This is a genomic window from Bdellovibrio sp. ZFWA1 (assembly GCF_056175665.1).
Genome location: NZ_JBJKJH010000001.1, coordinates 1,728,842 through 1,841,677, shown reverse-complemented (window position 1 = coordinate 1,841,677; position 112,836 = coordinate 1,728,842). Strand labels below are relative to the sequence as shown.

General features: G+C 42.9%; 122 protein-coding genes (2 of these 122 only partly in view). 44 read left to right on the top strand and 78 right to left on the bottom strand.

Annotated elements, in window-relative coordinates:
* The 27 genes from carA to AC04MN_RS08875 form a co-directional block, all read right to left on the bottom strand.
* Positions 1-346, bottom strand: partial view of a glutamine-hydrolyzing carbamoyl-phosphate synthase small subunit gene (carA, locus tag AC04MN_RS09005; protein WP_475382861.1) — the 5' end (the start) only. Its footprint begins 725 nt before the window's first position; only the first 346 of its 1,071 coding nucleotides appear in the window; the start codon lies at positions 344-346; the stop codon falls past the left edge of the window.
* A complete protein-coding gene (locus tag AC04MN_RS09000) occupies positions 343-1,278 on the bottom strand; it encodes an aspartate carbamoyltransferase catalytic subunit (protein ID WP_475382969.1) in 936 nt (311 codons plus the stop codon). Before AC04MN_RS09000 ends, carA begins: the two co-directional genes overlap by 4 nt.
* Positions 1,279-1,343: 65 nt before the next feature.
* Positions 1,344-2,021 carry a signal peptidase I gene (lepB, locus tag AC04MN_RS08995; protein ID WP_475382860.1) on the bottom strand — a complete coding sequence of 226 codons (678 nt, stop codon included), beginning with the start codon at positions 2,019-2,021 and terminating at the stop codon, positions 1,344-1,346.
* 78 nt (positions 2,022-2,099) lie between these two features.
* The gene (gene lepB, locus AC04MN_RS08990) at positions 2,100-2,804 is read right to left on the bottom strand and encodes a signal peptidase I (protein ID WP_475382859.1); all 705 of its coding nucleotides are present in this window, start codon (positions 2,802-2,804) and stop codon (positions 2,100-2,102) included.
* A gap of 1 nt (position 2,805) precedes the next feature.
* Positions 2,806-3,579 (bottom strand): signal peptidase I, encoded by a 774-nt coding sequence (lepB, locus tag AC04MN_RS08985; RefSeq protein WP_475382858.1) that lies wholly within the window; start codon positions 3,577-3,579, stop codon positions 2,806-2,808.
* A gap of 29 nt (positions 3,580-3,608) precedes the next feature.
* On the bottom strand, positions 3,609-5,408 hold the full coding sequence (lepA, locus tag AC04MN_RS08980; RefSeq protein ID WP_475382857.1) for a translation elongation factor 4: 1,800 nt from the start codon (positions 5,406-5,408) through the stop codon (positions 3,609-3,611).
* A 78-nt stretch (positions 5,409-5,486) separates the two neighbouring features.
* On the bottom strand, positions 5,487-6,650 hold the full coding sequence (metK, locus tag AC04MN_RS08975; protein WP_475382856.1) for a methionine adenosyltransferase: 1,164 nt from the start codon (positions 6,648-6,650) through the stop codon (positions 5,487-5,489).
* 178 nt (positions 6,651-6,828) lie between these two features.
* Positions 6,829-7,203 (bottom strand): ribosome hibernation-promoting factor, HPF/YfiA family, encoded by a 375-nt coding sequence (gene hpf / locus AC04MN_RS08970; protein ID WP_475382855.1) that lies wholly within the window; start codon positions 7,201-7,203, stop codon positions 6,829-6,831.
* Between the two features lie 49 nt (positions 7,204-7,252).
* Positions 7,253-7,717, bottom strand: coding sequence for a hypothetical protein (locus AC04MN_RS08965; RefSeq protein WP_475382854.1), 465 nt, complete (start codon positions 7,715-7,717; stop codon positions 7,253-7,255).
* Positions 7,718-7,921: 204 nt separating this feature from the next.
* Positions 7,922-8,419 carry an adenine phosphoribosyltransferase gene (locus AC04MN_RS08960; protein WP_475382853.1) on the bottom strand — a complete coding sequence of 166 codons (498 nt, stop codon included), beginning with the start codon at positions 8,417-8,419 and terminating at the stop codon, positions 7,922-7,924.
* Positions 8,420-8,439: 20 nt separating this feature from the next.
* Entirely contained in the window at positions 8,440-9,873 is a 1,434-nt protein-coding gene (gene rpoN / locus AC04MN_RS08955; protein ID WP_475382852.1) for an RNA polymerase factor sigma-54, read from the bottom strand.
* 27 nt (positions 9,874-9,900) lie between these two features.
* Entirely contained in the window at positions 9,901-10,623 is a 723-nt protein-coding gene (lptB, locus tag AC04MN_RS08950; protein ID WP_475382851.1) for an LPS export ABC transporter ATP-binding protein, read from the bottom strand.
* A gap of 2 nt (positions 10,624-10,625) precedes the next feature.
* Positions 10,626-11,582: an LPS export ABC transporter periplasmic protein LptC gene (gene lptC, locus AC04MN_RS08945; RefSeq protein WP_475382850.1), complete on the bottom strand. Its 957-nt coding sequence runs from the start codon at positions 11,580-11,582 to the stop codon at positions 10,626-10,628.
* Complete coding sequence (locus AC04MN_RS08940) at positions 11,582-12,169, bottom strand: ExbD/TolR family protein (protein ID WP_475382848.1); 588 nt, start codon at positions 12,167-12,169, stop codon at positions 11,582-11,584. The genes lptC and AC04MN_RS08940 overlap by 1 nt, the downstream gene beginning before the upstream one ends.
* Positions 12,169-12,645 carry an ExbD/TolR family protein gene (locus AC04MN_RS08935; RefSeq protein ID WP_475382847.1) on the bottom strand — a complete coding sequence of 159 codons (477 nt, stop codon included), beginning with the start codon at positions 12,643-12,645 and terminating at the stop codon, positions 12,169-12,171. Before AC04MN_RS08935 ends, AC04MN_RS08940 begins: the two co-directional genes overlap by 1 nt.
* Positions 12,646-12,652: 7 nt before the next feature.
* On the bottom strand, positions 12,653-13,318 hold the full coding sequence (locus tag AC04MN_RS08930; RefSeq protein WP_475382846.1) for a MotA/TolQ/ExbB proton channel family protein: 666 nt from the start codon (positions 13,316-13,318) through the stop codon (positions 12,653-12,655).
* A 20-nt stretch (positions 13,319-13,338) separates the two neighbouring features.
* Positions 13,339-15,465 carry an AgmX/PglI C-terminal domain-containing protein gene (locus tag AC04MN_RS08925; RefSeq protein ID WP_475382845.1) on the bottom strand — a complete coding sequence of 709 codons (2,127 nt, stop codon included), beginning with the start codon at positions 15,463-15,465 and terminating at the stop codon, positions 13,339-13,341.
* Positions 15,462-15,737, bottom strand: a complete 276-nt coding sequence (locus AC04MN_RS08920) for a hypothetical protein (RefSeq protein WP_475382844.1) — start codon at positions 15,735-15,737, stop codon at positions 15,462-15,464. Before AC04MN_RS08920 ends, AC04MN_RS08925 begins: the two co-directional genes overlap by 4 nt.
* A gap of 17 nt (positions 15,738-15,754) precedes the next feature.
* Positions 15,755-16,600, bottom strand: a complete 846-nt coding sequence (locus AC04MN_RS08915) for a tetratricopeptide repeat protein (protein ID WP_475382843.1) — start codon at positions 16,598-16,600, stop codon at positions 15,755-15,757.
* Between the two features lie 14 nt (positions 16,601-16,614).
* Positions 16,615-19,791 carry a tetratricopeptide repeat protein gene (locus AC04MN_RS08910; RefSeq protein ID WP_475382842.1) on the bottom strand — a complete coding sequence of 1,059 codons (3,177 nt, stop codon included), beginning with the start codon at positions 19,789-19,791 and terminating at the stop codon, positions 16,615-16,617.
* Positions 19,792-19,800: 9 nt separating this feature from the next.
* On the bottom strand, positions 19,801-21,363 hold the full coding sequence (locus tag AC04MN_RS08905) for a tetratricopeptide repeat protein (RefSeq protein WP_475382840.1): 1,563 nt from the start codon (positions 21,361-21,363) through the stop codon (positions 19,801-19,803).
* A complete protein-coding gene (locus AC04MN_RS08900; RefSeq protein WP_475382839.1) occupies positions 21,360-22,172 on the bottom strand; it encodes an outer membrane beta-barrel domain-containing protein in 813 nt (270 codons plus the stop codon). The genes AC04MN_RS08905 and AC04MN_RS08900 overlap by 4 nt, the downstream gene beginning before the upstream one ends.
* 10 nt (positions 22,173-22,182) lie before the next feature.
* On the bottom strand, positions 22,183-22,923 hold the full coding sequence (locus tag AC04MN_RS08895; RefSeq protein WP_475382838.1) for an outer membrane beta-barrel domain-containing protein: 741 nt from the start codon (positions 22,921-22,923) through the stop codon (positions 22,183-22,185).
* Positions 22,920-23,432 carry a KdsC family phosphatase gene (locus AC04MN_RS08890; protein ID WP_475382837.1) on the bottom strand — a complete coding sequence of 171 codons (513 nt, stop codon included), beginning with the start codon at positions 23,430-23,432 and terminating at the stop codon, positions 22,920-22,922. The genes AC04MN_RS08895 and AC04MN_RS08890 overlap by 4 nt, the downstream gene beginning before the upstream one ends.
* An 88-nt stretch (positions 23,433-23,520) precedes the next feature.
* Entirely contained in the window at positions 23,521-24,144 is a 624-nt protein-coding gene (locus AC04MN_RS08885; protein ID WP_475382836.1) for a hypothetical protein, read from the bottom strand.
* 15 nt (positions 24,145-24,159) lie between these two features.
* Complete coding sequence (locus AC04MN_RS08880; protein ID WP_475382835.1) at positions 24,160-26,460, bottom strand: fatty acid cis/trans isomerase; 2,301 nt, start codon at positions 26,458-26,460, stop codon at positions 24,160-24,162.
* A gap of 125 nt (positions 26,461-26,585) precedes the next feature.
* Positions 26,586-27,158: a lipocalin family protein gene (locus AC04MN_RS08875; protein ID WP_475382834.1), complete on the bottom strand. Its 573-nt coding sequence runs from the start codon at positions 27,156-27,158 to the stop codon at positions 26,586-26,588.
* Between the two features lie 133 nt (positions 27,159-27,291).
* Here AC04MN_RS08875 and AC04MN_RS08870 point away from each other — a divergent pair, with 133 nt between their 5' ends.
* Both AC04MN_RS08870 and msrA read left to right on the top strand, forming a co-directional pair.
* On the top strand, positions 27,292-27,846 hold the full coding sequence (locus tag AC04MN_RS08870; RefSeq protein ID WP_475382833.1) for a TetR/AcrR family transcriptional regulator: 555 nt from the start codon (positions 27,292-27,294) through the stop codon (positions 27,844-27,846).
* Between the two features lie 16 nt (positions 27,847-27,862).
* Positions 27,863-28,459 (top strand): peptide-methionine (S)-S-oxide reductase MsrA, encoded by a 597-nt coding sequence (msrA, locus tag AC04MN_RS08865; protein ID WP_475382832.1) that lies wholly within the window; start codon positions 27,863-27,865, stop codon positions 28,457-28,459.
* A 124-nt stretch (positions 28,460-28,583) separates the two neighbouring features.
* Here msrA and AC04MN_RS08860 read toward each other — a convergent pair whose 3' ends face one another.
* Genes AC04MN_RS08860 through yihA form a run of 4 tightly spaced genes read right to left on the bottom strand, consistent with a single transcriptional unit; the run spans position 28,584 to position 32,638 of the window.
* Positions 28,584-29,564, bottom strand: coding sequence for a KpsF/GutQ family sugar-phosphate isomerase (locus AC04MN_RS08860; protein WP_475382831.1), 981 nt, complete (start codon positions 29,562-29,564; stop codon positions 28,584-28,586).
* A gap of 1 nt (position 29,565) precedes the next feature.
* Positions 29,566-31,272 (bottom strand): CTP synthase, encoded by a 1,707-nt coding sequence (locus AC04MN_RS08855; RefSeq protein WP_475382830.1) that lies wholly within the window; start codon positions 31,270-31,272, stop codon positions 29,566-29,568.
* Between the two features lie 2 nt (positions 31,273-31,274).
* The gene (kdsB, locus tag AC04MN_RS08850) at positions 31,275-32,033 is read right to left on the bottom strand and encodes a 3-deoxy-manno-octulosonate cytidylyltransferase (RefSeq protein WP_475382829.1); all 759 of its coding nucleotides are present in this window, start codon (positions 32,031-32,033) and stop codon (positions 31,275-31,277) included.
* Complete coding sequence (gene yihA / locus AC04MN_RS08845; RefSeq protein WP_475382828.1) at positions 32,033-32,638, bottom strand: ribosome biogenesis GTP-binding protein YihA/YsxC; 606 nt, start codon at positions 32,636-32,638, stop codon at positions 32,033-32,035. Before yihA ends, kdsB begins: the two co-directional genes overlap by 1 nt.
* A 176-nt stretch (positions 32,639-32,814) precedes the next feature.
* Here yihA and AC04MN_RS08840 point away from each other — a divergent pair, with 176 nt between their 5' ends.
* Entirely contained in the window at positions 32,815-34,065 is a 1,251-nt protein-coding gene (locus AC04MN_RS08840; RefSeq protein WP_475382827.1) for a sigma 54-interacting transcriptional regulator, read from the top strand.
* Here the strand turns inward: AC04MN_RS08840 and AC04MN_RS08835 are convergent, their stop codons facing one another.
* On the bottom strand, positions 34,066-35,043 hold the full coding sequence (locus tag AC04MN_RS08835) for a flagellar basal body-associated FliL family protein (RefSeq protein ID WP_475382826.1): 978 nt from the start codon (positions 35,041-35,043) through the stop codon (positions 34,066-34,068).
* A 163-nt stretch (positions 35,044-35,206) separates the two neighbouring features.
* Between AC04MN_RS08835 and AC04MN_RS08830 the strand changes: the two genes are divergently transcribed.
* The 3 genes from AC04MN_RS08830 (at position 35,207) to AC04MN_RS08820 (ending at position 37,126) form a co-directional block, all read left to right on the top strand.
* On the top strand, positions 35,207-35,839 hold the full coding sequence (locus AC04MN_RS08830) for a hypothetical protein (RefSeq protein ID WP_475382825.1): 633 nt from the start codon (positions 35,207-35,209) through the stop codon (positions 35,837-35,839).
* A 151-nt stretch (positions 35,840-35,990) separates the two neighbouring features.
* A complete protein-coding gene (locus AC04MN_RS08825) occupies positions 35,991-36,524 on the top strand; it encodes a hypothetical protein (RefSeq protein WP_475382824.1) in 534 nt (177 codons plus the stop codon).
* Positions 36,524-37,126 carry a TetR/AcrR family transcriptional regulator gene (locus AC04MN_RS08820; protein ID WP_475382823.1) on the top strand — a complete coding sequence of 201 codons (603 nt, stop codon included), beginning with the start codon at positions 36,524-36,526 and terminating at the stop codon, positions 37,124-37,126. Before AC04MN_RS08825 ends, AC04MN_RS08820 begins: the two co-directional genes overlap by 1 nt.
* Here AC04MN_RS08820 and polA read toward each other — a convergent pair.
* The 5 genes from polA to AC04MN_RS08795 form a co-directional block, all read right to left on the bottom strand.
* Positions 37,123-39,759 (bottom strand): DNA polymerase I, encoded by a 2,637-nt coding sequence (gene polA / locus AC04MN_RS08815; RefSeq protein WP_475382822.1) that lies wholly within the window; start codon positions 39,757-39,759, stop codon positions 37,123-37,125. The two genes, AC04MN_RS08820 and polA, sit on opposite strands and share 4 nt — an antisense overlap.
* Positions 39,760-39,827: 68 nt before the next feature.
* Positions 39,828-40,112 carry a helix-turn-helix domain-containing protein gene (locus AC04MN_RS08810; protein WP_475382821.1) on the bottom strand — a complete coding sequence of 95 codons (285 nt, stop codon included), beginning with the start codon at positions 40,110-40,112 and terminating at the stop codon, positions 39,828-39,830.
* Between the two features lie 168 nt (positions 40,113-40,280).
* The gene (locus tag AC04MN_RS08805; protein WP_475382820.1) at positions 40,281-40,640 is read right to left on the bottom strand and encodes a hypothetical protein; all 360 of its coding nucleotides are present in this window, start codon (positions 40,638-40,640) and stop codon (positions 40,281-40,283) included.
* Between the two features lie 5 nt (positions 40,641-40,645).
* Positions 40,646-41,989, bottom strand: a complete 1,344-nt coding sequence (locus tag AC04MN_RS08800) for a chloride channel protein (RefSeq protein ID WP_475382819.1) — start codon at positions 41,987-41,989, stop codon at positions 40,646-40,648.
* A complete protein-coding gene (locus AC04MN_RS08795; protein WP_475382818.1) occupies positions 41,931-43,106 on the bottom strand; it encodes a carboxylate-amine ligase in 1,176 nt (391 codons plus the stop codon). The genes AC04MN_RS08800 and AC04MN_RS08795 overlap by 59 nt, the downstream gene beginning before the upstream one ends.
* Before the next feature lie 27 nt (positions 43,107-43,133).
* Here AC04MN_RS08795 and AC04MN_RS08790 point away from each other — a divergent pair, with 27 nt between their 5' ends.
* A complete protein-coding gene (locus tag AC04MN_RS08790) occupies positions 43,134-43,946 on the top strand; it encodes a LysR family transcriptional regulator (protein WP_475382817.1) in 813 nt (270 codons plus the stop codon).
* A gap of 6 nt (positions 43,947-43,952) precedes the next feature.
* Here AC04MN_RS08790 and AC04MN_RS08785 read toward each other — a convergent pair whose 3' ends face one another.
* Together AC04MN_RS08785 and AC04MN_RS08780 are read right to left on the bottom strand one after the other, a co-directional pair.
* Positions 43,953-44,258: a septum formation initiator family protein gene (locus tag AC04MN_RS08785; RefSeq protein WP_475382816.1), complete on the bottom strand. Its 306-nt coding sequence runs from the start codon at positions 44,256-44,258 to the stop codon at positions 43,953-43,955.
* Between the two features lie 47 nt (positions 44,259-44,305).
* A complete protein-coding gene (locus AC04MN_RS08780; RefSeq protein WP_475382815.1) occupies positions 44,306-45,328 on the bottom strand; it encodes an N-acetylmuramoyl-L-alanine amidase-like domain-containing protein in 1,023 nt (340 codons plus the stop codon).
* Between the two features lie 120 nt (positions 45,329-45,448).
* Between AC04MN_RS08780 and AC04MN_RS08775 the strand changes: the two genes are divergently transcribed.
* Positions 45,449-46,504: a hemolysin family protein gene (locus tag AC04MN_RS08775; RefSeq protein WP_475382814.1), complete on the top strand. Its 1,056-nt coding sequence runs from the start codon at positions 45,449-45,451 to the stop codon at positions 46,502-46,504.
* Between the two features lie 37 nt (positions 46,505-46,541).
* Here the strand turns inward: AC04MN_RS08775 and eno are convergent, their stop codons facing one another.
* Both eno and AC04MN_RS08765 read right to left on the bottom strand, forming a co-directional pair.
* Positions 46,542-47,810: a phosphopyruvate hydratase gene (gene eno / locus AC04MN_RS08770; RefSeq protein ID WP_475382813.1), complete on the bottom strand. Its 1,269-nt coding sequence runs from the start codon at positions 47,808-47,810 to the stop codon at positions 46,542-46,544.
* A gap of 44 nt (positions 47,811-47,854) precedes the next feature.
* Complete coding sequence (locus AC04MN_RS08765; RefSeq protein WP_475382812.1) at positions 47,855-48,871, bottom strand: hypothetical protein; 1,017 nt, start codon at positions 48,869-48,871, stop codon at positions 47,855-47,857.
* Positions 48,872-49,010: 139 nt separating this feature from the next.
* Here AC04MN_RS08765 and AC04MN_RS08760 point away from each other — a divergent pair, with 139 nt between their 5' ends.
* Positions 49,011-49,916: a trypsin-like serine peptidase gene (locus AC04MN_RS08760; protein WP_475382811.1), complete on the top strand. Its 906-nt coding sequence runs from the start codon at positions 49,011-49,013 to the stop codon at positions 49,914-49,916.
* Here AC04MN_RS08760 and AC04MN_RS08755 read toward each other — a convergent pair.
* The 7 genes from AC04MN_RS08755 to AC04MN_RS08725 all read right to left on the bottom strand — a co-directional run bounded on the left by AC04MN_RS08755 (position 49,903) and on the right by AC04MN_RS08725 (position 55,920).
* Positions 49,903-51,282, bottom strand: coding sequence for an MBL fold metallo-hydrolase RNA specificity domain-containing protein (locus tag AC04MN_RS08755; protein WP_475382810.1), 1,380 nt, complete (start codon positions 51,280-51,282; stop codon positions 49,903-49,905). The genes AC04MN_RS08760 and AC04MN_RS08755 overlap by 14 nt on opposite strands.
* A 17-nt stretch (positions 51,283-51,299) precedes the next feature.
* Complete coding sequence (locus AC04MN_RS08750; protein ID WP_475382809.1) at positions 51,300-51,956, bottom strand: ABC transporter ATP-binding protein; 657 nt, start codon at positions 51,954-51,956, stop codon at positions 51,300-51,302.
* A gap of 1 nt (position 51,957) precedes the next feature.
* Complete coding sequence (locus tag AC04MN_RS08745) at positions 51,958-53,193, bottom strand: ABC transporter permease (protein WP_475382808.1); 1,236 nt, start codon at positions 53,191-53,193, stop codon at positions 51,958-51,960.
* A 1-nt stretch (position 53,194) separates the two neighbouring features.
* Entirely contained in the window at positions 53,195-53,965 is a 771-nt protein-coding gene (locus AC04MN_RS08740; RefSeq protein WP_475382807.1) for an efflux RND transporter periplasmic adaptor subunit, read from the bottom strand.
* Positions 53,966-54,047: 82 nt separating this feature from the next.
* On the bottom strand, positions 54,048-55,160 hold the full coding sequence (locus tag AC04MN_RS08735) for a CpaF family protein (RefSeq protein WP_475382806.1): 1,113 nt from the start codon (positions 55,158-55,160) through the stop codon (positions 54,048-54,050).
* A 9-nt stretch (positions 55,161-55,169) separates the two neighbouring features.
* On the bottom strand, positions 55,170-55,682 hold the full coding sequence (locus tag AC04MN_RS08730) for a cupredoxin domain-containing protein (RefSeq protein WP_475382805.1): 513 nt from the start codon (positions 55,680-55,682) through the stop codon (positions 55,170-55,172).
* Positions 55,642-55,920: a cytochrome gene (locus AC04MN_RS08725; RefSeq protein ID WP_475382804.1), complete on the bottom strand. Its 279-nt coding sequence runs from the start codon at positions 55,918-55,920 to the stop codon at positions 55,642-55,644. Before AC04MN_RS08725 ends, AC04MN_RS08730 begins: the two co-directional genes overlap by 41 nt.
* Before the next feature lie 192 nt (positions 55,921-56,112).
* Here AC04MN_RS08725 and AC04MN_RS08720 point away from each other — a divergent pair, with 192 nt between their 5' ends.
* Both AC04MN_RS08720 and AC04MN_RS08715 read left to right on the top strand, forming a co-directional pair.
* The gene (locus AC04MN_RS08720; protein WP_475382803.1) at positions 56,113-56,409 is read left to right on the top strand and encodes a hypothetical protein; all 297 of its coding nucleotides are present in this window, start codon (positions 56,113-56,115) and stop codon (positions 56,407-56,409) included.
* A 50-nt stretch (positions 56,410-56,459) separates the two neighbouring features.
* On the top strand, positions 56,460-56,795 hold the full coding sequence (locus AC04MN_RS08715; RefSeq protein WP_475382802.1) for a hypothetical protein: 336 nt from the start codon (positions 56,460-56,462) through the stop codon (positions 56,793-56,795).
* A 97-nt stretch (positions 56,796-56,892) separates the two neighbouring features.
* Here AC04MN_RS08715 and AC04MN_RS08710 read toward each other — a convergent pair whose 3' ends face one another.
* From AC04MN_RS08710 to AC04MN_RS08695, 4 genes are all read right to left on the bottom strand, one after another.
* Positions 56,893-57,219 carry a hypothetical protein gene (locus AC04MN_RS08710; protein WP_475382801.1) on the bottom strand — a complete coding sequence of 109 codons (327 nt, stop codon included), beginning with the start codon at positions 57,217-57,219 and terminating at the stop codon, positions 56,893-56,895.
* Between the two features lie 7 nt (positions 57,220-57,226).
* Positions 57,227-57,478, bottom strand: a complete 252-nt coding sequence (locus tag AC04MN_RS08705) for a hypothetical protein (protein ID WP_475382800.1) — start codon at positions 57,476-57,478, stop codon at positions 57,227-57,229.
* Between the two features lie 52 nt (positions 57,479-57,530).
* The gene (locus AC04MN_RS08700; protein WP_475382799.1) at positions 57,531-58,487 is read right to left on the bottom strand and encodes a hypothetical protein; all 957 of its coding nucleotides are present in this window, start codon (positions 58,485-58,487) and stop codon (positions 57,531-57,533) included.
* A gap of 170 nt (positions 58,488-58,657) precedes the next feature.
* Entirely contained in the window at positions 58,658-59,266 is a 609-nt protein-coding gene (locus tag AC04MN_RS08695; RefSeq protein ID WP_475382798.1) for a hypothetical protein, read from the bottom strand.
* Between the two features lie 182 nt (positions 59,267-59,448).
* Here AC04MN_RS08695 and AC04MN_RS08690 point away from each other — a divergent pair, with 182 nt between their 5' ends.
* From AC04MN_RS08690 to AC04MN_RS08680, 3 genes are all read left to right on the top strand, one after another.
* Positions 59,449-60,228: a DsbA family protein gene (locus tag AC04MN_RS08690; RefSeq protein ID WP_475382797.1), complete on the top strand. Its 780-nt coding sequence runs from the start codon at positions 59,449-59,451 to the stop codon at positions 60,226-60,228.
* 75 nt (positions 60,229-60,303) lie between these two features.
* The gene (locus AC04MN_RS08685; protein ID WP_475382796.1) at positions 60,304-61,044 is read left to right on the top strand and encodes a class I SAM-dependent methyltransferase; all 741 of its coding nucleotides are present in this window, start codon (positions 60,304-60,306) and stop codon (positions 61,042-61,044) included.
* A gap of 24 nt (positions 61,045-61,068) precedes the next feature.
* Positions 61,069-61,851, top strand: coding sequence for a dienelactone hydrolase family protein (locus AC04MN_RS08680; protein ID WP_475382795.1), 783 nt, complete (start codon positions 61,069-61,071; stop codon positions 61,849-61,851).
* On the opposite strand, the gene AC04MN_RS08675 is transcribed toward AC04MN_RS08680, so the two are convergent.
* Positions 61,852-62,031 carry a DUF5522 domain-containing protein gene (locus AC04MN_RS08675; RefSeq protein WP_475382794.1) on the bottom strand — a complete coding sequence of 60 codons (180 nt, stop codon included), beginning with the start codon at positions 62,029-62,031 and terminating at the stop codon, positions 61,852-61,854.
* Positions 62,032-62,035: 4 nt separating this feature from the next.
* Positions 62,036-63,910 (bottom strand): M3 family oligoendopeptidase, encoded by a 1,875-nt coding sequence (locus AC04MN_RS08670; RefSeq protein WP_475382793.1) that lies wholly within the window; start codon positions 63,908-63,910, stop codon positions 62,036-62,038.
* A gap of 57 nt (positions 63,911-63,967) precedes the next feature.
* Between AC04MN_RS08670 and AC04MN_RS08665 the strand changes: the two genes are divergently transcribed.
* Genes AC04MN_RS08665 through AC04MN_RS08655 form a run of 3 tightly spaced genes read left to right on the top strand, consistent with a single transcriptional unit; the run spans position 63,968 to position 65,089 of the window.
* Positions 63,968-64,396: a hypothetical protein gene (locus AC04MN_RS08665; RefSeq protein WP_475382792.1), complete on the top strand. Its 429-nt coding sequence runs from the start codon at positions 63,968-63,970 to the stop codon at positions 64,394-64,396.
* Position 64,397: 1 nt separating this feature from the next.
* A complete protein-coding gene (locus tag AC04MN_RS08660; RefSeq protein WP_475382791.1) occupies positions 64,398-64,769 on the top strand; it encodes a hypothetical protein in 372 nt (123 codons plus the stop codon).
* Positions 64,770-64,771: 2 nt separating this feature from the next.
* Complete coding sequence (locus AC04MN_RS08655) at positions 64,772-65,089, top strand: hypothetical protein (protein ID WP_475382790.1); 318 nt, start codon at positions 64,772-64,774, stop codon at positions 65,087-65,089.
* Between the two features lie 2 nt (positions 65,090-65,091).
* Here AC04MN_RS08655 and sfsA read toward each other — a convergent pair whose 3' ends face one another.
* Positions 65,092-65,826 carry a DNA/RNA nuclease SfsA gene (gene sfsA, locus AC04MN_RS08650; RefSeq protein WP_475382789.1) on the bottom strand — a complete coding sequence of 245 codons (735 nt, stop codon included), beginning with the start codon at positions 65,824-65,826 and terminating at the stop codon, positions 65,092-65,094.
* A 142-nt stretch (positions 65,827-65,968) separates the two neighbouring features.
* On the opposite strand from sfsA, the gene lipA reads away from it, so the two are divergent.
* From lipA to AC04MN_RS08625, 5 genes are read left to right on the top strand one after another with little or no spacing between them, the layout of a single operon-like run.
* Positions 65,969-66,907: a lipoyl synthase gene (gene lipA, locus AC04MN_RS08645; RefSeq protein ID WP_475382788.1), complete on the top strand. Its 939-nt coding sequence runs from the start codon at positions 65,969-65,971 to the stop codon at positions 66,905-66,907.
* Positions 66,908-66,953: 46 nt separating this feature from the next.
* A complete protein-coding gene (locus AC04MN_RS08640; RefSeq protein ID WP_475382787.1) occupies positions 66,954-68,570 on the top strand; it encodes a dihydrolipoyllysine-residue acetyltransferase in 1,617 nt (538 codons plus the stop codon).
* 1 nt (position 68,571) lies between these two features.
* Positions 68,572-69,993 (top strand): dihydrolipoyl dehydrogenase, encoded by a 1,422-nt coding sequence (lpdA, locus tag AC04MN_RS08635; RefSeq protein ID WP_475382786.1) that lies wholly within the window; start codon positions 68,572-68,574, stop codon positions 69,991-69,993.
* Positions 69,994-70,040: 47 nt separating this feature from the next.
* Entirely contained in the window at positions 70,041-70,460 is a 420-nt protein-coding gene (locus tag AC04MN_RS08630; protein WP_475382785.1) for a hypothetical protein, read from the top strand.
* Between the two features lie 57 nt (positions 70,461-70,517).
* A complete protein-coding gene (locus tag AC04MN_RS08625) occupies positions 70,518-71,024 on the top strand; it encodes a hypothetical protein (RefSeq protein ID WP_475382784.1) in 507 nt (168 codons plus the stop codon).
* Between the two features lie 10 nt (positions 71,025-71,034).
* On the opposite strand, the gene AC04MN_RS08620 is transcribed toward AC04MN_RS08625, so the two are convergent.
* Entirely contained in the window at positions 71,035-71,418 is a 384-nt protein-coding gene (locus AC04MN_RS08620; protein ID WP_475382783.1) for a hypothetical protein, read from the bottom strand.
* 106 nt (positions 71,419-71,524) lie between these two features.
* On the opposite strand from AC04MN_RS08620, the gene lipB reads away from it, so the two are divergent.
* Complete coding sequence (gene lipB, locus AC04MN_RS08615) at positions 71,525-72,187, top strand: lipoyl(octanoyl) transferase LipB (protein WP_475382782.1); 663 nt, start codon at positions 71,525-71,527, stop codon at positions 72,185-72,187.
* Positions 72,188-72,242: 55 nt separating this feature from the next.
* On the opposite strand, the gene AC04MN_RS08610 is transcribed toward lipB, so the two are convergent.
* The 3 genes from AC04MN_RS08610 to AC04MN_RS08600 form a co-directional block, all read right to left on the bottom strand.
* On the bottom strand, positions 72,243-72,659 hold the full coding sequence (locus tag AC04MN_RS08610) for a MaoC family dehydratase (RefSeq protein WP_475382781.1): 417 nt from the start codon (positions 72,657-72,659) through the stop codon (positions 72,243-72,245).
* Positions 72,660-72,679: 20 nt separating this feature from the next.
* Positions 72,680-73,999, bottom strand: a complete 1,320-nt coding sequence (locus AC04MN_RS08605) for a PhoH family protein (protein ID WP_475382780.1) — start codon at positions 73,997-73,999, stop codon at positions 72,680-72,682.
* Between the two features lie 116 nt (positions 74,000-74,115).
* The gene (locus AC04MN_RS08600; protein WP_475382779.1) at positions 74,116-74,631 is read right to left on the bottom strand and encodes a PilZ domain-containing protein; all 516 of its coding nucleotides are present in this window, start codon (positions 74,629-74,631) and stop codon (positions 74,116-74,118) included.
* A gap of 115 nt (positions 74,632-74,746) precedes the next feature.
* Here AC04MN_RS08600 and AC04MN_RS08595 point away from each other — a divergent pair, with 115 nt between their 5' ends.
* From AC04MN_RS08595 to AC04MN_RS08580, 4 genes are all read left to right on the top strand, one after another.
* Positions 74,747-75,628, top strand: a complete 882-nt coding sequence (locus tag AC04MN_RS08595) for a TonB family protein (protein WP_475382778.1) — start codon at positions 74,747-74,749, stop codon at positions 75,626-75,628.
* Between the two features lie 86 nt (positions 75,629-75,714).
* The gene (locus tag AC04MN_RS08590; RefSeq protein ID WP_475382777.1) at positions 75,715-76,278 is read left to right on the top strand and encodes an outer membrane beta-barrel protein; all 564 of its coding nucleotides are present in this window, start codon (positions 75,715-75,717) and stop codon (positions 76,276-76,278) included.
* Positions 76,278-77,339: an aminopeptidase gene (locus tag AC04MN_RS08585; RefSeq protein ID WP_475382776.1), complete on the top strand. Its 1,062-nt coding sequence runs from the start codon at positions 76,278-76,280 to the stop codon at positions 77,337-77,339. Before AC04MN_RS08590 ends, AC04MN_RS08585 begins: the two co-directional genes overlap by 1 nt.
* Positions 77,340-77,440: 101 nt before the next feature.
* The gene (locus AC04MN_RS08580) at positions 77,441-78,232 is read left to right on the top strand and encodes a murein L,D-transpeptidase catalytic domain family protein (protein ID WP_475382775.1); all 792 of its coding nucleotides are present in this window, start codon (positions 77,441-77,443) and stop codon (positions 78,230-78,232) included.
* 3 nt (positions 78,233-78,235) lie between these two features.
* Here AC04MN_RS08580 and AC04MN_RS08575 read toward each other — a convergent pair whose 3' ends face one another.
* From AC04MN_RS08575 to rlmN, 9 genes are all read right to left on the bottom strand, one after another.
* Positions 78,236-78,718: a hypothetical protein gene (locus AC04MN_RS08575; RefSeq protein WP_475382774.1), complete on the bottom strand. Its 483-nt coding sequence runs from the start codon at positions 78,716-78,718 to the stop codon at positions 78,236-78,238.
* A gap of 50 nt (positions 78,719-78,768) precedes the next feature.
* A complete protein-coding gene (locus tag AC04MN_RS08570; protein ID WP_475382773.1) occupies positions 78,769-79,245 on the bottom strand; it encodes a hypothetical protein in 477 nt (158 codons plus the stop codon).
* Positions 79,245-79,865, bottom strand: a complete 621-nt coding sequence (locus tag AC04MN_RS08565) for an RNA polymerase sigma factor (protein WP_475382772.1) — start codon at positions 79,863-79,865, stop codon at positions 79,245-79,247. The genes AC04MN_RS08570 and AC04MN_RS08565 overlap by 1 nt, the downstream gene beginning before the upstream one ends.
* 331 nt (positions 79,866-80,196) lie before the next feature.
* A complete protein-coding gene (locus AC04MN_RS08560) occupies positions 80,197-81,120 on the bottom strand; it encodes a diguanylate cyclase (protein WP_475382771.1) in 924 nt (307 codons plus the stop codon).
* Between the two features lie 55 nt (positions 81,121-81,175).
* Positions 81,176-82,393: a glucose-6-phosphate isomerase gene (locus AC04MN_RS08555; protein WP_475382770.1), complete on the bottom strand. Its 1,218-nt coding sequence runs from the start codon at positions 82,391-82,393 to the stop codon at positions 81,176-81,178.
* Positions 82,394-82,414: 21 nt separating this feature from the next.
* Entirely contained in the window at positions 82,415-83,530 is a 1,116-nt protein-coding gene (locus tag AC04MN_RS08550) for a hypothetical protein (protein WP_475382769.1), read from the bottom strand.
* 5 nt (positions 83,531-83,535) lie between these two features.
* Positions 83,536-85,011 (bottom strand): hypothetical protein, encoded by a 1,476-nt coding sequence (locus AC04MN_RS08545; protein WP_475382768.1) that lies wholly within the window; start codon positions 85,009-85,011, stop codon positions 83,536-83,538.
* Between the two features lie 90 nt (positions 85,012-85,101).
* Complete coding sequence (locus tag AC04MN_RS08540; RefSeq protein WP_475382767.1) at positions 85,102-86,010, bottom strand: PfkB family carbohydrate kinase; 909 nt, start codon at positions 86,008-86,010, stop codon at positions 85,102-85,104.
* Positions 86,011-86,040: 30 nt separating this feature from the next.
* Positions 86,041-87,357: a dual-specificity RNA methyltransferase RlmN gene (gene rlmN, locus AC04MN_RS08535; protein WP_475382766.1), complete on the bottom strand. Its 1,317-nt coding sequence runs from the start codon at positions 87,355-87,357 to the stop codon at positions 86,041-86,043.
* 351 nt (positions 87,358-87,708) lie between these two features.
* Between rlmN and AC04MN_RS08530 the strand changes: the two genes are divergently transcribed.
* A complete protein-coding gene (locus AC04MN_RS08530; protein ID WP_475382765.1) occupies positions 87,709-88,824 on the top strand; it encodes a hypothetical protein in 1,116 nt (371 codons plus the stop codon).
* On the opposite strand, the gene AC04MN_RS08525 is transcribed toward AC04MN_RS08530, so the two are convergent.
* The 3 genes from AC04MN_RS08525 to rfaE1 are packed head-to-tail and all read right to left on the bottom strand — an operon-like array spanning position 88,755 to position 91,576.
* The gene (locus tag AC04MN_RS08525) at positions 88,755-89,972 is read right to left on the bottom strand and encodes a TCR/Tet family MFS transporter (RefSeq protein WP_475382764.1); all 1,218 of its coding nucleotides are present in this window, start codon (positions 89,970-89,972) and stop codon (positions 88,755-88,757) included. The two genes, AC04MN_RS08530 and AC04MN_RS08525, sit on opposite strands and share 70 nt — an antisense overlap.
* Before the next feature lie 15 nt (positions 89,973-89,987).
* Entirely contained in the window at positions 89,988-90,524 is a 537-nt protein-coding gene (locus AC04MN_RS08520; RefSeq protein ID WP_475382968.1) for an isopentenyl transferase family protein, read from the bottom strand.
* Between the two features lie 14 nt (positions 90,525-90,538).
* Positions 90,539-91,576, bottom strand: coding sequence for a D-glycero-beta-D-manno-heptose-7-phosphate kinase (rfaE1, locus tag AC04MN_RS08515; protein ID WP_475382763.1), 1,038 nt, complete (start codon positions 91,574-91,576; stop codon positions 90,539-90,541).
* Between the two features lie 119 nt (positions 91,577-91,695).
* Here rfaE1 and AC04MN_RS08510 point away from each other — a divergent pair, with 119 nt between their 5' ends.
* Positions 91,696-92,673 (top strand): alpha-ketoglutarate-dependent dioxygenase AlkB, encoded by a 978-nt coding sequence (locus tag AC04MN_RS08510; protein ID WP_475382762.1) that lies wholly within the window; start codon positions 91,696-91,698, stop codon positions 92,671-92,673.
* Positions 92,674-92,709: 36 nt separating this feature from the next.
* On the opposite strand, the gene AC04MN_RS08505 is transcribed toward AC04MN_RS08510, so the two are convergent.
* Together AC04MN_RS08505 and AC04MN_RS08500 are read right to left on the bottom strand one after the other, a co-directional pair.
* Complete coding sequence (locus AC04MN_RS08505; RefSeq protein WP_475382761.1) at positions 92,710-93,216, bottom strand: hypothetical protein; 507 nt, start codon at positions 93,214-93,216, stop codon at positions 92,710-92,712.
* An 80-nt stretch (positions 93,217-93,296) separates the two neighbouring features.
* Complete coding sequence (locus AC04MN_RS08500) at positions 93,297-95,030, bottom strand: hypothetical protein (protein ID WP_475382760.1); 1,734 nt, start codon at positions 95,028-95,030, stop codon at positions 93,297-93,299.
* An 81-nt stretch (positions 95,031-95,111) separates the two neighbouring features.
* On the opposite strand from AC04MN_RS08500, the gene AC04MN_RS08495 reads away from it, so the two are divergent.
* The 8 genes from AC04MN_RS08495 to AC04MN_RS08460 all read left to right on the top strand — a co-directional run bounded on the left by AC04MN_RS08495 (position 95,112) and on the right by AC04MN_RS08460 (position 102,741).
* Positions 95,112-96,386: a Glu/Leu/Phe/Val family dehydrogenase gene (locus AC04MN_RS08495; RefSeq protein WP_475382759.1), complete on the top strand. Its 1,275-nt coding sequence runs from the start codon at positions 95,112-95,114 to the stop codon at positions 96,384-96,386.
* Positions 96,387-96,401: 15 nt separating this feature from the next.
* Positions 96,402-97,406, top strand: coding sequence for a quinone-dependent dihydroorotate dehydrogenase (locus AC04MN_RS08490; protein ID WP_475382758.1), 1,005 nt, complete (start codon positions 96,402-96,404; stop codon positions 97,404-97,406).
* A gap of 22 nt (positions 97,407-97,428) precedes the next feature.
* Positions 97,429-97,887 (top strand): 8-oxo-dGTP diphosphatase MutT, encoded by a 459-nt coding sequence (gene mutT / locus AC04MN_RS08485; RefSeq protein ID WP_475382757.1) that lies wholly within the window; start codon positions 97,429-97,431, stop codon positions 97,885-97,887.
* Positions 97,875-98,990, top strand: coding sequence for a glycosyltransferase (locus AC04MN_RS08480; protein WP_475382756.1), 1,116 nt, complete (start codon positions 97,875-97,877; stop codon positions 98,988-98,990). Before mutT ends, AC04MN_RS08480 begins: the two co-directional genes overlap by 13 nt.
* Before the next feature lie 19 nt (positions 98,991-99,009).
* Positions 99,010-100,269 (top strand): glycosyltransferase family 4 protein, encoded by a 1,260-nt coding sequence (locus AC04MN_RS08475; protein ID WP_475382755.1) that lies wholly within the window; start codon positions 99,010-99,012, stop codon positions 100,267-100,269.
* 97 nt (positions 100,270-100,366) lie between these two features.
* Positions 100,367-100,654, top strand: coding sequence for an HU family DNA-binding protein (locus AC04MN_RS08470; protein WP_475382754.1), 288 nt, complete (start codon positions 100,367-100,369; stop codon positions 100,652-100,654).
* A 15-nt stretch (positions 100,655-100,669) separates the two neighbouring features.
* Positions 100,670-101,899, top strand: a complete 1,230-nt coding sequence (gene epmA, locus AC04MN_RS08465) for an EF-P lysine aminoacylase EpmA (protein WP_475382753.1) — start codon at positions 100,670-100,672, stop codon at positions 101,897-101,899.
* Positions 101,896-102,741 carry a sterol desaturase family protein gene (locus AC04MN_RS08460; protein ID WP_475382752.1) on the top strand — a complete coding sequence of 282 codons (846 nt, stop codon included), beginning with the start codon at positions 101,896-101,898 and terminating at the stop codon, positions 102,739-102,741. Before epmA ends, AC04MN_RS08460 begins: the two co-directional genes overlap by 4 nt.
* On the opposite strand, the gene AC04MN_RS08455 is transcribed toward AC04MN_RS08460, so the two are convergent.
* Positions 102,738-102,974: a hypothetical protein gene (locus tag AC04MN_RS08455; RefSeq protein ID WP_475382751.1), complete on the bottom strand. Its 237-nt coding sequence runs from the start codon at positions 102,972-102,974 to the stop codon at positions 102,738-102,740. The genes AC04MN_RS08460 and AC04MN_RS08455 overlap by 4 nt on opposite strands.
* Positions 102,975-103,146: 172 nt before the next feature.
* Between AC04MN_RS08455 and AC04MN_RS08450 the strand changes: the two genes are divergently transcribed.
* The 4 genes from AC04MN_RS08450 (at position 103,147) to AC04MN_RS08435 (ending at position 106,758) form a co-directional block, all read left to right on the top strand.
* The gene (locus AC04MN_RS08450) at positions 103,147-104,571 is read left to right on the top strand and encodes a TldD/PmbA family protein (RefSeq protein ID WP_475382750.1); all 1,425 of its coding nucleotides are present in this window, start codon (positions 103,147-103,149) and stop codon (positions 104,569-104,571) included.
* A gap of 3 nt (positions 104,572-104,574) precedes the next feature.
* Entirely contained in the window at positions 104,575-105,915 is a 1,341-nt protein-coding gene (locus tag AC04MN_RS08445; protein ID WP_475382749.1) for a metallopeptidase TldD-related protein, read from the top strand.
* Between the two features lie 44 nt (positions 105,916-105,959).
* Entirely contained in the window at positions 105,960-106,283 is a 324-nt protein-coding gene (locus tag AC04MN_RS08440; protein WP_475382748.1) for a DUF4286 family protein, read from the top strand.
* 76 nt (positions 106,284-106,359) lie between these two features.
* Positions 106,360-106,758, top strand: a complete 399-nt coding sequence (locus tag AC04MN_RS08435) for an actin-binding protein (RefSeq protein ID WP_475382747.1) — start codon at positions 106,360-106,362, stop codon at positions 106,756-106,758.
* Positions 106,759-106,809: 51 nt separating this feature from the next.
* Here AC04MN_RS08435 and AC04MN_RS08430 read toward each other — a convergent pair whose 3' ends face one another.
* A complete protein-coding gene (locus tag AC04MN_RS08430; RefSeq protein WP_475382746.1) occupies positions 106,810-107,748 on the bottom strand; it encodes a hypothetical protein in 939 nt (312 codons plus the stop codon).
* A 55-nt stretch (positions 107,749-107,803) separates the two neighbouring features.
* On the bottom strand, positions 107,804-107,929 hold the full coding sequence (locus AC04MN_RS08425; protein WP_475382745.1) for a hypothetical protein: 126 nt from the start codon (positions 107,927-107,929) through the stop codon (positions 107,804-107,806).
* 44 nt (positions 107,930-107,973) lie between these two features.
* Between AC04MN_RS08425 and AC04MN_RS08420 the strand changes: the two genes are divergently transcribed.
* The 3 genes from AC04MN_RS08420 (at position 107,974) to AC04MN_RS08410 (ending at position 112,501) form a co-directional block, all read left to right on the top strand.
* Positions 107,974-108,483, top strand: coding sequence for a hypothetical protein (locus AC04MN_RS08420; protein ID WP_475382744.1), 510 nt, complete (start codon positions 107,974-107,976; stop codon positions 108,481-108,483).
* Positions 108,484-108,583: 100 nt separating this feature from the next.
* Positions 108,584-111,484 carry an aminomethyl-transferring glycine dehydrogenase gene (gene gcvP, locus AC04MN_RS08415; protein ID WP_475382743.1) on the top strand — a complete coding sequence of 967 codons (2,901 nt, stop codon included), beginning with the start codon at positions 108,584-108,586 and terminating at the stop codon, positions 111,482-111,484.
* Between the two features lie 9 nt (positions 111,485-111,493).
* Positions 111,494-112,501: a glycosyltransferase family 9 protein gene (locus AC04MN_RS08410; RefSeq protein WP_475382742.1), complete on the top strand. Its 1,008-nt coding sequence runs from the start codon at positions 111,494-111,496 to the stop codon at positions 112,499-112,501.
* On the opposite strand, the gene AC04MN_RS08405 is transcribed toward AC04MN_RS08410, so the two are convergent.
* Both AC04MN_RS08405 and AC04MN_RS08400 read right to left on the bottom strand, forming a co-directional pair.
* Positions 112,479-112,664 carry a hypothetical protein gene (locus tag AC04MN_RS08405; RefSeq protein WP_475382741.1) on the bottom strand — a complete coding sequence of 62 codons (186 nt, stop codon included), beginning with the start codon at positions 112,662-112,664 and terminating at the stop codon, positions 112,479-112,481. The two genes, AC04MN_RS08410 and AC04MN_RS08405, sit on opposite strands and share 23 nt — an antisense overlap.
* A gap of 3 nt (positions 112,665-112,667) precedes the next feature.
* Positions 112,668-112,836: the 3' portion of an IS3 family transposase gene (locus AC04MN_RS08400; RefSeq protein WP_475382956.1), read on the bottom strand. Its footprint extends 635 nt past the window's final position; the window shows 169 of its 804 coding nt (coding positions 636-804); the start codon falls outside the window, past its right edge; it ends in the stop codon at positions 112,668-112,670.

Genomic DNA, 112,836 nt, shown 5'->3' with positions numbered 1-112,836 from the left:
GGCGCAAAGTCAATGTACGAGTATCAATCTGACTGACAACTGGTATCTCACTTTCGGCTAAAGAAGCCACCCAGCTTCGGTCACGAGCGCTTTCTTGAATTTGCAAAGAAATAAAGCCCTCGATCCAATAACGACCACTTTCAACGTCTTCCGGATGAAGACCATAATTTCCCTGCATGGGCGCCGTCATAACTACAATTTGATTTTGATACGAGGGATCTGTCGCAATTTCTTGATAACCTGAGTGCGAAGTGTTGAATACAACTTCACCTGCACGGTCCGAACCCCCGTGCCACTTTCCAGGAAAACACTCACCACTTTCAAGAATCAAAAAAGCTCGGCTCATACATTTTCCTCTTTTAAAGATTCATAATTTTGAGACATCCAAAGCAGGGCCTGACGGACATAAACACCTGATTGCACTTGATCCAAAATGACTGATTTAGAATGATGTACAACTTCGGTTGCCATCTCGACTCCGTGATTTATTGGCCCCGGATGCATCACCGCACGTATGTGACTATTTTTATCCACATGATCCGAGGTCAACTGATATAGAAAAAAATCTTCGGTTGCATCGGTTGCTCCTTTTGAATGTCGCTCGTTTTGCACCCGCAAACACATCACAACATCACACCAGCCAAGAGCCATTTGAAGATCTGAAAATATCTGAACACCGCACTCTTGAGCCGTCGCCTCAGAAAATAAAAAACTGGACGGACCACAAATAGCGACCTGATAACCTAAGATTCGAGCCAATTCAAAATGAGAAGCTGCAACTCGACTATGTTTAATGTCTCCGACAATTAAAAGCTTCAAGCCTTGAACTGAAACCAATTTAGATTCAAGAGTGAAAATATCCAACAAAGCCTGCGTCGGATGCCCGAAGGGCCCCCAACCCGCATTCAATATTGGAATATCTATTTTTAGTTGAAGATCTTTTAAGTTTAGCTGAGACCCAGTTCTAATAACTATTACTGCTGGCTCCATTGCCGCAACGTTGAAAACCGTATCCTCGAGACTCTCGCCTTTTTCCAGGCTACTGGCCTGACTTCCACTTAAAATCAACGGATGGAGTCCCAACCGAACTGCCGCAGTTTCAAAACTCATACGAGTTCTAGTGCTGGCCTCAAAAAACAAAAGGGCCGCCGTGCGACCCTTAAATAATAGACTGTCATTTTGATTTTTAAACTTTTGCGCCAAAGAAAAAATAGACCGGATATCCTTTACGGATGCGCTTTTTAAATCGATAAGAGAAAATTTATTTCTAGTTAACACTAGAATCAAAGTCTAAGAATGGATTTGAAAACTGTCAACGAGAAGCCATCGCCATCCCGCGACAACTATTTAGCCAGAGTAAAAACTCGGTCCCAACGAATCTGCGGAATCACTCCCATCCCTCTGGATTTATTAGGATCTACCGAAAGCCAAATTAAAATCACCTTACCCTGAATCAAACTTGCAGGGACCGTCCCCCAATATCTAGAGTCATCTGAGGCATCCCGATTATCACCCAAAACAAAAACCTCTCCAGGAGGAACAACCAGAGGACCAAAGTTTCGCGAGCGCCCGCCAATTTCTAATATGACAGATCTTTGCCCCGACGGATCTAACTCGGACCAAACTTCAAACATTTCTGGATTTGGATTTTCAACTGCCGATTCCTTCTTTTCGTACTTCAAGGGCTCATCGTTCAACCAAAGGCGTCCCTCGCGAATTTCTACTTTATCGCCAGGCAATCCCATCACTCTCTTTACGTAACTCACAGCGGGCACACTTGGATAAGTAAAGACAACTAAATCACCCCGAGCAGGTATCGCGACATCTTGATCTGAAAAAAAACTAGCCCCAAGATCTTTATAAGCCAGACGCCAAGAAAAAATAAAATCGCCAGGCTTTAATGCTGGCTGCATGGAACCCGTGGGCACCTTATAGGCCGTTAAAATAAAAAAACGAACAACGACAGCCAAAAGAATCGCGAAAATAACTGTCGCAAAGTATTCACCCCAAGATCTTTTCATACTAAAAGCCTAACGAGGTTCGACCTAGGTATCAAGAACCTAATCATTAAAGGCACTGAATTACTTGAACAATTCTGACTATTGAATTGCCTGGAACATTCTGTTCCAACGAAGCTGCGAAGGATCGCAAACAAATGTCATCGTCGGCAGCTTTTCCTCGCATGACAACCATATCGCCGAGGCTTTTCCTAGAATTAAAGACTCGTCCGCAAATCCCCAAACCCTAGAATCGCTACTCTCGTCACGATTGTCCCCCATAAAGAAATACTTTCCCTCGGGAATTTTGTACACTTGAACAGTGCCCGAAGGCTCGGGATCAAAAAAGCGCACAGAGTGAGTGACCTTGCCCACAGTCTCTTTAAAATAAAAGAAACCCCGGTCTCCTTTTTCCTCAGATACGTTTAAAACCAAAGGTATCCCGTTAATGCGAACTCTACCCGAATCAATCTGAAGCTCGTCCCCTGGCACCCCAATCAATCTCTTTATGTAAAAAACTTGAGGGTTCTCTGGATATCTAAAGACAATCACATCACCGCGCTGAGGCTCTGACCACTTTATCAACCACTTCGTACTAAATGGCCAACGCAACCCATACTGAAACTTATTTACAAAAATATGATCATTTACCAATAAGGTAGGAATCATACTGCCAGAAGGAATTACATAAGGCTCTACCAAGGCCCATCGAACTGAAAAAACAAGCATCAATGGAATTAAAAAAGACACAATAGCTTGAAGCCATGTGCCTTTTTTTGAGATCTCTGACGTCTCTGCTTTTTTCATTTTACTTCACATTATGGAAGAAGCGACCCCAACGTATTGTCAGAGGGTTGCAAAGCATCGGTAATGCAGGAATAGTTTCTTCACAAGACAACCAAACAAACATAGCTCGTCCCAAAATATTTTCTTTTGGTAAAAATCCCCAAAAACGACTGTCGTGCGAGTTATTACGGTTGTCTCCCATCATAAAGAGATGCCCCTCTGGCACAGTCACCGGACCAAAGGTTTCATAAATATCCCCACGACGAAGTAAAATACTGTGCTTCGTGCCCAATAAATCTTCAGTGAAGTGAACATAGTTTTCTTTTGAATCCGAAAAATTTCCATCACGTTGAAAATCTGCATCACGAAGCCACTTACCATCGCTGTTGTCTTCGGGAGCTACCTTCTCCATAGCCTTGTCATTTACATACAGAGTACCGTTTTCGTAATAAATCTTATCCCCTGGCTGACCCACAATTCTTTTAATAAAAAATGTGCTCATATCCTTCGGATATTTAAAAACGACAACTTCACCACGAACAGGCTCGCTGAATTTAGCCAACCAATTTTCGCTAAAAGGCACACGAACACCATAAGTAAGTTTGTTCACAAAAATATGATCATGAATTAGCAACGACGGAAGCATCGACCCCGAAGGAATGACATAGGCCTCGATAAAACCCCAACGAATAAATAAAGCGATAAAGACTGCTAGAAAAAGAGAACCCCACCCTTCAGTCCAAAAATGCTTTTCTCTAAAGTTCCATGAATTCATTTTATCTTTTTTATCGCTCATCTTAATTCCTTGATGAATTTCAAATTCTCTTAATCTTCAACTTTTAAAATCGCTAAGAAGGCTTCTTGAGGCACATCAACAGATCCGATCTGCTTCATGCGCTTCTTACCCTCTTTTTGTCGTTCAAGAAGCTTACGTTTACGTGATATGTCACCACCATAACACTTCGCCGTCACGTCTTTTCTCAAAGCTCCAACTGTTTCTCGAGCCACAATCTTTGAACCAATGGCCGCCTGAATAGCGACTTGGAACTGCTGACGAGGAATAAATTCCTTCATTTTCTCGACTAGCAAACGACCACGAGTGGCCGCTTTTGATCGGTGCACGATCAAAGAAAGGGCGTCGACAGGCTCCGCATTGATGAGGATATCCATTTTCACGAGCTCACTCTCTACGTAACCAGTCACTTCATACTCCAAAGACGCATACCCTTTAGAGATCGACTTTAGACGATCATAGAAATCCATGACCATTTCGTTCATTGGCAGACTGTATTCGATAATCACTTTGCGCTCATTGATATAATCCAAACGCAATTGCGTTCCACGCTTATCTTCGCAAAGCTTTAAAATCACACCGATGTAGTCTGTCGGCGTGTGGATAGTCACCTTCACAAAGGGTTCTTCCATTTTGGCGATCTTCGTTGGATCCGGCATTTGCGACGGGTTGTCCAACATAAAGCTTGTTCCATCCATCAAATGCATTGCATAGACCACCGTTGGCGCCGTCGTGATCAGATCTAGGTCAAACTCGCGCTCCAAACGCTCTTGAACGATTTCCATATGAAGAAGTCCCAAGAACCCGCAGCGATAGCCGAAGCCCAAGGCCGCTGACTTCTCGATTTCATATGAAAGAGAAGAGTCATTCAAACGAAGTTTATCGAGCGCCTCTTTAAGTTTTTCGTACTCAGAAGCGACAACTGGGTAGATACCCGCAAAAACCATAGGCTTGATCTTTTTAAAACCTGGAAGCGGCTCCGCCGCAGGAGTTTTCGCATGAGTAACAGTGTCACCCACCTCGACGTCACGGATATCTTTGATACCACAAACGATAAAGCCCACTTCGCCTGGCCCCATCTCTTCAACGTTGGCTGCGAATGGACGGAATTTACCCAGCTTCAAAACTTCGTAATCACGATGTGAAGCCATGAAGCGAATCTTTTCGCCTTTTTTGATCGTACCTTCTTTGACACGAACCAAGACAACGACGCCTTGATATGGATCAAACCAAGAGTCAAAAATCATCGCCTGCAAAGGCCCTTGAGGATTTCCTGTCGGAGGTGGCACCTTTCGAACGATCGTTTCAAGAATGTCTTTGATACCGATACGCTCTTTTGCCGAAGCCATAACAACTTCAGAACAATCAATACCTACGGTGTCTTCGATCTGTTTTTTCACACCTTCTGGATCGGCGTTAGGAAGATCGATCTTATTTAGTACAGGCAAAACTTCAAGATTGTTCTCCATGGCCAAATAGACGTTCGCCAAAGTCTGGGCTTCAACACCTTGAGCCGCATCGACTACAAGAATTGCGCCTTCACAAGCTGCTAAAGAACGAGAAACTTCGTAAGAAAAGTCTACGTGTCCCGGAGTATCAATAAGATTGATTTGATAAGTATTGCCATCGTCAGCCTTATAAGACAGACACACAGTTTGAGCTTTGATCGTGATGCCACGTTCACGCTCGATATCCATATTATCCAAGAATTGAGCTTGCTCTTCACGCTCTGAAAGAGATCCAGTGTATGCAAGCAAACCGTCAGCAAGAGTCGACTTACCGTGGTCAATATGGGCGATGATAGAGAAGTTTCGTATTAGGTTTTGATCCATTGTGTGTATTATGCAAAGTGAAACGCCGGTTCGCTAGACACGACCCGGCGCATTTTGTTTTATTTTGAACTTTTTGGCTTAAGCCAAAGTCTTAACAGCATCTTTAAGCTGATCTACTTTGTTTAACTTTTCCCAAGTAAAGCTATCTTCATTGCGTCCAAAGTGACCATAGGCCGCTGTCGGAGAGTAAATTGGTCTAAGAAGATCCAACTCCTTCGTGATACGAGCTGGTCTCAAATCGAAGACCTGACGAACTGCTTTTTCAAGCACTTCAGGTCCCACTTTTGATGTTCCATAGTCGTTAACAGTGATTGAAACTGGCTGAGCCACTCCAATTGCATAAGCAACTTGAACCAACACACGCTCTGCCAAGCCCGCCCCAACGATATTCTTCGCAATATGGCGCGCAGCATAAGCAGCAGATCTATCCACTTTTGAAGGATCTTTACCCGAGAAAGCTCCGCCCCCGTGAGCACCGTGACCACCATAGGTATCCACGATGATCTTACGACCTGTTAAACCAGCATCGCCCATAGGGCCACCAGTCACAAATCGACCCGTTGGATTAATAAAGAACTTCGTATTGTTATCCAACCACTGGGCAGGAATAGACTTCTTGATCAACTCTTGAGAAATGAACTCTTGAATCATCGCTTGAGACGCATGCTCAGCATGTTGAGTTGAAATCACAACAGCGTCGATACGCTTAGCAATTCCGTTTTCATACTGAACCGTAACCTGAGATTTAGAGTCAGGGCGCAACCAATCAACCTTATTAGCTTTACGAAGCGACGCCAAATCCTTCATCAATCGATGAGACATTGCAATCGACAATGGCATCAACTCTGGAGTTTCGTTCGTTGCATAACCAAACATCAATCCCTGATCGCCCGCACCCTGATCGTCAGAAAGAGTCTCTTTAACTCCCATTGCGATATCTGGCGATTGCTGGCCAACTGCTACCATCACACCACAAGTTTTATAATCAAAGCCCTTATCCGAATGATCATAACCAATGTTCTTAACTACATTGCGAGCGATTTCAGAAATATTTACTTTCGCAGAAGTGGTGATCTCACCACCAACAACGATCAAGCCAGTTGTTAGTAAAGTTTCACAAGCCACGCGTCCCTTAGGGTCCTGAGCTAAAATAGCATCAAGTACGCCGTCAGAGATTTGGTCCGCCATTTTATCGGGATGGCCTTCAGAAACAGACTCACTAGTAAAAAGGTAGTTTTTCACTTCTTCATTACCTCAAAAAATGTGAATAGGGTTGATTTAAAACAGTGCTGCGCAAAGTAGCACCCCCCGCCAATGGGGTCAACAGCTAAGCTATTGATATATAAAGAAAAAGAGCCCAAAAAAGGGCCCTTTATTCAAGATGTTAGCAAAAGCCTCGGTTTTGGAGGCTGTAGACGACTTAAGCCGCCTTACGATAGTTTCTAAAACTCCATTCGAATTGATCGTTTGTCTGCTCTAGCTTGCCCTCTTTTGATAGCTCATGCATTTTGTGATTTTGCATTTGTTTGCGGACCTTAAGAAATTGCTTCTCGAGTTTATCGATGCAGAAGTCTACCGCAACATAGGGATCATCACAGGTTGCTTGCGCTCTAAAGTACCGCTCTCGAGTATTCACAGAAATCTCTACGGTAAAATCACCTTTGAATTTACTGTAGAAAATTTGGCTGTGTCCGTCCTTCAAAAGAAATTTCCCAATCTCGGCGAGCTTTTCTTCCGTATAGCTGACTAGAGAATCTGAATGATCGAGATGTTTGAAGGTGAAATTGTTTTTCATGTTTGCTCCTCTTCATCCCCTTTGAATTCAAAAGGGTTCTGTTGTTTTTCTATTTAGATCCTGGCGCTACCGCAGCATCCGTGACGGGACAAAGCGCCTCGATGGTCCCTATTAATGACTTCGCATCGTGAAGGTATTTTTCTATCGGAACGAAAGCTTGATGGGCTGGCTGACAGTGCCCTTTTTTCGCCAAAATAAATGAATCGTAGTACCGGTCTCGTAGCGAAGCTGGAAGGCGGTCAATCCCCTGAGGCGCCTTCACTGGACGGGCTTCTTTTAAACGGCCTTCCAAAATGCCGACCGCTTGATTTTGAGGATCTACTTTTTTAAGACTTTTCAAAAGAGCTCGAGCTCCCTCTAGATTTCCGACCTCTATATAAGATTCAATTTTTGCGATGGATTGAGTGATCTGGACCGCAGAGGGCTTACGAAAAGCCTGGCGAGTGTGAAACGGATCCGTTTTATAACCCACGAGCAAACAAATCAAAGCTGTTACAACTTGCCAAAATCTCACAGGGAAGCCTCCACACACCGTACTTACATTCGGCTTACTTTCGGTCAACAGACTCGATGTAAGTCTTAGATGTAATTCTTATCGGAGGTGCTGGACAAAAGCTGAGGAAAAAAAGAATTTATTTTTGTTCTTAAATGATACAAAAAAACCGACTTGCCTAAAAAAGAAGCAAGTCGGCTCGAATCATTTCAAAAGTGACAAGATTTAATACTGAATTAAAGAGTGGATTCGCTGTCCGTTGAAGCGCATTTGATTCAAAAAGGTCAAGTCTGCCAAAACCGCAACCTGAGACACTTCATAACCAGCATCTTTGCATAGTTCAATAGCGGCTTGCAAAGTCCCACCGGTCGCCAAAACATCATCCACAACCATTACTCGACCTTTGCCTGGTGGAAGCTCGATTGTGGCCTCACCATACTCTAGCGCATAGGATTTTTTTAATGTTGGAGGCGGCAGTTTCCCCGCTTTTCGAATCGGCAAAAAACCTTTTTTGTGAGTGGAAGCCAAGAGGGCTGCCAAAATAAACCCACGTGATTCAATACCTGCAAAATAATCCACTTTTGCTAAATCTGTGTGTTCAACAAGCTTTTGAGAAATAAACGCTAGGGCCTCAGGATTTCCCAACAAGGGAGTCATATCTCTAAAGAGAATCCCTTGTTTAGGAAAATCAGGCACGTCGCGGATCAAAGTCTTCAGATCCATGTTCGCTCCTGTATTATAAATTAAAAGAACTTTTTTCGCTGTGACGAAGGTAAGATTTTTAAAAGATCTCGATACTTCGCGACAGTTCGCCGAGCAATTTGTATACCCTCGGCCTTTAACATTTCAACTAATTTCTGATCTGACAACGGACTCTTCGTATCTTCTTTTGAAATCAAGTCCTTGATTCTTAACTTCACGGACTCTGAGGCCATGTCGTTACCATCTGAAGAGCTAATCCCGGAGTTGAAAAAATACTTCAATTCGTAAATACCCTGAGGCGTATGCATGTATTTCGCCGTCGTCACTCGAGATACCGTAGATTCGTGCATTCCGATGTCATTCGCAATGTCACGCAAAACCATGGGTTTTAAATGCGCAGGTCCTTTTTCAAAAAACTCGCGCTGATGCTTAACGATAGAGTCCGCAACTTTATGAATCGTACGCTGCCGTTGATGGATCGACTTAATCAACCAAACTGCCGAGCGCAATTTTTCTTGGATATAATCCTGAGTCTTGTCAGCCCCCGCTTTGGCGCCCTTCAACATATTTTTGTAAAAATTCGAAATTTTTAAGCGAGGAAGACCGTCTTCATTCAAAGACACAACGAAGTCATCACCCACCTTGTAAACATAAACATCCGGAGTCACATACTGAGTGTCGTCCGTCATGTATTTTCGACCTGGCTTTGGATCCATCGCATAAATGATCTTGCACATCTCTACAACATCTTCCAAATCCAAATTCATCGCTTTAGCGATGGCTTCGTAGTTCTTCTTTTCTAGATCCTTCAAATGATTGTTAATTAAGCTAACTAAATCATTCGTATCTTCTTCAAGATGCTTCGCTTGAATCAACAAACACTCTTTTAGGTCACGCGCTCCAACCCCAGGGGGATCAAACTCATGAACTAAAGTTAGCGTGTCCTCCAATAAGGATTGATCAACGTCTTCTTCTTTAGCCAGTTCATCAAGAGGAACCTTTAGATATCCATCTTCATCGATAGCACTGATCAGAACCTCAGCAGCAATTTCTTCTTCCTCTGAAAAGCCACTCATTTTTACTTGCCATAGCAAATGGTCATAAAGACTTTGAGTCGTTGAAATCACGTTTTCATAATTCATGATTTCTTCTGAGCCACCACCGGAACCCGTTTGCGGAGGCTTCTGATTGGCTTCAAAATAAGTCTCCCATTCGAACTCATCTTGTTTTTTAGGATCTTGAGTTGTGGCATCAGCGGATTCACCGCCATCAACCTCGGCGGCAGCTTCTTTAGTTCGTTGAAGGTCTTCGCCCTTTAGAATCTCAGCTTCTTCAAGAATTGGATTTTCTTCAAGTTCGGAACGCACAGACGATTCCAGCTCAAGACGCGACATCTGCAAAAGCTTGATAGCCTGCTGCAGCTGCGGCGTAATCACCAAATTCTGTGATAAGTTCATCGACTGTTTCAATGCCATTTCGACCCCTTAAAGAGTTTGACAACTTTACAAACGGAAGTTTTCACCAAGATAAAACTTCCGTGCAACCTCTGAATTCGCGATTTCATTCGGGTCGCCACTGACCTGAATTCGACCATCCTTCAAGATATAAGCATAATCGCAAATCCCCAAAGTCTCACGAACGTTATGGTCCGTGATCAGAACTCCTATACCTTTGTCCTTGAGCTCTCGAATGATATTTTGAATATCTGCGACGGCAATAGGATCGATACCGGCAAATGGCTCATCTAATAATAGAAACTTAGGTTCGCCGGCCAACGCCCGCGCTATCTCGACTCGACGTCTCTCTCCCCCGGACAACGCATAACCGTAAGAATCACGAATATGCCCAATTCGGAAATCTGAGATCAACTGCTCTAATCGCTCTGACCGTTCAACACCCGAGTAACCATGAGCCTCGAGTGCCACTACGATATTCTCTGAAACAGTTAGTTTTCGAAAAATAGACGGTTCTTGCGCAAGATAACTTAAGCCCACTCTTGCGCGCTGATACATTGGCTGCTTGGTGATCTCTTCATCGTCCAAACGAATTTCACCAGAATCAGGTTTGATAATTCCAACGACCATATAAAATGAAGTCGTTTTGCCAGCCCCATTGGGACCTAACAAGCCCACAACTTTACCGGACTCTACAGAAAAGGAAGCTCCGTCTACGACTTTACGTTTCTTAAAGGTCTTACAAATCTCTTTGATAGATAATAGGCTCATGCTTACTTATTCTCCATCCGAGCTCTGACTCTTTCAACCTTTACTTTTTTTCCACCTTCTAAAAAAACAATTTCGTCGCCCTGCAACTCGTCGTCACCCTGCTGTACTTTGGGCGAGCCCTTGAACGTGTATTTTTGATTAAGGACATCTAACAATACAGATTGTGACATGGCCTTTTTTTCTAGATCTGAAACTTGAACTCCGCCCTTAACTTGAATTTGGGTTAAACTTGATTGCGCTTTTTGATATAAAAACGAAGCTTCCGGCCCTTCCAACTTCATCTGATCATACATCATCACGACATTCCCGAAAAATTGGGCTTCATTATTAGAGGAAGAAAAAATCGCTCGTCCGGCGGAAACCTTAAGCTGCTTCCCGTCAGCCAAGGTTCGCTGACTTTCCACCGGGCCTCCAATATCCATGGTTTTTTGATCCACAGAAATAAGCATAGAAGTCCCTGTCAAAGCAAGCCCAGCACCAGAACCATCGCTAGGTGCGGTCATTTGTACTTTATTAGGGCTTACGAGATGGCGACTTTTTGATTGATACTCAATAGACTCTGTCCTAAAGATATATCCGTTGGAAGACTGAGTTACGACATTCCCACGAATGCGAACATTGCGTTTTTCACCTTCAAGACTTCCCTGATCACCAGTGACCGTAAACTGAGCCGACTCGTCGGAGTAAAAAATAATTTTGATTTTTCGTAAATTCCAAGCTTTTGAATCACTATCGCCTTCCGCTTTTTCAGCAAAAAGCTCCCAGTCTCTTTTTCCCGCTTGGCTTTCGACCAGATGCACGCCGGCCATTGTTTGCTCGGCCGCTGACTTATCAATTTTTACTTTTTGAAGACGTTCTTCTTCTTTACGGCTCTGCTCAAGCTTTTGTGGAAATACGATGAGTATTTCCACAAAAATAAGAGCCAATAGAGCAACGTAAACGTAGTTTTTGAACTTCATTAGTTCGAATTAGCATCGTTTGACAGTTTCGTCACGGCAAAGTTCATTTGACCACCACCAGCTTCCTTGACGGTAGCCATGACTTTCTTAACTGTAAGGACATCAACCCCTTTATCGGCTTGAATTGTCACTTTATCCCAAACAACTTCTTCAACTGCAGCGTCGCCCTGCAAAACGTTTCTTAATTTGTTCTGCAACTTCGAGTCATGCTCGGCTTTCGCCTTTTCAAGGGCCGCTTTTACATTTTCATATAAGCCTGGAATCATCCAATTATCTGGACCCAACGCTTGAACTTCCTCGAAAGTTGCCACGGGATTTCTATCTATCAATACTTCCTTAGACGAAATGGTAACTACGATTGCAGGCTTCAACTCTTTAACCGCAGCGGCCTTTGGAAGAGTCACTTCTTTAGGGATATATATAATTTCTCCGGTTGCGCTGTAATTTTGCAACAAAAAGACAACAAGAACCGTGAACATATCCACCATGGCGGTTAGATCAAGAGTCGCAGTGGCTTCACGCTTCCCTTTTTTTCTTTTAAGAATATTGTGATAACGAAATCTTTCGCCAGGACGATAAATAGCCATTAGAGTGGATCTCCTGTTGCAATATCAATCGATGGAAACCCAGCAGTCAAAGCCATGTCCATCGCCTTAATCAATGTTTCGTAAGGTAAACTTCCCGTTAAAGCTAAGATAACATCTTGCTTTTCAGGATAGATTTGCTTTACACGCTGCAATTGAGCCAACAAACCCGCCTCATCAAACTGACCGTCTGAAAGCAATGGTAACGAGATCACTTGTTGACCGGCTGTCAATACATACCCAGCAGGCTTTACATCAACCTTAAGAACCAAATCGGCCATCGGAGGAGGAGTGACCGGATTATTTTCGTTCTTCTTACCATTGACAGTCGTTCCGATCTGAATCATCGAAACTTGGGTCCAAACCGCAGTGATCAAAAGAAAGGTGATCAGAACCGACATCAAATCGATGAACGGAACAAGATTTAGATCGACCTGCTTCCTTCTGCCGCTGGATTTACCCGACTCAATATGTGCCATAAATCACCTATTCGCGAATTTTGTCGCGGTTCGCAACTACAAGATTCAAAAGACTCATGCTTGTTTCAACAACTTCATTTTCTGTTTTTGAAATCTTGTGCTGGAAAATTCCGTAAGAAATAATACAAATAATCGCAACGCCAAGACCAAACGCAGTACAATTCAAGGCATGCGAAATACCTTTTGAAAGCTCCATAGCTTTTGTTGCGGGGTCTGCTGCTGCAACTGCACGGAATGAACCAATCATACCAATGATCGTTCCCAACAATCCGGCAAGAACTGCGATGTTACCAAATACCGCCAAAAACGAAACCCAACCTTCTACTTTTGGCATTTCTCTCATGACCGCAGCATCCATCGCTACTTGAATCTCTTCATCAGGGCGTTTATTCATCGCCTGAATTAGCCCCGCCTTCACTGTATTAGTCATCGGTGCTGGTCTCGCGTCACAGAACGAGATCGCTTGGCGCAAGTCGCCGGCCACCACCATTCTAAAAATCTGATCAGTAAAATCTTTTTTATCGACAGCCAAGTTTTTCAACTTCATGGCTCGCTCAATAATCAAGATGAAAGCTAGTATACCGATGCACGCAATAACGTACATGACGGTTCCACCTTCCATAAAGGCTCGTTGGAAAAAATTCATATTCTCTACTGTTGCTGTTGGATTCACGGTGCTCCTCCTTAGTAAAATTAATTAGTTTGATTCAAAACGAAAGGATATGCGACTTCCGCTGTCATACCTTCTGGCGGCTCTGGAAAAATCCATGACGCCAGACGATCTCGGATACAAGATTCCACGGCCGAGTCTCCTAATGTCGAAGACTTCACCTTTGCATTTCTCGCTTGCCCTTTAGCCACAATTTCCCATGAAATAATGACTTTACCCTCAAGCTTTGTACCCTTTGGTTTATTATTTAAAGCTCTTTCATAACAACTTTTAACTTCATGAAGCTTTGCGCGAATAACTCTGCGAATTGCCTCGCGGTCGATTGTGCCAACGAAATCTTCCTCAGCTCCGCCAGAGTCAACGGTCACAGTCGTTTTATTTCCAAAACCGTCCGTGGCACCGTAAGCGTTCATGCCAGAACCTCGCCCTTTGGTTCCAATCCCCGCGATACCTTGAGTCGCAGTGCCCTTACCGCCAGCACCGGTGTCCTTAAACTTCGAACCAAGATCGTCCCCGGCGCGATCGTCAGCAAATCCAGAAGTACCCGTAGCCTTATCCGCCATTCCTAAAAGCTCTCCAGATCCAGAGTAAGCTTGATCAAGTTTAGCTCTATTGCCGCCAGCACCAAAGGTGCTAAATAAACCGACTTTATTTAGGTCTTTGTTAGCGGACTGAGCGTTGGCTCCGGCCTTGTCAGTTGTTTTTACTGCGCCTCCTTGGCGAGTCGATGAAAACTGCTTCGGCTTATCTTTCGAATTTGGCTTAGGTGCCAACTCGGATGCTCGAGCTGCTACTTGATTCTTCTTCGCTTGCTCAAGTTTATCTTGATTACCTTTTTTTACATTCTCTTGCTTTTTATCAGCAACCTGCGCCTCCACCTCTTCTGGTGGCTTTGGCGGAGGAGGCGGTGGTGGTTTCACCTCGTCCTTAACAACAGGCTCTGGTGGTTTTGGTTCTGGTGGCTTCTGCGGAGGAGGATTAAACACGACCTCTGCAATACGCTGAACCTCTTCCGTTTCAACTCCCCAATCAACTGGCGTAATGGAATCAATATAAAACTTGAATAGCCCCGCCATAACAATAGCCAACACCAATGCTGTCAATTCGGAAGCTGACAACATCATCGGAGGCTCCATCGCCACCAATGCTGTTTGCGGAGCATATCTAAAGACTAGTTGTAAATCCGAATTGCGATGAGAAACAAAAATCGCTTCGCCTTGATCTAGCCGAACTATATTACCCTGTGGATTTTTTTGAATTCGAGATTGTAACGCCTCATCCTTCAACAGACCTGAAACTGTCATGATTTCGCAAGACATCTCTGGACTTAACTGAACACGAACCCCTGCAGTCGTATCCAATAAAGGCCAACCTCTTGGAGCAAACTCTGTCGGCAACGCAATTGCCTGATCATCGGATGTTCCAAGTCTTACAACTTGCTTCTTTTTAAAGATCACAGAATTTAAGACGCGCTCTTTCCAACAGACCAATACTTCCACGTATGGCCCTTTACCAGGCTTGATAAATTCTTTCAGATCCTTTGCGTCTGAAGGAGGAGCATAAGTTGCGCCTTTCTTCTTCTTTCTTCCAGGAGCGCTACTTGATTTAACAGATTTTATTTCTGGTTTACTTGGAGCTTTAACCGCTACAGTCTCTCCACTGGCTCCCAGAACAACTGCAGACTCTACAACCTTTGGCTTTTCAACTGGAATTACTGTTTCAGGAACCTTTGGCGCTTCTACCGGCTTAGTCGTTTCTGCAATTTTAACAGGTTCACTAGGCTTGACTGGTTCGACTGGTTTAGTGTGGTTAGACGCAACCGATTCGCCAGCTGGGACTGCCTTTGGTTTTGGCACCCCTACAAAGAACTGAATCTTGTAAGGCCCCACGACTACTTCGTCGCCTGATGAAATGCTTTCATCTAAAATCGCTTGGCCATTCTTAAAAGTCCCTGTTTGCGATCCAAGATCACAAATATAAAAGCCCGAATCACGAAGCTCGATTAAACAATGGATCGGCGAAACTCCATCACCTTCTAAATCAAGATGAACATCGGCATTGTGACCAATCACAATTTGCTCTTGATCAAACTGCTTCACTTCTTTTAGTTTGTTTTCTTTGAATATTCTTAATATTAACGGTGATTTCAATTTGCACCCCGAACTCGCTGCACATCTTCAGTTGTTCTTCTCATCTCGGGTAAAAAGTTTTCTCTAAGTTTAATTAGCTTTCCGTAATTGAAATTCTTTTTCTGAAACAAATAGAAAAGTTCCGGCTTCTGAGTTCCACCTTCGACAAGTTCATCTTCAAAACTTATCGTCGCTCTTCTTTCTTTAACTTTTTTGCCAGTACTAGGTGTTGAGCTTTGAGCCCAAACCAATTGTCCTGCAAAAAATATAACACAAAAAAGAAACTTCAACATATCCCCTCCGGGTTCCTCTATTTTAAACCAGTTTTTGCCTTGTTTTCCAAAGCATTAATGCGAGAGCGAGTATCAGCTGGACCACCCACAAACTTTAGTCTGCTTATGACCTCTAGACCTTCAGAGTATTTGCCCATACCTTCAATCAACAAAATCGAATAATTAAACAGAGCCTCTTTATCGTTTGGATTTGATTTAAGAACCGCACTATACATCTCTTCGGCCTTCTCATTTTTACCGCTCGCTGCTAATGCTACACCGTAATTTGTTAAGACCTTATTGTCGCGGATACCACGTCTATAGGCAGTTTCAAGAGCTACTCGGGCTTTCGAATAATCACGTTCCGCAACATAGAGCGCACCAACATTCGCCGCAGCTACACCGTCATCCATATTAATTTCTAATGCTTTTCTAAATGAAAAAATGGCTTCTCGTCTTTCGCCTTTTGCAAGCAACACAACACCCAAGTTATTATGTAACTCACTAACTACTGAGTTGGCTCCGATGGCTTTTCGAAGCATGTACTCGGCCAAATCAAAACGCCCCTTTTTATAGTGATACATTCCCATCGCGTTCAAAGCCTTTAGATCTGTGGGGTTCCGATATAAAATGCCCGCAGCGGCTTGATACATCTTCTCGTCAGATTGCGACTTCACCGCCTCATTCAACTCTGCGTACTGAGATTGAACAGGCGGCAGAGTGTTTTCAATAGGCGGAATAACAAGCTCTTCCGAGCGCTTTGAAGACTTCGAAGTTTCTTTAGCGGGCCGTGGTGCCTCGGTGATAACCGGTGCAAAGTCCTCGGTTTGTTCTTCTTTCTTAGAAGAGGTCGAGCAACCAACGAAACCTAATACTAAAAACATTATAAAAATATTTTTCATCGGCTAATCCAATTCACTAAGCGAGTATCTGCAGAGACTTCACCTCGGTTGTAATAACCAGATGGATCAATGCTATTCATAAAATTATAAGAACTCTTGTATGCTTCGTTATATACCTGAAGCTCCCAACCGCGCTCGACCGCCTTTTGATGAGACTCTTTTGCTTTCACATTAAATGGATCAGCGAATTTCTGAATCCCGTCCTTATATTGCCGAGTCTCGTCGGCATTAAGCCCCGGTGGTAATGGTGCCTTCAAAATGGTAGCAGCCATATTTTCATTGGCCTCTCCAAGTAAGTTTAAGGATGACACAATTTCTTCGGCTGAATCCAACTTAATGACTTCCCCAAGCTCATTATTCAACTTTCCAAGCAAAGCAATTTTTCGATCTGCAGCAGCCTTTTGCTTCGCAGGGTCGGCCGGAAAAGATATAGATCTGAACTCATCAAAGGATTCTTTTGCAACGGCAAGTTTAAGCTTGGCAGGAAATATCGGAGAAACTTTTGATCGGCCGGATAAGCGCCGATGAACCGCCAAAGTCTTCTCTCGCCACTCTTTTCTTTCAGCGGCAGTCCCTGCAAGCTCAGAAAGTCGATAGTGGGCCTCGATAACCTGATCAGCGTCCGTAGGGTTGGTCTCAAGATAAAACTTATACGACTCGTAGGCTTTAAACCGAGCGCCTGACTTACGCTGAGCCTCTGCTAGGGCCCAAGAAGCTTCAGCCTTATCTTTCATTGTTTTCGCATTACTTAAATATTTTTCGTATGCCTGAACCGCCGAACCTGATTTACCTAAAGCATCGTATAATACACCAGCATTAAATAGATAGTTCGAAGCTAATGGATCCTTGGCATCTTCATTAGCTGCTTGCATAAATAATGAAGCGGCCTCATCAAATTGACCTGAATCTTGATAGAGCTTCGCCAACAATCTTCGAGACTTTGGTTTGAGCTTCTCCGCCTCGGGCTTATTACTTGCTAAAACTTCACGATGAGAATTGATTGCCTTTAGATTTTGCCCGTCACGCTCGTAATTTACACCCGCATTAAATAATGCAGTAATAGCCAATGCCGAACTTGGGTTTTGCTTAGCAAATGCTTCAAAAGAAACCGCCGACGCGCCATACTTTTTCGCAATTTCTAAATCTTGACCTTCTTTAAAGCTGGCCTTTTCCATCACGCTTCGAATTTCCGCGCCAGCCTTTGAATTTGCAAAACCTGGGTCCGCCAATAACTCGGCACCAGTCTTGGCCATACCAACATAGTCTTTTTTCAGATTGTAAATATCTAAAAGTAAGTTTGCAGAATACTCTGAATATTTTGTTTTACTATGAGACCTTACAATATCTTTAAAATATCTTTCAGCCTCATCAAAGCGATTGTGTTGATAGTACAGTCGTCCCAACCGAAATTTAATTTCCGGCGCTTTTTCAGATGTAGGAAATTTCTCTAAATACCAAGAGGAATACTTTACGAAGCGATCAACTTTAGGATCCATAGCAATGGGATCTAAACTTGTACCCACTCGCTTTGAGAGCTCCTCATCCGGTGGAATACTTCGCTCCAGAGCAATCATTAAGTTCTGAGCAGACTTATCGTAAAACTTGCTCTGAGGGGCATTATCAACAACCCATTTATACTTTTGAGCGGCCTCATCATACTTCTGCATATCGTATAACAATTCTGCGTAGTAAAATGTCATGTCACCGGCCATCGGCGAAGTTGAAAATTCTTTAAGATAAAGCTGATACCCATCAGCCGCATTATTCTGAGAAAATGCTGCCCTAGAATTCTGCGCCGTCTGGTGTTGCTGCAAAATATAAGTACGCAAGGTGGTTTCGCGTAACTTTAAAGCATTATCGGCTAATTCAGGATTTCCTTTGTTGGCTTGCATCCAAGCACTATTAGGTCCATAATCCAGAACCAATTTCATGAGCTCTTCTTTAAACTTACCTGTGTTTTTAGCGTAATAAAAATTTTGAACAATTTGATATTGAAATTCGAAAGCCTTTGGATGAGTCGGACGTTCAGCAATCAAAAGCCCAAATACCACCCGAGAACCCTCTTTGTTTCCCTTATCAGAATAATAATATGCCAATTTTTCTAAGAAGCCAGAAACATCCCCACCTACGACTCTTTTAAAGTAATTCGAAGCATCCTCTGGCTTACCCACTTCGGCGTAAAAGACCACCAGATCGCGAGTTGCCTCGGCCTCAAGGCGACTTTTATTAACCATCTTTTTGCTAGCAAGTTTCGACGCCTCTTGGTCTTGTCCAGACTTGATAATAAATTCAAGATACTTCAACGCCTGCTCGTTCTTGCCTAAACGATATAGACACCACGCACCTTTATACAAGGAGAACGTGTGTAAGCGATGTCGTTTATCCTTGATGATGCTCGAATACTCTTTGTAGGCATTTGCCCATTGCTCATTTTCAAAGTAGTACTCACCCAACGCAAAATGGGCTTCTCCGACAAAGGCATTATTGGGATATTCTGAATTTAAACGCTCGTAAAAGCCCGCACCTTTTTTGGTGTCCCCTAATTCAAAATAATTATATCCCAAAAAGAACAAAGCTTGGGACATCTTAGGATCTCGAGGAAAGTCCCTTTGGAACCATTCATACAATTGAACGGCCTTGCGGTTGTATTCGCGGGCAGGCGCTAACTCTAACGTCGGTTTAGACTTGGTTTGACCGGCCTGGAAGGCCCTTAATTTTTTGTCGTAATCATCCTGAATTCGCTGATCTATTAGGGTGGATTTTTCCACATAAAGTTCAGCCAATCTTAACCAAAGCTCGCCTCGATTAGGACTGCTTTTAAACTTCTGAGTGAGCTTGTAAAGCTGATCTATCTGCTGATCTAAGATTCGCTCATACTCTGCCGTTGTCGAATCTGAATCTGCTCTCATAAATGTCGATGACTTTGGCGGTTTAACACTCTCCAAATTCACTGATTTATTCGGAGCAAAATCATAGCCCGCAGAAATGACTTCAGTGAAGCTCTTTTGCCGAGCCCCAACAGCACCGGCCCCGCGGGAAGATTGTTTTGCTTGAGATAACAACTCGCCTACCGTTTGCTTGCGCTTGGCAGTTTGAGCCACGGCAGTTTCAACTGCACCCGTTATAAAATGCAAACCGAGAAGCCCAACGACGATGAATTTTGCATTACTCATTTTCATAAATTACTCGCAGCTCGACTTTCCTAAATAGTGATAGTTACCTACTTCATCTAACCAATACTCTCCTTGGAAAGGATAGTACTCGTAGCCGTTCTGTACGTAAAATTCGCGATCAATTTTTTCATCGATAGACATTTCCACATCTTTACCAACGATCTTCTTTTTCACGGCCTCTTTTTGCCCTGTTATCATTTCATAGCGAATGAAACCAGCTTGCTCGTATAGATCCTTTAACTCGACTCGCATATTCAACATATGTGCCTTAACCATGTCACCCACGGCTAGTTGAGTATTGCGCTCGCGGTTTGATAAGATTTTCAAGCTGTACTTACCCAACGGACTACTTCTAAATGAAGAGTTGGCTTCAATTCTTGAACGCTCTTGATTTAACTTAACCAGATAACCAAATGCACGTCTGACGTTAGCTTCGCCAAGAATATGCCGGGAAACCATATACGGAATTTTACTTCCTTTAACTTCTTCGATTGATTTATTACGTACCTTAGCAATTTCGTTATAGAAGTCGCCAGCCTCATTAGTAGACTTTAGGAAGTCACCAATCTGCCTACGAATCGGACCATAGGTGTTTTCATAAAGAGATAAAACCTTTTCCATCTCGTCATACTTACAAATATAGAGATAGACGATTGATCGCAGCAAAAGGGACTCGGGGTTGTAGTCATCCTTGTAATAAGTAGAGTGCAAAGTATGGAAATTCGATAGTGCCGAACGGAACCGAGCCGATCTTAACATCGCCCAAGCCTGCTCAAATACAGCATCGTGCCATAATATATTATCCTTAGGCACTTTTGAATACGCCTCTACTGCAGCATCAAAATCTTGCTTTTGATAAAGAGCTCGGGCTATCGATAGCTGCGCTGCCACTCGATTCGTATCATTCACAGCTGCTTTAGTTCTCGTGTCCAGCATTCTTTCAAAAACGGGTATTGCACGCTCCGGCTTGCCCGCTTCTAAAAGTGTCAAGCCTCGACCATAAAGAGCCTGATTGTAATAAGAAGAGCTCTCCGCAACTTTCGAATACATTTGTTCGGCTTGTTCGAAGTTCAAGTTACGCAGCTGTACTTCTCCAAGGCGGAAATAGACCATATCGCGGTTTTTCATTGGAATATCATTAATATCCACCCGAGAAATCGCATAGTTCAATATCGTGTCGTCACCAAGCTCATCCGCCACCATCGAAAGCTTTTCAATGGCTTGCTTGGTATATTTTGGATGACCAGTACGAATAACATCTACAAATTGAAAAGCCGCAACCTGATTGAGCTTAAGTTCCATAAGCATCAAGCCTAAAATGTATTTTATCTGAGGCCTTTCATTTGCCAGTTCAGGTCTTCGCGCCAGGGAAAATAAGGCATTCGCGGCATTTAAATATTGTCCAGATTGTGCCATTCGCAACGCAGAACTTAACTGTCGATCCGATGAATTCGACTCGATCAATTTCGCTTTTCTTGTTGTTGCAGGCTTTGCTTTTCTTGCAGAACCCTGTGCAGAAGCCAGTCCTGCTCCGACCGTGATAGCTATGAATAATGAGATAATCTTTTTCATCGGTAACTAGCCTCCGGAAAGAAGAAACTTGCTCCAACTGTTAAGAACAAGTTATTGAATTGACCTGTTTGATTATTAATTCCCTTAGCCGAAAAGAAGTTCCAACTAAAGTCCCAGCGCAAACCAAAGCTTTTGCTGATGGCAAAAACTTGCCCGGTACCTAGGTGAAAAGTCCCTGCGTTCTCAGCCTGAGTTTTCGTCGTTCCGTATCCCGCTGAAAAATAAAGGTCAAATGGCACGATCTTTTCATTGAAAAGTGTCATTTTTCCGTAAATCGGAGTGTACATTAAATCCAGACCCATGAACGATTTAGCCTGAATAAGGTTGTCAGTTTTTACTCCTTGAATTTCTTTTAGCTCATCAGTTGCCTTTCTCTGAGAAGTCGAAATTCCGAAATAATTGAATTCGACCCCCCAAGCTTCTGAAAAGAAGTAGCCTGCTTTGCCGACTCCCGCCACTGACAAGAAGAAAGGATCGTTAGTAATTGTCGAAATTCCACCAAACAATTGCATGCGACCGGTTTTAGGCATAAATCTTTTTTGCAAAACAGATACTTCGCTAAACGGTGCTAGACTTCCCAACTCCGAATACGTAAGGCTTTTCGACTCCTCACTCTCGTTTGTAACGGGCTGTTGAGATCTTTTTGCTTCAGACGCCTGAACGGCCTTACTAGACTTTTCAAGTTCTAATTCGACAATATCCAAATCGTCACCGTCTACCTCTTGAGCAAATGCCTTTGGCAAAGATATAAAACCTGCGCTGATCGCGGCAAAAATGAAAATGTACTTTTTTAGTGCAAACTTATTCATGTACACCGCCTTAGAATAAATAAGATAAACCAACATCTAAATTGGTCGTAAAAGTTAAACGCTCTTTAAAATCACCGGCCTTAGGAACTTGATCTCCATTACCAACTCCGGGAGTTGAAGCACTACCATTCAAAAATGGAATTGGTGCCTGATTAGCGTATAAACGCAGATCGGCTCTTAAGGCCCAGTGTTTACCGAAGTAAAATTTTTGCCCCAAGCCTAAAGCAATCCCCGGGTACGATTTGTGAGTGTACTTAACTACCCCCGCAGCTGCAGAGGCGAAAAGAGACGTGTTGAATACAGTATTTTTTGTAATGGACATTTTTCCGTAAAACATCTTTAGGTTGTAATCGAAAAAGATGTTCATTTCTGGTGATGGAGCCCTATCAAAATCCAAATTAAATTGCTTGTCCAACTGCTTAGCGTAGTCTGACAAACCCGCGAAATTTTTAGCTAACAAAAGACCGAAAGCATGATCTTCGTTACCGTGGTAGTACACAGACAAGCCTAATTTATTCACGTTCGCAATAGGCTCTGTCATTGCATAACCATAAAATAGGTTCGCATCATATCGGCCCTTCGTTAAAATATTGCGATTCATGACACTCGCTGGGCGATCAAAAATGGGATAAACTGACTCTTTGGCTAACTCTTCTTGCGGAAGTTCTATCACTTCTTTTGCTACCGACGTCTGCGAAAAAATCACTCCCGCAAACATTAAGCACAGTGTTTTAATTACGATTTTACTCATACTCGCCCTTCTTTCTGAGTCATAGGTCCATACATACATATATAATCACAAACTTCTCGAACCGCTCCGATACCACCACCTCTTTTGGTGACGTAGTCTGCGGCATCTATCACTTCATCAACAGCTTCCGGAACGGTTGCTCCAAAGCCCGCTCTTTTAATTAGTGGAATATCGAAAATATCATCTCCGATATAGGCCATCTCGCCAGCAGAAATTCCGGACTCTTGAATAAGTTTTTCAAAAGATGGAATCTTATCTAATGCACCTTCATAGAAGTAATGAATGCCTAAAGATTTTGCTCGTGCACGAATGTCTTCTGCTGTGCTCCCTGTGATGATGGCAATTTTATAACCAAGCTCCATCATTCTTTTAATTCCAACTCCATCACGAATTGAATAAAAACGACGCCAGTCTTTTCCATCATACCAAATGCGGGTGTCCGTTAAGACACCATCAACATCGAGTACCAACATCTTGATATTTTTAAGTTTTGATATTTCTAATCCCACATTACCATTGTGGAAAATTAAGTATCAGCGAGCAAGTGAACAAGCTTTAGACAGGACTTAAGTAGATCTAATATTTGCGGCTCGTACTCTAAAAGTACACAGCCCAGTTAACATAACCGATAACACCGCCGGAGTTGGAATTACTACTTTCATACTTTCGGCTAGTCGAGGAATAATCGCCTCCGAAGCGAACTGCAAAAACCTCTTTTAGAGGAAACCACAACCAACCTGCACCAACACCTACATTCGTATCACTCCATGTAGAGCTTCCCGCCTTACCGGCACCTAGTTCAAGATAGGCCCGAGCAAAGGGTAATGAAACTTCGCCAACCTTATTCTTTTTTGAAAAATTGAAATAAGAGCCACCTCTTAAAAGAAAGCTGTCCGAATTTGAACTCGAAGAGGTGTACCTTATACCCGCAAAGGGCTCGTAGCTTCCATAATTTTTAATGTAGTCGAAACTAAGCTGGACATTTGACTGGCTGCCATTTTCATCGAAGGTGCGCAGCCGACTTTCATAAAATGTAATGGCTTGGTTTCTGGATTGTTTAAAATCCGCCAACACCTGACCTTCTTCAATAGAATCAGATGAAGAAAAGCTAATCACGGCCTTACGCCCTTTTACCTTCTCTACAAAAATTTTTGCCTGAGTTGGTGAACCCAGGCAAAAAATAGCTATCGCAAAAATAATGTTCTGAAATGTTCCAAACATAGAACTAAGGTATTTTTATCTTTGATATCGGGTCAAGTCCAGATGACCAAAGTTAACTCCTTCAGTTTTCTTCATATAAGAATGAATATCATCCCAGACTTTCCAAAAACGATCTTGATCCGCCAGGACTCCATAATTTTTAACAAACTTTGGATAGTCAAAAATATTACTAATTCCTCGAACTTGTTTCACAAACTCGGGTATTTTAGCCTCTTCAACATCGTAAATCATGATCGGGTAAGATATCCAAAATCCCTTCTTCAAAGTTAACGTATCCTCGTGCGGAGCCCTACGAATTGCTTCGCCAAGAATCCACGAAATATTTAAGAATTCTCGATTGTGTATTATTGAATAGACATCCTGAATTTGTCCGCCCCGTCTTACGATTAAATAGCTTGTTTCCGGCATATACCGAGCGAATGGTAAATTTCCCATCGAACGAATAGAAGCAATTTTTTGCAACTCTTTTTCGACCGAGTTTAATGGAGCCATTTCAACACCCGGCGGATTCAACTGCCTCCAGTTCAATGAATCCCCAAGTCCCCGTACGGCAGGACTCATATAAGATATCAACTGTTCAACCAGTTGCGTTTTTGTTTTTTCCATAGATTTATATTTCACCGCCGTAGGCTCGCCCTTTGCTACTGGAGGAAAAACATAATTCATTTTTGCCTCTGTCAGAACTCCTTGATACCAAGCATTGCGATAGACTTGACGTTTTTCCGGTGGCAAAAATAGAAGGAAATTTTCTTCGGCCTCCATACGGATATAATCCATATAGACTCGAGTTAACAATTGATGCCCCACGTTTCCAAAAACATCAAAATTTACAACAAGGTTGTAAACCAAACGTTCGAACAAAGAATAGTCCAAAACAAAAACTGTTTTCGGCAAATGCCCCGCTGGCCCTTTCATCACAACTGCATTATCGTCATGTCTAAAAATCGTTAAAATTGCATTAGGATTACTTTTCTCTCCGTCCCAGATATCATTCAAACCTAAACCCTGTGGCCGCTGTGTCTTCAACCATTGCGCACGTAATTTTCGATATTTTTCTCTGTGATCTGTCATCTCGCCCATCAATTTAGGCGCTGAAACCGGATCTACATCTGAACCGAAAGCTCCTGGTAGCATCAAAAGCTCCATTCCTTTTCCTTCAAACGTGGGGTCCTTCATCGGATCACTTTCTGGATTTAAAAAGAATGCGTAAAACTGTTCTTGAATGCTATTAACGGCATTGGTTCCATTGCACACCGGCCCCTTAATAAAGGTCATGACATGATACTGCGAGTCCTCTAGCAAAAATCGATATCGTGACATCGCCGGTATGGCCGCAAACGTAACAAATGGATTTTGGGCAACTTCGGGTTTATAACTTGGCAAAGTCTTTACGTCCCATTCGGCCTTATGAAAGAGTTCTCTCCATCTTTCCATTTTACTATCCGAAAATTCAAAAGGCATATGGGTCTTCAGGACTACGGGGCCATGAGTGGGCTTCAGGCAATAATAGAAATTTTCAACAGAGGGGTCGTCATTAGGCCGTCTTGTTGGAATTTCGACTATTTCTTTCCGACATTCTTTGCTTGAGCGCACCAATCTAAAAAACTGATTCTTATCCTGAGGAAAATAAATATGCGCTAAAAATAAATGCTCGAATAAATATCGAGACGTTAATTTAATCTTTAAACTTTTAGCGTTTAAAAACTCGTGCCATTTTTCGATTTGAACTTTTATTTCATCGGCTGGCTGTGCATACTTTTGTGGTCCAGGCGCACCTTTCTTTATCCAATCTTCGATGGCGGCATATTCTTTGTCGTTTAAAGGAGGAAATCCATAAGGCATTCCTAAATCAGGATTTCGAATTCCCAAGATTTTCGTTTGATCAACTTTGTCAGCACAAATCATAGCCGATTCGATCGAACGAAGCATCGAATGCTTCGGAAACTGTCGACGAATATTAATATGCTCTAAGAATATGTTTTGTTGTGGGACATCAGAGTTGTTAACGGAATGAAAACCTTTACTGCGCCATTCCTCGGTGGATCGAGCATCGATAAACATTCGTGAAGGCTGAACACTATTCAGTCTTAGGCCATCATAAACATTTTTTTTAGCTCCCCCCCGCTCAAACCCTTCGAATGTTTGAAGGTTTAACTGGCAAGGAGCATTGAAACAACTATGGCAAGCTATACAGCGCGCTTCAAACACAGGTTGCACCTGTTGATGATAAATTTGTTCTTCGCTAAGGGCTTTAGCTAACGAAGCACCGGTCAGCATTACAAAATAAACAATAAATAATTTTATTTTAATTTTCATGAGGTCATTTTGTAGCAGAACGTTCTAAATGAAAAGGTCTAAAAAAATTACCACCCTCTTCTGGACTAAAAAAAAAGGTCAGGAAGAACACTTCCCGACCTCATCAATATTTTTTAAAAGAAAAACTATTTAACAGCTTGGCATAAAGGCAATTTCTCGACCATCCCACCCATTTGAGGCGTAGTCAAAAATTTGCAAGTATCGTAACCCATCGCCGTCAAACGAGACTCGATAGCCTCTAAATCTTGGGCTGACAACGACGGTTGACGAGATAAAATCCAACCGTATTTTAAAGTTGGGTGTCCCACAACTGCGTAGTTGTAATTTTGCTCAAGATCAACAATCCAATAGTCTCCGCCAAAAGTGAAAATGTAGTCGAACAACTTAACGAAAGTAACTTTCAGTTTTGCATTTGAATTCGTGTCTACGACTTTAGCGCGGCCTTCAGCTACCGATCTGTCGCCCTTTTCAGTTGCACAGCTATTCACAACCTTAATTTTTCCATCTTTTAGCGCAGTATATTCGGCCGTAGTATCTGAAACGCACTGCTTAGCAAATGTTTGAGGAATGCTTGCAATCTCGTACCATTTACCAACATAACGAACAAGATCAACAGACTCTACAGTTTGAATCTTTGCCATTGCAGCCGCAGATGACAAAACTACAAAAGCACTCAAGAACCATTTAAAGCTTTTCATAAACTCTCCTTCTATCCTTTTGCGGGGCTTGCCCGTTGTTGGATAAGGATTTATGTCAGGTTCGATTTTAACTCTACCTAATTAATCTAATTAGTATTAGGCTATGGGAAAAAATAGGTCGGAAGGATCTTCTATGCGCGCGGAAATAGTGGCAAAAGCAGAAAGTTTGTTTTTTAGCAATGGCTACAAGGCTACGTCCTTACAGGATATCGGCGACGCCCTAGCCATCAAAGCGGCCTCGCTCTATTACCACTTTCCTGGCGGTAAGGAAGAAATCTATCTTGAGGTTCTACGATCACGACTTGAAAAATACAAAGCCCAGCTCGAAGAAATGAACAGAAACTCTAGCAATATCGAAGACTTCCTGCGCGCCTTTGCCTATTGGTTTATTGCCCAACCCACTATGAATATGCAGCTTATTGCTCAGATGGACATGCCCCATTTGTCTGAAAAAGGAAAAATGGTCGCATCGGGTCTTGTCACCAGCTCGATCTTCGCCCCTTTACGTGCAAAAATTGAACAATCAAAAGAAGACATTCGAAATTTTGACCCTTTAAGATTAGTCGGAATTTATTTAGCATTATTGAACGGGATGAGTTTTGCCGTAAAGCAAGGATATACGGAACCTGACTCTGTCGTGAATGATTTTATTGAAATGATGATGCGAGGTATTTTAAACCAGAAGTAAGCAACTGGGAGGATTCGTGAAAAATTGTATCGGCAAAATCGTGGCTATATTTACTGCTTTGATTTGTGCAACCAGCTTAGCTGAATCGAAAAAATCAAATGCAAAAGTGAAGGAGCAAAAAGTGCAGACTGCATACTTAGCAGGTGGATGTTTTTGGGGGATGGAAGATCTTATCCGCAAACAAAAAGGCATTGTTTCTACCGAGGTCGGCTATATGGGTGGAAATTTAAAAAATGCATCCTACAACTTAGTAAAGACGGGCACGACCGGACATGCTGAAACTGTGAAAATTGTTTTTGACGAGACGAAGACTAATTTCGAAGAAGTTCTTGTATTCTTTTTTAAAATTCATGACCCTACGACGAGCAACCGCCAAGGTAACGATGTTGGAACCCAATACCGAAGTGCTATTTTCTTCACGGACCAGCATCAAAAAGAAGTGGCCGAAAAAGTCATAAAGCGTGTTGACGCTTCCAAGGCGTGGGACAAGCCTGTCGTCACCCAACTTGTGCCAGCGTCGGAGTTTTGGAAGGCCGAAGATTACCATCAGGACTACTTGGTCAAAAATCCAAACGGCTACACCTGTCACTACCCCCGCAACATCTCTTTCTGAAAAGGGGTCAGGTGTTTTTTTCTAACTGGGGTGCATAAAAAAAGCCAGCTTTCTGAAGCTGGCTTTTTTTTGGGAAAGTGACACTTTGATGCGGGCCGGTTAGAAAAAAACACCTGACCCCTTTTTAGCGGATTTTGGCTTTTAGGAGGTCTTGGATGTGTAGGATTCCGACCGGCTTTTTAGGCTGAGAAGCTGCCTTATCCAATACGAAAACCATCTGAATCTGAAACTGCTCCATCAAAAATAAAGCCTTCTCGGCCAACTCATCAGAATCGATTGTTCGCGGATTCGTCGTCATCATATCCTTGGCAACACCGGACAATGGATCCCCATTTTTTTCCAAGCGACGACGAATATCACCGTCCGTAATAACTCCAACCAAATCTCCATTCGAATCAACCACACCAGCAGCCCCGCGCACATCTTTATGCGTCATCGAACTAAAGACCTGACGAAGAGGCGTATCTAAAGTCACCACCGGCAACGCGTCCCCGGCATGCATAACATCTTTAACACGAGTCAATAATCGATAGCCCAACGATCCGCCTGGATGATACTCGGCAAATTCTTCAGGACTAAATCCTTTAACCGACAAAACAGCCATGGCCAAAGCATCACCCATTGCCAACGTCGCTGTCGAACTGGCTGTCGGAGCCAATCCCAAAGGACAAGCCTCTTCCGATACATAGACATTTAATACCAATCTAGCTGCCTTCGCCAAGGCCGATTCTTTATTTCCTGTCATCGCAATCAAAGGAATATCTTTGCGAACGACAAAGTTCAGAACCGAATTCATCTCTGGAGAATTTCCGCCATAACTAAGCGCCAAGACCACATCGTCTTTAGTGATGATACCAAGATCTCCGTGCGCACTCTCTGCCGGATGAACAAAAACTGCCGGCGTCCCGGTTGAACTAAAAGTAGATGCGAGCTTCCTCGCTATCTGCCCTGATTTTCCAATTCCCGTGATAACCAACTTGCCATTTGATTTAGCGATTAAATGAACCGCTTGTTCAAAATCAGAATTGATACGCTCTTTCAAATCTAAAATAGAGCGTGCTTCAATTTCTAAAACTCTTTTCGCCTGCTCAATAATGGAGACCATTTTATTTTCCTCTACCTGCAGATTTAACACCCGCTTTTTTTCCAGGACGCATTGAAGCCTTCACAAACTCTTTAAATAACGGATGAGGATTCAATGGCTTGGACTTAAATTCAGGGTGAAACTGAACCGCAATAAACCAAGGATGATCTGCAAGCTCGACGATTTCGACCAGATCGCGCTCTTTGCAAATTCCAACCAAACTCATACCCTTTTTTTCGAATAGACCACGGTATTTGTTATTGAATTCGAAACGATGACGGTGGCGTTCATAAATCTGAGTCGATCCATATACTTTCGAGGCACGGCTGCCGTCTTCAATTGAACACGGGAAAGACCCCAATCGCATCGTTCCACCCTTTTGAGTCATTCCCCGCTGCTCGGCCATAGAGTCTATAATGAAATTTCCGTTTCTCTTTCCATCTAAGTGGAACTCTCGCGAAGTCGCGTCTTTGATTCCACAGACATTACGAGCAAATTCGATAGCCGCTAACTGCATACCAAAACAAATGCCAAAAAATGGCTTTTGATTTTCCCGAGCATATTTGATCGCAGCAATCTTCCCTTCGACACCTCGAACACCAAAACCACCTGGGACTAAAATGCCATCGACCTCTCGTAATAATGAGGCCACATTTTTGTCAGTCAGCTTTTCAGAGTCAACGTAAGTAATTTCTAGTTTAGCACTATTAGCGACACCGCCATGAACTAGCGCTTCATTCAGTGATTTATACGACTCTTTTAGATCTACATACTTACCAACAACACCAATACGGACAACGTGCTGTGGATCACGCAGAACTTTCACTAAAGAATTCCAACCTGTTAAATTGGGTTTACTATCTTTCAACCCCAAAGACTTAATAACTAAGTGGTCTAAGTTTTCCTTATGTAAAGCCAAAGGAACTTCATAGATTGTTGCCGAATCTTGAGCGGCAATAACATGCTCTGCATTTACCGAACAAAACAAAGCAATTTTCTTTTTTAAAGAATCATCGATAAACTTTTCCGTTCGACAAACAAGAAAATCTGGCTGCAACCCGATCATTCTTAATTCTTTAACCGAGTGCTGAGTTGGTTTAGACTTCAGCTCGCCAGCGGCTGCAATATAAGGCACATAAGTAACATGAATAAGCAATGAGTTGGACTTTCCTACCTCATCTCGCATTTGACGAATGGCCTCTAGGAACGGTTGTCCTTCAATATCACCGACAGTTCCCCCAATTTCTACGATGGCCACTTCGGCACCTTGGGCCGCTTCAAAAATACGGCCTTTAATTTCATCCGTGATATGTGGAATCACTTGAACGGTGCCGCCCAAATAATCCCCCTTACGCTCTCGATTTAAGACCGTATCGTAAATCTGGCCAGTAGATACTGAATTCGAGCGAGTCATTGTTGCAGAGGTAAAGCGTTCGTAATGCCCAAGATCCAAATCAGTTTCAGCCCCGTCTTCAGTCACATAGACTTCACCGTGTTGCAAAGGCGACATCGTACCTGGGTCTACGTTAAGATAAGGATCAAATTTAGCAATGGTAACTTTAATGCCACGAGCCTCTAGTAAAGATCCAAGCGAAGCCGCAGTCAGACCTTTACCTATTGACGAAACAACTCCACCCGTAACAAAAATAAACTTTTGCTGAAAACTTTTTTTGGTGGACTTCGCCGTTGAAATCTTTAACTTCCCTGACTTTACCTTTGCTTTTGCCATTTCTATCTCCCTGATTGGCGCAAGAGTTTTTCAATAACAGCAACGTCTTCGGGAGTATCCACCCCGCGACTTGCTTCCTTTACTTTTACTACTTTGATTTTAGCACCCAGATATAATGCTCTAAGTTGTTCTAAACTTTCAAGCTGCTCTAAGGTTGCAACAGGTGCTTCGCAAAAAGTCTTCAAAAACTTTTTGGTATAGGCATACATACCTATATGCTTCATACAGCCATCAAACCCAGCGGCTGGGGTTGGCTGGACTCTTGAATATGGAATCGGATAGCGACTGAAATAAATTGCTTCATCATGCTTATTCAAAATAACTTTGACGGAATTAAGGGATTGCAACTCTTCGAATGAAATAGGATGAGCTAAAGTCGCCATGTCTAAACTTGCATCATTCGTAAAAACTGATGCCAGGGAGTCAACCAAATCACCGGTGACTAGCGGCTCGTCACCTTGAATGTTTACAACTATATCGCAATCAACATCCCGAATCGCCGCATTAATCCGATCGCTGCCAGTAGGTAACTCTGAAGCTGTCATAACAACTTTAGCTCCGACAGCTTCTGCCGCAACACGAATGCGATCATCGTCCGTTGCAACAATTATTTGGCTAATCAGCCGAGATTGTCGGGCCCCTTCGATCGTCCACTGAATCATTGGTCTTCCATTGAGCATCACCAAAGGTTTTCCTGGAAAACGAGTGGAGCCAAAACGAGCCGGAATTACGCCAACAATCTTAAGGGCTTTTGAACTCATTAGTTGTCCCCGCCCTGTTTGGTGTCCGCATCGTCAACCCAGTTCTGGAAAATATAATCTTCAACCAATTTCTGTCCCGATTTATCCAAAGCCGAGGTCGGAAAGACCGCAGTCAAACCAGATTCTTTTTTGATTTTTGCAACTGCAGAGGCGACTTGATTCTTGCCCAGCTTGTCGGCTTTTGTAAGTACAACTGCCATTCCAAAACCAAGTGATTGGGAAAACTTCTTCATGACTTCTTCTTCATCATCCCAAGAGCGACGAATATCCATGACCAACAACAATCCTTTTAAAACACTGCGCTCTTTCAAATAACTTTCGATCATTTTTTGCCAGTCACCCACCTCATCATTCGAGCGAGCCGCAAATCCATAACCTGGCATATCTACCAACATATAAGTCTCGTTGACCATAAAGAAATTTAGCAAGCGTGTTTTCCCAGGTGTCGAACTGACCTTAGCCAACTTCTGATTCGAAAGACCGTTAATGAAAGAACTCTTTCCCGCGTTTGATCGACCACAAATAGCGATCTCAGGTTTTTTTGCCGGCGGAAAGTCTTTGGGTAATACGGCACTTTTAACGAACTCAATTTTTGTCTGTTTCATGGATTCCTTCTTGATACCCCAAGGTACTAGAATTTCTTGATTTTCTCAATTCTTGGATTCGAGTCCAAAAATAAATAATTCCGCCCCTCGGACAGCCTGAAATCGAACCTATTCGATTTGAGTTGGGCCTTAAGACTGCAATAAGGCCCGGACACAATGCCACAGGAGGCCAAAACATGAAGTCATATCTTATTCCCCTCAACAACACTAATTTAGCGACTCAAGATCTCGATTTGTTTGCAACGATCGGACGCGATTCTCACTGCTCGAATCCCTTAAACTGCGAAGACCTCAGCGAAAGACAATTCAGCATCTTCTTCCGTCAAGGTCATCACTGGATTCGCGATCTTAGATCTGGCACGCCCACCTTGGTAAATGAATCCTCGGTTAAAGAGACTCCATTAGCCGAAGGAGACATTATTCGAGTTCAAAATACAGAATTTAGATTTACGAAATTTCCGCCAGCAGCTTGCTTAGAGCTAAAAAGCGCTAACGAAACATGGGCTCAAGAACTGGTTCGTATTGGCCACGCCTCCAACACCGAGTTTCCGATTTTAATCCTAGGCCCATCAGGAGCGGGAAAAGATGTGCTCTCTCAGGCCATTCACAAAGCCAGCTCAAGAAAAAATGGACCTTGTGTATCAGTAAACTGTTCTTCACTGACCGAATCCCTGGTTGAAAGCGAACTTTTTGGCCATATTAAGGGTTCGTTTACTGGAGCAATTTCCGATAGAAAAGGGGCATTTGAAGCAGCACGTAACGGTACTCTATTTTTAGATGAAATCGGAGACCTTCCTCTGTCGATGCAAGCTAAGCTATTGCGTGCTCTAGAAAACAACGAAATTCGCCCCGTCGGCAGTGATCAAACAATAAAAACCAATGTACGAATCATTGCGGCGACTCACCAAAACCTTTTAGAGAAAATTCGAGAGGGGCAATTTAGAGCCGATCTATACTACCGATTAAATGTCGTAAGCATCCAACATCCGGCTCTGAATGAAAGAATGGAAGACTTTGATTCACTCCTTATGAACTTCGCCAAAGAGTACCGAGTCCGTTTTTCCATCGAATGTATCAACGAACTAAAATGCCATACTTGGCCGGGCAACATACGAGAGCTAAAGAACTTTGTTGCTCGCTGTTCAGCCCTTTTCCCAGGCCTAAAGATTGAAACCTCTATGCTTCATAAGTTGATCGATCCTATCGAGCAAAAATCAGCAATGCCGTCTCATATTTTACAACTTCAATCCGAGAGTAACGTCCCTATGCCCTTACTAAAAGACATCGAAAAACAAATGATCATAAAAAGATTGATTGCGAACCGAGGTAATCAACGCCGAACGGCCTACGATCTTGGACTTCCTAAGTCAACTTTGCACGATCGTCTTAAATATTTTGAAATCAATCCGAAGGAATTTAAAATCTAATCAAGGCTTCAGGATCACCGTTTTGATAAATACACGGCGTATTTTTCCCTTGGTTAAGACCGAATTTACTTTCTTTCTAATCCGATCACACAAAAGTTGTTTGCCCTCTGGAGTCGACAACTGATCGTAATTCATTTCTTCGATCGTGCGCTGGAAAAGATCTCTCATTTCCGGCTCGCGATCTTTTACTTCTACAACAGCCTCCGAAGCGGCTCCTTCGACAACAAATTCAAAAGCCGCCATCGGGTTCTCGCTCGAGTTGTTAGAACGCTGAACATTCACTACCATTTTTTCCAAAGCTAGAACGTTTTGAACGCCATGCATAGAGTCGTAGAACGATTCCATTTCTGTTGCCGGATCAAAAACCAATGAAGAGTCGGCCCACTCTTCCATATTCTTTACAAAAAGCTGTTTGTCCTCGGGCAAAACACCTTTATGAGCCAAAATCCTAAAAAGAACAAAGCCCGTAACACCAATAAATAAGAATAACAATACAGCCATGGCTTTTTGAACTTTGGTAAAATGCTTGAAAGAGGTTCCAACGTTCGCGATGCCCTCTTTGATTCCTGCAAGAAATCCTTTCAGCTTTTTTAGAATCCAAGGCCCCAATGATTTTAAACCACTGATTAAATTATCTTTAAAATTAAAAGTAAACTCTTTGAACTTTCGATAGCTTCTTCGCAAAGGGAATAACAGTTTAGGAATAAACGGAAAGAGCTTATACAACAACCCATAGAAGCCGATAGCCTGCTTCCATGACTTGATCTCGGACTCCAAGGTATACTCGGCGGTATACTCGTCATCAGCGCTATCACCCACAATATTATCAGCTTTAATTGCCGACATTGTTTGAGCAAATTCAGGGTCCACTTCCGCCAACAACGAATCGATAGCCTCAAGGCTCATCTCTTCAGATGCAGCCTCGTCCTTGGTCTCGGTCGTTGAAGTGTCGGGGTTATTGCTTTCGTTTTCAGCCATTCCTGAGTCGAGTCCTTTTCAACTTATTGTAAGAACCCTAGTCCTGCCCTTCAAGTTTATTTTCGCAAAGGCAAGACCTTCCTGTAAAATGATTTCGAATAGACCATTCAGATGGAGATCTAAAATGTCCTTTGGGCCTCGTTTGCAACTTATATTTATCACTATGGCTGTATTCACAATGCTTGGCTGTGTGGGATTACACAGATCCCCGGAAAGTGGTTACTCGGATCCTTCTAAATCATCCGATAAAATCGCCTATGTCGACAATAGAACTTCCAATGGACCTCAATACAATGCCGACTACCGAAAAGTTGCCTACGAACTTGGCTACAATCCCGATGTCGGCTTAAGCTATGACGAGCACGAAGCTGTTTCAAATCGAATGAAAGTCCGCCAATTAGAAAAACGACTTTCTGCCAGAAAAGAAAAAGAACAGTATTCTAAGATTTTACCTTGGGTCAAAGACGATGCCGAGCGCATTGAATTTTTGAACATTCCAACACTTGAAGGACGACAGGCGTGGATCTTAAGAAACAAAATCTGGGAAAGGTCGAAAACACCAGATTCTGAAATGAAAGCCATTATCGAGTCCCAGGACATCTCGGTCGGCATGCCTATGGACTTAGTTAAAAAATCTTGGGGAGAGCCGATGACCGTCGATATCTCTGGAAATCCCGTCTATAAAAATGAACGTTGGAAATATCAAAAATTCGTCTCGGCTCCCGACGGCTACAAAAAAGAAACACGCTACGTCTACTTTGAGGGAGGACGTGTTGTTGGCTGGGAAACAGAATAATAAAGCATTCATTTTAAGCACTTAGGGCGGATTCACGATCTGCCCATTTTTAGATATATAAAAGTTATAACTTATAACTTTTTATTTTTAAAAATAAAGAAAATCGCTTAATTTACTTAGCGACAACTTATCCATTACCAAAGGTCAAAATATGAAATCCCTAATCTATTTTTTAGTGCTAATTCCAGGTTTTAGTTTCGCTCAGGACCATATTGTTCAATATCAATGTCACGCTACAAAATATGTTAGCAATCCCTGGCTTCCGTCCCAGGGTTCCGAGGTTTGGGACGACGACGACAGTCGGTTCGATGCAGAACTGACCTTACTCAAAAGAGACAATCAATTTTATGGAATGATTGAGGTCTTTAAAAATGAATCACGCCAAGACCTATCGCCGTCGGCAGCAAATCGCTGGCGGATAAGCCCTGGTGAAAAAATATTAATGCGACAACTCTTGCAAAATGACGTGCCTCCTTGGAGAAAACTGAATACAAATTCAGTGTACCTAAAAGGGACTAATAAGGTCGGCAGCCCTTTCGAGCTATCCTGGTCTAAGTTCGCCTTTGGTAATCAAGAAATTAAAGTCTATTTTAACATTGAGGCCATTGCGAGAACCGAAGATCATGTTGCCTACGGCACATCCCAAACTTTCGCATGCCGTTTGAAAGTAGAAGAGTACAGATAATGAAATCAAAGGGCCAGCAGACAAAAGAGAATATATTACTAGTGGCCCTTTATCAATTTTCCAAAAAAGGCGTTCAAAACGTTAGTTTTCAGGACATTGCCGAAGACCTTGGAATAACCCAGCCCGCCTTATATAAATATTTTAAAAATAAGAATGATTTGCTCAAGCAAGCTATTGAATTAGCCGCCGATCATGGTCGAGAGTATTTTAAATTACCAAAAAAACTTTTACAGAGCGCAAAGCGCGAGCAGGTCCTTCTTTATTATATCAAGAAAAATATTGAATGGTCTCAGCAATCAGCCCCCTACAACGTGGCTTTTCTTTCATTGCACTACTTCGCAACACAGATTGAAGAAATAAAAACTTTACATCAGCAAATTAACGAGGCTCGGCAGCAAAGAATATTAGAATTGATCCTGCCCTTAATAAGCGAAAAAAAATGGAGTCCCTTACTGGGGACTCCCGAATTGTCTCGAAGAATACACAATATACTTCTAGGAGAAATGCTCGAGGCTTATAACCAATCGGGCAATGAATCAATTGAACTTCGAGCCGAACAAATATTTCTAATCATTAAAAATTTGCTGAATGCCAAAGACTAATGAGCCTCATCCCAGTTGAATCCGATCGCGTAGTTTACCTTAAGCGGTACCTTCAACGAAGCAACCCCTTCTAATATTTTAACCAGAGCAGGAGCCTGCGCTTCTAAATTTTCCTTGGTATCTTCAAAGATCAACTCATCGTGCACTTGCAACAACATAGGCAAAGAAATAGCTTTATCGACCTCGATCATTGCTAATTTAACAAGATCTGCCGCTGTTCCCTGAATAGGCGCATTGATAGCTGCGCGCTCGCCAAACTTTTTCAGGGCCACGTTTTTAGAGTTCAATTCGTCGATGTAACGGCGACGTCCAAAAAGAGTTTCCACATATCCTTTTTCATGGGCCAACTTCACAGTACTGTCGATGTACTCCCGAACATTTTTAAAGCGTGTGAAGTATCGTTCAATAATATCTTTAGCTTCCGTCCTAGAAATCCCTAAATTCTCGGCCAAGCCAAACGCACCTTGACCGTAGGCTATTCCAAAATTCACGGCTTTTGCAGCTCTTCTTAGCTCTGAAGTCACATCTTTCAACGAGACGCCGTAAATCTCTGCAGCAGTGGCAGCATGAATATCTAGATCATCGGCAAAGGCTCGGCACAATCCCGGATCTTCCGAAATATGCGCTAAGATGCGAAGCTCGATTTGCGAGTAGTCTACCGACAACAACTGCTTGCCTTCGTCTGCGATGAAGGCCTTGCGCACCATTTGCCCTCGGGCCGTGCGGATCGGAATATTCTGCAGATTGGGATGGGTACTTGATAAACGCCCCGTTGACGTTAAAGCTTGATTGAAACTGGTATGAACACGTCCCGTTTTTTCATCTATCAGCTCAGGCAACGAATCCACGTAGGTCGATTTCAATTTAGCAAGTTCTCGGTACTCTAGCACCAACTTTGCAATAGGATGCCCGATAGCCTCTAGTACTTCGTTATCTGTCGAGTATCCAGTTTTAGTTTTCTTAGTTGCCTCAAGTCCCAATTTTTCAAATAAGATAACTCCAAGCTGTTTCGGGCTGGCAACATTGAATTCTTCTCCAGCTGCTTGATGGATCTCTTTTTCCAGGCGTTGAATATCTGTGCCTAAGGCCTCGGAGTACTCTTTAAGCATCGGAACATCAATGCGAATGCCTCGATTTTCCATCTTAAGCAATGAAGCCGCCAAAGGAAGTTCAAACTTTTGATATACTTCGGTGGCATTAAATTGAATCAGTTTCTTCTGTAAAGCTTCCTCTAGCAAAGACAGGGCTTTAATCCACTGTCCGGCACTTAGAGCTTCCGGCAAGCTTAAATTGCACTCTCTTAAAAATATCTTTCTTATGTCGGACGTATTTTCCGCTTTCACTGAATAAGCAGCTAGCATCGCATCCCACTTACCAATGGGCGTTTGCGCTCCAATTTGATGCCAAAAGTTTTTCAGATCAAATCCCTTCCATTGGATCTGCAATTGATCAGTTAAGGCACCCAAATCACGCAGTGGACCCTCAAAACCGCCCTCGCTGGTGTCGATAGTAAAAACTGAAAAATCAATTCCCAAATAAATCGTCTTACTATCAAAGAAACCCCAAATCGTTTTTTGAGGTTTCAACATGACTGCTAAGTCCGCCACCGATCTGGCAGCTTTTTCAACCGGTAAATTTGCCTGAAGTTGCTCTAGGGATACCATAAAAAATTCTGGTGTCTCGATATTCACAGGTATTGCTGGAGTTGTTGCAGTAGATACTCCAACAGCAGAACCTGGCACCGATGACGAATTGACAGAGCCGGAAGCTCCTGCCGGTGAAGCGTCTCCAAGCAAAGTCTTTTCAAAGGTTTTGAAGTTCAATTCACGCAACAACGCGCGGAGCTCTTCGGTATTCACGGCCTTGACATGATAAGCTTCCAGATTTCTCTCTAAGGGAACTGATGTGACGATCGTGACCAACTCTTTAGAAAGAAAGGCCATCTCTTTTGAATCGATAAGCTTCTGTTTGATACTCTTTGATTCAACTTCATCAATTCGAGCGTAAATATCTTCCAAGGTAGAGAACTGCTGAAGAAGCTTAAGAGCCCCTTTTTCTCCAATGCCTTTAACTCCAGGCACATTATCCGAGGTGTCGCCAACAATAGCTAAGTAATCTATAAACTGATCGGGACGCACACCCCACTTGTCAAAAACTCCTTGGGAATCGTAACGAACATCCTTCATCGTATCAAAAAGCACAACGTGATCTTTGATCAATTGGCTGAAATCTTTATCGCCCGATACTATGACGGCTTCCAAATCATGTTCACGAGCGATGTGAACCATTGTACCAATAAGATCATCGGCTTCGTATCCAGGGACTTCTAGAGTAGGAATCCCCATAATCGAAGCTAATTTTTTAATGTAAGGAATCTGAACAGCCAAATCCTCGGGCATTTCAGTGCGATTGGCTTTGTAATCGTTGTAAAGATCTTTACGAAAAGAAGGTTCTTTGCGGTCATAACAAAAAACCATGTAATCAGGTTTTTCTTCCTTCATTAGCTTCGTAATCATCGATAAGAAGCCATAAACCGCATTAACTGGAACACCTGTTGAAGACGTGAGCGGGCGTATAGCGTAGTAGGCTCTAAAAAACATCGCACTGACGTCAATAAGATAGATTTTCTTCATGAGATATTCCCCCAGTAAGGACAAAGTATCCAAATGTCCTACACTGAAGGAATGAATATGTCAGTATTTTAGAGTTCCGCTAAGAAACGAGTCGTATCCATTTGCTCAAGATGAGCTTCTTCCATCTTGTTTTCCGCAAGCGGTTGAGCGTGCAGCTCTTCGCTTAGTTGATCTGCATGCTTTTCAATAATTTCAAGTTCGCTACTTAAAGCACCTTGAGCAATTAAGTTTCCCTGTTCAAGTGCGACGACCAGCTCTGTCGAGCAGCCCATATTTCTAGCCAAATCAGCCTGACTCCAGCCTAAACGAAGTCGAAGGCATCTGATAGACTCTTTGTTAAAGGACTTATGCATTTGAAAATACTCCCTTTTTTGTAGAGCTTTAGAGCTTGTATACTAGTCAGATTCCAGAAAAAAGAAAAGCTACAATCATGAAATGAATGCCTCTTTTGCCATCCTATTTTATGACAAAACACGAGGCCTTTTCGGTGAGTCTAATTAAAATTAAAAAATTTCAGACACTTAGACGCTAATATAATGCTCTACATGACATCCATCACACTTTATTGCGATTGGCCATTTTACAATAGTTGTCATCGAAGGAAGAGGACTACCACACTCCAAACAGTTCCCTTTCGTGATTTCGAGATGCCCCAGTGGCCAAGACCGCAATCGCCACAACTTCACTACAAAAAGAATAGCCCCCGTTGGAACCAAAATAAAATGGAAGACTGGTATAAACACAGAAACAATAGTCACCAAGATGATGCCTAATATCTTCGCGGCCTCTTGCTTTAGAAAAGCCCTCCGATCTAAATTTCTGACAACTGCTTCGATGGAAGACTCTTTCATAAAGTAGTTAGTAATCTTAAAGGTGGCCATACGAATTACTTTCCATCCCCGGCGCTTGAAATATACCTCTTGGCAGATAAATCATAAAATCCTTCTCGTCGAAAAAGTCGAGCCGCGGTATATGATATAATGGCAACCCAAAGCAGCGCGGAAATACTGACATATTTATCGGTCATTTCTAAAACCAATACAAACGAAGTCAAAGGGCTTCGAGTAAATCCAATTAAAAAGCTAATCATACCAGCCAAAATAATCAAGTTGACTCCGCCTGAATTCAATTCGAACTCAAACAAATGGGAAAGAAAGTATCCAAGGCCAGCCCCTGCAGCCAAAGCCGGAGCAAAAACACCCCCCGAAAGACCAACACTGTAAGTAAGGAAGTTATTGAGAATTCGCAAAATGGGAGTAAATCCATGCATGTCTCCTCTATCAAATAGAAGCTTCGCCATATATTCCTTACCAGAACCAATGGAATCCTTATCAATAAATACAATCAGAGATACAACGAGTGAAACGAATAGAATCCACTTTAAATTTCCTTTAAAACTCTTGATTGAGTTTCGTTTTTGCATGAGACGATATAAAAGATCAGAAACAAGTGCGGCAAAATACCCGTTAAAAAATGCAACAAAGCTAATAATTGCAAGTAAATGCAGATTTAGAGGGGAAGTCACCGGATTCCCCACATAAAGATAGGGTCCGACGATGGCTTGAGAAATCAATCCAGCAACAAATATTGAAAATAGAAGCTGAGTTTTAAGCTTAGAAAAATGGAGTTGCCCGACTTCCTCTATGGCATACATAATTCCGCCAAGAGGAGTATTAAATGCGGCAGCCAAGCCCGAGGCAGATCCAGCAATTATCCAATAGTTTGGATTTCCGATCCCAACATACTTTTGATAGATCTTGTAACACCCATAATACAGCGAAGCCGCTATGTGCAATGATGGCCCCTCTCGCCCGATAACACCCCCGCCGATAATAGCAAGACAAGAACTAAATACTTTAACAAAAGCAATTCTAAATCCTAACAATCGTTCTCGAAAAACCAGATCCTTCGTTTTTCCTTCCTCCAGCACAGCCATTATCTGAGGAATCCCAGAGCCCGAGGCACCTGGTTCAATATAATGAACAAGGCCCCATGCACATAGAAACATAAAGGGGGTCAATAGAAATATCAAATTGGGATTTAGAACTAAGATTGCTCTAAGAAGTCCTTCCGCTTTTGCAAAAAGCTGCGAGTACAAAACAATCAAGGTAGAAACTATCACCGCAGTCACTAGCAAAACAATAAACTCTATTCTTCGAGTAAAAAGAGAGTCAAAATATGTTCTGTCTAACACTTTCCGCAAAAACTCTTGAAGACTCTTGAACCACATGCACTCTATCCTTTGTCTCATCGAAGCTCAATTGAGCCTTAAAATCATTTTTATAATTAAATAAGAATTCCCAGAGCGGCAGATAATCTAACCTCACTCTGCTCTGCTCAATGTCGTTGATTGTCTGCCGAAAAAAAGTCCAAAGATCCTGGGTATTTCCTTTGGAATCCACCAATATTGATGAGTCCATTCCATACCTTGCAGCCCTCCATTTGTTCTCTCGAGTCATCCAATCGCGAGGAATTTTCGAATGACTTAGGGGTGATTTTACAATCAATTCACAAATACTCTGCACGAGAGCCGCAAATGCCGCAACGTTTTGAAGCCGAAGGGGAGAATCAAATATTCTAACCTCAATCGTACCAAATTCATTGTTAAGGCGAACATCCCACCATAAATCTTTTAATGTTGAGATGGATGAGCTCTTCTTGAGCGCATCGATAACATCCTTGAACTCCGTCCATGACTTAAAAATCACAGGATGCCCCCCGGTAGGCTTTGACTCGAATATTGTACTTCTGGAGGACGCCAGTCCAACATTACGATTTTCAAAAAAAGGTGAGTTCGCACTTAATGCGAGCAAAAGAGGAATATATCGCTGCAACTGATTCGAGACAGCTATAGCTGTCTCGCCGTCGGGCATCCCAACATGAACATGAACCCCAAAAATAAGCAAACGCTTAGCTATCCACTGATTTTCTAAAATCAACTTTTCATATCTTTTTGAAGGAAACAATTTACGATCATCGTATTTTTCGAATGGGTGAGTTCCGGTAGACAATATACCTGCCCCGAACGAATTTGCCACCATCTCTAGATTTAGATGCAATTCTTGCAGTTGATCAAAGACTTCGAAGGCATTGTCACAAACGCCCGTGCGCACCTCGATCATACTTTGAAATATTTCAGAAGTAATTCGACCATCACATCCGTGCTCACTCAATACCCTAAGGACATCTTGCGCAATTGGCATCAGACATCCGTTACTTCGATTAATGAACTGCACTTCGTGCTCAACCCCAAGCGTCATGCGGGTATTTGAATTAAATTTCATCAACTTCAATATACGTATTCCCGCTTGATGAACCAAACTTAAATGATAATATTCGTGAAACACGAACATAGACACATAAAGAGGAAAAAAATGAAGGTAAACTGGAATCAGCTCTTCGGCTTTTATGTCATTGCCCGAGAAAAATCCATTCTTCGAGCGGCTCAGAAAATGGATATTTCAAACTCAACGCTGAGTGAACAGTTGAAACGCCTTGAAGTTGAGCGCAAGTGCTTGTTAATCGATCGTTCTCCAAAAAAATTTAAACTAACTAAAGAGGGCCAAATTCTCTACAAGCAGCTATCTCAGGTTTTCGAGAAAGAAATCTTCTCTGAAAATCTTCCGGGTGATCAAAGAAGCTTTTTAACAATCGGTGTCGTTCCTGGATTTCTCTTCACTAAATCTTACAGGATTGTGGAGGATTATATTCATAAAATTCGCTCACAAACATACGAAATCAAAGGGGCTCAACATTTTGAGCTTGAACAAGCGCTTCTAGCCGGCGACCTCGACTTAGGCATCTCACACCGCCCTTTTCTTAACCGTTTACATACCAAAAGAATATCGGATGTGCATTTCTCCTTTTGGGCAGCATCGAATCTCCACGGGAAAAGTTTAGCCGATTTGCTTTTTGAGCTCCCAATCGCTCTGTATCGAGATGAACAACTTCCTTCCGAAGTTCAAGAATCTATCTACGCTAAATTTAGAACATTAAATCTTAAATATATCGTAACTGATTTTCCAAGCCTAGCAATTGAACTCACGAAAGCAGGTAAAGCGTTGACAATTCTTCCTTCGGACGAAAAAGTTCCAGGACTAAAGGAGGCACAATGTCCCATTTGGCTTCCCAAAATGAAGTCGACACTTTACATAGCATCAAGAGATAAATTTTTGTTAAAAACTTAAAAAAGATTAGTCGTTTGCAAAAACGAAAACCAAGTCATTCTCGCTGACCAAATCCAGTCGATCGCGAGCTTGCTTTTCAATAAAGGAAGGGTCTTTAGCTTCTTTTAGCTGAGCCTGCAGACGGACAGTTTCGCCTTGAATTTTTTGAATGTCGGCCGTCAAGCGATCAAAATCTCGATTCAAACTCCATAACCGAAAAACAGTTCCGTTTAAAATTAAGTACACAACTAAAAACACCAGGCAGCTAATAGCCACGCGTGATGGATGATTCAGAAATTTTCTAAAGTTTGTGGCAGCAACGGTAATAGACATGAAACTATTGTAAAACAGTTCACAACCACCGCCTATAGGACCTTCATCTAGTTTACTTGCAATGGAAGCAGGATTTGAATTCCACCGATACTTTGTACCGACATCATTCGTTGCATATAAAGATGCAAGGGCTCTTGAACTACGGTCTTACCCTGGCTTGCATGGCGAAAAAATAAAATACCCTTTTCACGAATTGCAAAACCTTGATGGGAGACATCTAAATATGTACCTGCAGCCTTTCGCAAATCCCATTGAGGCCGGACGATATTTATAATCGCACCAGATGGGATACGATTTAAAATATCACTATGCTCTTCAATAAGGCTAGCTTTGGGAATGTAGGGAATTTCAGATAAACGCAAAGTCTCTTGAGCAAAAGCCGATGGCATCTTATTCACCTTCAGCGCCCAATTCTTTTTATCTATCCAGGTCTGCGACAATAATGTCTTATCCCGTCCAACTTTTGCCGTGATATCTTTAAAGATATTATGCCGAACTCCATTTGGAACCCAATCAACACCAGTAAAGTGATTGCGCTTTTCGTAGGCAACAACTCCATCTTGATAGCGAATTTGATTCATCTCGTATTCGAAGCTCGACACACTATCGGCCCGAGACAATGACAAGATAGTTTCCACAAAAGTTGTGCAGTCAAATCCATCAAATCTGTAAAGAGGATCACGATCTATCAAAGACTCTGCTCCCTCGCCAAGGGGATCAACAACATAGGGGGTTGCTTTATTCAAAAAAACTTTCGAATACCATTCGATCCTTGATTTAATTGGAAGGTCTGAAATCTGGAGACTTTGGGATTGCTCTAACAGCTTTTCTAAAAAGGGGGGACTACTAAGCTCCGTACGATATTGCCCCAAAGAATAAGACGGCAATACCAGTAGGACTGATAGCAAAAAAACATTTTTCAAATCCTTTAGGGTCTTAAACTCGTTCATTAAAACTCCGCAGAACAACGGGCTGATAGCACCAATTCCATCGACCTTCCCTGTGCTCTGCAAAGGCATTGCCCCCGGCATCTCGCATACATTAGATCTGACAGGCGAAAAATGCCTCATCTTTAGACACTTCCTACGTTTTCAGGCACCCGCCCCAAGCTACAAAGTCTCCAGCGAGCAGTCCTTGAGTCTTTCCAGTGACTAATGGTATTTTGATAGCCTCATCCTGAAGGAGCCTTCATGTTCGAAGTTTTTGTGATCGCCATATGCCTTTTTGCCAATGCAATTCTATCTTGCATTGAAATGGCCTTCGTCACGGTTTCAAAACCTCACCTTAAACAACTTTCGGCAAAAGGGAATCTTGCTGCGGCTCGAGTAATAAAACTGAAAGAGACACCAGAAAGAACTCTTTCGATCTTACAGATTGGTATCACTTTAGTTGGCGCCATTTCGGCAGCCGTCGGCGGAGCTGGAGCGGAAGAAACATTGAGCCCCATATTTCAGAATAGCTTTGCGCTTTCAGAAGAGACTGCAGAAATTCTTTCGATTATCGCAATCGTCATTCCACTAACTTATCTCAGCGTAGTGGTCGGCGAGTTAGTACCTAAAAGCTTAGCCCTGCGTTTTCCAATGAAGCTAGCCTTAGGCGGCGGACTCATACTGCAGGTATTAGATAAAGTCTTTGCCCCCTTTGTTTATATTTTGGAAGAATCGACTCGCTTACTTCTTAAGCTGATCTCTCATAATCTTCCCGCCGAGAGCATTCACGAAATGAACACGACGGTGGATCTAGAGCCCCTCACGGATTCCAGCAAACAATATGTTTTAAATCTAATGAACGTCGATAAAAAAACAGTTCAAGATATCTTACTTCCCTGGGATCAAGTCTGTAAGGTTGAAATAACTCTGCACTACACAGAGGTTCTTCAGATCATCAAAGACTCTCGTCATACACGCCTCCCCGTTGTCCATGAAGAGATGGTCGTTGGTATTCTTCACTCTAAAGAGTTCGTTTCTGAAACCGAAATTACTAGGCTGAATTGGGCCGAACTGATTCGTCCTGTGATGTTTCTAAAACCCAATGAGCCGATCATCAATGCGCTTAAGCTTCTTCAGGGAAATAAATCTCACTTAGGTGTCATCAAAGATGGAGCTCAAGTGTTAGGGATGGTTACGATGGAAGATATATTCGAAGAAGTTGTTGGCGACATTTACGACGAAGACGACAGTCCGCGCGCTTTACTTTCGACCAACTCGAAAATAAGAAATATGGGACTTACGGAACGAAAAAGATAATAAAAAACCCCTTCCTTATCAGAAGGGGTTTTTATTTTTAACGAAATGCAAACTTATCCCAGTACATTCCCATGCCGCCTAAATCTTCTTCAATTCGAAGCAACTGATTGTACTTGGCCGTTCTTTCGCCACGACACAAGGAACCCGTTTTAATTTGGTGGCAGTTCAAAGCAACCGCAAGATCAGCGATCGTCACGTCTTCAGTTTCCCCTGAACGATGCGACATCACTGTCTTATATTTATGCCGCTGAGCCAAGTTAACGGCCTCGAAGGTCTCCGTCAAAGTACCGATCTGGTTAACCTTCACAAGCAATGCATTCGCTGCACGCTTCTCGAGACCTTGGCGAAGACGTTTAGGATTTGTCACAAACAAATCATCGCCAACTAGTTGAACTGTAGAACCTAAACTTGCAGTAGCTTGCACCCAAGAATCCCAGTCGTCCTCGGCGAAACCATCTTCGATAGATACAAGCGGATATTTCTCGGACCATGATTTATAGACTGCCAAAAGCTCGGCCGGAGTGATCTTTCCGCCCTGCCATTCGTACTTACCTTCTTTAAAAAGTTCAGTAGACGCAACATCCAACGCTAAAAAGACGTTTTGACCAGGCTCGTAGCCAGCAGCAACGATAGCCTCCATCAACAAATCCAAAGCCTCTTGATTAGAGCCCAACTTCGGAGCAAAACCGCCCTCATCACCAACAGCCGTTGCCAGACCTTTTTTAGATAAAATCTTTTTTAAAGTATGGAAAATTTCTGAACCCGCACGAAGTGATTCCGCATAAGAGTTATTCACTGTCGGCACGATCATAAACTCTTGCACATCCAAACCATTATCCGCGTGAGCCCCACCGTTTAATACGTTCATCAAAGGAACTGGAAGGCGGCAAGCTTGCGAACCGCCCACATAGCGATACAATGGCAGACCAACATCTTGAGCCGCCGCCTGAGCAACAGCTAAGCTGACGCCCAAAATAGCGTTCGCACCCAAAGATGATTTATTTTCTGTCCCATCAACATCACGAAGAATCTTATCGATATAAACTTGTTCGGTCACTTCAAGGCCTGTGATTTCAGGAGCCAATTTTTCACGAACATTGTCGACCGCTTTATAAACACCCTTACCTAGAAAACGATTTTTATCGCCATCACGCAATTCGCAGGCTTCGTGTGCGCCCGTCGATGCTCCAGAGGGAACTGCGGCTCGGCCCTTGCTACCTTTAGCTGTATGAACCTCAACCTCAACAGTAGGATTCCCTCGGCTATCTAAAATTTCTCGAGATAATACGTTGATAATTTCTGACATAAGTCCCTCCCATGCGACTTCACATCAAAGACTCTAACTCTGATTTATTTTTTTTCAACTAATGACTCGGTTGTCGCGTCGGACTTCCGATCGATTTTTCTGACGATTTCCATACTTTCAGAAACGGTGCGAGGATACTGGGTTTTTACAAACTCCCAGTCGACTCTGCGCATAGCTTCTTTAACTGCAGGGGTCACTTTTCCTTGAGCAGCCAGCATCGTAATCAGCTGCTGAGCTCGGACCATGTAATCGTGCATTCGAGCCAAGTTTTGACCAAGTTTATACGAAGGTGTGTCTTGATCAAAGTTAATATGTCCTAAAGCTGGACCTGACGGAAATATGGGAGTCGCCGCTTCATCACCGGATTTAATTTCAGTCACCAAACGTTTTTCGTAATCTCGGATTTTGGCTTCTAAATCCGAAATATACTTTTGCAGATCCTCTCGCTCGCGTTGAGTCTGCTGTAAGTCTTCGATCAGACTTTTGAACAACTCTGGACTGACCTGACGACCCAGCTCTTCGCCGAAGATGGATTTTTGTTGATTAGACCAAGTCAGCTTGATCGTGATACCTTCCCATTCGCAAGTGGCCGCAGGCTGCCCGACATAAAGAGGCAAGGCTTCAAAGGCCGCTTTCAAATAGCACGACACCAATGGGTACTGTTCCGCAGGCAAGGGCAGATCAAAACTAAGACTGTGCTCTTCACGGCGAATATTATCGACCGGGGGCTTTGGCGAAATAAAATACGAAAGAAATTGCTCGGGATTGCTAAACACCTCTTGCGGATGAGGCATCATCTTAAGCACTGAATCTAGAACTCCCCAAGGACGCAGTTCGGGACCTTCATGTCCCGCCTTCTGGCAAATATTAAACTCTTTTTTCAGGGGAATACGGTGAGCAGCCTCTAGAAAGGCCTCCATTTCGGGCGCAGAAATCCAGTAGGAGGGATCTCGCAATAATTCTGCGGGGACTGATGCCGCATCATAAAGAGCGGTGATGTCCTCTCCCTGCCCCTCAATAACGGATATAATGGCATTGGAAATCTTACAGCTAAAGTGCACGGAGTTCGTTTACCCTATAGAGGACCCCGAAGCGAATATTTTTTCATAGTCTGAATGCATTATTCCCCTGAAATTGGCCAATTTTTACAAAACTAAAGCAAGCTAAAGACCGCCGACTCGCTGCGTGATAAAAGGGGGTATGAAAATCTCACTTTTCTTATTCATTTTAGGCACTTTGCCCCTTATGTCAGCCTGCCATAAAAGCCTAGAAAACAGGGACGAATCTGCGCTTCAAACCTCAGCGGAAAAACAAAATATTATTTATGAACAAGATTCGCGCATTTCGCCCAAAAAGGCCGAACCCCGCATTCAAGATTGGTCTCGCTCGACCGTTGCGCTGGTCGAAGGCTGGAAACTTCAAGCCCCACGGGCCTTAAAAGACACAATGATTTTGTGCTCGGGCGAGCAGTTCCTAGAAGAATCCGTTCTGTCGTTTTGCTCTGGAAGCTTAGTGGGACCTCGCCATGTTTTAACGGCCGGCCATTGCATCAAAGATCTCAAGTCCTGCCAAGAGACACTATTTGTGTTTGATTACCACCAAAGCAACTTCAAGCCCAATGAGCTTCCTCAGTACCGATGCAAAAAAATTCTGGCGCGGGAAGAAGGTTCTTACCAGCATGGAGACTTCGCCATCATCGAGCTGGATCAAGATGTTAGGGATCGCAAACCATTAACGATGTCTGGCGCTTGGCCTGAGATCGGGACGACTCTTATCAGTTTAAGCCATCCCTGGGGCCTTCCACTAAAAGTAGATCAAGGCCCTTTCACTGGCGAAATATCTGGAGCCTATTTTCGCGCCAAAGTAGACACTTTCGCAGGAAGCTCGGGATCTCCCATTTTGCATCCTGAATCCGGAGAAATTCTAGGAATTCTTTCGCGAGGTTCAGATGATATTGACGAAGACGAGCTGTACTATGCACGGCTTGAAAACCGCTGTGTCAACATCAACCGCTGCAAAGACAACAACTATGGCTGCCGCGGAGAACTTTTTTACTCTTTAGCAAATAAACGCGCAGAGTTTTTAAGTTTGATCAACTCAAAATAAATTCTTCACCGGCAGCGGGAATTTCACAATCCCAGCCAAGTTCGTTTGTCACACGGTAATACAGGGCTCGAACGGATGACTCTTCGCCATGCACAAGAAAAACGCGTTCGGGCTTTTTAACAAAGCCCTTCATCCATCGAACCAATTCATCGCTATCAGCGTGGGCCGACAAACTATCAATAGTAAAAATCTCTGCATTCACTTCAACGTTTAAATGGTGAATTCTTATAGTACGTAAACCATTTTTTAAAAGACGCCCTTTAGTGCCTTCGCCTTGGTAGCCGACAAAAAGAACCCCACTATTTTCGTCAGGCAATTTTGTACGCAGATGATGCAATACCCGTCCTCCCTGCAACATCCCAGAGGCGGAGATTACAATTTTAGGTTCGGTGCTCATGCAAAGTAACATCGACTCATCGCTTGAGGCTGTGGCATTGAAATTACGCGTACTAAGACTTTGCTCAAGTTCGTCATTTTGACAGCATAGTTTTAACTCGTCGGTATAAGACGCGTAAATTTTTGTCACCGTTTGTGCCATCGGACTATCGACATAAACTGGCACGTCGGGTATTTTGCCTTGGGTCTCGAGTTTATAAATTTCATACAACAGCTCTTGTGTACGGCCAACAGCAAAAGCTGGGATTACCAAAGTACCACCGCGATTAAACACCTTGGTTATAATCTCGGCCAATTGATCAGGATTAAAAAGAGGCAGATTGCGATCCCCATATGTCGACTCGCAAACCAACCAATCAGTTTGAGTCAATGCATCCGGATCTTTGATGACCTGGCTGCGTCCTCCGCCCACGTCTCCACTGAAAGTAACAATCTTAGGACCCTTTTCAGTCATGAAACTCATTTGAATAAAAGTCGATCCCAATATATGACCCGAACGAATCAAACGAAAACTTAGATCTGGCGCAAGCTGTATCCATTGATTTAGCTCAACGGGATATAGAAGCTCGATAGCCGCTTTGGCGTCTTCTTCTTCATACAAAGGCAGCGCAGGATCGTGACTGGAATGCTTACTGTCATTGGCAAACTTCGCATCTTCTTCTTGAAGTTTAGCAGCATCCATCAATAGAATTTTTGTAAGTTCCGCTGTTGCCTTCGAACAATAGACCCTTTTTTTAAACCCATCCTTTACAATTTTTGGTAAATATCCAGAGTGATCGATATGAGCATGCGTTAACAATACACAATCTAGTTCTTTGATCCCTTCTAATGTATTCCAGTTAAGCTCACGAAGCTCTTTAGGTCCTTGAAACAAACCACAATCGACCAGACCCTTGAAACCATGATAATCGAAATGAATTTTACTGCCCGTGACCGTTTGAGTTGCTCCAATGAACTTTAACTTCAACATTATTATCCCTATCCCAACTATCTAACGATATTTCCATCGTGAAGTTGTATTTTAATTTGTGCGAGATCAGCAAAATCAGGATCATGGGTCACATAGATCACAGTCGATTTTTGCTCGCGACTGATTTTTTTAAAAATTTCCATAACCACGTCACCATTTGCAGAATCAAGGTTGCCAGTTGGTTCATCCGCAAATAAATAACGAGGATTCATAACTAACGCCCTGGCAATCGCCACTCGCTGTTGCTCGCCTCCAGAAAGCTCTTTAGGCAACCGATCCAACTTATCTGCTAGTCCAAACTGAGCAAGAAGTTCCTCCGCTCGAGGCCGACGCAAAGAAACCTCTTTCGCCTTCATAGCTGGAAGTAATACATTTTCAATAGCCGTCAGTTCAGGCAATAAAAAATGAAATTGAAAAACAAAGCCCATCTCTTTATTGCGAAATCGATGCAGCTCTGCTGAGTTCATTTCAGAAAGACTGCGTCCGTCAAAGAACACTTCGCCGGCTGACGGCTCGTCCAATGTACTCATGGAGTAAAGTAAAGTAGACTTACCCGAACCTGATTTCCCTGTTATAGATACAAATGCACCGTCAGGAATTTGGAAGTCAATTCCGTGCAATATTTCAATTGGCGGAGTGCCGAAGGATTTTTTCAGATTTTTCACCTCGATCATATCATTCTCCGCTTCTTACAATATCGATCGGACGCAGTTTCCCCGCCTCACGAGCTGGAAGCCAACTGGATATCACGGCCGCTCCTACCGCCATCGAAAAACCAAAAATATAAATTTGCGGAGAAAAATTAATGCGAATTCCATCGACCATGCCTCCAATTTTTAAAGTTGTTAAATAGAGACTCATAAGAAGACCCAAAATCATTCCGACAACGCCCCCCATAACACCAATAATAAATCCTTGAATCATAAATAGATTTACTATGTCATTCCCATCAAATCCCATAGAGCGCAAAATCCCAATGTCTTTGCGCTTTTGATTAACCAGAATATTTAAAATATTATAGATTCCAAATGCCGCGACTACCAAGATAGCGATAGTTACAAAATAACGGGTGAAATCTTGAATACTAAAGACACTCAAAATATTGGCGTTTGCTTGGTCCCAGCTTAAGACTTTTTCATTAGTTAGCCCCTGATATTGCTGGGCGAATGACGGCGAGTCATTGACATCTACTAAACGGATTGCAATATCCGAGATCTCGCTGGGCCGCTTGATTGCTGTCTGCACATCTTGAATGTTCGCAAAAGCATAGGCATCATCCAAAGTTGTAATACCTAACTTAAAAATCCCCGATACTTTAAAAGGCACAGCCTCGTACATTCCGGAAGAGATCAAAATATTATCTCCCATCTTAGCACCCAAGCGATTCAATAGACCTATCCCAACAACGACTCGATTGCCCCCAACACTCAGACTTTTATAATCGCCTTCCAATATATATTTTTCGATATTGGTAACGCGAGACTGGGCCTCGGCCTGCACCCCCTGCAGACGACCGGCCTGAGAAGCCCCCCCTTTGGTAAATATCACCTGAGCTCCGATTTGCGGAGCATAAGCGAGTACGCGGGGATCACTATCAAGACGCGCATACCAACCTAATGGATACTCAAGCTTCGATGACTCTTGTCTTCCCGCAGGAGCCGACACCCATTGTACTATATGATTAGCTGGAAACATCCATGCGCGTAGTTCATCTCCATTAACCATCTTATCTTTAGCCGAAATCTTTACATGGGCATCGTTATTCACAAGTTGATCAATAATAAAGCCTTGAAACCCAGTCATCAGCGCTGCAAACGAAATAAACGCGGCTGTTCCCAGGCCTACACCCATCAAGGTCAAAATGCTTTGCTTCTTTCTAGCAAAAATATGCCGAAGTGCTAAAAACAACATATCAATCCTTCAAAATTAAAGAGTCACCCTCTTTAATTTGCCCAGACACTTCTTCACCTAATTCGTTATCCATAATGCCTAGCTGAACCGAAACTTTTTCTGTATGAGCTCCAAGCTTCCGCACCACCTGAGAGTTATGCACCGCCCGAAGAGGCAACAGCACGACTCCTGTTTTCTGTGCTACCTCGATAGCAACGTCAGCTGTCATTCCTGGAAGAATTTCAGCGGGCAATCCTTCTACAATCAAACGAGCTACGAACTGTCCGTTGGCAGGATACAAAGAATCAATCTTTCCTTTAAATACGGTCTGTCTAAGATTCTCGAAACTAATTCGAGCCGTCATATTCTTCTTTACGCGAAGGGCTCCTTGCTGATCCAATTTAGCTTCTAAATACAAATCTTTTAAGTTTTGCACGGTAACTACCGGCTGATCCGTGAAAGCATTTTCTCCAGCTTTGTACGGAAGAAGCGTGACGGTTCCATCAAAAGGACTAGCGACACTTATGCCGTCATCAAAAGACAAAAGCTTTTGATTCTTTTGTACAGTATCACCCTCGGTCACAAAAATGCGTGTGATCGTTTTCGGAACTCCAACTTTAAAAGAAAATTTTTGCTTGGCCACAACAGTCCCTAGACCATAAATGGCCTCGGTGATATCACCTTTTTTTACTTTAACTACACGATTGCCATCTTCTTTTTTTAAAATTGAATAAACTCCGCCAATAGCGACAACTAGCGATACGGCTGCAACCCCAGCCCAGATCTTCTTCATCGGTGATCCTTTCAACAAGAGAGATTATCTCACCATATTATTGAATGAAGAAATATGACGGCCGTCACGTTAAAAAACCAGCTTATGCAGCTGGTTTTTTCATAAATTTTGATTTCGGAAATGGCAGATTGTTATCAATGATCTCTTCCATAAAACTAGGAAGATTTCCGGTGGGCTCTAATTGCCCGACCAGAGTCCCGTCAGGTCTTCGAACCAAACGGCTTAAATTAAAAATAGGAACTACATTATAAGATCCATCAGCATTAAAACCTATAACTTCACTTATAGCACCAATCCGACGTGAACCATCACCATACCGTGAAATCTGCACAATTATATCGATGGCCGAAGCAACTTGTTGACGCAAGGCTTTTTCTGAAATTTTTGAATCCCCGCCTTGAGCCAAAGCTTCAAGTCGAACTATCGCATCTTCCGGTGTATTCGCATGCACCGTGCCCATACAACCTTTGTGGCCGGTATTCATAGCGTTCAATAACTCTAGAGCCTCGCCCGATCGCACTTCCCCCACAATAATTCGGTCTGGTCTTAATCGTAGCGCACTCTTAACAAGATCCTTGATTGTTACTTCACCTTTACCCTGAGCATCGGCCATACGAGTTTCGAACATAACAAGATGCTCGTACTCGACCTGAAGTTCAGAAGAGTCTTCGATGATAAGGACACGCTGGCCTTTAGGAATTCGAGAACAAAGCAAAGATAATAATGTGGTTTTACCGGAACCAGTTCCGCCACTGACGATAACGTTCTTGCCGAGGAACATACAAATATCCAGAAATCGAGCCCCATCTTCCGAGATGGTCCCGAGTCTAATATAATCCGCAAAGCTAATTTTGGTGTTGGTAAATTTACGAATACTCAGTGTCGTTCCCTTGCGCGAACAAGGCGGAATCACTGCAGCAACCCTAGAACCATCAGGCAAACGAGCATCAAGACGTGGATTTTCATCATCGATTCTTCGCCCCACACTTTGAGCAATCGAATTTACTGCCGCCCTTAACGAGTCTTCCGAGTCGAAGGCATCCGGGGTCTTTTCTAGTTTGCCCTTGCGCTCGACGAAAATCTCTTTCGGTCCATTAACCAAGATTTCAGACACTCCAGCATCTTCAAGATACTTCAAAACAGGCCCAAGGCTGTTTCGAATGGCATCCTTAAAAACATTGGATTGATCTGACATTTTAGTCTCCTAGCGCACCGAAGCTGGCTTACGATTTCCCGCTTCTGAGGTAATAACTAAGCGCCCTTGAAAAGCAGTCTCAGGACATTGAAATGAAAAAACGCCGTCCATTTTTGGATTCACGTAAAACATTTTTGTTTGGCCAAAGATCGTATTATGATGCTCTGAAAAAGCATCTAAAATAAACGAGGCATTTTTTTGTTTCGAATTCACGTTAACAATAGTCACTTTGTAAGAAGCACCCTTGCGAAGCCGAACCGTATCGGGAACAAAACCTGATTCAGTATTTAAAATAATGATATCTTGCATTGGTTCGGCAACTTCCAGGGCCGACCCGATAATATCAATAGACTTTGTTTCATTTACGCTTGCCGGAAGCCGTGACTGATTTTCCACTCGATCAAAATCGACCTGACGTCGACTTAAATCAATCTCCCAAGCCAAAGCTTGAGACGATAATAGAATGCTAAACGCAACTATTTTAGTGCAAGTTAGAGCGGTCTTGAAATTCACAGAATTCACGAGCAACCTCCATCGCAATGTAATGGACCGAGCGAGTATCCATCATTCCCAATTTTTGAACTAGCAAGTTCTTGTCTCCGCGGCACTGGTTGATTTCAGTAAATGCAACCTGGAGCATTTGCGGATTTTGCATCATCTCTTTAGTGATCGCTTGCCAATCCATTTTCAAAACTGGGTCGATAGCACCAATAGTGTAAAGAGCATCAAATACTGCTTGTAAGTTCCCTTGAAGAAACATGGAATCCTCCTGATTCATGCTGTTTAACCTTGGATGTCCTATCGGAGTTTGCACGTAAAACTTGAGTCATTATGAGAAAATAAGATGTAAATTTTTACAAAAAACACGGGCTTCTAAGCTAAAGACCTGCCTTTTTCGAAAGGGATAGGGTAAGTTTTGCCCATTAATTTCATCAACCGAAGGAGTCCCGAAATGAAAGCGTCATTACTTTGTCTTGCCCTACTTTTAACTAGCCCGTGCACTTATGCAGGCAAAATGAAAGCGATCTGGGAAATGACTAATGAATCAGTTCTGGAAGAGCTTGGGTTCGATGAAAGTCTGGTTGATATCTCTGGTCACAGATTTCTCACTTCTGAGAATAAAGACGCTTTAGTCATCGAGACTCTTGTTACAGGCTACGATGCTGACATTCAGTATCGCTGCCTTACCACTTTCATTAAGAGCGCAGATTTTTACTCTGTCCAACAAACGACTTGTTCTAAAAATTAATATTCTCGCAGAGGAATTTTAAGAATAGACTTATAAGACAAGGAAGTTTTATGGGTCCGTTTAAGTTTACTTTCGCTCTTCTATTAGTTTCATTGGTAGTACGTTACTCCAACGCGGACTCAAGCCCTAGACCGGCATGGATAGAAGCCCTTATGGCTTCTGACCTACCAAACATCACCAAGCCCCAATTTGCCTGTGAAAAGCAAAAGTCAATCGTAGCTAAAATTGATCAAGAAATTGAACTTTCTCCATGCATCAAAATTGACCAGATTACTATTGGGAAAGTTAAGTCTGAAGTTTTAAATCTTTCCGACAGTGAGCTCAGCAAGGTTCAAGCTGTTAATATATCAGGTGTTGAAAGACGAACTTCAGGACGCACGGCTTGAGGAGCCTGTACATTACATACCGCGCGACAAAGGGAGCCAACATTAATAACTGTGGAAACAAGACGGTTCCCACCTTCGGCAAAAGTCATCGGATTTGTTAAATCCAACTGCCCTGACTGGCCTTTAATATAATAAAGATTATCAGAATGATTACCAAAAGAACTAGCTCGGGCATTACTCGCACGCGATCTCGATAGCCGTAAGCATTTCGAGCATTGTAATTGATATTAGATGTTACGTTTATAAAGGGTTTGAACTCTCGTAATCCTGAGCGATTCTTACACTGAAAACGCGTCTCTGCACAGGCAGCAACTACGTTCTTCGTACGATCAGCTGACAAGCGTCCGTTTAGATAACCGCCTTGGATTACTTCGGTTGCCGCCATCGTAATCTCAAAGGCGGCAACACCTTTATCCGCAAACACCGTATTATTATAAGGGGATATAAAAAAGAGCAAATACCTTCCGAACGCCGCCCGCTTCATTTTTAGTTGTCAACAAAACGGCTCGAGCCTTGTTAATCACGTCCGTCGTTACCCCAGGTGAATACTGCTCTGACTGACTGGATTTAATAAGATTCGAATTTTGTTTAACCATGTAGCCAATCACTAGGGCCGTAGTTGCCACAATACCCGAGGCCACAATAACTTCTACCAGCGATATACCTTTTTTATTTTTAATCATAATTCGTCCCAAAACCATTTCTGAAAAATGTTATTAAAAATGCTTCTTCTAATTAGTTATCACCGTCACCGTCACCATCTGAAGAAGCTGGCTCGGGTCTTGGACGGACTGTAACGGTTGTAGTTGTTGTTGTAACAGTAGATAGAATCGTCTCTTGAGGTGAAGACACTTCAAAAGACGCAAGACTAGTACCTAATCTTTTTGGCTCGATCATAGAGAGCGTTTCATTTTTTGAGTATGTTGCCTCATTGTAGGGATTATATTTTTTCAAGAAATTTGGATCCAAAATCAATGCTGGATCAAAGCGCGATGGATAGATCTCGAAAGATTCACTTGAAAGCCGCTTGAAACTACTTACAACGCTGACCGAAGTAGAAGAAGACGTCGTTGTTGTAGTCGAACCAACACCTCCAGTCGATTCAACCGAAACGTTGTTGTTCACCACTTGAGTCTGAGTCACGCGTTGAGGCGAATAACATTTGCGGCTTACCTCAACATCTAGCTTTTCTCCGGGCATGAAAACTTCAGCTGTACCTAGAACCTCAATGCCCGCCTTTTCATCTGGCTTACCTGGATAGACATCATGGTTGTATGTAGTTTTTCGTTCGTATTTTAATCTGTAAATCGCCCCCGGACCCAAGTTTGCCACTCGAACGCCGATTGTTGTATCGGCACCCTCAGGTGGAGCCTCCAAAGGACCGCGACACTCTGGATTCGGCGTCCCAATGGGCCGACGGATGGCACCACTTTTTGTTATTTTTCTAATTTCACTTTCACTGATTTTTAAATCAGTCGAGGCAGACATAAATACAACAAACCGATCGTCATCGGAAAGTTCATTCCAGATAGGAATGTTTCCTACTAAGGCACGAAAGGCGTCATCCTTAGACCAATCAACCAAAGAAAAAGTAAGATTGGTTGTGTAAACACGCTGTTCTTCATTGTTAGTGATTTCTAGTACTAAGTTATCATCTTTATAATCAAGGTCTGTGATTCCATACTTGGACATATCAATACGGGGATTGTGAAATTCACCACCCCAACGACAGTGTCTAGTTTTTGATAAATCATCCCAGCCTTGTTCGCGACATAATACACATATAGCGGACACGAACATTAACAAACCGAACCTTTTTAGACTCGGTTTGAAACACATACTAATACTTTGATCGAGAAACTTTACTTTGTCTCTGCGGCTTTAGTTGTGTCTCCAGTTGAGACAGCATCTAATAATTTCTTTGCAAGTTTTGATGGCGATTCTTTTTCTTCCATCGACCGCAGCTTTCTTTCCGCAATTGATTCTTTCGTTAGTTCAATATTGGCGTCTTGAATTTGCTTAGCAAGACTCCGCTCAAAACCGTCAGAATTATAGTAAGGCTTCATTTCTATAAGTAGATTTTCAAGAAAGATCTGATAAGTCACTTGAACGACGGGCTTAAACGCTTTGGGATTTTTAAGTGCGTTAATAGCTTCGCTTGTTAACTGAGTCAGAGACTCCTCCCAAGCGTCCTCAGTATCCAATGCCGATCTTAAAGGACTGATAACTTTATCAATCATCCCATCACGATTCGGCCTAGAGAAAATGGCCTGAAGCGCTTCACGTAGAGGCACAACTTTACCATCCGAGGACTTCTTACTTTCCTTGACCTTTTGAATGACGATCTCATTCATTTGGTCCAAGTCCTTAATTGTCAATTGAGAGTAATTATATAAGAGACCCGCATACGAAGGGGCGCCCACCAACCCAAAAGTAACTAATACAGCAAAAGACATGATCTGTGTTTTCATGAACCCATTGTATAATGGTGCGAAAAGACTTCAAGGCCAGTTAAAATATTATGTCAAACAAGTTAACACACTTTGTCTCGCCTTTGGTCTAAGCGACTGTTTCCCTTCACTCTTTCTATAATTTCTGTAAGAATTTAGGAGTTCGTTTTTAAGTAAGATAAAAATCATTTATGGAGGCTCCATTGAAAACATTAAAAGTTTTAGGTCTTGGTGTTTTGACCATCGCTTTGGCAAACTGTGCACCATCTGCAAAACAACTAAAAGAAGCTATTGAAAAAGATCCAAGCATCGTATTTGTGGCAATTGAAAAAGATCCAGAAAAGTTTATCGAAGTAGTCAACAAGGCTGCTCAAAATGCTCAAATGAAAGCACAAGAAAAAGCTGTTGAAGAAGAATCAAAAAAACGTGACGACGAATTCAAAAATCCTTTGAAAGCAGAAGTTGAAGAAGGCCGCATTATCTTTGGCAACAAAGACGCAAAAGTTACGATTATTGAATATTCTGACTTCGAGTGCCCGTACTGCTCTAAAGGTCATGCAACAATCAAAGAAGTTATGAAAGAATACGGCAATGATGTTCGCGTCGTTTTCAAACACTTGCCACTTGATTTCCACCCAAATGCATTACCAGCTGCAAAGTACTTTGAAGCTGTCGGCATGCAAGGTGGCGACAAAGCCCTTAAATTCCATGATATCGTATTTGAAAATCAAGGGGAACTTCGTTCTAAAAAAGAAGCCTTCTTGAAGGAAGCGGCAAAAAAAGCTGGCGCAGACATGAAGAAACTTGAAGCAGACCTTAAGAGCGAATCAATTATGGCTCGCATTGAAAAGGATATGGCTGAAGCTAAGAAGTTCGACTTCTCGGGAACGCCTGGTTTCTTAATCAATGGTGTTTCCCTTCGTGGTGCATACCCATTCACAGAGTTCAAAGCGATCATCGATCGTCACCTAGGCAAAAACTAATTTTGCTTTTCAAAAAGCTCCCGAAAGGGAGCTTTTTTTATTTCTAATCTTCGCCGACCCTGCTAGCGTAATTTTATGTCTACACGAACACCTCTTTTTATATGGCTTCTTTCGCAAGGCCTGTGCCTGGTGTTAAGTATTCTTTTGATCAAGTTGTTCATGCTGCAAGATCCTTATTGGCTACTATTCTTCCATTGTCTTTTAGGCGCAATCACCACACTCTATGTTTTAAAACTTCCTCGATGGTGGGCCCTGATTTCGATTCTCGTCCCCTTGATGTTCGTCGTCTTCAATACCAGCATTTCACTGCCGGGCTGGTTGTACTTCTTTCTTTTTGCAATGATTGCGCTCTTCTTTTCTCATGCTATATTTGAAAGGGTGCCTCTTTACCTAAGCAATTCAACCACTCACCGCGCCTTGATTGATTATGCTCTTAAGCATCAATTAAAAAATGCGATAGACCTGGGATGCGGCTTTGGGGGCGTTGTGCGAGCTCTAGATAAAAATGGAATCCGAGCCGTTGGAGTTGAAGGTGCACCAATGACTTGGATTGTTGCGCGAATACTGTCGAACTTATTTAAGACCGGGCAAATTAAGCGCGGCAATATCTGGGACTACCCACTAGAACAAATAGACTTAGTCTATACGTTTTTGTCGCCTGTGCCGATGGCACGCATTTATAAAAAGGCAAAGTCAGAGTTAAAAAGTGGAGCTGTGTTGATCTCGAACAGCTTTCCGGTTCCCGACGTAAAGCCAACAGAAATTTTGATGCTTTCAGACAGTCGCAAAACAACTTTGTATATCTATAAAATTTAAGAAATAACAAAAAAGGAACTACATATGAAACTAATTAACGGCATCTTGAGTATCTTAATTGGAATCAGCTTCCAAACAGCCAAAGCGAATCTAGGCAAAACTTACGAATACAAAGACGGCGAAACAACTCTTGAGGGATATTTTGCCGAGCCTAAAAACAAATCTGCCAAGAAGGTTCCAGGAATTCTTGTGATCCATCAATGGAAGGGTTTAGGAGAATATGAAAAAAGCCGCGCTGATATGCTAGCCCAAGAAGGCTATGTCGCAATGGCCGCAGATATTTACGGCAAAGGAATTCGTCCAAATACATTTGAAGCTGCAGGCAAAGAAGCCGGAACCTACAAAGGAAATCGTTCTTTATACCGCCAAAGACTTTTAGCAGCTTACAATGAACTCAAAAAAAATCCCCGTGTAGATGGTTCCAAAATTATTGTGATGGGATATTGCTTCGGTGGTACTGGCGCACTTGAACTTGCAAGATCTGGCGTGGCTCTCGCAGGAACTGCCAGCTTCCATGGAGCCCTAGAAAATCCACAGCCTCAGGATGCTAAGAACATCAAGGGCAGCGTCGTTGTCTATCACGGCGCCATCGACCCCTACGTTCCGCAAAAAGAAGTCGATGCCTTTTTAAAAGAAATGAATGAGGCAAAAGTAGACTACCAGTTTGTTTCTTTTGCCAATGCCGTTCACTCTTTCACCGAAAAAGCAGCTGGCAACGACAACTCTAAAGGTGCCGCTTACAATGAGCTTGCGGACAAAAGATCATGGGCTGACTTCCTTAGATTTGCACGTGAAGTAACAAAATAGCTATTTCTTAAAGCCCCACGGGCAATGCCGACAACCAGATTGGCAGCAGTGCCCTCTTTTTAAGTGATAGTAAGAAGTAAATACCAAATAGCCCGTAAGAGGATCTATGTAATGATCCTCTTTTTTTTCACAGGCTTTTCTATGCAGCTCTTCTGAACTATCAGGGCTTGGGCTGGACATCGATTTATTTGTTTTTTGCCCGGTCACCGATCAACTCCTGACTCACGCTTTCTAGCTGCTCAATTTGCTTAAGCACGATATTAACCGCCATTTGCCAAAATTCCGGTTTTTCGATGTCTTCATTAAAATGCTTTTTAATTAGATCTTCAGCCGTCATAGAGCCGGTATCTCGAAGTACGGAAACATATTTATCGAAAAACTGAACCCCAAGTTGGTCCTTCTTCGAATAGATTGCCAAACTAAATAAATAGCCAAAGGTGTAAGGGAAATTATAAAAACTTATCCCGGCCATATGAAAGTGCAGTTTATGCGCCCAAAACATCGAGTCATATTTCGACAAACTACGACCATACCATTTAGCCCAAGCTTGTTCAGTCAGTTGGCGAAGCTCATCTGCTGATTGCTCGCGCACGAGTCGCTGTTCATAAAAGCTTTTTTCAAAATCAAAGCGCGCAGGTATATTTAATAGAAATGACGAAGCTGATTCTGCGGCAATCCAAGCAAACTCTAATTTTTCTTCCTGATTTTTAGCATGCTTAAGTAAATAATTCTGAACAACGGTCTCGGCAAAGACACTGGCCGTTTCAGCCAAAGTCATCGGATAGCCACAAAGCTCTCGAGGCATATCTCGCATTGACCAACTATGAAAGGCATGCCCAAGCTCATGGGCTAAGGTCATTAAGTCCTTATTGCTGCCCCGGAAGCTCATGAAAACTCGTGGCGTTCTAGACTTCGCAAATCCCGTACAATACGCACCATTTCGTTTATTGGGCAGCATTCGTCCTTCGATCCAATTTTTCTCTTTCATCATTTTAGCAAATTCAGCCATCTTTGATGATACTTCCGAAAAGGCCGCTATCACAATATCCATGGCCTCATCAAAAGACTTAAGATTTCCATCAACCGAGGGCGCAACACCAGAATCTGTAGCCAAAGGACACTCTGCCAATAAATCCCAAGGAGCAAGTTCTGACTTACCCATAACCCGAGCCATTGCAAAATTTGCTTTTTGGATTTTTTCCTTATTTGCTTCGCAAACCTGAATCATAGAATTCAATGTAGCTTGAGATATTCTTCCACCAAAAAGTGCTTCATCAAGAAAGTGAACAGGCTTTGAATGTGATCTTTTTTTATTCAGCTCATGTCGCCAATCCGCTAAGTTATTAAGAATGGCCGCCGCACTTTCTTCTTGGGCTCGCCAGGATTCTTGAATGGCCTCCCAAGCTAAGCGGCGGGTTTCGTCTTTATCGCTGCGCAAATAGGAATGGGCAACTGAAAGGCCAACAACTTCCGTTCCTGCTGGCCAGCGAATGTGACATTTCATATTGCCCGAAATCGAATTGTAAAGTCTGCCCCATGAATCGTGGCCAGCTCTTTCCAAAGCCACTAGTAAATTTTCTTCAGACTCGGATAACGCAAAGCCACTCTGCATCCTATTTCGCTCGATAGCAAATCGCTGAGTCGCAACATCGGGATGAGACAAGATTGCCTCGATATTTTCCACCGTCGTCTTCATTAAATACAAATTTACAGCCGTTGAAGCCGCCTCGAGCCGCGAATAAAGACTACTCATTTCGGATTGCGTTGTCTTTGCCTCGACATCTTTAACATCGACGCTGAGTCGGCAATTTAAATAAGTCCAAAGGTTATAGGCAATTACCGAAACTTCTTTCCGCTTCAAAAGAAATTTTTGTAGAGCTTCTACTTCTTGAAATGCTCCAGTCTTTAAAATAGCAGATATTTGTTCGGCAGTTTTTTCTAGTTGCATAACTCCAGCCTTAAACAGCTCAACATCTTGTTTAAACGACAGAGCTCCAACGCCCTCGTACTCTGTGTCTAAATTCCATGCTGGATTTACTGAACTATCTAACAATGCCATACAAACCTTCCATCTTTTCTTGTTGCCTATTTAAGCAAAAACCTTAACGATATTACCATGAAAAAAACTCTTTTTTTATTCACTGTCATCTTATTGACTGGTTGCGCCCAACTTCACCACGTACAGTTAGGTGAAATTCAATCAAGCTCAAGCTACATTCAAAAACCATTTGAAATTAAAATTAGCGAGGTCGGTGTAAATCTTGGCGAAATCAAGGATATTGCCAATGCAACAGCCGGTGGGAAAACCAAAGATCAGGCCAACGATATTGCCGACGCTATTGCGATGTTTCAGATGGGCCCCAGAACAGGAAATCCCGTTTATGTTAAAGACTATGCTAAAAATTTAATTCAACTTATTTACGAAAAATGTCCATCAGGCAAAGTAACAGGCCTGGTATCTATTCGTGAAACTAGAAAGTATCCAGTCATTTCTGGCGAAATCGTTAAAGTCACTGGCTATTGCTTAATTCCAAAAGGAGCTTAATATGAAATCATTTTTTAAATCCATCCTCACTTTATCTTTATTAAGCGTGCTTTTCATTGGCTGCGCTTCTGTCAATAGTGTGTCGATCACACCGATTCCTAAAGAGAGAAGCAACAAAGTCAGAGCCGAAGTCAGCAAAATAATTATCTTAGGTTTTAACTTTGATAATGATTTTATCGATGCTTTAGTTCCAAAGCTTCAACAACAGTGCCCGAACGGAAAAGTAACAGGTCTTTTAACTAAAGACGAAGTGATCAGCTACTTTTTAGTTTTTAAAAAGCAAGTTACAGCGACTGGCTATTGCGTGACAAATGCAAGTGCCACGAACTCAACAGGCAAAAGATCTACAGCCTCTTCTGACGAGGAGAACTAAAAATGAAGTTTTGGATTTTATTTATTTTGGGGATTACGCTTTCAGGCTGCACTCACAGCTTGCACGTATCTCATGTCAGTGATTTTTCTCCGACCTATAAGGCTTATTCGCAGGGACAATTGATTAAAGCTCGAGCCGAGCAATTTACAATTATGGGCTTCGTAACCGAGACAACTTATATTGAGCAGGCCTACAACAATCTGCAGGCCAACTGCAAAGATGGACAAATACAAGGCATCACGTCTCAGTACTCCACTAGTCACGGTTTTTTTTCATGGACCAACGTTCTTGAACTTCAAGGACTCTGCATTAAAAACTAAGCTTAAATCTTAAGGGGTAAAGTTATTTCTGACAAACTTGCCCCTCGTACACTTAAATCCACCACCAAAACAGTTACGACCACTCCCTTAGCTTTTGCTTCCTTTAGTAAAGCCGCGTAATCCGGATCGATATCCGCGGCAGCTTCGAAGGACGTACAGTCGTCTCGCTGAACTGTAAAAACAATTTCTGCCGTATGCCCGGCATCGATCAGCCCCATCAACTCGCGCAGATGCTTTTGTCCTCGCTCGGTCACCGCATCTGGAAATTGAGCTGTACGCTGACCATTCTTTTCCACAGCCAGAGTCACATTTTTAACTTCAATAAAATGCTTGCGACTCCCACCTGGTTCATAATCTAAGGCAAAATCAAATCGAGTCTCTTTTGAAATTTTATACTCGGGCTTAAAGTCTGCAAAACCTTGCCATGCTTTAAAACCTCGTTTTTCGACAATCGCCGATTGAAGAGCCTCTTTCACAACTGCATTGGGTACCGAAGTATTAACCCCCACCCATGCCCCAGATGGCGCCTGAATCATCTCGAGGCTGAACTTTAATTTCCGCTCGGGATTTGAGGATGGGCTCACTTTACATTTCTGACCAGGATTATTAACAGATTTTAAAGATCCCGTGTTTGCAACGTGAGCCACCACGGTCTCCCCATTGAGCTCTACATCTGCAAAAAAACGTTTATATCGTTTTTGAAAAACTCCCTCTTGTAGTTTAGAACTCCACTCCATAAAACTCCCTTTTCTTTAGAATGCTTGATTAATGACAGAGCCCATAAATAATGTCGATTTCAGACATGGCCGCTTTGCATCAATTAGTGCAAAAGCTTAAGCACCGGAATAGAAAGATTCGTCACCAAAGGACTTTATTTAAATGGCTGAAAACTCAACCAAAAAACCAACGCTTCCAAAACCTGAATGGCTTAAAGTTCGGGCTCCCGTTGGTGAAAACTACGAGCGCATAAAAAGCATGATGGGTGGCCTTAAATTGGCTACCGTCTGCCAAGAAGCTCGTTGCCCAAATATCGGTGAGTGCTGGTCCGGCGGTACAGCCACCATTATGATCATGGGAGACACCTGCACACGTGGCTGCCGCTTCTGCAATGTAAAAACAGGAAATCCAAAAGGGAAACTAGATCCATTCGAGCCCGAGAATGTGGCCCATTCAATTTCTGAAATGGGTCTTGAGTATGTCGTTATCACAACTGTTGACCGTGACGACTTGCCCGATCAAGGGGCCGAGCATTTTTCAAGAACAGTTCGTGCGGTCAAAAAACTGTCGCCCAATTTATTAGTCGAAATCCTGGCCGGAGACTTTCGCGGAGATAAAGATCTGATCTTTCAGCTAACTGATGCCGGACCTGACGTCTACGCCCATAACATCGAAACCGTCGAACGACTTTCACCGAAAGTTCGCGACCCCAGAGCCAACTACCGCCAGTCTTTAGACGTTCTGAAAAGCGTCAAAGAGCGTGATCCATCTCGCTACACCAAGTCATCGATTATGTTGGGCCTAGGGGAAACCGACGAAGAGGTTCTTCAATCGTTAAAAGACTTGCGCGCTGTAGGTTGTGATGTCGTCACTTTTGGACAATACTTACAGCCTACGCCTCGGCATTTGAAAGTCATCGAATACATCACTCCTGAAAAGTTTCAAGAGTGGAAAAAAATCGCCGAAGATTTAGGATTCTTATATGTGGCTTCGGGTCCCCTGGTTCGAAGCTCATATCGTGCCGGAGAATTCTTTATGAAGGCGATGATCGAAAAGCGCCGGCAAGAAAATGAAATAAAACTAAAAGAAATTATTAAATAAAAATGAGCTCTCGCATTTTAATGAGTCGAGTAAAGGAGCAAAAGAAATGGCAACAGACGTTAAACTTCCTGAACTAGGTGAAGGCGTAACTGAAGGTGAATTAGTTAAATGGCTTGTGAAGCCAGGTGATTCTGTAAAAGCAGATCAGCCTGTTGCTGAATTCATGACTGACAAAGCGACTGTTGAAGTTCCGTCTCCTGTTGCTGGCACAGTAAAAGAACTTAAATTCAAAGTTGGCGACACTATCAAAGTCGAAACGACAATTTTAATCCTTGAAGGTGGAGCTTCGGCTTCAGCGGCAGCTCCGAAAGCAGCGGCTGTGGCGACGACTTCTGCGCCAGTACCAGCGGCAGTACCCGCGGCAGTCGGCGGCGGAAAAGCGACTGAAGTCAAACTTCCTGAACTTGGTGAAGGCGTCACTGAAGGCGAGCTAGTTAAATGGTTGGTCAAAGTTGGCGATTCTGTAAAAGCAGATCAGCCAGTTGCAGAATTCATGACGGATAAAGCAACCGTTGAGGTTCCGACTCCAATCGCGGGAGTTGTTAAAGAACTCAAAAAGAAAACTGGCGATATGGTCAAAGTAGAAACTGCAATCCTAGTTCTTGAATCTTCGAGCGGCGCCAGCACTGCCGCGTCCACAACTCCTGCAGCGACATCTGCTACAGTGGCGCCTCATGCTGCACCGGCCGCAAAAGCCGCACCAGCCGCTGTTACAACCTCTGGAAATATTTTCCCGCCAGTTGCAGACTCTCGCGTTTTAGCAACTCCAGCAACTCGCCGCCTAGCTCGCGAAATGGGCGTAGATATCAACTCTATCTCTGGTTCTGGCCTTGCCGGACGTGTCACTCGCGATGATGTGATGAACACAACTGGAGGATCTACTTCTGTTGCGAAATCAGCTCCTGCAGCGGGCACATCCATGTCAATTCCTAAACCAGCCTACCAAGGACCTACTGGAGCAATTGAAGAGCGCGTGGCACTAGTTGGAATCCGTAAAAAAATTGCGGAAAACATGCAAAAATCTAAGGCCATCATTCCACACTTCACATTGATGGACGAAGCAAACGTGACAGAAATGGTTAAACTTCGCGAGTCACTTAAAGATTTCGCAGAAAAGAATGGCACAAAGATCACTTATCTTCCAATTGTGATGAAAGCCATGATCGCTACGATTCGCGAATTCCCAATGTTTAATGCTTCGATTGACGATGCCGCCGGTGAAATTGTTTATAAGAAGTACTTCAACCTGGGCTTCGCGGCAGATACTCCAAATGGACTTGTAGTTCCTGTGATTAAAAATGCTGATCAAAAAAGCATCCTAGAGCTTTCAAAAGAAATCCTAGATCTTTCGAAGCGCGCTCGTGATGGCAAACTTAAGCCAGACGAAATGAAGGGCGCTTGCATTACTATTACAAACATCGGCTCTATCGGTGGAACCTATGCCACTCCTGTGATCAATCACCCAGAAGTCGCGATCCTTGGTATGTATAAAATTGATGAAAAGCCAGTGATCAAAAACGGTCAGCTATCTTCAATCAAAGTCATGAACTACACGATCACTGCGGACCACCGCCTTATCGATGGTGCCGTTGCTGCTCGCTTCTTAAGATCGTTCATGGATCGCATTGAAAACCCAGGTCGTTTGATGATGGAGATGATGTAATATGCAAAATTTTGATGTAGTCGTTATTGGCGCAGGTCCCGGTGGATATGTAGCAGCTATTCGTTCCGCACAACTGGGATTTAAAACCGCTATTATAGAGCGTGAATACATGGGTGGTGTCTGCCTGAACGTTGGATGTATTCCATCAAAAGCGATGATCACTGCAACTCACCTTTTACACAAGGCTCAACACAACTTCAAAGAGATGGGCTTAAATATTAAAGGTGGCATCGATGTGGACATGAAACAGTTGGTTTCATGGAAACAATCTGTTTCGGATAAAATGGCCGGCGGAGTGAAGCAATTACTTAAAGGCAACGGCGTCACTATATTGATGGGTGAAGCAGAGTTTAAAAACTCTAAAGAGCTATCAGTCAAATCATCGGCGGGCACGGAAGTTGTGACTGCAAAGCACTTCATAGTTGCAACAGGCTCACGCCCAATCGAAATTCCTGGCTTTAAATTTGATGAAAAAGATATCTGCTCGTCAACTGGAGCTTTGGCTTTTGATTCAATCCCTAAACGTGTCGTAACGATTGGTGGTGGCTATATCGGTCTTGAGATCTCTTCTTATCTTCGCAAGCTAGGAACAGAAGTCACTGTGGTTGAAGCTCAAACATCACTGCTTGCTGGGGTTGTAGATCCTGATTGTGCTGCGGTCGTTGCTAAAAAAGCTGAGAAGTCTGGGATTAAAGTTCTTTACGGAGCTAAAGCTAAAGGCCAAAAGAAAGTCAAAGACGGCTACGAAGTGACTGTCGAGATTAACGGCAAAGACGAAGTCATTAAGACTGATAAAATCCTTGTGACAGTAGGCCGCCGTCCTAACGGCGATCAAATGAACTTAAAAGCAGCTGGTATCGCGGTCGATGAGCGTGGTTTTATTAAAGTCGATGCCCAGCGCAGAACTAACGTAAGCAACATTTTTGCAATTGGCGACATCTGTGGACAACCAATGTTGGCCCACAAAGCTTCCCACGAAGGAGTTCTAGTTGCTGAAGTAATTAAAGGCATTAATCGCGTTTACGATGCGAAAATGGTTCCCGCAGTTGTCTTTACAGATCCAGAAATTGCAGCAGCTGGCATGACGGAAGCCGAAGCCAAAGCAAAGGGATTCAATGATCTATTGATTGCTAAATTCCCTTTTGCAGCCAATGGCCGTGCGGTGAGCATGATGGAAACCGATGGCTTTGTAAAAATGATTGCCGACAAGAAAACGCATATTTTGTTAGGCGTTCATATCGTAGGACCTGAAGCCTCTAACTTAATTTCGGAAGCGGCTCTGGCTATCGAGATGGGAGCTCGTCTAGAAGACCTAGCTCTCACCATTCACCCTCACCCAACCTTGGGCGAGACAATGATGGAAGCGGCTGAGGCAACTCTTGGACACGCAATTCATATTATTCAAAAGCCACTTCATAAGTAACATCATAAAGCCCACCCCACGGTGGGCTTTTTTATTAAGGATCTTTAATGGCACCCGAACTTGCTCTGGTCTACGTAACTGGATGGCTTCCCAGCACTGCAATTTCGATATTGCACTACCGAAGTTACTTAAAGAAACAAAACTCAAAAAAGTACCAGACTCTGCAGCGCAATCTAAATAAAGTTGGACTCTTTTGGGCGGATTATGCGGGCGAGATCAAGTCTCTAGACCAGGCCAGTATCGCTGAAGACCACCTCAACTTCAAAAAAGGCCTTTTAATTACCTCTTATTTTTTAATCGCTCTAAGCTGGCCCGGCTTTCTTTTCCATCTTATTTTATATTTTTCATTGCGAGTATGGGCCCGTCCACGCCTAGAGCAAAATCTTATTGAATCTGATCTCGCATCCAAAGACTTAACTGAGAATGAAATTCAAATTAATATCCGGCACGCCCAAGACTCGATCTAGATTTTAAAATTTCAAACTGGACTCGTAGGATAAATGCTTTCTGACGAAAGTATTTATATGAAAAGATTTTTACTCATCTCATTTTGCATTTCAATTTTGATCGCCTCTGGCTGCACCCAAAACCCCTCGGGAACCGTTGATTTGAGCAGCACCGCCGGGGATCCTAAATTTTCAGATTTGACGAAGGCTGAGTTTACCGGACACGATACCTCGCGAGAAAACGTGTTTACTCAGATAGAACTAAATGCTGATGGCTCCTTTATTTACAAAGAGCTTTTCTTTGACCTCAACGGAGCTGGAGAAAAATGCACTCTCAGCGGTCAATGGTCCAAAACATCTGACCATAACTTAAAACTTGATTACAGCCAGCTTAATGGCGTCGCAAATACTGGAACTTTAACCTGGGACCTTTATCAACTTGAGGACTCTCATGTTAAATTCAAAATTGATTCATCCCTTAGCCCCAAAGACCTTGTCCGAGAAAGTTTGCTTTCAGATCGTCTTTTAGAGGAGGTCCCATCAGAGAGTGGATTGACAACTAGCAATCACTGCCTGCACAACTAAGAACGAGAGCTTATTTTAGCTCTCCTTTTAATTTTGCAATTTTCTCTTCCATTTTTTTCATATAGTACTGAATAGCTTCGGCACTCATTTTGTCCATGGATGCCTCATTGGAACTATTTCTAGAAACAATATATTTCGCCTCGGTATTAACCACAGACATATCATCTGCAATCGAATCCAATTCTTTCAATAGCTCTAAAAGTTTTTGCTTTTTTAAAGCTTCGGTCTCTGCACGTTCTTTTTCAAATTTCTGAATGGCCGTCAAAAATTGTACGGACTCTTCCAGCCCTTTTCTTCCTGTTTCGAACGTCTCCCAGAAAAACTCAGGCAGTAATGATTTTTTCTCCAACGACTTTTCCATCACGCTTTTGGCTCTGGATATGTTCTCAATCATGGTTTCAATTTTCAATTTGCCCCCTGACATCATTCTAGAAGGCTGCCAGCGTTATTGACAACTTTTTATATTGAAATGAATTCGCGAGACATGACATAAATCTCATATGCCCACTAATGAACTTACTTTTGAAAATTGGGGTCTGATAGACTATTCCTCAGCTCTTCAAAAACAAATAGAACTGAACACTGAAGTCTTCACAAAAGAGCTTCCAGGCTATTTAATCTTTTGCTCGCACCCTCCTGTGGTCACAAAAGGACGCGGCACCCAAGCCGGTGATATTTTTGATTGGGATGGCGAAACCGTCGAAGTTGGACGGGGCGGCCGTGCTACTTACCATGGCCCCTCACAATTAGTGATCTATCCAATTGTAAATCTTAATTTCGACCGAAAACTATATCCCAAAAAAGATGTCATAGGATTCCTTCGCGCCTTTGAAAACTTAATTTTAAAATCACTAAAGACAGTTTCGATAGATGCCATTGGTAAATCAGTAAAACGAAATGATCTAGAGTCAACCGCAAAGGAAGAAACAGGCATCTGGTATAATGAAAAAAAGATCGCTTCTTTGGGCTTAGGTGTAAAAAATTGGGTTAGCTATCACGGGGCAGCGATCAATCTTTACAAAGATGATTTGGCCTTTAAAGGAATCAATCCTTGCGGTTTCTCGGCCTCGACAATGCAGAGTCTTGAAGCCATTTTAGAAGATAAGCAAAAAATTGAATCCTTTTGCAATGATCTTAAAATAGAACTTCAAAACAACCTATAAAAAAGCCCTCGCTATTGCTAGCCAGGGCTTTAGAGTCATAAATTCATTTTCTAAATTACTTTACAGCAGGTGCCATCATAATCACGGCGTCGCCTTTAACGACTGTTTCGCCGGTCTGCTTAGTGACATTTGTTTCCACCGAGCAGATCCCTTTTTCTTTACGAAGCGCGACCACCTTAATGTGAATCGTCACTGTATCGTCAATGAAAACTGGATTTACGAATTTAATATTTTGCCCCAGATAAATTCCGCCAGACCCCAAAGACTCATTCAAAGAACGAGAAATCAATGCGCCAACGATCATACCATGAGCAATTCTTCTGCCGAATTTGGTAGTTTTAGCATACTCGTCATCTAGGTGAATGGGATTATGATCTCCTGACAACTCAGCAAACATACGAACCATCTTATCCGTGATTTGAACTGAAATGTCTTTTTGAAATCCAATATCCACATGCTCGTGACCAGTCATAAAACTACCTCCTTGTTGGCCTAAAGAATATTCGCCGCCAATTCTGCAAGCTCTGAACGTTCACCTTTAGTTAGTGTCACGTGAGCTGCAATCTTATGCCCTTTGAATCTTTCAACCGCATAAGTCAAACCCGAGTTCGCAGAATCTACGTAGGGATTGTCGATCTGGTAAACGTCACCAGTTAATACGACTTTTGTTCCCATTCCGGCTCTGGTAACAATTGTCTTAATCTCATGCGGAGTCAAGTTTTGCGCTTCATCTACGATTAAGTATTGCTTAGGAATGCTGCGTCCACGGATATAAGTTAGCGGTTCGATATTCAACATACCTTGATTTATCAGCTCTTGAGCGCGTCCAGCGGCCTTCTTATCGGAACCCATTAAAAATTCCACGTTATCAAAGATCGGCTGCATCCAAGGATTTAGTTTCTGCTCGATGTCACCAGGTAGGTAACCAATGTCGCGGCCCATTGGAAAAATAGGGCGTGACACTAGAAGTCTTTGGAATTGCCCAAGGTCCAATGTTTTATGTAAACCGGCAGCGATTGCCATCAAAGTTTTACCGGTACCCGCTTTACCAACCAAAGATACAAAAAGGATTTCATCGTTCAATAAACAATCTAAAGCAAAAGCTTGCTCGACGTTTCTTGCATGAATTCCCCAAATCGAATCAATCGGATTAACCAAGGGAACGATCGCTCCGGCTTGCAAACTGTAACGACCAATCGCTGAATGGTTCGGATTTGTAACATCCTTCATGATCACGTACTGATTCGCATACAATTTCACCTCAGTCGCATGACGCTTGTCTTTGTAAAAAGCATCGATCTGCTGAGGAGTCACTTCAAGCTCTAAATATCCTTCGTAAAGATCGTCTTGATTTAAATCCGAAGTCTCGTAGTCTTTCGCAAAAATACCATAGACATCAGCTTTGATACGAAGATTGATGTCTTTAGAAATCAGTTCTACTTTTGTTCTTGGGTGCTGCTTTTGTAGTGCTAATGCTGTAGCTAAAATACGATTGTCTGCCTTATGTTGATCTAGCTCGCCCGGAACTCCAGAAAGCATGAGATCTGTATTGATGTAAACGATCGTTTCACTGTTATCTAACTGCACACCTTGGGATAAGGAACCCTTAGCTCGCAAAACATCCACAAAACGCGAAAATTGACGAGCATTTCGCCCGTTCTCGCCTTGATCACGCTTAAACTTATCGATCTCTTCAATAACTGAAATTGGGATATGCACATCAGCTTCACCAAATCGAAGAATCGCTTGTGCATCAAAGAGGATGACGTTCGTATCAATAACAATTTTTCTGCGCTTAGTAGATTTACTCAATGAGCCCTCCCTGGATTCACTTAGAGGTTAACATCAACCTCTAAGAAAATTTGAACCCATAGCAAGACTAAAGTCCACGAAAAACCCGTGGACTTTGCGCATGAAAATTTAAGATTTTAAGAAATGTTTGAAACCTGAATGTCTCCATCATCCTTTTTAAGGCTGACGTTGACCGTTTCGATGAACTTCACAAAGTGATGGAGAGCTTGTTCATTCAGAGCGCCCTTAAGGAAACCCGCACCATGACGAACCACGCCTTCTTCTTCGATAAAACGCGCGTTATTAATCGTCACTGTGAATGGAAAATAGGTCGTATGATTCAGATAGACTCTCATTGCGACCTCATCGCCATGATTAAAACGACCTTCCGTCGCTTCAATATCAAAGGCAACCCCGTTATCAGATATATCGTACAATGCGACCTTCAAAAGACCTTTTTCTGGCAAAATTACGAAAGCTCCAACAAACTCTGTCAGTATCGTCCGCTTCACCTGCCGGCGGTCACGATTCAGGGCAGCCTCGCGAGCCTCGGTAAGATCCAATACTTTTTCACTAACAACATCAAACTGTTTTGGTTTTTTGCTGTTATTCCGAGATTTTAGCCGCGAATTGATGTCTATTAACTTACCCATATTAACCCCCAACGCCACCCCCAAAGTGACGCATATACTCTTTATCGGCGGAATTTGTTTCAACTTTAGCCGGAAGCCTTTACCTCCTGGTCCAGATTGTCTTATCCTGAGACCTATGAAGGCCTGGAAGTTCATTTGCCTCAGTTTAGCCGCACACTTAAGTCTTATGTTACTCATGAGGCTGGCTCCTGAATTTTCTGGCGCGACCAATGTCACAGAGATCGAAATTTTACCCTCGACACCGCTAAATCCACTCTTAGAAAAAAAACAGAAAACGGTAGTTCGTTCGGCCGCGATTCCTGAATCTTTAAAAATTAACGAACCGCAGGTAAAAACAGACTTAACCTCCGAACAAGATATTCGCGTGAAAAAAGAAACTCGAGCGGCGTTATCTGGAATTACTCACAATAGCGTCGATGACCGTCCCAGCCTAGGCCTTCCACCTCAGGCCAGCCCTAAAACAGCGCGAGAGCAAGCTAAGAAAGACTCAACAGAGGAAGGTTCGTTCGCGGAAAAAAATATTCAGAATGAACTTAAAGAGTGGCAAAACCTAAGCGGTGGCGGCCCCTCCACTTTTGGGGAGGCCCTTAATAAAGACACTCCTCTGGGCAGCATTACGGCCCTGAATACGGACCGCAATACTTTCTACAGCTTTTATGCGCGTGTCGAAGATCTGACTCGTTACCGCTGGGATATTCGTGTGCAAAAAACTGTAGCCAATCTCACTCCGGAAGCTATTGAAGTTTTGAACCAACGTCGAAGTTGGGTGACTCAGGCCGAATTTTTATTAGATCCCAGCGGCGAATTGAAATCGGTTCTTCTGATGAAAGAGTCTGGAATTCCTGCTTTCGACAATGCGGCCATTCAAGCTTTTAAAGAAGCTAGAATCTTTCCAAATCCCCCGAAAGAAATGGTTCAGGCTGATGGGTATATTCACTTGAAGTATTCGTTTCAAGTTCATTGGGCCCCCCTTCGTCTAGCTCGGCCCCAAAACTAACTTCCATCACTGACCTACTTAAAGAACAAACGCTTTTGTGCCTTTGTCTAGTACATCCGACATAGGCTTCGTGATAAATTAAAGTCATGAAAAAATGGATACTCTTCTTATTTACATTAATCGGTTTTCAATCGTCAGCCCTAGCAGTCATGACCGAGCTAGGACTTAACTATGGTTACAGAACAACCTATTTTTCGGAAAACAACTCTGAAAAAGCAGAGTCCGCATCGGCATCAGTCTCGATGTACTTCTGGGAAACAGTGGCATTAGAGCTTAGCTACACCAACCAAGTCGTGAACCGCGAAGAGAAATTTACGAACGATGCCGAGATTCGTCGTATTTTTCAAACCACAAAATACTACGGCGGTGATTTAATTCTTATCCTTGCTGACAAAAAATCGTTGTTTCAGCCCTACATTAAAGGTGGGCTATCTTATTTCACAAAAGAACTCGAGCTCAAAACTGGAAGCATGACGACTCAAGTGATGCCCAAAGAAGAAGGCAGTGCCCCCAGCTATGGCGTGGGTTTAAAAATTGCGTTCTCGGAGGCGATGTCAGTTAAACTGAGCTACGATACATGGACAACAAATGTAACCAATGTAGACAAGAAAGATACGTTCTTTAAAGCCGGCCTAACTTGGATGCTGTGATGAGTTTAAGTCCGAGGCCTTTATTTGGAATATTTTTAGTAACTTTAGGACTCATTAACTCTGGCTGCCAGCTGACCTATCTTGCCAAAAATGCAAAAGGCCAACTGCAACTTTTGACGAATCAAAAAAATGTTGCAGAAGTCCAAAGTGACGAGCGGTTATCCCCTGAACAAAAACGAAAAATTCTTTTAGCAAAAGAAGCAAAAGAATTTGCCGAAAACATGATGGGACTAAAGCGCACGAAGAACTATACTACGTACATCGATCTTGGACGTCCCTATGTTTCTTACGTTGTTTCGGCGGCAGAAAAGTGGCAATTAAAACAATTTGTATTTAAATACCCGCTGTTCGGCGAAATGCCCTACAAAGGATACTTTGAAGAAAGCGATGCCAAACAAGAAGAGCAAGAACTTAAGACACAGGAGCTTGACACTTATTTACGAGGTGTCGCTGCCTACAGCACTTTGGGTTGGTTGAAGGACCCGATTCTTTCTTCGATGCTTAACTATTCCGACGAAGATCTGGTCAATACCATTATTCATGAAACAGTACATGCAACGATTTACATAAAAAATAATGCAGACTTTAATGAGCGCCTTGCCACATTTTTAGGAAACTACGGCGCCGAACACTTTTACCTAATTAAAGAAGGTCCGCATTCCCAGACCCTACAGAAGATCAAAAACGGCAACGAAGATGACAAGATATTCTCGAAATTTATATCTTCAGAGCTAGATGATCTTAAAAAATGGTATGCAAACATTCCTGATGAAGACAAAACAGAAGACGCGCGCATTGAACGTCTGAACTTGATTAAAGACAATTTCTACACGAAGATTCATCCCAATCTAAAGACAAAAGGCCACTATGGCTTTAATAAAAGCCCCCTAAACAACGCACGTTTATTAGTGATGAAAACGTACCTTGAAAACTTAGATTCATTTGAACTTCTTATGAATAAATGCAAAAGCAGCTATCCTTGCTTTCTAGAAAAAGTTATGTCCCTAGAAAAAAGTCCTGCACCAGAGCAAGATCTGACTAAATTACTTTCAAGTATGTAGAGTCTAAAAATTTGACAATAAATATTTTGTTTTTGAATCCAGACCAGAGTCCTATATAGACCCGACCAGAGACCTCCGACGAGTCCAGTATCGGAGGTCTTATGAAGACAGCAAAGGTTCTATCGATTCTACTTTCAGCCGGTATCCTCAACGCCTGCGCACCTCAAACTCAAGATTTATCATCGCTCACCTGTGCTAGCTCGGAAAACTGTTCGAGTGTTGAACTAGACAATGCTTTAGAAAAATCAGAACACGATGCTGCGGGTGGGACACCTTCAGTTGAAGCCTTAACAATCCAGTGGCAAGAAAGTCAAAGCGTTCAGCCCCTGGCTTTGAAGTCACAGGCTCCTGTTACGATCCCAGACGAGTACAAGCATCTAGACCCAAACAAAATTGTTCCGGCCCGGGCCCTTTCAAAAGCGATCGAGTTTCATGCAAAATACAAAGATCGCTTCAAAAACAAAAATGTTTTAGCTGTGCTTGATTTTACTCAAAAGAACACAAACAAAAGGTTTTATATCATTGATCTAAAAACAGGCGCCGTGGAACCGATCTTAGTGGCCCACGGAAAAAATTCAGATTCGGACTTTGATGGAATTGCGACCAAGTTCTCGAATATCGAAGGATCTTTAATGAGCTCTATCGGCGCCTATATGACAGCCGAAACTTATTCTGGAAATCACGGCTTGTCCCTAAGATTAGATGGCCTGGAATCAACGAACTCGTTAGCTAGACAGCGAGCGATTGTCGTACACTCTGCCGATTACGTAGATCCCAAACGCTCTCCGATCGGCCGTTCTTTTGGATGCCCTGCGATTGAAAATAAACTACGCGACCGCATGATCACTAAGCTTAAAGGTGGCGCACTGATTTACGCTTGGTACAATCAATAAGATTTATTCAATAATAATTTTAGGTGGAGGCAATTTTTTGTCTCCACTTTCTTTTGGGCTTTGTGGCTGGGTAATCAAAGATTTAACCTTGTTTGAAAGATCTAACTTAATTTGTAAATACTGAGCCGCGCGCTTTGTACCCAGTATCTTAACAACGCCATCCAGCTCGTCTTTTCCAAGACCATGAATTTGATCTAAAGTTTTTCGATAGGAACTTAAAAATTCTTTTATTTCTTTTTCAGATTTTAAACTTGAAACATTTTGAACCGACTCGTTCAATTGCGCATTCAATTTAACTTTTCTCGCATTTAAATCTTTAAACTGCGTTGTAAATGCTTTTTCCTCCGAAGGGGACATATTCAGCTCTTCACTGATTTTCCAAATGAAGAGCTCTTCAATTTTGTTTGAATTCGCTGAATATGATCGCAAAGAAAAAAGAATCAATTGCAACGATATTAATATTGAAAGATTTAAAATCCTAAACACATCTGCGCCTTTGCGATTCAAGCGTTGCTTAAACCCCAATGGCAACCGACTTAGTTACCCATAAGAGTTTTCACTTGAGACATGTTCAAATTTTCAAACGATTCGGTCGCCGCGTCCACAAAAAACTGCGATTCCAGCCCGTCTCCGAGGACAGTTTTTGAAAACTCTTCCGGAGAGATCTGCGCCGCCAATGCGATCGCCTTTGACTTAGGATCTAAGTCGGACATCGAAGTCTTTCCTGGCTGAAAAACTCCATATTGATTCATGGTCGCCACAAGGGCAAAACAAGCGGCCATTGTGGCGCCGGTATAAAGCCATCCGCGATAATGCGCACGAAGATATCGTTTGGGTTTGTCCCACATTTTGGGGGCTTCCATTTCAGTCTCGGCGACTTTTTGCATAATTTTATCATGAAGACTATTGAGTAAATCTTCTGAGACTTCAAAATCTTTATCATCCATGTTTTGCAAACTCTTGCGCATTTGCTCAATACGCAAAGAATTCTTCTTATCCATCTCGTTGTCCACTATTCCGCCTCCGCAAATCGGTGAGTGATTTCAGTGAAAAATCCGCCTTCTTCTGCTGACCAGTTTTGAAGTTCTTTGTGACTTTCAAAAGCCTCCTTCAGCTTTAATAAAGCATGACGGTAGTTGGCTTTTGCCGTGTCATAAGGGCATTCCATAATCTCTGCAATTTCTTTAAAGCTAAGATCTTCATACACCCGCAACACCAAAGCTGTTCTTTGCTTGAACGGCAATTTCTCCACTTCCTGGGCAAGAAGATCTGACACCACAGAGCCTACCATCGCGCTTTCCGCAACAGCCCCTACTGCTAAGTGCACATCTTCAATGTCCGTTGTGTTTTGACGAGTCTCGCGAATCTTGTTGCGAGCTGTATTGACTGTGATTTGGTACAACCAGCTTTTAAAGCTTGAACGACCTTCAAATGAATGAAGTTTTTCGTAGCACTTAATAAAGCTCTCTTGCACGACATCCTCAGCCGCATCCATGTCTTTTACAAATCTCAAACTCATGCGCAGCAATCCTTTTTGATGGCGTCGCACTAACTCTGAGAATGACTTCCTGTCACCCGATTTGACTTGCTCCACTAACTCGGTATCGGTTAGTTCAAAATCTCGTCCCCTCATCTGACACTCCCCTGTCGAAATTCGGTTAGTATTTTGAATTTTTTTTTGAGCTGTTATCACCTTTGCTGTCGGCGGCTCATAAAATTCTTGGAAAAACCAAGCCGCCCATGCATTTACTACTTAGCAATACTGATGCCTAAATTTTAGGCCATCTTTGGAGCCGTAATGGCCCTAAATATTTGAATTTTCTTATGATTTACAAAATGCGTTATCCCATCCATAATTTTTTCTTATGGATATTTGCTATTTTTACAAATAATGTCTAATAGAACTTCACACATCCAGTGACCAAGACCGAATGAAGTTTACAGAACCGTCTTCAACCGAATGCTTAGCTCGCGATTGTTACGCGGTTCCTACCTGTTTGTTTTGACTGATATAAAGCTTTATCTGCGCGATCATAAAGCGGCGCCCAATCGTGTTCTTGGGCAGTCTTCTCTGCAACACCGACAGAAATTGTTACTGGTATCTTTTTGCCTTCAAAGGAAAACTCACTTCCTTCGATCGTCTGTCGGATACGCTCCCCGACATCTCCTGCAATCTTTAGCGGAGTCCCGCTTAATACCAAGACAAATTCTTCTCCGCCATAACGGGCAAAAAAGTCATTTGAACGGATAAGTTTAGAAATCACAATTCGACAAAGCTCTTTAAGAACATAGTCGCCACCTGGGTGCCCGTGATTATCATTAATTTTTTTGAAATGATCGATATCAAATGTCACAACGGACAATGGCTCATTCAGCATTTCAGCACGCTTGATCGCCTCTGGGCCTTTTTCAAGTAAAGCACCTTTTGAATAAGCACCCGTTAGTGCATCCTTTTGGGCTTTCTCGTACATCGCCTGAGTCGTAATGGCCTCGATACTTCCTTTTTCAAGGAATTTGAAGATCACATTGCCCGTTTTGATCTGATCATTATTGCGCAAAGCACACGCCGAAAGAGGAGCCAAAACCTGACCGTTAACCACAGTCTTATTCGTTGAGCCTAAATCAATAATAGAGACTTCATTACCAACAACAACAAATTTGGCATGAGATCGACTCAAAGAACTTTCATCAATGTAAACCTGACTATCTACAGAGCGACCAATAACAATATCACTCTGTGTGATCGGAAACTGCTTACCCTGATAACCTGGAGGTCCAATCAAGACTACAATGGCCGGAGGAGCTTCATCGCCTTTTTTGATACCACTCAAGGTCTGAGCAGCAACGATGGTTCTGTCTAAATTTTCATTTTCGTCGTGGTTCGCCATAAAAGAAGTATAGAGTGAACATCCCCAAGGGGACAGTCCAGCTTTGGCGAATTAATCAAAGGTCTCGATTCAATTTTTGCTTAGCTAAGACCTTGCCCAACTCGACACCGGGCTGATTAAACGCATCTATATTAAGAGCCTCGCCTAGACCGGCCACTGTAAGCTGCCAAAACATAAATAAAAAGCCGAGGCTTCTTTCGTCCAGGACTTTCGTCATAAGCGTCATCGTTGAAATGCCATTTGCAGCCAAAGACTCTTGAGTCGCCTCAGCCTCGGCACCTAAAAGCTCGCCCATTGTTTTATTTTGTAGGCTGGCCGTTTCCGCAAATAGAGCAGGCCCCAATTTAAAGCTCCCTTTTTCAGCATCGGAAAATCGATGAAAGACAACGAACTTATCTTTGGCCCCTTCCATCACTTGTTGCAAAATAGAATGCTGATCAGAGGCTCCGATCAATGGTACAGGAGTGCTGACTCGAGGAGCTTCACCCCCATCTCGATTTATCTTTTTTGCTAAAGACTCGGCCCATAATTGCTGAAGCCAGCCCCCGAAAAACCGCATACGATTTGAATAGCTCCATAAAGAGAAAATCCATTCTTCTCGCTGCCAGCTCATCATCGACTGAGCCATCATTTCGGCGATCTCGGATTCTGCAGAGATCGCACTGCGCGCGCCGTCCCGGAACGCTTCAATATCTAAATTAAAAAAAGCAGCTGGAAACATTCCCACTGATGTTAAAACTGAAAATCGCCCACCGACGTCCATGGGAATTTCCAAAGACGGCACATGATGTTGTCCAGCCCAGGCCTTCAAGCTGCTCGATTTATTTTCTGTAATAACGACCGAGTGCTTCGGCAAATCTAAATTCTGTTTTTTAAACTGGATATGTATAAACTCTAAAGCAGTGAGTGTCTCAATCGTAGTTCCGCTTTTTGATACGAATACAAAAAGACTTTTTTCTAATGGGAGCGCCGCCAATGTACGTTCAAACTCGAAGGCATCAACATTGTCTATGAAATGAAGTCGCTTCAACGAAAAGACTTCCCTCAATACTCGAACCCCCAACGAAGAGCCGCCAACACCAACTAAAACCAAATCAGTAAATGATTTATTTAATCTTTGGGCCAACACGAGGGCTTCATGCCAAAGGTGAGCACGATCAGGAATCTCTAAAAAACCAACGTCCTTACGATTCTTAAATTGAGCTAACGATTTTTTCGCAAGCTCTAAGTGCTGAGTAGAGATTTTGTGCCCTGATTGAATTATCGAAATCATGAAACCAATCTAATAAGGTTCCTACGAGATGGCAACATCTTCCTCGATACGGTGATAACCGCGCCACTCTTTCAAACGCCCCCGAGGACGTCCCCCATCTTCCGGGTACTCAATAAGTACGTAGGTAAGCTTTGTAATCTTGCCCAACGAGACAATATCTAGGGACGTTAATTCTGTCCAAGTTCCTGTATTAAAGTACTCTTTATCTGTTCCAAATTGCCGGTATTGATAGACGTGACTATGTCCAAAGATAACCGTATGGACGCGATCATCGTTGAGTACTTTCCGTGCCGCCTCACTAAGATCTGGAAAAATTGCACTTTCTAAAATGACCTGAACTATCCGTTTAAAGGTCCACATCCGACGTGGATCTTTCACGAATACACTCTTAAACATATAGGCGCAAAACATCACAAAACTCTTTAGCATGGCCCCGGTTTCGTTAACCAATGACCACCGAACCATCTTTCCAAATGGACGTATTTTATCGACATGAGGATACTTGTGCTTAATTTTCAGGACCAACTCGACAAAAAAATGAGACCCAAATGGAAGATTCAAAATGGGCTCAGGTAAGTCTTTTTTCAGGAAAAACTTTTTAGGATCCATGCGATTGGCAGCTTCATGCATATGACCGTGCTCGATATGCACACCATCAAAGTAATGGACAATATTTTTGTAACGAATTGTTGTCCCAACAACCTGATTTAAATAACTTCGACATCCCGGCCACAACATAGCCTGATCATGGTTCCCCACAACATAGGTGATCGAATTTCCAGCTTTAGCGGCAAAATCGCCCATCGCTTTAAAAACATTTTCATGCCCTTTTACAATCGACTTTAGAACCTCGACAGCGACAGGCTCGGTTATGACCGTCAAAAAATGTCCTCGATAATCAACTTGAAGAAAGTTTAAAAAGTCACCGTTAATGATAAGTTCAACTTCATAGTCCCGATAGATACCGGTCGAATAGAAATGAATGAATTCAACTAGCTTTTCTCCATAATAGAACTCTTCCAAAGAGTTAAGTCCGCCATTTTCTAATAAACGACCTTTACCTAGGTGAAGATCGCTCACCACAAGCTTGATTTTTTTTACTACGGGTAATTCAGAACTAGTGTTTTCTGCTTGCATAATAATTATTCAGCTTTTTTGAGTGGGAACTGTTCGCCATCTTTTAACTCTAAATTAGTTAGAGCTAAACGCAAGGCTCGAACGGTCCGCTTGAACTGCTCTTGATTTCCATCAAGAGTCTTGTTCAACTCAAGTACTTTGCTTCTATAATTATCTAGCTCACTTTGGAGCTGATCAATCTTTCTCTTAAGATCTAAGATATACTCGTCCTTGGAACGTAAAAGAGCGGCTTTTTCAGCCCGCGCCAATTCAAGGCGATTTTCAAGTTCGCGTTCTTTGACTCGAATCTTTTTAAAATCATTTTTTAAACGTGTCTCGAGCTCTTCCACCTTAAGTCGAGCTTTTGCCACTTCAGTTTCTTTAAACTGCAAATTACCTTTTAAGACCAGCAATTCAGCGCGATGTGAATCCTCGATCTCTTGTTTTTCTTTTTCGACTTTTCCCAAACGTGAATGATACTCGTCCGAGCGTGTTTTGATAATCTCTGCAGCAGAGGCCAGTTCTTCATTTTCACCTCGAAGACGTTCAACTTCTTTTTCTAATTCTAGAATTCGATTCTGAGCTATCTTTAAATTTTCAGCCTGCACCAAACTTGCATCTGCAAAGGTAAGGGTACTTCCAGGCTTGCCGGCTCCTGCCGACTTTAAACTGCCAATTCCCACTTTTTCATCTAAGGGACTGCTGCGTCCAGGTCTAGCAGCAGCAAAACCCTCTGCAGCCAAGGTACGATCGGGATCCGTGAACTGACTTGCTTTGGAGTTTGGATCATCACCAAAACCTACAGGACGAGTCTTTTCAGGGTCGAATCCAATGGGGCGGGTCTTTTCTTCCTCACTCGAATTTAACTGAGGATAAGCGGGTTTCGAAGAAGGACCACCAAAGATATCATCAATAGATTGAAATCCATCATCTGCCGATGGACCATTAAAACCAACGGAATCTGGCGTTGAAAATGCCGGAGGATCAAAGCTTTCGCTTTGACCAAAAATATTATCTTCATCTGCCGACGGAAGACTTCCCAAATCTAATTTTAAATTTCCAGTTGCAGGCTCAGTGCCAACGGCCTTTTCTAAATTTGGCAAACCGCCAGGTTGAATCGAAAATGCAGAATTAAAGCTGCTCTCCGAATCTGATGATTCAAACAAGTGCGGGCTTTCATTTTGTACTACTTTTAAAACATTTGAAGCCGAAAAAGATTCATCCTTTCGAGCATCGTATGCCGAGTCACCACTTGCCGGAGTGGAGCCTTCACCATTCTTCCAGATAGTAAATCCTTCGGGATCTTCCATCACACGGAAATCGTCAGGAGCAAGCCCTACAGCTTCTCCGTCAGTTTGTTCCGCCATAGAATCATCGGTATTGAATAAAGAAGTCGGATCTGCCCCAATTGCCGTCTCTTCAGACACAACAATATCCTTGAGATCTTCCATCAAGGAATCAATGAGTTCATTTGCTGCTTGGGTCTTCTTCTTTTTTGCCATATTTACTCTGATCTTTTTATCGGAATAAAAAAGGCTTCCCTTAAGGAAGCCTTACACTTAGGCAGTAAAACTCGACCATTAGCGAGCGTCTTAAAATGAGATCACTTTGCGATACTCACTCATTCTTTTCTCGATATCGCCCATAGTCACTTTAGCAAGAGCCTTCACACTAAAGTCCTGAATTGTGTGACTAGCCATCATCGACCCCATAATGCAAGCCTGCTTCATGTGAGCGATCGAAACGTCTCCATTTTTCGAAGCCATATAACCAAAGAAACCACCAGCGAAGGTATCACCCGCACCCGTTGGATCTACCACAGTCGGAATCGGCATTGCCGGCAATATAAAATAACCTTCATCCTTCGTATACATTGCAAATCCATACTCGCCACGTTTGATCACAACGGCCTTAGGCCCCATGGCAGTGATTAACGGAGCCGCTGAAATCGCATTGTTCGCCCCAGTTAGCATCTTTGCTTCGCCTTCATTGATCAAAACAAGATCCACTTTGGAAACAACCTTCTTCAGTTCTTCTTTTTTGATATTGATCCAAAGATTCATCGTATCAAGCCCAACGAACATCGGCTTCTTTACTTGCTCTAGAACTTGCAATTGCAATTCAGGAGCAATATTCGCCAAGAAAACATATTTCGAATCTTTGTAATGCTCTGGGAGCTGTGGATTGAAGTGTTCAAAAACGTTCAACTCTGTATTGATCGTTTTAGCTTCATTCATATCACCCTCATAGGCACCTTCCCAATGGAAAGTCTTGCCAGGAACTTTGGATAATCCTGAAAGATCAACTCCGCGATTCTTTAGAAGATCGTAATCTTTTTGATCATAGTCCTCGCCCACTACTCCAACGACTTTAACTTTAGCAAACAATGAAGCTGCCAAAGAAAAATAGTTCGCAGATCCACCAAGAGCGCGATCCGCCCGGCCCGCTGGGGTTTGAATTGTATCGTAAGCTAAACTTCCAACCACTAAAATATCTGACATGTCTAATCCCTTGGTTACTTTTATCGATGACTATTGTTGATCCTGGATGTTCGCTGAAGCCATCGCTTCGCGCAAGTGCTTGGGCAGTCCGGCAAGTTTTGAATTTGAAATATCCATCGTTTCAGGCTTATTCGGAGCTTGTGAAGTCAATTGACCGCAAGCCGCAAAAATATCGCGTCCCATTGAGCGACGCAACAGTACATGGGCCCCTAGGCGGCCAAGTTCCGTATGGAATGCCTGAACTTGCTCGTCTGAAGGTCGTTCAAAGCCCGAGCCTGGGTGTTCGTTAAATGGAATCAAATTGATTTTACAAGGGATTCCACGAACTAACTTAAATACCTGCCGAGCATGTTCAATTTGATCAGTCACGCCTTTAAGGAGGACATATTCAAACGTGATGGACTCGCCAGTTTCGTCATAGTACTTACGACAAGCATCCAGCAATTCGTAAACATTCCATTTTTTGTTAATCGGCATCACCATCGAGCGAATTTCATTAGTCGGCCCATTCAGTGAAACCGCCAAACGAACTTTAGCCTTACCGATTCTCCACATTTCAGGAACGATACCCGAGGTAGAAACTGTGATTTTCTTACGAGACAAATTAATTCCCCAAGGAGAATGCAAAACATCCACGGTTTTAAATACGGCTTCTGGATTATCAAGAGGCTCGCCCATACCCATGAAAACGATATTCGTGATGCGTTCGCCTTCAGGAAGTAAGTCATGTACTTGCATGAATTGCCCGACAATTTCTTCAGTGCGAAGTCTGCGCTTTAATTTTTGTTTTCCTGTATAGCAGAATTTACAAGCGATATTGCAACCAACTTCTGAAGAAATGCAAAGCGTGCGACGGTCTTCAGACGGGATCAAAACAGCCTCAACGGATTGCCCCTCGCCCATATCAAACAAAAACTTTTGTGTACCATCAACAGATTTTAAATGCTTGATCACTTTAGGAAGCTCAAAGCTTAAAATCTTCGGAAGGTCCGCCCGAAATTGCTTCGATAAATTACTCATCTGCTCGGGGTCAGTCACCCTTTGTTCGTATACCCATTTATAGATCTGCTGAGCACGAAATTGTTCTTTGCCTTTTTTCTTAATGTATTCTTTAAGGTCTTCCAACGTTAACGAATAAAAGTTAACTGGCTTGTTTTCAGCATTGGTTGTGTTTGAATCATCAAAATAATTCAACGGAGCTTCGCCTTGGCCCATTTCGACAGACGCAACTTTTGCTTCCGCTTCATCAACGGCTTTCTGTGCAGCTGTGATTTGGTCTTGAGTTAGATTTTCAGGAATAGATTGAACTTCTGCGCTGGACGCAGGTGTGCCTTTGAATTCGTCCATATGGACTCCTCTTTGAGCTCCTTATGGCTTTTCACAGCCTGCTTTTGGGCCCATCCCGCCAGCCGGAACCTTTATTTGGTTCCCTTAAATAAGGTCGCTTTGTTTTGAGGGGCTGTTTTAGCAAAATTCAAGAAAAACCACAATAGAGCCCAAGGAAATTATCCCTAACAAAGGGTCCTCACCCCACTAAGATGAAAAAAGATCCCGGTCGTCTTATTAAAAGACCCCATCTAGTATCGCTTTAAACAATATTTATGTGATTATTTATCTATTTTAAAGATATTTCAAGGGCCGATATAATGACGTCATGGCTCTACAAAAATGCAGGCCAAAACTATCAAGGAGGTTCGCATGATCACAGCGTCGCACAAAACTCTGAAGGATCTTATCGACTCGAAAAATGGGGTCCATCTTTCAATCTACGTCCAATACTTTGGCGGCATCTTGCAATTTAAAAAGCGTCTAAATTCCTTAATTAAAAATGCGGAAGATCATCTTATGGAAATCATGAACCCGGAAGAAATCGCCGAGTTCCTGAAGCCATTGCGCGAGTTTGCTTCAAACGCAGAAAACTACCGTCACTATCGAGGCAGCATCGGAATATTTATTAAAAATGATTTCTTTAAAACAATTCAGATCTCAAGCGACGTCGAGGAATTATCCGTCACTGCGGACTCATTCCATATCAAACCCTTGATAAATTGGGCCCAGCAAGATCACGAGTTTATTCTAGTGGGACTTAATAAAGACGGGGCCCACTTCTATAAAGGGACTCCCAACACATTAGAAAAAATTGATCAGATACAGCACTCGGCTGATGATAAAGCAGAGTACGAATTTATGCTTAAGTGGCTTGGCAACTGGGTCGACTATCTATCACGTAAATCGAATACTTTAGTTTTTATCGTTGCCGACAAACGACATAGTAAAATTTTAAAAAAGAGCCTCCGAACCCATAGCCCCTCCCCCACTTTTATGGAAACGACCTTTGAAGAAAAACACCTTCAATCGAAAATTCGGAAGATCCGCTCGTTAGTGCGTTTGAATGCACAAACTCGAGTCAATCAAATGCTTAATGAGTTTGATCTGTATCTAAAACTAAACTCGGCAAAAACAAATCTTTTTCAAATTGCAAAGGCGGCGGTTAAAGGAAAGGTACAGAAGCTACTTGTTGCTGAAGACTTTAACATCTTTGGCCGCATCGACCAAAAAAGTGGGGGACTTTCCCTTCATCCTCTAGAGATGAATCATGAAGATGACTGCCTTTTAGACGATATCGCCCAAACTGTGCTACTGACCGGGGGCGAGGTCGGCGTCGTGAAAAAATCCGAGATGCCTGATGGTCGCCCCATCCTGGCCGTTTTGCACGAGAACCCCGCATACTCTTTTGCAGAGGCTCATTCAAATTTGGACTTTGACTTAAGAAATACAAACCATCCGATAAAACACACCAGTCCCGCAAAATAGTAGGGAGCCCCTGGTAAATAAGGTTGGGATTTTCCTAAAGTTCCATAATGCGAGAATAGTTGAGTGACCACTAGAGGAGTTACGATCGAAGCAAGGCTCGTCAAAGAAACAATCGAGCCTTGCAATTCGCCTTGCTCGTTGTCGGGGACTTGCTTGGTAATCAGACTTTGCAAAGCCGGAGGCGCGGCCCAAAAGACGGAAGAAACAATCAGAATCAAATACATGGCCCAGCCCGTGCTTGCGAAACCAAATAAACTAAAGGTGATCGCTTCTCCAAGAATACCCCAATTGGCCGTACGAACTTCGCCTAAGCGGGGCACGATGACTCCGGTCAAATATCCCTGAGCAAAGGCAGACAGAAGTCCCACCACGGCCAATGAAATACCAACCTGAGCGGCAGTCCATCCAAAACGTGTTTCGGTGTACAGAGTCCAAATAGATGGATGAGTCTGTCCCGCCAACTGTAAGAAAAACACCACCAGTAACAGCTGTGGCATCAGAGGCCGCTTGATCACTTTTAACAACGAGTGAAAAGGATTTAGTTTATTCCACGAGAACCGCTGTCTTTTTTCTGGAGCTAATGACTCAGGCAAAATAAGTAAGCCGAATAGGAAGTTAATGCCATTTAAAATGGCCGCGACCACAAATGGGTACTGAGGCCCCCAAGTGCCGACCAACCCCCCGATCAAAGGACCGATGATAAAACCCAAACCAAACGCCGCACCGATCATTCCAAAGTTTTTCGATCTATTCGAATCATCACTGACGTCCGCGACATAGGCCATCGCGACGGTAATATTTGCTCCGGTCAATCCTGCAATCACGCGGCCGACAAACAAAAGCTCGAGGCTCGGAGCAAAAGCCATCAACAAATAATCAAGCGCTGCAATAAACAATGAAACCAATAAAATTGCTCTGCGCCCCATGAAGTCTGATATTGCCCCCAATAAAGGAGATACTAAAAACTGCATGAGTGCATAAACAGAAATAAAATAGCCAAAATAAGTCGAAACCTCATCCGGGTTTTGCACAAAACGCCGAATCACATTGGGGAGGACTGGAATAATCAATCCAATTCCAATCATATCTAAAACAATCGTAAAAAAAATAAATGCGATTCCCGCATTGTGCTTTTTACCTAAATTCATAAGGTCTCCATTTTCCTATTCGATGCCTTGACTCAGTATTAAATTTAAATTCGAAACTGAATTTATATGAACCAACTTTGCCGAGTTAGCTGGTCTTGCTAAAATTCGCAATAGCTCTGGACGCATAAGACGATGATATTTTTTTATTGAATCAAACAACTTCAATAGGTGATCCACTTGAAGCTCTTGTGCATCGTTTGGCAATTCAGGTCGCGCCTTAAAAATCAAACCGAAGACTCTTTTTACCGCCCAGAAATAATGAACCTGCAAAGGTAAATCAATCAGCACTATTTTATCAGCTAAACTAAACCTTTGTTGCAAGTGATCCAGCGGCCCAAATCCATCAATAATCCAGCGCTCGGCAAGCTGAATCTGATCCAATTCATGCAAAGTTTGCTGGAAGGGCCGCATTCTTAACTTGGCCTGCTCATCTACAAAGAACTGCAGACTGTCCACATGAAACACGGGAAGGCCATATCGCTGGGCTAAATTTCTAGACAATCGTGTTTTGCCACCTGCCGCATTTCCAATAACGACCACTCTTTGGATCATCACCAAGAGCTCCGCTAGTGGGCCGTATCGATGTATTCTATAAGCTCTGGGATTTCACAAGGAACACAGCCAATTTTCCCGACGACCACACCCGCTGCAAAATTAGCCAAACGACAAGCTTCAACCAAATCAAGTCCCGCCGCCAAAGCAAGGGCTAAACTCGCAATGACCGTGTCGCCGGCTCCAGTCACGTCGAAAACTTTTCTTGCGTATGTAGGAACCTCGGTGATTTTCTCTCCCGAAAAAATTGTCATACCATCTTTACTGCGAGTCAGAACAATCTCATGCGCGCCGGTTCTTTTTTGTAAAGCGCGACCGACCTCATAAACGCGATTTGGATTTTCTTTCAACTCGTCAAACTTCAATCCAGACAGAGCCACAGATTCGTCATAGTTTGGTTTGATCAAATCAACACCGCTGTAAAAATCGCCCGTCTTATCGCGGTGTGGATCAACGAGAACTCTTTTTTTATGAACTTTACCAAGCTCTACAACTTTAGCGATCAAACTTTGAGTAATAACACCCTTGGCATAGTCTTCAATGATCACGATATCTGCTTCTTGAATGGCCTTTTCTAATTTTTGAACAACGGCTGCCTCAACTTGGGGAGCCAAGAACTTCTTAACTTCGTAGTCCACTCTGACAATGTGGTGATGTTTAGCCATAACACGTGTTTTTCGTGTTGTCGGGCGCTCGGAGGTTGCCACAATATAGTCCCAGCGAACTCCATTTTTAACAGCAAGATCCTTCAATAGCTGGGCTCCAGTATCGTCCCCTACCACGCTCAAAAGTAGTGCTTCACCACCCAAACTTACCACGTTTTGTGCGACGTTGGCCGCCATCCCCAAACGCTTGTCCTCTTCGGTGACTTCCAAAACCGGAACAGGAGCCTCGGGGCTTATTCGACGAACGTCGCCCATGATATATTCATCTAGGGCGATGTCTCCGATAATTAAAACCTTTTTGCCTTTAAGCTTCGGAATGGCCGCCACCAAAGCCTTTTTTGACTCTGCCGTCATTGGAGATTGCTGAATTTGGTAGTTTGCGCTCATGGCCACTCCTTCAAAGTTGTCAATTTTACAGCTTTTATATAACCGAATAATTATACGGATCACCTAATTATGTCATCTTTTTTGCGCCCGCGTTCACTTTGTGATAGGACTTGCAGCCTATGTCAACTTCAAGCTCTAGAAATCCTAGGAAAAAAGCAGGCCCCCGCAAAGTCGGCGCAGCCTTCCCCCGTAGCCACCAATGGGCTCAAAAGCCTAAACCCGGCCTAGAAACTAAAGCTGAATCATCAAAAAACAAGACGACGAATAGCTCGGCAGCCTCGGCACTTCCCAGAGGCCTCTTCTATCAAAAAAACTGGGTGAAGCCAAACGAGCGCGAGGCCATGATGGACTATCTTCTTTCTCTTTGGCCATTGTGGGAAAATCGTTTCTCAAAATCAAATCCGCCTCCGGATGGGCAAGACAATCGATCCTTACTTCGCCCCGTCTACTGGCTGGGCAATTGGCAGTTTGCTTGTTTAAACTATTATCATCCCCCAAAAGGCATTTACAATCGCTGCGTCACTGCCGAGCCATACCCTGATGTGATGGCCCATCTAGTTAAAAAAATAGAAGGCCTTGTTCATGATATGTACGACAGCCGCGACATTCCTCATGGTTGGCACCTGAACACCTGCCTGATTAACTACTACGGCCATAAAATTGAAAATGGCAAAAACATTGACTGCGCTCGCGTGGGCGAACACAAAGATTTCGAGCCAGGCCCTGTAGCGTCTTTGTCGTTTGGCGAACGGGCCTTTTTTCAATTCGTTGCAAGCTCTGGAAAAGACCGTCAATCCCAAGTCGCCTTCCAACAATGGCTTGAGGACTCGTCTTTACAAATATTTGGCGGAGATAAATTCAAAAAACAGCTTTTCCATAGAGTGCAAAGAGTCGACAAAAAAGAAGGCCATCTTTTTAAACTCAAGGGAATTGAAAACTTTGAAACCCGCAGAATCAATCTGACGTTTCGCTATGTGCCCGACGAGCACATCGTCGACTTCAAACGTCTTCCCGAAAATCTTCAGGAAGATGTTCACGAGTATGTTAAAGTCCTTAGCGAACACTCTTCTTTTTTCACCGATCAACTGCAAAAATAAAAAAAGAGGATCTTAGATCCTCTTTTTTTATTTTGTCTATTGCTCAGACGGGTGCTTCATCGTTAAAAATTTAAAAATCTTTTCTGGTAAAAAATCAGGTTCAAGCTTTCCGGTTTTACATTTAGAACAAGTCGCATCTTTAGGAATTGTCACCGACGGACTTCCTCCATCTGCTGGATATTGATAGTGAGTTCCGCGCAGCAAAAGTATTTCGTCTTCATGAGAGCACGATTCGCAAATAAAAAAAGCACGCCAAGACTCAATTGTCGTATTGGCCGGGACAAATCCCACAACCATGCTGGCCTGATTGACAATAATAGTAGGGCAGCTTTTCATTTTTATGGGATTTTTCTTCGGAAGCCTATCACTCCAACTTATCCAGTTTTTGATACCTATCGAAGAAATTGTGGTTACTTTCTCGAGATCAATGGTTAAATTTTCAGATCCAGAAAGAGTAAAAGAATACAGATCCGAAGTTTCAACTAGTTGTCCTTCTGGAAACACAGTAACTTCGCTGCCTTTTCTATCAATTTTTAAAGCCATACCAAAAACTCCAATAACCTAAAAATTAAATTGTAACCAACTTAAAAAAGTCTAAATTCGAAACTACTTATGCACAAGCGTTACTTGAAAACCTTCCAAGACAAAACCAGATCATTACCACGAATCGTAAGGCGCAGATTCTGATTTAACCAACGAGTCAGCATCTCTTTTTCCTGCAACGTTAATTTTTCGTTATGAAATGTAAAATCAAATCCACTGAGTGGAAGATGGACGGTTTTAGAATCAAATGGCCCTACAAGTTGTAATGTCACATATCTTTTCTGATCATTGAACTCAATACTGAACCCAAGATCTCTCTGCGTTTTATTCACAATGACCGGAACCGGTACTTCCACAGTCGAAAATGTAACTTGTGGGCTGTGCGAAATAAAATAAGAATTCATCAAGCTTGGCCAAACCTCCCAATGGTAGGGAATCGGCAAGGTGCAATGAAAGCCTTGATCAAACTTCACCATTTTAAAGTTTTCCGCGTGAAGACGTTCAGAATTCAAACCTGAAGGCACAAGATCATCATTGCGAGTTACTAAACTAAGAAATGGCGCTTGAACATCTTTGTACTTGGACACGAAATCATTAACGGACCAAAAGTCAGAACTATTTCGCATCCCCGCGGGCAACGAGACAGTCCCATCCCAGGTCAATCCCCCCTTATAGGTGGCAATCATGTGTTCAATCGCTTTAGGCAGAAACTGAAACATCGGTGCTTCTTGAGGTAATCTTTCTTTGAGCCCGGCCAAACGTCTTTGACTCCAAAAGTCTACAAACTTTGCCTTCAGCCCCGGTGCCGTCAAACGATCCATGGAATCCTTAAGATAAACTACAGGACAAAACCCCATAAAGCTGTTTATTAAACGCTTCCCCTTATAACTATTCGTTTCATTCAAAAGTGAAGAGTACAAAACTCCGTTTCCGCCCAAGCTGACACCAGCAAAATGGACCGCAGAAACCAAGCGACTTAACGGCTGATTTTCGTCTCTCAAAAGTCTTGCAATCTGAATGTTCTGAATGGCTTCATCGAAGCCACCAAAGGAAACTTTTTCGTTTTGATTGATGAACAAGGCTCCTGAAATATTATCCAAGAACAGAACATTGAATGGTCCTTGCTCAAACCAACTCATCATGAAAAACCGCTCGCCCAGAGCCTCATCAACGTTAGTGAAAATACCCATTCGCATGACGATCAAAGGCCGGGGCTTATAGTCTCCCTTTAAAGCCAACAGACCTTGAAGGCGCACTCCATTTGGAAGATTGAATTGCACCCGATTTAAGAATGGGTGCTCGTGAAAGTTCATATCTATAGTGAGAAATCGAAGCGTATTCCACAGGACATTGTTTTGGCCGTTCTCGAGCTCGGCTTTGCAGTTCTGAAAATATTTTTGAATCAACGCCCCTTGAAGCTGAACATTCTTTAAGCGAGGATCCTGCATCCGATCCGCCCAAAGATCAGGATCACATCCTGAAGAGTATTTCTTGCGCGGCTCTAAGGGTTTCCAACTTAAAACCTTATTCATAAGAAAACTCATAAGCCAAGGATAGCGTCCGTTCTTTAGTTCGGCCGCTTGATTTTTTTCAACCCACTCGATCTGAGGACTGCTGAATTGTCGAGCATATTCACGCTGCGCAGTATCGACAATATTCTCTTCATCTGCGGCAAAAACGGAAGAAAGTGAAGATAAACTCGTGATAAATAAAGTAAAGACTAGAAACACACGTAATTTCATACGGATATCATCGTACTCTAGAGTCGCCGAGTCATCGTTTTTTTCGCAGGTGACACTGAGTAATTGCTTCATTAAACTCCTTGTCAGTTGTTAAAAAGAGACACACAAGATTCAGACTGAAAGCAGCTGATCTGTGATACAGGAGTTCAACAAATGGAAACTATCATTGAGCCTCTTTACGATGGCCCATTATTCCGCAATGCGATCCAAACCTTAGAAGAAGCAGCCGCAGTTATTAATTGCGATCCGAATGTTCTTGAGCGTCTTCGCCGTCCTCGCCGCACAGTCGTTGTATCTGTGCCGGTGCGTATGGATGACTACAGCGTTAAAGTCTTCACTGGATATCGCTGCCAATACTCTCCAACTTTAGGTCCCTACAAAGGCGGTATTCGTTATCACCAAAACGTAGATCTTTCTGAAGTTGTAGGATTAGCTGCCTTGATGACATTTAAGAACTCTGTTCTTGGTTTACCATTAGGTGGTGCTAAAGGTGGTATCTGTGTAGATCCAACTAAGCTTTCTCGTACTGAAAAACAAAATTTAACTCGTCGTTATACGTCTGAAATTTCAGCCTTCATCGGTCCAACAAAAGACATCCCAGCTCCTGACGTGGGCACCGATCCACAGACAATGGCTTGGTTGATGGATACTTACTCTCAGGAAAATGGCGGTTTCGCTCAACCTGGAGTCGTGACTGGAAAACCTGTTGAAATCGGTGGTTCATTGGGTCGTAACCACGCCACTGGTTTAGGCGTCGTTTACGTTGCTGAAAAAGCTTTCGAAAAAATGCAGATGAACATGAAAGGTTCAACCATTGCCGTTCAGGGCTTTGGAAACGTGGGCTCTTTTGCTGCAAAGTTTGCTCATGAACGTGGCGCGAAGATTGTTGCCGTTTCTGACGTTACAGGCGGAATCTTCAATGGTGATGGCTTGAACATTCCAGAAGTGATCGAGTACGTTAAGTCTCACAAAGGCGTTAAAGGTTTCCCTAACGCTAAGGAAATTACAAACGATGAACTTCTACTTTTGAAAGTTGATGCTCTTTTCCCTTGTGCACTTGAAAACCAAATTGACACGCACAATGCAGAAAAAGTTCAGGCTAAAATTATCGTTGAAGGCGCCAATGGCCCTATTACGAATGCTGCGACTAAAATTCTTTCTAAGCGTGGTGTTTTCATCGCTCCGGATGTTGTCGCCAACGGCGGCGGCGTTATCGTTTCTTACTTCGAGTGGGTTCAAGATACGATGGCTCTTTTCTGGGACGAAGACGAAGTGAACTCAAAACTAAAAACAATCATCTGCAAAGCTTTTGATACGGCATTTAAAATGCACACTGAAAAGAATGTTGATATGAGACAAGCCGCTATGGCCGTTTCCGTTCAACGTCTTGAAAAAGCAATGCTACTACGCGGATTGTATCCTCGTTAATTCATCAAGGGGAATATGCTGAAAAATTTTAAACCTTGGATGCTAATTCCTGCAAAATGGGCTCATGACTTGAGCCCATTTCTTTTACCATCCATCGCCAATCTTCATTCGTGTCAAAATCCTCACTGGCAATCTAAAACCTGGAAGAATCTTCATTTTCGAAATCCATTAGGACTTGCGGGCGGAGTTGATAAAAATGCACAGTCTTTAAACGCCTGGTGGAAACTCGGTGCTGGTTTTGTCGAGGTCGGAACAATCACACCTCGCCCTCAAGCCGCAAATCCTGGTAAAATCATGGACCGAGACCTGCAGTTAAATGCCTTGTGGAATAAAATGGGATTTCCAAGCCATGGCGCCGACGAGGTCTTTTACAATCTTCGTAACTTATCATTGGATTTAAAAAAATTCCCCACTCCAATTTTCATAAATATTGGAAAAAATCGCGAGACTCCGAACGATAAAGCTCATGAAGACTATCTATTCCTGATGGACCGCCTGAATGAATTTGCGGATGCCTTTGTCGTTAATATCTCTAGCCCAAACACAAAAGGCCTTCGCGACCTTCAAACCCCCGAAGCTTTAAGTAAGCTGTTCCGCCCACTGTTAAAAAAAGCCAGGGAACTGCAAACCCCATTATTAGTAAAACTATCCCCAGATATTGATCAGGATTTACTGCGGCAAACCCTAGAAACTTGTGTTGAATTGGGCCTTGATGGCTACGTTCTTACAAACACCACCCTACACAGACCCGAAGGATGCTCGTTTCCTATGGAAGGGGGATTGTCAGGGGCCCCACTCAAAGATCTTTCGTTACAAGCATTACAAATGGCTGCTGAAGTTTTAAGCAAGTGCGAACAAAAACCTTTGATCGTAAGCTGTGGCGGAGTCATGAGCCCGAAAGACGTTTTTGAAAGATTGCAACTTGGCGCAGATCTTGTTGAAATATACAGTGCCCTGGTTTTTGAAGGGCCCAGTTTTTTCGGCAATGTTGCCAAAGCTGCTCAAAACATCGAGAATTAGTTAGCCAACGCTAGGAATATAGATGCCCGATCGTCATGGAGCTCAAAAAGGTCGTAAAGTGAAGAATCGCAAGGGTCATTGGATCCCTGTGGTCGCTGGCTTTTTGCGCAAAGATGGCAAAATTCTGATCGGACAAAGACCTGAAAATCATTCTTTAGCTGGGCAATGGGAGTTTCCCGGTGGAAAAATCGAATCAGGTGAAACTCCGGAACAAGCCCTGGCTCGAGAACTTTTTGAAGAACTTGGCATTGAAGCTGAAATTGGAGACCTCAAAATGGCCTGCACACACTCTTATGGTGATGTCGGTATTTTGATTCTGTTCTTTGAGGTCCTGTATTGGAAAGGAGAACCCAAAGCCCAGCACCATATGATGCTAGAGTGGGTTCACCCCGAAGAACTTAAAGTTCGCAATATTCCAGAGGCTAATAGAAAAATGCTGGATCGTATATTTAAATGCCTAGGACTTGAATGGCGAAAATAATACTGGTTTCCGAGCAGCTTCACCAAACCGCCTGGTCCTTGGCGCGAGCACTCAAGGCTCAAAACCATGAAGTCGTTATTCTGACTTCGAAAGACCAAGATTCTGAAATCAAATCTGATCCACAGATAATTGTTATGAGCTTTTTTAAAAAATGGAGTGTACTAGAAGCCGCTCAGCTCATACCAGTCCTGCTAGCTCAATCACCCCAAATATTTCATTTGCTGTTGGATTCAGATTCTATGAATGCAGCTCAAAGCGCTCTGGCCCTTTTTGCGAAAAGCCATCCTGGATGTATTTTAACGACGTCTTTACTTCACATCCGTCGAGGCCTTCATAAAAGAAATCCTGTGCGCTACCTACTACAAGAAAGTGATATAGTAACCTGTCCAACGGTTGAAACTATGGGACATTTGCGAGGCTTATCGGCAAAAAAATCTCAGGGCCGCGGCATTCTTCCGCCAGTGCTAAATCTTGGAGAAGATCTTAAAAAGCATCAAAATGAAATGGTTCTTTCTGAGCTTCCATTGATTGAAAATCTACATTCACAACACTATGTCGTCGTGCCCTTTCGAGAATTCGACTTTGCACCAGATAAACCTTACTTCCAACGTTTGGTTAAGCTTGCGGAAAAATTCCATGTTGTGCTTTGGGGCAGCTTACAAAGTTGGCCGCTACGCCAAAGAAAGCTGTTTACCCAATGGCTACAAGACGAAGGTCTTGAGGATCGCTGGACCCTGACAGGCGCCATCTCTACAGGTACTACAGAGCAGCTTTTAGAGCATGCACAAGCCTTGTTTTTAGCGGGACAAGATTTCACGCCAGTAGAAATGACCGAGTACTACCTAAGAGCTATTAATACTCAATGTTCTTTGGTGCTGAGTCGCAAGCAGGCCCAGGTTCATGCCGCTCTTTGGAAGCATGGCCGAAATTGTTGGATTTTAGAGGATCGAAAGTTAGATGCTGAGTTAACTGCTTTACTAACCCAGCCTCACTTGAAGACTCCGGAAACCCTGCCTGAAAGTATTGCCAAAGAAAAGCACTGGATCGATATTCCGTTGAATGATTTAAACAGACTTTACAATAAGGCTTTGATGTCCAAATAAGGACGCCTTATGATAAATCATGCTCAAGAAGACTCCGATCCCTCAGCATCTAAATATCTGTTTTGTCGCTAGTCACTTTCGTGTCTTGAGTCGTCACTCTGACAGCGGATTTATTTTTCCTATCGCCAGAGGCCTTGCTAAACTTGGACATCAAGTCACCGTTCTTTCAACAACCTCATCCTTGGGCGAATCAGAAATAGTTCGGGATGGCGTAAAGGTCTACTACCTTCTTGAAGGACAGCGCCATCAATCGATTTCACACTTTCAAAATGTAGCAAAAATAAAATTTGCCGAGCTCCACGCGCAATCACCTTTTCATATTGTTCACTCTTTAGATCGAAGTGGCTATCGTATCGGTAAAGCTCGCAAAGAATTTTCAGTCGCCATGGCTTACGATATCGAGGCAACGCAAATTTCTCAGATTTTTTCAATTTTAGGAATGAAGCAAGACACCATCAGAAGTTATCTTCAAACAGGCTTGGCCGTTGCCTATAAATTTTTAACAACCTACTACGGTGGAGATAGTCAGCTATTAGCATCAGCCGATGGACTATTCGTAACCAATCCTCAACAGCGCTTAATGCTTGAGCGCTATTATATGTATCCAGATTGGCATATCTATCAAGTCCCCTATGGCGCAGATGTCGGCGATATGAGCCCCAAAGAAAAGTCATTCGAACTGCGCAGAAAATGGGGTATCCCAGATAATGCCCATATTGCGGTTACTGTATCTGAAATGCATGACGTACTGGAAATGCAATACGTATTGAGGGGCTTCGAAAGAGTCGCCGTTAAAAAACCAAATAGTTATCTTTTTTTACTGGGGCAAGGTCCAAAATTTAAAGACATCGAGTTCGAAGTTTTGAATCTAGCACTTGGGAGCCGAGTCATTATGACAGGGGCCATTTCTAATACGGAATTAGCCGACTATGTCGCCCTCGGAGATGTCTTTGTGGACATGACTTCAACCAGCACCGGCTTCGAAGCGGCCATGGTCGAAGCTATGGCACAAAAGAAGATCATTATTGGCTCTGAAGTTTCCTCGATGGCTCACTTTATCGAAGACGGCCAAGACGGTTTCTTAATTCGCCCTGCTGACTATGAATCCCTAGGCAGCCTGATTTTGGAAATTTTCTCTGGAACGATGCCTTCTGATGAAATTGGAGAGCGTGCTCGTCAAAAAGTCCTGGACCTTTTTGATAGTAAAAAGATGACAGAGGCCGTTTTAGACGCCTATCGCAATATTTTAGTGAAAACGGGCCGGTATCGCGTCGAGTAAAAAGCGTTTTCCCCTTCACAGCGCTTCTTGGATGGGTATAATTGGAGAGTATTTTCAATAGTTTAAGCATATCGTTTTTGTATAAAGGATTTCGATCATGACCAAGGCGGATTTGATCAATTTGATCTCGGAAAAAGCAGGCATCACTCGTGTAAAAGCGGAAACCGTCGTAAACACGATTTTCGACTCTATGGTCGAAGCTTTGATGAAAGATGATCGCATTGAAATTCGTGGTTTTGGCTCATTCGTGAACCGCCAGTATGGTGCTTATAAGGGGCGCAATCCCCGCACAGGCGAAGTGATTAATGTTGAGGAAAAGAAACTTCCGTTTTTTAAAGTCGGAAAAGAGCTTAAAGAAGATATCAACAACGGGCCTCAAAAGTAGGCCCTTTTTTTTATTATGAATCGCCAGGACTTTCTTAAAAATCTCTGGATTCCTTACCCGCAAACAAGCTTTGATGCCGTCATCCAGGGACGCATATTGGAGATAGCGCCTCAGCACCTGACAATTGCTCGGTTCGAAAAACCTGCACTTCGTATTAGCGCTAAAAAACTTAAAGAAAACTGTGATATTTCGGTTCTGGAAGTCGGGGACATTGTTTCTATCAACGTCGAGGGCGTGGTCACTTTACATTGCCCCGCTTGGATTAAGTCAAACTTAGAAGTTCCTTATAACTTGGAACACGTTCAACGCTGGTCAAAATTCAAGCATTCGGTTCATGAGTTTTTTCAAAGCCATGCTTTTATTGAAATTGAAACCCCAAGCCTCGTCCCCTGCCCCGGAAGTGAGCCCACCTTGGATGTTTTTAGCTGCCAGCTAAAAGTAGAATCAAAACAGGAAAAGCTTTTTTTACCCACAAGTCCCGAGTGGCATTTAAAGAAAGCTCTGGCGATGAATATTCCAAATATTTATGAAATCAAGAGCTGCTTTCGTAATGGCGAAATCACATCTCGGCACCAGCCGGAATTCACAATGTTAGAGTGGTACCGAGCGTATGCAAACCTTCAAAGCATTAAAAAAGATGCCCTGCAATTGATTGATTTTTTATGCGAAAAATTTGAGGTCGCGAAACCTAGAAATATTCACAGTTTCAGCGTCTCTGAACTATTTTTAAAATATTTAAATTTTGAGCTAACACCACTGACAACAGAAGCAGAACTTCGGACCTTGGCTCGGGCTCATAATATTGATTTACGGGCTGCTGAATCAATTGATGACTGCTTTTATCTAATCTTCATGGAAAAAATCGAAAACCAGTGGTCTACACAGGACTTAGTTTTCGTAGAAAACTACCCCCCTTATCAAGCGGCTTTGGCCCGACTGACTCCGGAAGGCTGGGGAGATCGCTTTGAAATATATTGGAAAGGCTACGAGCTTGCGAATGCCTTTCACGAGCTGAACGATCCCAAAATTCAAAGACAGCGCTTTAACGAAGACTTAGCAAAAAAGCATCAGCTGGGAAAAGAAAGCATTCGCAGTGATGAAGAATTCTTCACCGCACTTGAGAGGGGCCTTCCACCTTCCGGAGGGATCGCCCTAGGACTTGAACGTCTTTACATGGCTCTGTTTGAAGTTAAAGACATTTCACAACTAAAACTTTTCCCCTATAAGACGCCGCAATTTTTATGAAAATAACAGCTGAACTACTGCTCTTAGCTTCCGGACCGATATTTGTAACTGCGATTGCATTGGAACAACTGTTTTATAAAAAGCAGCACCCTGAATGGTTCGACCTTAAGGACACCTTAAATAATATGGTTCTAGCTCTACTTCAGCAAGGGGCCGAAATATTTGCCGTCGCCATTAATTGGCTCTTTATTAAGTCTCTTTACTCGGGACTTTTTGAAAAAGGATTCAAGTTATTCGCCAATTTTGAAAATAGATATGTTTTTTGGATATTTTTATTTATTGCCCAAGACTTTCTTTATTACTGGTTTCATCGCTGCAGCCATCGCAGTCGTTGGTTTTGGAGCGCCCACGTTGCGCATCACTCTTCAAAATTTATGAATTTTTCCACGGCTCTTCGCCAAAGCGTTCTTTATCCATTCACTGGGATGTGGCTGTTCTGGCTTCCACTGGCTTACTTAGGATTTCCGCCAGAAGACATTACTATGATCGTGGCCATTAATTTATTTTTTCAATTTTGGATTCATACCGAACTCACATCTCGAATCCCCTACTTTGACTACTGGTTTAATACTCCCAGCCATCACCGCGTCCACCACGCAACGAACTCTCAATACATAGATAAAAATTATGGCGGAGTTTTGATTATTTGGGATCGCATCTTTGGAACTTTTATTCCAGAAATAGAAAAATGCCGATATGGCATTACAAAAGAAGTGAATTTTAGAAACCCTTGGTCTTCAAATTTTTCTGAATTTAAAGATATGATTCAAGAGGCGCGAAAAGAGAAGACTTTGAAAAATAAATTTCTTCGCATCTTTGCACCTCCGGACTGGAATCCTTAGTTAGCGCATCGTCCTTCAGAACGAGCTTTTTTAAGGGCCTCGATCACTGATTGCATATCATCCGCCCCATAGACCGCTTGGTCTTTGACCATCAGACGATGTTTCTTCCAATAGGCTCCATAAACGCCTTCTCCACTCAGGGTACAAACAGAGTCTTTTACCACCTCTTGTGCTTGAGTCTGAAGAGCCCCCAAAGTCATCAAAACGAAAGTTAAAAGTACTAGCTTATTCATACGGCCTCCTTTTTGGCGTCATCCCTGCTTGGACTTAGTAAGCGGTAGAACCTCTTGATCCACCTGCTTTTCGAGATTGCAAAGCCCTTGCCAACGGAAAAATGGACAAAATGACACTAATTTACGCCCTGGTTTGCTGGATATTTAGGCGAAACTGGGGTAAAAGCCCCTCATGCTAAATCTAGAAAAAATATTTAATGAGATAAAAACCGAAGCCGACTGGGTTCATTTGCGCCAAGTTTCTGAAAAAACCTCTTATCGCGTGGTAAAAAATGAAAAGCCTGAACAAAATGTCACCTCCCAAGAGCTTGGGGTCATGGTCGAGGTTTTGGTCAACGGGCACTTTGGATATGCTGGCACCTCTGATATAAGCCACGAAGGAATTCGGCGTGCCACGGCCAAGGCCAAAGAGATTGCTCTTGCTGGATCTAGACACAAGGTTGCTGACTTCAGCACCGAACAGCGCCCGGCAAATAGAGGGCAATTCCTAAGTCCTCGCATAAAAACTTTAGATAGCAGCACATTGGGCCTGATCACAGACACTCTGCTTAGCGGATCGCAGGCCATGAAATTGAACGAAAAGATCATCAACCGCATGGCAATGGCCATGATCGTTGAAACCGACTTTAAATCGCTAACTTCAACCGGTGGTCAGTTACATCAGAACTTCAATATCGTCAGCACCGCCTACGAAGCCACAGCTCAAGACGGGAGCGAAGTGCAATCCCGCTCTGAAAGTGGTGGATTGGCCCGCTGTTTTCAAATCGGCGCAGAAATGTTTGACGTAGCATCGGCTAGGCAAGTGGGCCAAAGGATTTCTCAGGAGGCCTTAGAGCTTCTTGTTGCAGATAATTGCCCTAATGAAAAGATGGATCTAATTTTGGCTCCGGATCAAATGACTTTGCAAGTTCACGAAAGTATTGGCCATCCCTTAGAGTACGATCGCATTCTGGGTGACGAAAGAAATTATGCAGGATGGAGTTTTGTTCAACCTAGCGACTTTGGAAAACTACAATATGGATCAAAAGCAATGAACGTCACGTTTGATCCCACCGTCGAAGGCGAAATGGCATCCTATCTTTACGATGAAACTGGCCTTAAAGCGACAAAGGAATTCCTTATCAAAGAAGGAGTGCTACAGCGTGGCCTGGGATCCTTAGAGTCCCAAAAACGCCTCAACCTTCCTGGGGTCGCAAATTCCCGAGCTTCCTCGTGGAATAGAGCCCCCATTGATAGAATGGCCAATATCAATCTCGAAGCAGGCAGTCACACGTTGCAAGACATGATTGCCTCCATTGAAAAAGGCATCATCATGTGGGCGAATAAAAGTTGGTCCATTGACGACTACCGAAATAAATTTCAATTCGGATGCGAGTACGCCAAGCTTATTGAAAATGGGCGCATAACGAAAACAATCAAAAATCCAAACTACCGTGGAGTCACCGTTCCTTTCTGGAATAACTTAAAGGCCGTAGGGAACAAGATGGAAATCTATGGATCTCCGTACTGTGGAAAAGGTGAGCCAAATCAAGTTATTCGTGTTGGCCACTCGACTCCTTACTGCCATTTTGAAAATGTTGAAATCTTTGGAGCTTAATTTATGTCTGTATTCACTGAAAAAATAAAAAATAGCTTTCATAGAATTTGTGACAGCACCTTTGCGGCCCTTTCAGAATCAGAAGCCCTTATGGTCAGTTTATCTGCCGAGGACTCTTTGTTTGTTCGTTTTAACGGAAACAAAGTTCGTCAAAATACTCATGTTGAACAGGCCGAAGTCGATTTTGCATTGCAATCAGCTGGACGCTCTGCCAGCTTCTCCTTTAACTTGACTGGAAACTTCGAAGAAGACCTAAGCCGCTCGAAAGCCGTTCTGGAACAGCTTCGAGAGGAATGCTCTATCTTGCCAATTGACGAGCACCAAGTACCGTTCACAAACAACGGCACCAGTTTTAACGAGCACTCCTATTCTTTACTGCCAGACCATGAAGTTATTGAGGCGATCACTATTCCAGCAGAAGGTTTGGATTTAGCAGGACTCTACTGTGCAGGCCCTATGATCTCGGCCAACCGCAACTCTAAGGGACAAAATCATTGGTTTGCCACAGGACAGTTTTTTGTCGATTTTTCTTTATATGACAAAGAAAAAGCAGCAAAAGGCTCGTACGCTGGCGCGGTCTGGAATCAAAAAGATTTTGTGACTCAATTAAACTCAACACGAGAAGCACTGGATCTTTTGCACAAACCAAAAATTCAGCTTAAGCCGGGTAACTACAGAACCTACTTGGCTCCAGCAGCGGTGTCAGAAATCGCCTCCATGTTTAACTGGGCCGCTTTTAGCTATAGATCCTTCAAAGAGGGCACCTCTGCATTTAGAAAGCTAGCAGAGGGTGAACGCAAGCTTTCAAGCAAGTTTTCAATTCAAGAGAACTACTCGTGGGGTCTGTCTCCGCTCTTTAACCCTATCGGTGAAGTTGCACCCGAAAAATGCCCCGTTGTCGAGAATGGACTGCTCAAACAACTTTTGATTAGCACTCGCTCGGCAAAGGAATACAAAGTTCAGGGCAATTTCGCCAGCCCCGGCGAGTATTTTAGATCAATGGAAATTCTACCGGGTGACCTAAAACGCGAAAATATCTTAAAAGAAATCGGCACGGGGCTCTATCTGTCAAATCTTCACTACATCAACTGGTCTGACCGAGCCAACGCTCGCATCACGGGTATGACTCGTTACGCCTGCTTCTGGGTGGAAAATGGAAAAATCGCAGGCCCCATCACCGATATGCGATTTGACGAAAGCCTATACGAAGCCCTTGGAGATAAGCTTTTAGCTGTCACCGATTTCCAAGCCATCGATCCCGAGCTTGGAACCTATTCTCGCCGATCTATGGGGGGCAAGGTTTTGCCGGGCATGCTGATTGCCGACTTTACCTTAACCTTGTAGTTGAATATTTGCTTTAAAGTTTAGTTTTAATTTAGGAGTTTTAAATGGTTATCTATCAAGTTGGCGTACAAGTTCGCCACGAAGTTTATGCAGAATACATTCAATGGCTTAAGGAAGAACATATAGCAGAGCTACTAAAGCAGCCCGGGTTTATAAAGGCTGAACTATGCCTGCGCAAAGGTGGCGCCATGGAAAGCTCCAGTAAAGAGGTTAAGGTGCTTTACTATGTGAACTCTGAGGATGACATCAAAAACTATCTTTCTGGTCCCGCAATGGAACTGCGAGAAAAGGGAACGAACCGCTTTCCTGGTCAGTTTTCTGCTCAAAGAGAAGTATGGCTCGAATGCTCTGAATTTAATCGTCCTTAAACATTAATTTCTTGTTAAGGGGGCTTTCAAAGCTCCCTTTTTCGTACTATAAAGAAAGAGTCTAAAAGGAGATCACATGGCAGCTCTAAATTTCGAAGCACTTAAACAAACTCTAGTTAATAACCCAAATGTGCAAAAACTTGTTGAGAACTTAAAAAAACTTAGCGAAGAACTTGTTGCAAAAGAAGACGAGATTCGCGGACGTCTTGATAAAGAAAAGTCAGCAGCAGTAAAGCAAGCTCTTGCTAAATATAAAGAAGTTGTAAAAGCAATCAACGATGTAGAGAAGAACATTGCTCAGTACAAAAAATCTGTGCTAGCACAAAAAGTAAAAGTCGAAAAAACTATTTTTGGTGCAAAGGCAAAAACATCCAAAAAGGCGACGACTAAAAAAGTGGCAACTAAGAAAGTAGCTACAAAAAAGACGACTAAAAAAGTAGCCTCCAAGAAAACAACTAAAAAATCTTCTAAGTAATTCAAAAAGGGCTCGATAAACGGGCCCTTTTTTTATCCTCAATTTTTTATATTAAAATTCTGATTTATCTAAGCTAGATATTCTAAACTTTGCAGTGTCACCACAAATTCCGGGCCCAACACTACGATCCATTTTCTTGGCATATTCAGCAAGATTGCTTAAATATCCTTTACCGCCATGACTTTGCCAACGTTTCAACCACAAAGGAAAAGACATCTCGCTGGCCAAAACTTTAGGCTGGCGCCCCGAACGCAACGTGAAATCAAAGTCTTTCAAGGCAATGCTTCGCTTTTGAATCAAAGGTTTACCCAAAAGTTGCTCGACACCTTTTAGCTTTGACGTAATTCGCAAATTGTCTTCCTGAATCTGAAGTAAGTATTCTTGAAGATTTTTAACCGCCGTTGCCCCACCGGTATTGTAACCTAAAGCCAAAAGAATGCTTTTTAACTTTTGCTCAAACCCAACTGGAAAACCCGTCGACACCAACAGATCTCGAATTTTCTTATTATTGAATTCTTTCTCGACATATTCTTTATTCAAGCGATGAAACAAGGTTGTATAAAAAAGGTTTTTGAAAATTCCAGAACTAGTTCCCATCAATGCGCACTTAGTTTGCTTCTGCACGGGCTGCCAAAAATTCTTTTTCGCTTTAGTCTGAGCGTAAACCCACCGACAGGACGGTTTTTTAGATTCGGCCAACCAACGCTTCCATTCAGGTAGAGCAGAATCGACATCTCTGATCGCCGTCCAAGTCAATTGACCAATGCCTGCGTCTCCGTTTGGATTCTGAATCGACGGATGAAAGCCACTTTCCATCATTAACTTAGGAAAAAGCCAACGCGGATCTATCTCGAAGCAATCCGACATATTCAGAAACGCTTGATGAATCTGTTTAATTTCTGAAGGTTTATAAGCAGGACGCTTTTGTCCTCGCAATGGCTCTGACCTTTCATTACTACATTTGACAAATAAATCTGACTTTTGCCCCACAGACACCTTCGGAAATGACGTCTTCAATGACTCCTGAAAGCATTTTTCAGGAATACTAGTCGCGGCCAAAAGCGTCGATGAATAAAACCAAAGAGGCACCAAAATGCTCTTTATCCAATGTCTTAAAATGAGACTCGTTACTTGCTTCATTATTCCATAAAATCTTCAAACTTGATGCCATATCAGATCCAATATTGAAGGAGTTAAACTAATCATGCTGGGACAATGACAATTCTGGTCAATCACTTGAACATTTCTGACCGCCTTTGCCTGATTGACTTCACCAAGTGCTTACTAGAAGCTAGAAACATGAATATCTTTGTGAACCCTCTTATTTCTTGGCAAATAGCATTATCTGCATACATGACAGGCCTGGTGTTTTTTGTGCAAATCTGCCAATACCCCTTGTTTAAGTGGGTCGGCGAAGACAACTTCAAAGAGTATCACCGGCGATACGTCAACAGGACTGCTCTTCCTATCGCGCTGCCAATGATCCTCGAGATGATCCTTGGCGCCTCGTGGGCCCTGAGTGGGGATAAGATCGCTTTAGGAAATATGGCTTTGTTAATTGTCATATGGTTTGTGACATTTGCTTGGAGTGTCCCTTGTCACAACAAGTTGCAGTCGGGCTTCCAAGAAAAAGCCTGGAAGAGCCTGCTTCGATCAAATGCAATACGAGCCATTCTGTGGTTTGTAAAAACACTGCTTTTACTTCAATTTAACACCCTGCTCTAGTCTTTATAGCCTGCCCCCTGTGTGCTAAGGTTTTCCGGTTTATTCCAATTGGAAAATGGCCTTAGCTAGTGCAGGTCCTATAGCAGAATCAGAGGTATCAATGAGCAGCTCAAATCAAACTATCACTTTTGCTTCACTTTCACCAAAAAACGAATTCATCGCTAGACATATTGGTCCTGATGTAAAGGAGCAAAATGAGATGCTTCAAACATTGGGCATGAAAAGCCTAGAAGAACTTGCCGACAAGGTTATCCCTTCTTCAATTCGTGCTGCTCACAATTACCCAGTTGTTGGTGGCGGCATTTCTGAATCTGATTTATTAAAACAATTGAAAGCTATGGTTTCTAAAAACCAAATCTATCAATCTTTGATCGGAATGGGTTTCTACGACACGTTGACGCCAACAGTAATTCAACGAAACGTTCTTGAAAATCCGGTTTGGTACACAGCTTACACTCCTTATCAGGCCGAGATTGCCCAAGGTCGCCTTGAGTCTCTGTTGAACTTCCAAACGATGGTTAAAGACTTAACTGGAATGGAAATCTCAAACTCTTCGTTGCTTGACGAAGGAACTGCGGCTGCTGAAGCCATGGCAATGGCAAATGCTCTTTGCAAAAATTCATCAGCAACAGCTTTTATTGTTTCTCCAAAAATGCACCCACATGTCATCGAAGTCTTGGGAACTCGCGCAGAGCCTATGGGTTTTAAAATGATCATTGCCGACCCAGCTTCATTTGAATTTAGCGAAAACGTATTTGCAGCTTTCGTGCAGTACCCTGACACAGAAGGCTCTGTTCAAGACTGGAAAGCTGTAACTCAAAAATATCACGACCATGGAGCCTTCGTAGTCGCAAGTGCGGACTTGTTGGCATTAACTCTACTGACACCTCCGGGGGAATGGGGTGCTGACATCGTAGTTGGTAATTCGCAACGTTTCGGCGTTCCACTTGGTTTTGGTGGTCCTCATGCAGCCTTCCTAGCAACAAAAGATAGCTACAAGCGATCTATGCCAGGACGTATTGTGGGTGTTTCTGTCGATACGCAAAACAAACCAGCTCTACGTTTGGCACTACAAACTCGCGAACAACATATTCGTCGTGAAAAAGCGACTTCGAATATTTGTACAGCTCAAGTTCTTTTGGCAAATATGGCGGCTATGTATGCGGTTTACCATGGACCACAAGGTCTTAAAGACATCGCTTCTCGTGTACACCGCTTAGCTGAAATTGCGGAAGCTGGTTTAACAAAGTTAGGCTTTAAAGTTATCAGCACAAACTATTTTGATACTTTAACAATTGAAACAGACAAAGCTGAAGCGATTCACCAAGCTGCTGATAAGTTGAAAATCAACTTCCGCAAATATGGTAAAGAAAACAAGATTGGTCTTTCGTTAGACGAAACTTGTGATTTATCTACTTTGGATAGCGTCTTTGCTGCATTCAATCTTGGTCAAAAAGCAAACTTCACAGCTTTGGAACTTGATTCAACAACAGTAAACAAAACTTGGCCTGTGGCTTTGAACCGTACTTCTAAATACCTAACTGCACCGGTATTTAATACCCACCACAGTGAAACTGAATTGCTTCGCTACATCCACGCTTTGCAAAACAAAGACATCACGTTGACGCATTCGATGATTCCACTTGGATCATGCACGATGAAACTAAATGCCACGACGGAACTTGTTCCCGTAAGCTGGCCTGAAATCAGTAAGCTGCATCCATTTGCTCCGGTTGCTCAAGCTCAGGGCTTGATTGAAATGATCAAAGACCTAGAAAACAAACTTTGCGATATCACTGGTTTTGCTGGAGTCAGCTTACAACCAAATGCGGGCTCTCAAGGTGAGTATGCCGGTTTGCTAGTAATTCGCGAATACTTCAAATCGCTTGGGCAAACCCAACGCAATATTTGCTTAATTCCATCTTCGGCGCACGGAACAAATCCAGCCTCTGCAGCCATGGTAGGAATGAAGATCGTCGTTGTGAACTGCGACGAGGGCGGAAACGTTGATGTTGCTGACTTAAAAGCAAAAGCCGAGCTTCATAAAGATAACTTGGCGGCTTTGATGATTACTTATCCATCAACTCACGGTGTGTATGAAGAATCCATCCGTGAAATCTGCGAAATCATCCACGCCAATGGCGGACAAGTTTACATGGACGGCGCAAATATGAATGCACTTGTGAACGTCTGTCGACCAGGCAAATTCGGCGCCGACGTATCACACATGAACTTACACAAAACATTTGCAATCCCACACGGTGGTGGCGGCCCAGGCGTTGGCCCCATCGGAGTTGCAGAGCATTTGAAGAAGTTTTTACCTAAACACTCATTGGTGGCCGAAGCAGGGCCAGCAACGGGCGTGACGGCAACCACTTCTGCCCCTTGGGGATCGGCAAGTATCTTACCAATTCCTTGGGCGTACATCACTATGATGGGTGCTGAAGGTCTTAGACAAGCAACCCTCGTAGCAATTCTAAATGCTAACTACATTGCTAAAAAACTAGAACCTCACTTCCCAGTTCTTTATAAAGCGAAGAATGGCTATGTGGCTCACGAATGCATCATCGACCTACGTGATCTTAAAAAAGACACAGGGGTTGATGTTAGTGATGTTGCCAAGCGCTTGATTGACTTCGGTTTCCACGCTCCGACCATGAGCTTCCCTGTGGCAGGTACCTTGATGATCGAGCCAACCGAATCTGAATCTAAAGGCGAATTAGATCGCTTTATTGATTCAATGATCGCTATTCGTAAAGAAATCCAGGCTATTGCTGATGGCAAAATGGATAAGGAAAACAATGCTCTTAGGAATTCTCCTCACACGGCATTGATGGTGACGTCTCCGGAGTGGAATCATCCATACTCTCGCGAACAAGCCGCTTATCCTTTGGATTTTATCAAAGCTAATAAAATCTGGCCCGCAGTTGGCCGCGTCGACAACGTTTACGGAGACCGCAACCTTGTTTGCGCTTGCCCAAGCATTGAAGAATATCGCTAGGCACTACGAATGAAGAAGGTATTGATTTTAAGAATGGATAAAATCGGCGATTTGCTTTGCACATTGCCGATTGATCAAATTCTCGATTCTCAGGAATACAAAACCCATTGGGTTGTTTCTAAAGGATTGGGATTCTTAGCAAATCAATCAGTACCTTCTAGATCCTTCACTGAAATCGACAAAGCCGACAAAAACGGCGGCATTCAAATTCTTGAAAAATTATTAACAGAATTTAGACCCGACGTAGCGGTGAGCATTCAATGTCCATGGTGGGTGAATTATCTTTTATGGAAGCACAAAGTCCCTGCTCGCGGTGGGGTTCTTTCCAAACTAGATAGCTTTGTTTTTTTGAACAAAGGTCTTCGCCAAAAGCGCAGCCAAGCTACTCAGCATGAATGCGACTACAGCCGTGAGCTTTTAGAGCATGCTTTAGGAATTCCCCCGTGGAAGGCCTCTGGTGAATTTAAGAGTCCCTACCTGACTTTATCCATTCAAGAATTCCCAGAAGTTTTATCGACATACAAATTGAAGTCTCAAAAGTATTTTGTTGTTCACCCAGGAATGGCGGGATCTGCACTGAACTGGCCACAAAGTCATTATGTTGCATTAATTAATGAACTTAAAAAAGTTCACCCAGTTATTGTAACTGGCACCCCTGCTGACGAGCCTTGGCTGACTGAAATCAAAGCAAACTTTTCACAAGATGAAAAAGTTTTGATCTTGCAAAATAAACTGAAAATGCCTGAGTTATTATTTGTACTGTCAAAAGCTAAAGCGGTGATAGCTCCCTCAACTGGAGTCATTCATTTAGCATCTGCTTTAAATACACCAGTGGTTGGATTTTATTCCCCACGCCGAGTACAGCACCCAAGACGTTGGATGCCTCGTGGGGCAAATCAGCGGTTGATTTTTTTGCCTGAAGTAACTGATACAGAAAAAGCCACATCAGAAGATATGGCTTTGATCACCGTTGAAGGCGTGCTTCAGGCTATGACTAGTGGCAAATTGTTGCCTTAGGATCTTGTGAACAAAGATACTCTTTTAGCATCTTATTTTCTTTTTCTAGATTCTTTTGTTTTTCTTCTAAGCTAGCGATTTTTCGGCTTTGACTTTGAACCTTCTCATCCACTCCAGTTAGTTGAATATAAAGTTCTGGAGTGAACCCCGATTTTTTGGACACGGTTTAAAAGTTCACGGACTCCTTATACTCGACCGGGCTCTTCATGCCAAGGGCTGAGTGCGGAGCGACGTTGTTATAGTCAGCAAACCATTGCGGTAAAAGCTTAAGAACCGTCTCTGCACTGTCGCAGTCTGCTTGATAAACGTAATCCCTCTTAATTGTTTTAACGAAG

What these genes read in the sequence shown, in the direction of transcription:
- lepB (WP_475382859.1), bottom strand. Translation starts at nt 2,804, where the DNA reads ATGAAAAAAGCAGAGACGTCAGAGATCTCAAAAAAAGGCACATGGCTT.
- rfaE1 (WP_475382763.1), bottom strand. Translation starts at nt 91,576, where the DNA reads ATGAGCGCAAACTACCAAATTCAGCAATCTCCAATGACGGCAGAGTCA.
- AC04MN_RS08805 (WP_475382820.1), bottom strand. Translation starts at nt 40,640, where the DNA reads ATGGCCACCTTTAAGATTACTAACTACTTTATGAAAGAGTCTTCCATC.
- AC04MN_RS08565 (WP_475382772.1), bottom strand. Translation starts at nt 79,865, where the DNA reads ATGAGGGGACGAGATTTTGAACTAACCGATACCGAGTTAGTGGAGCAA.
- AC04MN_RS08755 (WP_475382810.1), bottom strand. Translation starts at nt 51,282, where the DNA reads ATGTTGAAGTTAAAGTTCATTGGAGCAACTCAAACGGTCACGGGCAGT.
- AC04MN_RS08715 (WP_475382802.1), top strand. Translation starts at nt 56,460, where the DNA reads ATGGGTCCGTTTAAGTTTACTTTCGCTCTTCTATTAGTTTCATTGGTA.
- AC04MN_RS08915 (WP_475382843.1), bottom strand. Translation starts at nt 16,600, where the DNA reads ATGTTTTTAGTATTAGGTTTCGTTGGTTGCTCGACCTCTTCTAAGAAA.
- AC04MN_RS08585 (WP_475382776.1), top strand. Translation starts at nt 76,278, where the DNA reads ATGAGTTTAAGTCCGAGGCCTTTATTTGGAATATTTTTAGTAACTTTA.
- AC04MN_RS08780 (WP_475382815.1), bottom strand. Translation starts at nt 45,328, where the DNA reads ATGAGGCATTTTTCGCCTGTCAGATCTAATGTATGCGAGATGCCGGGG.
- AC04MN_RS08870 (WP_475382833.1), top strand. Translation starts at nt 27,292, where the DNA reads ATGCGCGCGGAAATAGTGGCAAAAGCAGAAAGTTTGTTTTTTAGCAAT.
- AC04MN_RS08590 (WP_475382777.1), top strand. Translation starts at nt 75,715, where the DNA reads ATGAAAAAATGGATACTCTTCTTATTTACATTAATCGGTTTTCAATCG.
- lepB (WP_475382860.1), bottom strand. Translation starts at nt 2,021, where the DNA reads ATGAAAAGATCTTGGGGTGAATACTTTGCGACAGTTATTTTCGCGATT.
- AC04MN_RS08910 (WP_475382842.1), bottom strand. Translation starts at nt 19,791, where the DNA reads ATGAGTAATGCAAAATTCATCGTCGTTGGGCTTCTCGGTTTGCATTTT.
- AC04MN_RS08840 (WP_475382827.1), top strand. Translation starts at nt 32,815, where the DNA reads ATGAAGTCATATCTTATTCCCCTCAACAACACTAATTTAGCGACTCAA.
- AC04MN_RS08455 (WP_475382751.1), bottom strand. Translation starts at nt 102,974, where the DNA reads ATGAATAAGCTAGTACTTTTAACTTTCGTTTTGATGACTTTGGGGGCT.
- AC04MN_RS08630 (WP_475382785.1), top strand. Translation starts at nt 70,041, where the DNA reads ATGGCACCCGAACTTGCTCTGGTCTACGTAACTGGATGGCTTCCCAGC.
- AC04MN_RS08785 (WP_475382816.1), bottom strand. Translation starts at nt 44,258, where the DNA reads ATGTCTATTACCGTTGCTGCCACAAACTTTAGAAAATTTCTGAATCAT.
- lepA (WP_475382857.1), bottom strand. Translation starts at nt 5,408, where the DNA reads ATGGATCAAAACCTAATACGAAACTTCTCTATCATCGCCCATATTGAC.
- gcvP (WP_475382743.1), top strand. Translation starts at nt 108,584, where the DNA reads ATGAGCAGCTCAAATCAAACTATCACTTTTGCTTCACTTTCACCAAAA.
- AC04MN_RS08820 (WP_475382823.1), top strand. Translation starts at nt 36,524, where the DNA reads ATGAAATCAAAGGGCCAGCAGACAAAAGAGAATATATTACTAGTGGCC.
- AC04MN_RS08425 (WP_475382745.1), bottom strand. Translation starts at nt 107,929, where the DNA reads ATGGCATCAAGTTTGAAGATTTTATGGAATAATGAAGCAAGTAACGAG.
- AC04MN_RS08655 (WP_475382790.1), top strand. Translation starts at nt 64,772, where the DNA reads ATGAAGTTTTGGATTTTATTTATTTTGGGGATTACGCTTTCAGGCTGC.
- AC04MN_RS08420 (WP_475382744.1), top strand. Translation starts at nt 107,974, where the DNA reads ATGACAATTCTGGTCAATCACTTGAACATTTCTGACCGCCTTTGCCTG.
- AC04MN_RS08880 (WP_475382835.1), bottom strand. Translation starts at nt 26,460, where the DNA reads ATGAAAATTAAAATAAAATTATTTATTGTTTATTTTGTAATGCTGACC.
- AC04MN_RS08660 (WP_475382791.1), top strand. Translation starts at nt 64,398, where the DNA reads ATGAAATCATTTTTTAAATCCATCCTCACTTTATCTTTATTAAGCGTG.
- AC04MN_RS08500 (WP_475382760.1), bottom strand. Translation starts at nt 95,030, where the DNA reads ATGAAGCAATTACTCAGTGTCACCTGCGAAAAAAACGATGACTCGGCG.
- AC04MN_RS08545 (WP_475382768.1), bottom strand. Translation starts at nt 85,011, where the DNA reads ATGGCAAAAAAGAAGAAGACCCAAGCAGCAAATGAACTCATTGATTCC.
- AC04MN_RS08875 (WP_475382834.1), bottom strand. Translation starts at nt 27,158, where the DNA reads ATGAAAAGCTTTAAATGGTTCTTGAGTGCTTTTGTAGTTTTGTCATCT.
- AC04MN_RS08410 (WP_475382742.1), top strand. Translation starts at nt 111,494, where the DNA reads ATGAAGAAGGTATTGATTTTAAGAATGGATAAAATCGGCGATTTGCTT.
- AC04MN_RS08790 (WP_475382817.1), top strand. Translation starts at nt 43,134, where the DNA reads ATGAAGGTAAACTGGAATCAGCTCTTCGGCTTTTATGTCATTGCCCGA.
- AC04MN_RS08895 (WP_475382838.1), bottom strand. Translation starts at nt 22,923, where the DNA reads ATGAGTAAAATCGTAATTAAAACACTGTGCTTAATGTTTGCGGGAGTG.
- AC04MN_RS08935 (WP_475382847.1), bottom strand. Translation starts at nt 12,645, where the DNA reads ATGGCACATATTGAGTCGGGTAAATCCAGCGGCAGAAGGAAGCAGGTC.
- AC04MN_RS08695 (WP_475382798.1), bottom strand. Translation starts at nt 59,266, where the DNA reads ATGAAAACACAGATCATGTCTTTTGCTGTATTAGTTACTTTTGGGTTG.
- AC04MN_RS08825 (WP_475382824.1), top strand. Translation starts at nt 35,991, where the DNA reads ATGAAATCCCTAATCTATTTTTTAGTGCTAATTCCAGGTTTTAGTTTC.
- AC04MN_RS08720 (WP_475382803.1), top strand. Translation starts at nt 56,113, where the DNA reads ATGAAAGCGTCATTACTTTGTCTTGCCCTACTTTTAACTAGCCCGTGC.
- AC04MN_RS08940 (WP_475382848.1), bottom strand. Translation starts at nt 12,169, where the DNA reads ATGGCTATTTATCGTCCTGGCGAAAGATTTCGTTATCACAATATTCTT.
- AC04MN_RS08440 (WP_475382748.1), top strand. Translation starts at nt 105,960, where the DNA reads ATGGTTATCTATCAAGTTGGCGTACAAGTTCGCCACGAAGTTTATGCA.
- AC04MN_RS08595 (WP_475382778.1), top strand. Translation starts at nt 74,747, where the DNA reads ATGAAGGCCTGGAAGTTCATTTGCCTCAGTTTAGCCGCACACTTAAGT.
- AC04MN_RS08445 (WP_475382749.1), top strand. Translation starts at nt 104,575, where the DNA reads ATGTCTGTATTCACTGAAAAAATAAAAAATAGCTTTCATAGAATTTGT.
- AC04MN_RS08470 (WP_475382754.1), top strand. Translation starts at nt 100,367, where the DNA reads ATGACCAAGGCGGATTTGATCAATTTGATCTCGGAAAAAGCAGGCATC.
- AC04MN_RS08640 (WP_475382787.1), top strand. Translation starts at nt 66,954, where the DNA reads ATGGCAACAGACGTTAAACTTCCTGAACTAGGTGAAGGCGTAACTGAA.
- AC04MN_RS08520 (WP_475382968.1), bottom strand. Translation starts at nt 90,524, where the DNA reads ATGATCCAAAGAGTGGTCGTTATTGGAAATGCGGCAGGTGGCAAAACA.
- AC04MN_RS08610 (WP_475382781.1), bottom strand. Translation starts at nt 72,659, where the DNA reads ATGACTGGTCACGAGCATGTGGATATTGGATTTCAAAAAGACATTTCA.
- AC04MN_RS08495 (WP_475382759.1), top strand. Translation starts at nt 95,112, where the DNA reads ATGGAAACTATCATTGAGCCTCTTTACGATGGCCCATTATTCCGCAAT.
- AC04MN_RS08475 (WP_475382755.1), top strand. Translation starts at nt 99,010, where the DNA reads ATGCTCAAGAAGACTCCGATCCCTCAGCATCTAAATATCTGTTTTGTC.
- lepB (WP_475382858.1), bottom strand. Translation starts at nt 3,579, where the DNA reads ATGAGCGATAAAAAAGATAAAATGAATTCATGGAACTTTAGAGAAAAG.
- eno (WP_475382813.1), bottom strand. Translation starts at nt 47,810, where the DNA reads ATGTCAGAAATTATCAACGTATTATCTCGAGAAATTTTAGATAGCCGA.
- AC04MN_RS08705 (WP_475382800.1), bottom strand. Translation starts at nt 57,478, where the DNA reads ATGATTAAAAATAAAAAAGGTATATCGCTGGTAGAAGTTATTGTGGCC.
- AC04MN_RS08665 (WP_475382792.1), top strand. Translation starts at nt 63,968, where the DNA reads ATGAAAAAAACTCTTTTTTTATTCACTGTCATCTTATTGACTGGTTGC.
- kdsB (WP_475382829.1), bottom strand. Translation starts at nt 32,033, where the DNA reads ATGAGTTCAAAAGCCCTTAAGATTGTTGGCGTAATTCCGGCTCGTTTT.
- AC04MN_RS08505 (WP_475382761.1), bottom strand. Translation starts at nt 93,216, where the DNA reads ATGGCTTTAAAAATTGATAGAAAAGGCAGCGAAGTTACTGTGTTTCCA.
- AC04MN_RS08835 (WP_475382826.1), bottom strand. Translation starts at nt 35,043, where the DNA reads ATGGCTGAAAACGAAAGCAATAACCCCGACACTTCAACGACCGAGACC.
- rpoN (WP_475382852.1), bottom strand. Translation starts at nt 9,873, where the DNA reads ATGGCATTGAAACAGTCGATGAACTTATCACAGAATTTGGTGATTACG.
- AC04MN_RS08860 (WP_475382831.1), bottom strand. Translation starts at nt 29,564, where the DNA reads ATGGTCTCCATTATTGAGCAGGCGAAAAGAGTTTTAGAAATTGAAGCA.
- AC04MN_RS08580 (WP_475382775.1), top strand. Translation starts at nt 77,441, where the DNA reads ATGAAGACAGCAAAGGTTCTATCGATTCTACTTTCAGCCGGTATCCTC.
- AC04MN_RS08600 (WP_475382779.1), bottom strand. Translation starts at nt 74,631, where the DNA reads ATGGGTAAGTTAATAGACATCAATTCGCGGCTAAAATCTCGGAATAAC.
- AC04MN_RS08620 (WP_475382783.1), bottom strand. Translation starts at nt 71,418, where the DNA reads ATGATTGAGAACATATCCAGAGCCAAAAGCGTGATGGAAAAGTCGTTG.
- AC04MN_RS08480 (WP_475382756.1), top strand. Translation starts at nt 97,875, where the DNA reads ATGGCGAAAATAATACTGGTTTCCGAGCAGCTTCACCAAACCGCCTGG.
- AC04MN_RS08800 (WP_475382819.1), bottom strand. Translation starts at nt 41,989, where the DNA reads ATGTGGTTCAAGAGTCTTCAAGAGTTTTTGCGGAAAGTGTTAGACAGA.
- AC04MN_RS08435 (WP_475382747.1), top strand. Translation starts at nt 106,360, where the DNA reads ATGGCAGCTCTAAATTTCGAAGCACTTAAACAAACTCTAGTTAATAAC.
- AC04MN_RS08530 (WP_475382765.1), top strand. Translation starts at nt 87,709, where the DNA reads ATGATCACAGCGTCGCACAAAACTCTGAAGGATCTTATCGACTCGAAA.
- AC04MN_RS08905 (WP_475382840.1), bottom strand. Translation starts at nt 21,363, where the DNA reads ATGAAAAAGATTATCTCATTATTCATAGCTATCACGGTCGGAGCAGGA.
- AC04MN_RS08900 (WP_475382839.1), bottom strand. Translation starts at nt 22,172, where the DNA reads ATGAATAAGTTTGCACTAAAAAAGTACATTTTCATTTTTGCCGCGATC.
- AC04MN_RS08675 (WP_475382794.1), bottom strand. Translation starts at nt 62,031, where the DNA reads ATGTCCAGCCCAAGCCCTGATAGTTCAGAAGAGCTGCATAGAAAAGCC.
- AC04MN_RS08760 (WP_475382811.1), top strand. Translation starts at nt 49,011, where the DNA reads ATGAAAATCTCACTTTTCTTATTCATTTTAGGCACTTTGCCCCTTATG.
- AC04MN_RS08830 (WP_475382825.1), top strand. Translation starts at nt 35,207, where the DNA reads ATGGCTGTATTCACAATGCTTGGCTGTGTGGGATTACACAGATCCCCG.
- mutT (WP_475382757.1), top strand. Translation starts at nt 97,429, where the DNA reads ATGCCCGATCGTCATGGAGCTCAAAAAGGTCGTAAAGTGAAGAATCGC.
- AC04MN_RS08450 (WP_475382750.1), top strand. Translation starts at nt 103,147, where the DNA reads ATGCTAAATCTAGAAAAAATATTTAATGAGATAAAAACCGAAGCCGAC.
- AC04MN_RS08460 (WP_475382752.1), top strand. Translation starts at nt 101,896, where the DNA reads ATGAAAATAACAGCTGAACTACTGCTCTTAGCTTCCGGACCGATATTT.
- lipB (WP_475382782.1), top strand. Translation starts at nt 71,525, where the DNA reads ATGCCCACTAATGAACTTACTTTTGAAAATTGGGGTCTGATAGACTAT.
- AC04MN_RS08555 (WP_475382770.1), bottom strand. Translation starts at nt 82,393, where the DNA reads ATGATTTCGATAATTCAATCAGGGCACAAAATCTCTACTCAGCACTTA.
- AC04MN_RS08510 (WP_475382762.1), top strand. Translation starts at nt 91,696, where the DNA reads ATGTCAACTTCAAGCTCTAGAAATCCTAGGAAAAAAGCAGGCCCCCGC.
- AC04MN_RS08920 (WP_475382844.1), bottom strand. Translation starts at nt 15,737, where the DNA reads ATGTTGAAGTTTCTTTTTTGTGTTATATTTTTTGCAGGACAATTGGTT.
- lpdA (WP_475382786.1), top strand. Translation starts at nt 68,572, where the DNA reads ATGCAAAATTTTGATGTAGTCGTTATTGGCGCAGGTCCCGGTGGATAT.
- AC04MN_RS08540 (WP_475382767.1), bottom strand. Translation starts at nt 86,010, where the DNA reads ATGTCAGATATTTTAGTGGTTGGAAGTTTAGCTTACGATACAATTCAA.
- AC04MN_RS08625 (WP_475382784.1), top strand. Translation starts at nt 70,518, where the DNA reads ATGAAAAGATTTTTACTCATCTCATTTTGCATTTCAATTTTGATCGCC.
- sfsA (WP_475382789.1), bottom strand. Translation starts at nt 65,826, where the DNA reads ATGGAGTGGAGTTCTAAACTACAAGAGGGAGTTTTTCAAAAACGATAT.
- AC04MN_RS08740 (WP_475382807.1), bottom strand. Translation starts at nt 53,965, where the DNA reads ATGAAGAAGATCTGGGCTGGGGTTGCAGCCGTATCGCTAGTTGTCGCT.
- hpf (WP_475382855.1), bottom strand. Translation starts at nt 7,203, where the DNA reads ATGAAAAACAATTTCACCTTCAAACATCTCGATCATTCAGATTCTCTA.
- AC04MN_RS08670 (WP_475382793.1), bottom strand. Translation starts at nt 63,910, where the DNA reads ATGGCATTGTTAGATAGTTCAGTAAATCCAGCATGGAATTTAGACACA.
- AC04MN_RS08525 (WP_475382764.1), bottom strand. Translation starts at nt 89,972, where the DNA reads ATGAATTTAGGTAAAAAGCACAATGCGGGAATCGCATTTATTTTTTTT.
- AC04MN_RS08685 (WP_475382796.1), top strand. Translation starts at nt 60,304, where the DNA reads ATGTCTACACGAACACCTCTTTTTATATGGCTTCTTTCGCAAGGCCTG.
- AC04MN_RS08775 (WP_475382814.1), top strand. Translation starts at nt 45,449, where the DNA reads ATGTTCGAAGTTTTTGTGATCGCCATATGCCTTTTTGCCAATGCAATT.
- lptB (WP_475382851.1), bottom strand. Translation starts at nt 10,623, where the DNA reads ATGAGCCTATTATCTATCAAAGAGATTTGTAAGACCTTTAAGAAACGT.
- AC04MN_RS08700 (WP_475382799.1), bottom strand. Translation starts at nt 58,487, where the DNA reads ATGTCCAAGTATGGAATCACAGACCTTGATTATAAAGATGATAACTTA.
- AC04MN_RS08735 (WP_475382806.1), bottom strand. Translation starts at nt 55,160, where the DNA reads ATGTCAGATCAATCCAATGTTTTTAAGGATGCCATTCGAAACAGCCTT.
- AC04MN_RS08855 (WP_475382830.1), bottom strand. Translation starts at nt 31,272, where the DNA reads ATGGCAAAAGCAAAGGTAAAGTCAGGGAAGTTAAAGATTTCAACGGCG.
- AC04MN_RS08550 (WP_475382769.1), bottom strand. Translation starts at nt 83,530, where the DNA reads ATGCAAGCAGAAAACACTAGTTCTGAATTACCCGTAGTAAAAAAAATC.
- yihA (WP_475382828.1), bottom strand. Translation starts at nt 32,638, where the DNA reads ATGAAACAGACAAAAATTGAGTTCGTTAAAAGTGCCGTATTACCCAAA.
- epmA (WP_475382753.1), top strand. Translation starts at nt 100,670, where the DNA reads ATGAATCGCCAGGACTTTCTTAAAAATCTCTGGATTCCTTACCCGCAA.
- AC04MN_RS08810 (WP_475382821.1), bottom strand. Translation starts at nt 40,112, where the DNA reads ATGCATAAGTCCTTTAACAAAGAGTCTATCAGATGCCTTCGACTTCGT.
- AC04MN_RS08560 (WP_475382771.1), bottom strand. Translation starts at nt 81,120, where the DNA reads ATGGCGAACCACGACGAAAATGAAAATTTAGACAGAACCATCGTTGCT.
- lptC (WP_475382850.1), bottom strand. Translation starts at nt 11,582, where the DNA reads ATGAAGTTCAAAAACTACGTTTACGTTGCTCTATTGGCTCTTATTTTT.
- AC04MN_RS08745 (WP_475382808.1), bottom strand. Translation starts at nt 53,193, where the DNA reads ATGTTGTTTTTAGCACTTCGGCATATTTTTGCTAGAAAGAAGCAAAGC.
- AC04MN_RS08960 (WP_475382853.1), bottom strand. Translation starts at nt 8,419, where the DNA reads ATGGATCTGAAGACTTTGATCCGCGACGTGCCTGATTTTCCTAAACAA.
- lipA (WP_475382788.1), top strand. Translation starts at nt 65,969, where the DNA reads ATGGCTGAAAACTCAACCAAAAAACCAACGCTTCCAAAACCTGAATGG.
- AC04MN_RS08750 (WP_475382809.1), bottom strand. Translation starts at nt 51,956, where the DNA reads ATGATCGAGGTGAAAAATCTGAAAAAATCCTTCGGCACTCCGCCAATT.
- AC04MN_RS08490 (WP_475382758.1), top strand. Translation starts at nt 96,402, where the DNA reads ATGCTGAAAAATTTTAAACCTTGGATGCTAATTCCTGCAAAATGGGCT.
- AC04MN_RS08725 (WP_475382804.1), bottom strand. Translation starts at nt 55,920, where the DNA reads ATGTTTCTTCAAGGGAACTTACAAGCAGTATTTGATGCTCTTTACACT.
- AC04MN_RS08885 (WP_475382836.1), bottom strand. Translation starts at nt 24,144, where the DNA reads ATGTTTGGAACATTTCAGAACATTATTTTTGCGATAGCTATTTTTTGC.
- rlmN (WP_475382766.1), bottom strand. Translation starts at nt 87,357, where the DNA reads ATGGACGAATTCAAAGGCACACCTGCGTCCAGCGCAGAAGTTCAATCT.
- polA (WP_475382822.1), bottom strand. Translation starts at nt 39,759, where the DNA reads ATGAAGAAAATCTATCTTATTGACGTCAGTGCGATGTTTTTTAGAGCC.
- AC04MN_RS08680 (WP_475382795.1), top strand. Translation starts at nt 61,069, where the DNA reads ATGAAACTAATTAACGGCATCTTGAGTATCTTAATTGGAATCAGCTTC.